This window comes from Streptomyces sp. NPDC051987 (assembly GCF_040680735.1).
Classification (GTDB): domain Bacteria; phylum Actinomycetota; class Actinomycetes; order Streptomycetales; family Streptomycetaceae; genus Streptomyces.
In genome coordinates, this window is the sequence record NZ_JBFAXI010000001.1 from 163,659 (window position 1) to 248,464 (window position 84,806).

Below are 84,806 nucleotides of genomic sequence, written 5' to 3' on the forward strand. Positions count from 1 at the left end.
GCACGTCGGCGGTGTCGGCACATCGGCCGCGACGGCGCGTGGCCTCATCGGCACGTCGGCGCATCGGCCGCATCGGCACGTCGGCGGTGTCGGCACGTCGGCGGTGTCGGCACATCGGCCGCGACGGCGCGTGGCCTCATCGGCACGTCGGCGCATCGGCCGCATCGGCACGTCGGCGGTGTCGGCACATCGGCGGTGTCGGCACATCGGCCGCGACGGCGCGTAGGCCTCAGCGGCGCGTCGGCCGCGTCGGCGCATCGGCCGCGACGGCGCGTCGGCGGCCGCGGAGCTCTGGCCGAGCGCTCGTCGGCCATCGGCCGGCCCCGCGCGCCGAGCGCGGCCAGGTCTGCCGGATCCGCTTCGCTCCGGACACTGGAGTCCGTACCAACCAGTCAGTAGCGTGCGGCCCATGACGACCGCCATCCTGGAGCCGCTCGCCGGCCGCCGCTGCCTGTTGCCTCTCGACGCCCTGCACGCGACCCACTTCTTCAGTCCCGAGCTGGCCGAGGAACTGGCCGCGCTCGGCGTCACCCACCCGCGGGCCGTCAACTTCGCGGTGCGGGCGGCCGCGTTGGGGCCGGTCGGGGCCGGAACCGTGGCGGCGACGTTCTACAACTACAAGTACGAGCTGGTGGCCCGGCACGTGCCGGCCGTCTGGGAGATCGCGTCCCCGAAGGACGTCCTCGCCGCACGCGCGCGTGCCGTCGACGCGTCGATGCGCAGGCTCCTCGGCACGGACGTGGTGGAGTCCGACGCGATGGCCGAGGCCGCGCGGCTCGCGCTGCGCGCCACCGAGGCCTGCGCGCGCCCCGGACGCCCGCTGTACGCCGCCCACGCGGACCTGCCCGTGCCTCAGGAGCCGCACCTCGCGTACTGGCACGCGAGCACGCTGCTGCGCGAGCACCGCGGCGACGGGCACCTCTCGGCGCTGCTGGCGGCCGGGCTGGACGGGCTGGAGGCGGTGGTGACGCACACCGCGACCGGCAAGGGCATGACCCCGAGGTGGGTGTTCGCCACGCGCGGCTGGAGCCAGAACGACTGGGACGCGGCGGTGGCCCGGCTGCGCGAGCGCGGCCTGCTCGACGCGGGAGGCGAGCTGACCGAGGCGGGGGCGGCCCTGCGCGCGGACATCGAGGCCGAGACGGACCGCCTGGACCGGGCACCCTATGAGCACCTGGGACCCGACGGCGTGACCCGCCTGACGGAGCTGGCCCGCACCTTCGCGAGGACCGCGGTGTCGGCCGGGGCGTTCCCCGCGGACCTCCGCGGCAAGGGGTGACATGACCGAGCGCGCCGCGGCGGCGGGACCGGCGGACCGCGGAGAGCCGGGACCGCAAGCCGACAGCGCGCTCGCCTCACATGGGGACCGGCGGATTTCTGAGGGCGGCGGAGCACGGCGGGCCGCGGAGCGCCAGGAACCGGGCAGCGCGGCAGGCCGTGGGCGGTGGCCGAGGGCGGGGATGGGTTCGGGGGCTGGGGCGGGTGTGCGAGAGGTGTTCGGGTGTGCGGGGGAATCGGGGAGAGTCCGTGTCGCGGAAGGGCGCCCTGAGGCCCGGTTGTCGGTGTCACCTGCCACAATTGCGGCGCAACCTCAGTGGAGAAGGCGGTACGGGACGTGACGACACCCGGGTCCCTGGTTCCAGGGTCCATCGAAGGCAGGATCGCCGAGGAGCTCGGCGTACGGGAGCGGCAGGTCAAGGCTGCCGTGGAGCTGCTCGACGGCGGTTCGACGGTGCCCTTCATCGCCCGCTACCGCAAGGAAGCGACCGAGATGCTCGACGACGCGCAGCTGCGCACGATCGAGGAGCGGCTGCGCTATCTGCGGGAGCTGGAGGAGCGGCGGTCGGCGATCCTGGAGTCGGTGCGGGAGCAGGGCAAGCTCACCCCCGAGCTGGAGGCGCAGATCCGTGGCGCCGAGACCAAGGCCCGGCTCGAGGACATCTACCTGCCGTACAAGCCGAAGCGGCGGACCAAGGCGCAGATCGCGCGCGAGGCCGGTCTCGAACCGCTGGCCGAGGGGCTGCTCGGCGACCCGGGAGTGGAACCGCTGGCGGCGGCCGCCGCCTTCGTCGACGCCGGCAAGGGCGTCGCCGACCCGCAGGCCGCTCTGGACGGCGCCCGCGCGATCCTCACCGAGCGGTTCTCGGAGGACGCCGACCTCATCGGCGAGCTGCGTGAGCGCATGTGGGTGCGCGGCCGGCTCGCCGCGAAGGTGAAGGACGGCAAGGAGGAGGCGGGCGCGAAGTTCGCCGACTACTTCGACTTCGCCGAGCCGTTCACCGACCTGCCCTCGCACCGCATCCTGGCGATGCTGCGCGGTGAGAAGGAGGAGGTCCTCGACCTCGTCCTGGAGCCGGAGGAGCCGACAGAGGGCCCGTCCTCCTTCGAGGGGATCATCGCCCACAGGTTCGGGATCGCCGACCGCGGCCGGCCGGCCGACAAGTGGCTGTCGGACACGGTCCGCTGGGCCTGGCGCACCCGCATCCTCGTCCACCTCGGCATCGACCTGCGGCTGCGGCTGCGTACGGCCGCCGAGGACGAGGCGGTCGACGTCTTCGCGGCGAACCTGCGCGACCTGCTGCTCGCCGCCCCGGCCGGGACCCGCGCGACGCTGGGTCTGGACCCTGGATTCCGGACCGGCGTGAAGGTCGCCGTCGTGGACGCCACCGGCAAGGTGGTCGCCACCGACGTCATCTACCCGCACGTCCCGGCCAACAAGTGGGACGAGGCGATCGCCAAGCTGGCCCGGCTCGCCAAGGAGCACGCGGTCGAGCTGGTCGCGATCGGCAATGGCACGGCGTCCCGCGAGACCGACAAGCTCGCCGGTGAGCTCATCACCAGGCACCCGGAGCTGAAGCTCACCAAGGTGATGGTGTCCGAGGCCGGCGCGTCCGTGTACTCGGCCTCCGCGTTCGCCTCCCAGGAGCTGCCCGACATGGACGTGTCGCTGCGCGGCGCCGTCTCCATCGCCCGTCGGCTCCAGGACCCCCTCGCGGAGCTGGTGAAGATCGACCCCAAGTCGATCGGCGTCGGCCAGTACCAGCACGACCTGTCCGAGGTGAAGCTGTCGCGCTCGCTGGACGCGGTGGTCGAGGACTGTGTGAACGGCGTGGGGGTGGACGTCAACACGGCGTCGGCCCCGCTCCTCGCCCGCGTCTCCGGCATCACCTCCGGGCTCGCCGAGAACATCGTCGCCCACCGCGACACCAACGGCCCGTTCACCTCCCGGAGCCAGCTGAAGAACGTGGCCCGGCTCGGCCCGAAGGCGTACGAGCAGTGCGCGGGCTTCCTGCGCATCCGCGGCGGTGACGACCCGCTGGACGCGTCGAGCGTCCACCCGGAGGCGTACCCCGTCGTACGGCGCATGGTGAAGACGTCGGGCCAGGAGGTGGCCGCGCTCATCGGCAACACGGCGGCGCTGCGCTCGCTGCGGCCGACGGACTTCGTGGACGAGACGTTCGGTCTGCCGACCGTCACGGACATCCTCAAGGAGCTGGAGAAGCCGGGTCGCGACCCGCGTCCCGCCTTCAAGACGGCCACGTTCAAGGAGGGCGTCGAGAAGATCTCCGACCTGTCCTCCGGGATGGTCCTGGAGGGGGTCGTGACGAACGTGGCGGCGTTCGGCGCGTTCGTCGACGTCGGTGTGCACCAGGACGGCCTGGTCCATGTCTCCGCGATGTCCAAGACGTTCGTCAAGGACCCGCGGGACGTGGTGAAGCCCGGTGACATCGTCAAGGTGAAGGTCCTCGACGTGGACATCCCGCGCAAGCGGATCTCGCTGACGCTGCGGCTGGACGACGAAGCGGCGCCGGCCTCCGGCGGTGAGCGCCGACAGCAGCAGCGGGGTGGCGGCGGGCGTCCGCCGCAGCAGCGACAGCAGCAGCGGCAGGGAGGCGGCGCCCGGCAGGCCTCGGCACCGGCTCCCGCGAACAGTGCGATGGCCGATGCGCTGCGCCGCGCCGGGCTGGTGGGCGGCAAGGACGGGAAGCGCTGAGGACGCCTGCTGGGGGTGGCGGGGTACTACCGGCCCATTGAGGCCGATCGCGCAGTCCCCCGCCCCCGGCAGGCACCTCTCGCCTTCCGGTGTGCCCACTGCACGGAATTCGCCGGCCGGAAATCCGCGTCGACGTCGCGACGGGGCAGCGGCCCCGGGGCGGCGACCTGACGGGTCATGTCTCCGTCGGGGGCCGGGGGGTGCCGTTCATGCGGGCGCGGTTTTCCGCGAGAACCTGCTGGACGTGGCGTTCGACCTCCGCGGGGTCGACGCCGAGGGCCCGGCCCATGTGGACGGACCACACCTCCGAGCGCACGTTGGTCTCGAAGTCCAGGTCGGCGCGGACGTTCTCGCGGGCGGCCTGGCGGTTCTGGCTCACCATCACGAAGGTGGACAGGAAGATCGCTTCCAGGCTGACGATCATGGTGAGCAGGCCGAAGGGGAACGGGTCCCAGATCGCTCCGTCGCCGAACACGCCCTCGTTGCAGACGATCCACACCGCGAACCACAGGGCGTGCAGATAGACGAAGGTCATGGTGCCCGCGAAGGCGGTGATCGCGTCCGCGATACGGTCCTGGGTGCCGCGCAGCTGGGCGAGGACGTCCTGTTCGTTCGCGATCCGAAGGACCGTCCGCTTCGGCGATGTGCTCATGACCACTCTCCTGGCAGGTGTCCAGCGACGGTCGCAGCGTACGGCGGAGGGTACGCGCCGCCTCTACAGGGGCGCCTCCGTCACCTTGCCCCCCGCCACCTCCAGGCGGCGGGTCACGCGGACCGCGTCCAGCAGGCGGCGGTCGTGGGTGACCAGGAGCAGGGTGCCCTCGTAGGAGTCGAGGGCCGACTCCAACTGCTCGATCGCCGGCAGGTCGAGGTGGTTCGTCGGCTCGTCGAGGACGAGGAGGTTGACGCCACGGCCCTGGAGCAGGGCCAGCGCGGCGCGGGTGCGCTCGCCCGGGGAGAGGGTGGCCGCCGAGCGGAGCACGTGGTCCTGTTTGAGGCCGAACTTGGCCAGGAGGGTGCGGACTTCGACCGGTTCGGTGTCCGGGACGGCCGCACAGAAGGCGTCCAGCAGGGATTCCGTGCCATGGAACAGCTTGCGGGCCTGGTCGACCTCGCCGGTCACGACGCCGGAGCCCACGGCGGCGTGACCCGAGTCCAGGGGCAGCCGGCCGAGCAGCGCGGCGAGCAGCGTGGACTTGCCGGAGCCGTTGGCGCCGGTCACCGCGACGCGGTCGGCCCAGTCGATCTGGAGGGAGACCGGGCCGAAGGCGAAGTCGCCGAGCCGCAGTTCCGCGTCCCGCAGGGTGGCGACGACGGCGCCGGAGCGCGGCGCGGCCGCGATCTCCATGCGCAGTTCCCACTCCTTGCGCGGCTCCTCCACGACCTCCAGGCGTTCGATCATGCGCTGGGTCTGGCGGGCCTTCGCGGCCTGCTTCTCGCTGGCCTCGCTGCGGAACTTGCGGCCGATCTTGTCGTTGTCGTTGGACGCCTTGCGGCGGGCGTTCTTGACGCCCTTGTCCATCCAGGAGCGCTGCATCTGGGCCCGGTCCTGGAGGGCGGCCTTCTTGTCGGCGTACTCCTCGTAGTCCTCGCGGGCGTGCCGGCGGGCCACGTCGCGTTCCTCCAGGTAGGCCTCGTAGCCGCCGCCGTAGAGGTTGATCCGGTGCTGGGCGAGGTCGAGTTCGAGGACCTTGGTGACCGTGCGGGTGAGGAACTCGCGGTCGTGGCTGACCACGACCGTGCCGGCGCGCAGGCCGGTGACGAAGCGTTCGAGGCGCTCCAGGCCGTCCAGGTCGAGGTCGTTGGTGGGCTCGTCGAGGAGGAAGACGTCGTAGCGCGAGAGCAGCAGCGAGGCGAGGCCGGCGCGGGCGGCCTGGCCGCCGGAGAGGGAGGTCATCGGCTGGTCGAGGTCGACGGCGAGGCCGAGGGAGTCGGAGACCTCCTCGGCCCGCTCCTCCAGATCGGCGCCACCGAGGTCGAGCCAGCGCTCCAGGGCGATGGCGTAGGCGTCGTCGGCGCCCGGTGCCCCGTCGACCAGGGCCTGGGTCGCCTCGTCCATCACGCGCTGCGCCTCGGCGACCCCGGTGCGCCGGGCGAGGAAGGCACGGACGGTCTCGCCGGGTCGCCGCTCGGGCTCCTGGGGCAGGTGGCCGACGGTCGCGGTCGGCGGGGAGAGCCGCAGTTCGCCCTGTTCGGGCGCGGTGAGCCCGGCGAGCAGCCGCAGCAGGGTGGACTTGCCCGCGCCGTTGGCACCGACCAGCCCGATCACGTCACCGGGCGCGACGACGAGGTCGAGCCCGGAGAAGAGCGAGCGGTCGCCGTGCCCGGCGGCGAGGTTCTTGGCGACGAGGGTGGCAGTCATCAGAACGCCGATCCTAGTGGCCCGACAGGCACCGTTCGCCCCGTCGCGACGCCCGGCACGCTCCCCCAGAGGGGGCACCCCCACTCGCCGCACCGGACGCCGCTCCTGGACGGGCAGACGTCGCCTGCCGGGGCACCGGGGTCCGCGGGACGGGGCGGTCAGCCTGCGGTGGCCTGCACCAGGACGCTGCCGGAGGTGCGGGCCACGACGAAGGACGCGCCCTCGGCCGGCCAGCCGTCCAGGGGGATGCGGTGGCGGCCGGGTTCCAGGACGCCGTCGAAGAGTTCCCGGGCACCGGGGGCGGGAGAGCCGGTCCAGGCGGTACGCCGTGAGCCGCACCCGGCAGGACGAGGTGACCTCGATGCAGGCGGTGCCGTCGGCGGCGACCAGGCGGGCCAGCCGGCGCTGTGGCAGCGGGCTGCGGTCGAGGGCGTGTTCGATCGGGGCGACGAGGAGCGGGACGATCGGGGCGAGCCGGTCGACGTGGGCCACCGGCACGCCCGCCCGCTCGACGGCCTGGCGTACGGCGGCCCGCTCGGCCGCGCCGACCGCGGGGCCGATGGCCACGGCGGCGTAGCCGCGGAGTTGCTCGGCGGGGACGCCCTCGGCGTCGCGGGTGATGTCGGCCCCGATGCCGACGGCGCGCAGGGCGGCGGCCAGCTCGGCGAGGAGGGCGACGCGGGCTCCGATCAGCAGCACCCGGCGGCCGGGCGGCGGACCGGAGCCTTCGAGGAGGGCGCCGAGGGCCTCGCGGTACTCCGCGCCGCTGAAGCGGAACGGGCCCATGCCGTGGTGGCCGTTGCGCTCCAGGTCGGCGTGTTCGCCGGTCTGCCAGGCGAAGTCCCGCCAGATGTAGTCGACGCCGTCATGCTCGATGACCGCGGTGACCGCGCCGCAGGCCAGGTCCTCGCACTCGGGGCAGCCGTAGATGACGTACCGGTCGTCGGGCAGCGGTGCCCCGGCCTCCAGCAGAAAGCCCTGGACCTGCGCGGTGAAGATCGCGGGCGGGACGTCGGAGGCGAGCGGGGAGACGGCGTCCAGGTCGGAGAGCTGGAACAGCAGCGGGTGACCGTCGACGACGAAGTCCACGAAGTCCCGGTGGAGCTGGTAGCCGCCGTCGGCGCGGACACCGCCGGCTCGCGTCGCCGGGGCCAGGCCGAAGGTCGCGTATGCGGCAGACATGCTGTGAGTGTCCCCAGAGCGGGCCGCTCTGAGCGCAGCATGACATATTCCGCTACCGTCACGGGGTGCCGTCTGAGCTGAGTGACGAAGTGATCGTGGTCGGCGGCGGGGTCGTCGGCCTGACCACCGCGGTGGTGCTGGCCGAGAGCGGGCGCCGGGTGCGGGTGTGGGCCCGGGAGACCGGCGGGCGTACGACCTCGGCGGTCGCCGGCGCGCTGTGGTGGCCCTACCGGATCGAGCCGGAGGACCTGGTCGGGGAGTGGGCGCTCGCCTCTCTTGTCGTGTACGCGGAGTTGGCGGCGCGGCCGGAGGAGACGGGCGTACGCATGGTCGAGGGCGTACACGGCGGACTGCGGCTGGACGAGCTGGGTGCGTGGGCGGCCGAGGTGCCGGGGCTGGCCGAGACCGGTGACGGTGTGTCGGCCCGGCTGCCGTTGATCGACATGCCGGTCCATCTGGCGTGGCTGCGGCGGCGGCTGGAGCGGGCGGGCGGGACGGTCGAGGAGCGGGCGGTGGGCGGACTGGACGAGGTGCCCGCCCCGGTCGTGGTCAACTGCACCGGGCTCGGCGCGCGTTCGCTGGTCCCGGACCCGGCCGTGCGGCCGGTGCGCGGGCAGCTGGTCGTGGTGGAGAACCCGGGGATCACCACCTGGTACACCTCGGTCGACGACGTGGAGGGGGGCGCCTCCGCCTACTTCTTCCCGCAGCCCGGCGGGTTGCTGCTGGGGGGCACGGCCGAGGAGGACGCCTGGTCGCTGGAGCCGGATCCCCAGGCCGCGGCCGGGATCGTGGCGCGCTGTGCGGCCGTCCGGCCGGAGATCGCCGGGGCGCGGGTGCTGGCGCACCGGGTGGGGCTGCGGCCGTACCGGACGGCGGTCCGGCTGGAGCACGAACTCCGGCCGGACGGGCGGACGCTGATCCACAACTACGGCCACGGCGGGGCCGGAGTGACGGTCGCCTGGGGATGTGCCCGGGAGGCGGCCGGGCTGGTGGACGCCGGCCCGGCCGCCTGAGCGGTCAGCTCGCGGGGACGCGCTGGACGGTGCGCGGGCCGCGGACGCCGTGCTTGGCCCCCGTCCCGGGGGCGGTCCACGGGGCCGAGGCCGCGCGGGTGAACGCGGCCGCACCGCCGACCAGCGGAACCCTGGCCGTCGTCCGGGACAGGTCCACGGTGAGCGTGGGGGTGGTGGAGGGCGGATCGATGAGGTCCTTGTCCGTGCCCGCGACGATCAGCGCCAAACGGTGGCCCTTGGGTACGACATGGTCGGTGGCCGCCAGGGTCAGCGTGATCGTGTAGGCCCTGCCGGGGGTGAGCGGGACGCCCTTGCCGGGGTCGGCGTAGGTGCCCAGGTCGGCCCAGCCGCGGCTGAAGACGGTGAAGTCGACGGCCTTGGTCTTCGCCGCGGTCTTCCGGAAGCAGGCGCTGTCGCCGGCCGTGCTCTCGCCCCAGCAGGTGCGGTCGGTGAGGGTGGTGATGCCCTCGGCGGCGTCGGCGTAGTCCCGCACGGTGTCGGGGCCGAGGTCGACCAGGACGGCGGTCAGGTGGGCCGTCGCGGTGGTCGGGGTGGCGGTGACGGTCACCTTCGACGAGCCGGACAGGCGCAGGTCCCGGGTGAGCGGCGCGGTGAGGAAGCCGGCCTTGTCCGGGGTGGGGGTGGCGAGCTGGGCGGCCCAGTCGGTCTCGCTCCGCTGCGGGTCGTCCGTGAAGGTCTCGGTGCCGGATCCCTTGCGCAGGCCGAGGGTGCCGACGCCGGGCCGGGTGCCGGTGGCGGGGCGCAGGGTGGTGCTCCGCGTGCCGCGCGGCGGCCAGACCGCGGAGGTCACCCACTGGTCGGGGTGGCGTTCGATGTCGGCCATCGGCTGACGGTCGATGCCGTTGTCGTAGCCGAGGAGTTCGTGGTCGAACCAGCGGTGCAGGGTGTCGACCCAGGCACCGCGCCGGTAGTCGAAGGGGTCGACGTGCCCGGTCTGGGAGAGCCAGATCTTGCGCCGGACGCCGTTCTTCGCCAGGGCGTCCCACCACTGGCCGAAGTGCTTGGTGCGGACGTTGAGGTCCTGCATGCCGTGCACGAGGAAGACGCTGGCCTTCACCTTGGCGGCGTCCTTGACGTAGTCGCGCTCGGTCCACAGGCCGGTCCAGTCGCCGGTGCGCGGGGCGCCGTCGACCAGCTTCTGCTGGACGGCACCGCACTTCGCGTGGGCCGCGTCGCTCTCCACCGCGTCGGCCAGCCAGTCCGGGCCCGAGTCGTAGAGCGGGGCGCCCTGGGCGAAGTAGTAGTCGTACCAGGAGGAGATGGCACTGATCGGGACGATCGTCCTCAGGCCCCGCACGCCGGTCGCGGCCACGCCGTTGGCGATGGTGCCGTCCCAGCTCTTGCCGATCATGCCGGTCCTGCCGTTGGTCCAGTCCGCCGTGACGGTGGTGGTGCCGGTGCGGCTGCGGTAGGCCTTGGCGCGGCCGTTCAGCCAGTCGACGACGGCCTTCGCGGACTGGATGTCGGAGCGGCCGCCGACGTCCACGCAGCCGTCGGACCGGTTGGTTCCGGCCAGGTCGACGCCGACGAAGGCGTAGCCGCGGGGCACGAAGTAGTTGTCGTAGAAGAGCGGCATCTGGACGACGTCGCCGTGCGCGTCGTACGTCTTCACCTGGCTCTCGTTGCCGCGTCCGCAGCAGGAGTAGTAGGGGCTGGCGTCCATGATGACCGGCACCTTGCGGCCCTGCGCGGCGGGTTCGGCGGGCCGGACGATGTCGGCGGCGACCCGGTCGGTCTTCCCGTCGCCGTCGGAGTCGAGGCCGGTGTCCACCCAGACGGCCTCGCGGATGGCTTTCGCGTACGAGTAGACGGGGCGACTCTCGCGGGGAGCACCGGCGGCCTGGGCCGCGCCCGGGGTGAGGAAGGCGGCGAGCAGGGCTGCGACGGCCGCCACGGCGAGCGGTCTCCAGATCGTGAAGCGCGTGCGTTTCGGCATGGGGCGGACGCTACCCAAGTCAACTCCCGTGCAGAAGGGGGCATCTGGGGGACCGTCAGGGAGGATTGCGGCCGAATGGCGATCGTGTGACAGCAGGTGCCGTGGACAGGCCAGGGGCCACAGGGACTGAATAGGCTCCGAACAGTTTCACGCTCCATCGACTTGGCGCCGCCCGCCGTGGTGCGGCGGGTGCGCCTCGGCCCCCTACCGACCTGGAGTTCTCGTGCACCGCAGAATCCTCGCGCCGGCCGCCCTCGCGGCGGCTTCCCTGCTGCTGGCGATCCCGGCATCGGCCGCGAGCTACAGCCCCGGCGCACCGGGCATCGGCGACCCCTACTACCCGTACTACGGCAACGGCGGCTACGACGTCTCCCACTACGACCTGCGCCTGCAGTACCAGCCCGCCACCGACGAACTGGCCGGTACGGCGACGATCCTGGCGCGCACCACGCAGGACCTGTCCAGCTTCGACCTGGACTTCCTGCTGGACGTGAGCGAGGTGCGGGTCAACGGGGTGAAGGCGGACTTCGCCACCTCCGGTCAGCACGAGCTGGTCGTCACCCCCAAGGCACCGCTGGCGAAGGGCACGCAGGTCACCGTCGTCGTCCGCTACAGCGGGGTGCCGTCGACGAAGAGCGCGTACGGCTTCACCACGTGGCACCGCACACCGGACGGGGCGGTCGCGGCGGACGAGCCCGAGTCGGCCTGGTGGTGGTACCCGAGCAACGACCACCCGCTGGACAAGGCGACCTACGACGTGTCGGTGGCCGTCCCCGACGGCACGCAGGTCATCTCCAACGGGCTGCTCCAGTCGACCAGTTCGAAGCTGGGCTGGACCCGCTACAACTGGCGGCAGAACAGGCCGCAGGCTACCTACCTGACCACGCTGGCGGTCGGGAGGTTCGACATCACGACGAGCACCTCCGAGGGCGGCGTTCCGGTCGTCAACGCCTACAGCCAGGACCTCGGCGACAACGACGGGGCGGCGCGGGCGAGCGTGGAGCGCACCGGGGAACTCGTCGACTGGCTCTCCGGCTACTTCGGGCCGTACCCCTTCAGTTCGGCCGGCGGGTACGTGCCGAACACCACCACCGGGTACGCGCTGGAGACGCAGACGCGCGTCTACTACAGCCCCAGGCAGTTCGCGAACGGCTCCAACACCTCCGTGGTCGTGCACGAACTGGCCCACCAGTGGTACGGCGACGACGTCTCCCTCAAGGGCTGGAAGGACATCTGGCTCAACGAGGGCTTCGCCCGGTACGCGCAGTGGCTGTGGTCCGAGCACGAGGGCGAGGGGACGACGCAGGAACTGGCCGACTACGTGTACGCGTCACATCCGACCGACGACGCCTTCTGGACGGTGAAGCCGGGGGATCCCGGGCCGGACGACCAGTTCGACATCGCCGTCTACGACCGGGGGGCGCTGGCGGTGCAGGCGCTGCGGAACGCGGTCGGGGACGACGCGTTCTTCGCGATTCTGAAGGGGTGGCCGAAGGAACACGCGTACGGGAACGCGTCCGTGGCCGACTTCGAGGCGTATGCGGAGAAGGTGTCGGGGAAGTCGCTGGGTGCGTTGTTCGACACGTGGCTGTTCGAGCCCACGAAGCCGGCTGTGCCTGCGGCGAAGGCCGTGGGGGCCGTTGCGCAGCCGAAGTCCTGGAAGCAGATCGAGGCCACGAACCACGTGCACTGAGCAGGTGCCGGGTGCGGTGAGTGGGGGGCTGCGGGTCCGTTGTCGCTGGTCGCGCAGTTCCTCCCCCCAGCCCCCGGCCGGGGGTACCCCCAGTGCCCCTTACGGGGCGCTATCCGGAGACGTCCTCCCCGTGGTCGTACACCGTCACCGAGATGCCGCGGGCCACCAGCCGCTCCCTGATCAGGGGCTCGACGCGGGACCATTTTCCGCCGGCCAGGCCGCAGCCTATGCGGGGCATGTGCACGGAGGCGCCGAGTTCGGTCGCCTCGTCGGCCAGCTTGGCCAGGGCCGTGGCGATCGCCTCGTAGCGGACCGGGACGCCCTTGCTGCCGGTTCTGGTGCCGCGCTGGCCGATCATGTTGGCCACCCAGAGGTAGCGCTCGACCCGGACCAGCTGGACCGCGCCCAGGGCGAAGTCGTTCTTCGCACGGTCGCGGTGCCAGGCGCGGTAGGCCTTCTCCGGCTCCGGCCAGCGGCGGGAAAGGGCCAGCACGAAGCCCTTGCCCCAGCCCCCGAGGTCGTTGCAGACATGGGCGATGACCTTGACGCCCTTGCCGGACGGTGTGGTGGCATCGCCCCGGATGTATGTGATCTCCCCCATGAGACCACCGTAGGCGATGCCACTGACAACGGCTCCGAGCTGCTACTTCCCGAGCTGCGACAGCTCCTCGTCGGCCGCCTGGGAGACCCGGCGCCGGACGCCGTGCCAGCCGGCCACCAGGAGTGCGGCGATCACCGGGACGAGCAGCAGGGTCTTGCGGCCTACGTCGGGGTCGTTGCCCATCATGCCGAGGCACACCAGCAGGAAGGCGATGGTGGCGATCTCGGTGACCGGGCTGAAGCGGAGGCGGAACGCGGGGCGCTCGACCAGCCCCGCCCTGGCGCGGCGGACGAAGACCAGGTGGCAGAGCATGATGATCACCCAGGTGCTGATGATGCCGAGGGAGGCCACGTTCAGCACGATCTCGAAGGCCTGGCTGGGCACCAGGTAGTTCAGGCCCACCCCGAGCACACAGACGGCGCAGGTCAGCAGGATGCCGCCGTAGGGGACCTGGCTGCGGTTCATGCGGGCGGTGAACTTCGGGGCCGAGCCCGCGACCGCCATGGAGCGCAGGATGCGGCCCGTGGAGTAGAGGCCGGAGTTGAGGGAGGACATCGCCGCGGTGAGGACCACCAGGTTCATCACGTCGCCGGCGCCGGAGAGGCCGATCTTGGAGAGCACGGTGACGAAGGGGCTCTCGTCGGCCGAGTACACCGAGCCGGGAAGCAGCAGGGCGAGCAGGACGACCGAGCCGACGTAGAAGAGGCCGACCCGCCACATGATCGAGTTCACCGCGCGCGGGACGACCTTCTCCGGTTCGGCGGTTTCGCCCGCCGCGACGCCGACCAGCTCCAGGGCCGCGTACGCGAAGATCACGCCCTGCATGACGAGGACGACCGGCATCAGGCCGTGCGGGAAGATCCCGCCGTGGTCGCCGATGACGCTCAGGCCCGGGGTCCGGCCGTCGACCTTGTGCCGGGTGGCGAGCAGGAAGATGCCGATCAGCATGAAACCGACGAGCGTGGCGACCTTGATGATCGCGAACCAGAACTCCATCTCGCCGAAGATCTTCACCGAGATGAGGTTCACCGCGAGGACCACGGCGAGGGCGATCAGCGCGAGCGTCCACTGCGGGATGCTCGTGAACATCGCCCAGTAGTGGGTGTAGAGAGCGATCGCGGTGATGTCGGCGATGCCGGTGGTCGACCAGTTGAGGAAGTACATCCAGCCGGCGACGTAGGCGCCCTTCTCGCCGAGGAACTCGCGCGCGTACGACACGAAGGAGCCGGAGGAGGGGCGGTAGAGGACCAGCTCGCCGAGGGCGCGGACCACGAAGAAGGCGAAGATCCCGCAGACCAGGTAGGCGAGGGCGAGGGCCGGGCCCGCGTTGTGCAGGCGCCCGCCGGCACCGAGGAAGAGGCCCGTGCCGATCGCGCCGCCGATGGCGATCATGTTGACGTGGCGGGCCTTGAGGTCCTTGCTGTAGCCGGCGTCGCCCGCGTCGGCGGGCGCCGGGGCCGCGTCGGTCCGGGTGGCGGCGGCTGGTGCCGTGTGCACGACGTCCTTGCTCACAGGTGGTTCCACTCTCTGGTGCGCCCGAGCGGATCGCGCTCGGGTGTCCGGACGGAGTCGGTCCGCGCGCTCGGTGGTGTGCACAGACCAAGGCGCCACCTTCCCCCGGGATCCAGGGCGCATGCGATGGCGCACGTCACAGAGCGGAACTTCTCACAAGGTGTCCGCGATGAGGTGATGATGAACATCGAGTGAACACCTCGCCCGGCTGCCCACGGTGTCGCAGCACCGGTGTGACAGCGATACTGCTGCGCATGACGACCGACACCGACGGCGGCTCCGGGGAGCCCGCGCTCACCATCGACGAGCTGGCCGCGCGGGCCGGCACCACGGTCCGCACGGTCCGCTTCTACGGCACCAAGGGGCTGCTTCCGCCGCCGGTGATCGGTCCGCGGCGGGTGGGTCACTACGGGCAGGAGCACCTGGCCCGGCTGGCGCTGATCGAGGAGTTGCAGCACCAGGGCATGACGCTGGCGGCGATCGAGCGCTATCTGCGGCGGCTGCCGCCCGGCCTGAGCCACCACGACCTGGCCGTCCACCGGGCCGTGGTGGCCTCCTGGTCCCCGGACACCGAGGAGACGGTGACCGCCGCGGAGCTGCGGCGACGGGCCGGACGGCCGCTGGACGAGGAGGACGTCGAGCGGCTCGTCGCCATGGATGTCGTACGGCCCGACGGTGACGGCTACCGCATCGACCCGGGGTTGTTCCGGCTCGCCGTGCAGCTCCTCGACGTGCCGCTGTCCGAGAAGGCGATCCTGGCCGCGCGCGCGGTGCTGACCGAGCACGCGCGGGCGGCCGCGCACGAGCTGTCCCTGTTGTTCCGGGCCGAGGTGGCGGAGCGGGCCGAGGCGGACGTGAGGTCCCTGTCCGCGCACATGCAGCCGCTGGTGGTGCAGGCGCTGCTGACCGCCTTCCAGCGGTCGCTCGGCGCGGAGGTGCACCGGTGGCAGGCGGGCTCCTGAGCCGCTCCGCGCACCCGGATCGGCGCCGGCTCAGCGGCCGTCGGTGAAGGTCTCCCCCTTCTCCGCCTTCTCGACCAGCAGCGCGGGCGGGGTGAACCGCTCGCCGTAGGTCTCGGCGAGTTCACGCGCGCGGGCCACGAAGCCGGGCAGACCACCCTCGTAGCCGTTGACGTACTGCAGGACGCCGCCGGTCCAGCCCGGGAAGCCGATGCCGAAGAGCGAGCCGATGTTGGCGTCGGCGACCGAGGTGAGGACGCCTTCCTCCAGGAGGCGGACGGTGTCCAGCGCCTCGGCGAAGAGCATGCGTTCCTGCATGTCCCGGAACGGGATCTGGTGGCCCGGCTGCGTGCTGTGCCTGCCCGGGGCGCTACCCCCGGAACCCCCGAAATGCTCGCGCAGGCCGGGCCAGAGGGCGGCGCGGCTGCCGTCCTCGGCGTAGTCGTAGAAGCCCGCTCCCCCGCTGCGGCCGGGGCGGCCGAACTCGTCGACCATGCGGTCGATGACCGCCTCGGCGGGGTGCGGGGTCCAGGTGCCGCCGGCCTCCTCGACGGCCAGCCGGGACTCGCGGCGGATCTTCTGCGGCAGGGTGAGGGTCAGCTCGTCCATGAGGGCGAGCACCTTGGCGGGGTAGCCGGCCTGGGCCGCCGCCTGCTCGACCGAGGCGGGCTCGATGCCCTCGCCGACCATGGCGACGCCCTCGTTGATGAAGTGGCCGATCACCCGGGAGGTGAAGAAGCCGCGCGAGTCGTTGACGACGATCGGCGTCTTGTTGATCTGCCGGACCAGGTCGAAGGCGCGGGCCAGGGCCTCGTCGCCGGTGCGCTCGCCCTTGATGATCTCGACGAGCGGCATCTTGTCGACGGGCGAGAAGAAGTGCAGGCCGATGAAGTCGCTCTGTCGCTCCACGCCCTCCGCGAGGGCGGTGATGGGGAGGGTGGAGGTGTTGGAGCAGAGCAGCGCGTCGGGGGCGACGACGGACTCGATCTCCTGGAACACCTTGTGCTTGAGGGCGGTGTCCTCGAAGACGGCCTCGATGACCGCGTCGCAGCCGGCCAGGTCCTGCGGGTCCGCGGTGGGCGTGATCCGGGCGAGCAGCGCGTCCGCCTTCTCCTGGCTGGTGCGGCCCTTGGCGACGGCCTTGGCGCAGAGCTTCTCGGAGTAGCCCTTGCCCTTGAGGGCGGCCTCGGCCGACACGTCCTTGAGGACGACGTCGATGCCCGCGCGGGCGCACGCGTAGGCGATGCCGGCGCCCATCATGCCCGCGCCGAGGACAGCGACCCGGGTGACTTTGCGGGGCTCGACGCCCCGCGGCCGGCTGGCGCCGGAGTTGACGGCCTGGAGGTCGAAGAAGAACGCCTGGATCATGTTCTTCGAGATCTGCCCGGCGGCCAGCTCCACGAAGTAGCGGGCCTCGATGACCTGGGCGGTCTCGAAGTCGACCTGGCTGCCCTCGACGGCGGCCGCGAGGATGCGGCGCGGCGCCGGGTAGGGGGCGTTGTTGGTCTGCTTGCGCAGGGTCGCCGGAAAGGCCGGCAGGTTGGCGGCGAACTTGGGGTCGGCGGGCGTGCCGCCCGGGATCCTGTAGCCGGGCCTGTCCCAGGGCTGCTGCGACTCGGGGTTCGCGTCGATGAAGGCGCGTGCCTTGGCGAGGAGTTCCTCGGGGGTGGCGGCGACCTCGTGGACGAGGCCGTTCTGCTGCGCGCGCGTGGCGTTGTACTGGGTGCCCTGGAGGAGGACCTTCAGCAGGGCGTCGGCGATGCCGAGGAGGCGGACCGTGCGGACGATCCCGCCGCCGCCCGGGAGCAGGCCGAGGGTGACCTCGGGGCAGCCGATCCTGGTGCCGGGGGTGTCGAGGGCGACGCGGTGGTGGCAGGCGAGGGCGAGTTCGAACCCGCCGCCGAGGGCGGCGCCGTTGATCGCGGCGACGACCGGCTTGCCGAGGGTCTCGATGCGGCGCAGGTTGCGCTTGATCGCGAGCCCGCCGTCGAAGAGGTCCTGGGCGGTCTCGGGGGTGACCCGGATGAGGTCGCGCAGGTCGCCGCCGGCGAAGAAGGTCTTCTTGGCGGAGGTGAGGACGATCCCCCGGACGGAGTCCTGCTCGGCCTCCAGGCGGTCGGTGACCGCGGCGAGGGACTCGGCGAAGGCCGCGTTCATGGTGTTGGCGGACTGGTTGGGGTCGTCCAGGACGAGCGTGACGACGCCGGTGTCGTCCTGTTCCCAGCGGATGGTGGTGCTCTCGGTCATGTGAGGGTCTCCGTGAAGTCTCTTGGTTCCGGTTCCGCCGGGGTGTCAGACGCGCTCGACGACGGTGGCGATGCCCATGCCGCCGCCCACGCACAGGGTGGCGAGGCCGTAGCGCTTGTCCTGGCGCTCCAGTTCGTCGACGAGCGAGCCGAGGATCATCGCGCCGGTGGCGCCGAGGGGGTGGCCGAGTGCGATGGCGCCGCCGTTGACGTTGACCTTGTCCAGGGACAGGCCCATGTCCTTCACGAAGCGCAGGACGACCGCCGCGAACGCCTCGTTGATCTCGACCAGGTCGATGTCGTCGATGGTCAGGCCGGCCTTGGCGAGGGCCTTGCGGGTGGCGGGGGCGGGGCCGGTGAGCATGATGGTCGGCTCGGAGCCGGAGACGGCGGCCGAGACGATCCGCGCGCGCGGGGTGAGGCCGTAGCGCTCGCCGATCTCCCTGGTGCCGATGGCGACCAGGGAGGCGCCGTCGACGATGCCGGAGGAGTTGCCCGCGTGGTGGACGTGGTCGATCTTCTCGACCCAGTGGTACTTCTGCAGGGCGACGGCGTCGAAGCCGCCGAGTTCGCCGATGTCGGCGAAGGAGGGCTTCAGCTTCGCGAGGGAGTCGGCCGTGGTGCCGGGCCGCAGGTGCTCGTCGTGGTCGAGGACGGTCAGGCCCGCGCGGTCCTTCACGGGGACCACGGAGCGGTCGAAGCGGCCCTCCTTCCAGGCGGTCGCCGCGCGCTCCTGGGAGAGCGCCGCGTACTCGTCGACGTCGCGCCGTGAGAAGCCCTCGATGGTGGCGATCAGGTCGGCGCCGATGCCCTGCGGCACGAAGTTGACGGCCAGGTTGGTCATCGGGTCGTTGAACCAGGCGCCGCCGTCGGAGGCCATCGGCACCCGGGACATCGACTCGACGCCACCGGCGAGGACCAGGTCCTCGAAGCCCGAACGGACCTTGGCGGCGGCCATGTTGACGGCCTCCAGGCCAGAGGCACAGAAGCGGTTCTCCTGCACGCCGGCCACCGTGTCCGGCAGTCCGGCGGCGATCGCGGCGATCCGCGCGATGTCGGAGCCCTGGTCGCCCACCGGGCCGACGACACCGAGCACGATGTCGTCGACGGCGGCCGGGTCGAGGTCCGGGAAGCGGTCACGGAGCTCGTGGATGAGTCCGACGACCAGGTCGATGGGCTTGGTGCCGTGCAGGGCGCCGTTCGCCTTGCCGCGGCCGCGCGGGGTGCGGATCGCGTCGTACACGTACGCTTCGGTGCTCACTGACAAGCCTTTCGAGGAGGGTTTTCCGGAAGGTTCGGGAGAGGGAGGGTCACAGCCGGCTCTTGACGGTCCCGATCAGGCGGGCCGGGTCCGGGCCGACGGGGGCGTCGTCCAGCATGGTCACGCCCGCCTGGATCCGCCGGGTCAGCTCGATCGTCTCGCGGGTTCGGCCGAGGGGCCTGTCGTACGCCTTGCCGTGCCGTCTCTCGACCACCTGCGGGCCAAAGGCGCCGAGACCGGTGATCGCGCGGCCTCCAGAGATCGCGTCCAGCCCTGCGGCCGTCCGGGCGATGAGGACGGGGGTTCGGTGGAGAGCTCCATCAGTCGCCGTCCTGTCCGTGGTCGTCGAGGAGTGCCGGTACGTCCCAGTCGCGGGCCACCGCACCGGTGTCGGCGCCGGGCCGGGCGGGAGGTGTGCGCACGCCCGTGGAGGTCGCGGAGAAGCGCGGGGCGGGTGCGGGCTGCGTGATGCCGCCGTGGTCGGTGAAGGTGCCGCGGGCGGCCAGATGAGGGTGGTGCGGGGCCTCCCGGAGGGTCAGGACGGGGGCCACACAGGCGTCGGAGTCCGCGAAGACGGCCGTCCACTCGTCCCGGGTACGGGCCTTGAAGCGGGCCGCGACGCGCTCGCGCAGCTCGCCCCAGCGGGTCCAGTCCTTGCGGGCGCCGGCCAGGTCGTCCAGACCGCCGAGCAGCCGCAGGAACTCGGCGTAGAACTGCGGCTCCAGGGCGCCGACGGCCATGTGGCCGCCGTCGGCGGTCTCGTAGGTGCCGTAGTACGGGCAGCCGCCGTCCAGCAGGTTGGCGCCGCGCCGGTCCTGCCAGCCGCCGGCGGCCAGCATGCCGTGGATCATCGCGGACAGGTGCGCCGTGCCGTCCACGATGGCGGCGTCCACGACCTGGCCGGTACCGACCGCGCGCGCGTGGTGCAGGGCGGCGAGGACGCCGACGACGAGGTAGAGCGCGCCGCCCGCGTAGTCGCCCAGCAGGTTGGCGGGGACGGCCGGGGGTTCGTCGGGGCGGCCGATCATGCCGAGGGTGCCGGTGAGGGCGATGTAGGCGATGTCGTGTCCCGCGCGGTGCGCGAGCGGGCCCTCCTGGCCCCAGCCGGTCATCCGGCCGTAGACCAGGCGGGGGTTGCGGGCCAGGCAGTCCTCGGGGCCGACGCCGAGCCGCTCGGCGACGCCGGGACGGTAGCCCTCGACCAGGACGTCGGCGCGGGCGGCCAGGTCGAGGACGCGGGCAGGGCCGTCCGGGGACTTCAGGTCGACCAGGACCGAGCGCTTGTTGCGGTTGGTGACGTCGTAGTCCGGGTCGATCGCGAGCCCCGGGCCGCCGGGCCGGTCGACGCGGACCACGTCGGCGCCCAGGTCGGCGAGGAGCATGGCGGCGAACGGGCCCGGTCCGATGCCGGCCAGCTCGACCACGCGCACGCCGGAGAGCGGGCCCTGGCCTGGCGTCCCTGCCGTGGTCATGCCGCCCCCAGTCATGTGACACAACTGATGTAACACCGACGATGGTAAGAACGCGTTCCACCGGGCACAAGAGTGGACGAGCAAGCGCTTAGTCAAGATACCCCGCGGGGGTGCGTCCGCACCCCTCACGCTAGCCTCAGCCACCGACAACGGCACGGGTTGTGCAACCGAGAGGTGTCATGAGCAGGCTAAAGACGACAGACCGTCCCTACGACGTCGTGCTCTTCGGAGCCACCGGCTTCGTCGGCGCGCTCACCGCCGAGTACCTCGCCGCCCACGCGCCGCAGGGCCTGCGCTGGGCCGTCGCGGCCCGCGACGAGCGCAGGCTGGAGGCGCTGCGCGAGCGGCTGCCGGACGGCGCCGGGGTCGGGGTGCTGCGCGCCGACGTGTCGGAGCCCGCCACCGTCCGCGCGCTCGCCGAGCAGGCCCGCGTGGTGGCCACGACGGTCGGTCCGTACGGCCGTCACGGCGAGCAGCTGGTCGCGGCCTGCGCGGACACCGGCGCCGACTACCTCGACCTGTGCGGCGAGCCGGAGTTCGTGGACCTGATGTATGTACGGCACGACGCACGCGCGCGGGAGACGGGCGCCCGCCTGGTGCACGCGTGCGGTTTCGACTCGGTCCCGCACGACCTGGGCGCGTACTTCACGGTCCGGCAGCTGCCGGAGGGCGTGCCGCTGACCGTGGACGGGTTCGTGAGCGTCGACGCGGCCTTCTCCGGCGGCACCTTCGCCTCCGCCCTGGACCAGTTCGCACGCCCACGGCAGATGGTCGCCGCCGCCCGCGACCGCGCCCGGCACGAGCCCCGGCTGGTGAGCCGCCGGACCAACGCGCCGACGGGTGTCCCGCGGTTCGCGCCCGAGGTCGGCGCCTGGGCGCTGCCGCTGCCCACCATCGACCCCCAGGTGGTGCGCCGGTCGGCCAGGGCCCTGGACCGCTACGGCCCGGACTTCCGGTACCGGCACTACGCGGCCGTCAGGCACCTGCCGGTGGCCCTCGGCGGCATGGCGGCCGTCGGCGCGGTCGCCGCGGCCGCCCAGGTGCCGCCCGCCCGCCGCTGGCTGTCGGACCGCCTCAAGCCCGGTCAGGGGCCCGACGCCCAGAAGCGGGCCCGCAGCTGGTTCAGGGTCCGGTTCGTCGGCGAGGGCGGCGGACGGCGGGTGTTCACGGAGGTCTCGGGCGGGGATCCCGGCTACGGCGAGACGGCGAAGATGTTCGCCGAGGCCGCCCTGTCCCTGGCCCACGACGACCTGCCGCCGACGGCCGGCCAGGTCACCACGGCTCAGGCGATGGGCGACGCGCTGACCGAGCGGCTGCGCGCGGCCGGGATCGGTTTCCGGGTGGCGGCCACCCGGTAGACCCGGAGGGACCCGACCGGGCCCGGCCGGGAAAGGCGGTCAGGACTGCCACCGCAGCACGGTGTAGAGCATCCCGACGACCCAGGCGAACCCCGCCACCGCGGAGAGGACCAGTGCCGCGTGCACGGCACGCTCGGCGGACCGGGCGGGGTGGGCCGGGGACTTGGGCGCGCGCTGTGTCGTCATGCGGGCCAGCCTGCCGCCCATCGGTCACAGCGGCATCCGTACACGTACTCAGAATCGCTACTCAGGCCTGGGCTTCACGCAGCGCGCTCCGGCACAGCGCGTCCGCCCGGCGGGTGGTCTCCGGCAGCCGGTGGGCCGGGGTGAGCGCGAGGGTGTGGGCACAGGCGTTGTCGAGGCTCACCCGATGGCCGACGGAGACGAAGACCGGCTTGACGGCGTCCCGGGTGCGCAGCGCGCGACCGACCTCCTCGGTACCGGCGAGGAGCGGCGCTTGGCTGCCGCGCGGGGTGTCCGGGGCGTCGTACGCGAAGGTGAACGGGTTCTTGGCGACGCCGATGGTGGGCAGGCCGGTGAGGACGCCCAGGTGGCTGGCGAGGCCGAAGCGGCGCGGGTGGGCGAGGCCGTAGCCGTCGCAGACGACCAGGCCCGGCGGGCAGGGCAGGGCGTCCAGGGCGGCGCGTACGGTCGGGATCTCGCGGAAGGCGAGCAGGCCGGGCACGTACGGGAAGGACACCCGGCCGACCGCGGTCGCCTCGGCGACGGTCTCCAGGGTCGCCGCGTCCAGGACGACGGCCGCGGCGGCGACCAGGTCGCGCTCGTCGTCGTAGGCCACGTCGACGCCGGTGACGAACCCGGTGCCGGGCGCCGGGCCCGGCTCGTCGAGGACCACCCGCCCCCGCAACTCGTCCTGCACGGCCAGGGCCTGTTCCTCGGTCGCGGGCCAGCCCGCGGGGGCACGCACGGTCGTCGTCATGGTGCAGACGAGGGTAGCGGCCCGGCACGCGCGCGTGCGGTGACGGGCGATTCCGGCCGAGTCACCGCACGCGCGCGTGGCGTCAGCTCTTCAGCTCTTCTTGCTGTCGAGGGCACGCTGCAACTCGGCCTTGTTCATGTGCGAACGGCCTTCGATGCCGCGCTGCTTGGCCTCGTTGTACAGCTGGTCCCGGGTCGGCCCCTGGGAGCCCTGCCGGTTGCCGGAGCGCTGGCCGCCGCGCTTGCCGGACGACATGTCCTGCGTGGAACTGCGGCTCGCCGTCTTCGACTCACCGGACCGGGCCCGTTCCTTGTTGACGGTCCGGGCGGCGATCTCCTCGGCGCGACTCTTGCTCTCGCCCCGGTCGAGCGCGCTCTCCTTGATGTGCTCGTACTGGCGTTCCCGTTTCGGGCTGGATCCGCGTGGCATGACCGCTCCTTTCTCGGGATGCGGGAACCGGGTACCCGCCGGTCAGCTCTCCAGACGTGCCGCCCGCCCCTGCTCACCGGCCGCCCAGCAGCTCAGATCCGGTGTGCAGGCCACGGTGTCGTACGAGCCGGTGTCGACGGTCCGCCAGGTGCGGCCGCCGTCGGTGGTCAGGTCGGTGCCGGTGGGACCGACGGCGAGGGCCGTGCCGCGGCTGTGCGGGAGCCAGGCCACGCCGGAGCGGTAGGCGAACGGCGGAGCGGCGGCGGACCGCCAGCTGCGGCCGCCGTCCGGGGTGACCGCGGCCGCTCGCGGCGAGGCCTGGTCGGCGCGGTAGTCACCGCCGACCGCGAGGCCGTGCGCGCGGTCCCGGAAGGCGAGGGCGAAGACGCCCTTGGCAGGATCGCCCGCCGGGATGGTGGTGTCGGCAGCGGTCCAGGTCAGGCCGCGGTCGGTGGAGTGCAGCACGCGCGCGTGCGCGCCACCGCCGGTGGCCAGCCAGGCGTCCTTCGGCCCGGAGGCGACCAGGCACTGGCCGCTCGCCGCGAAGCCCGCCTCACCGGCCAGGGCGGCGGGCATGCCGTCGCCGGGCAGCACGCGCCAGGAACGGCCGCCGTCGCTCGTCGACAGGATGCGGAACTTCCCGTCGACCGGGTCGCTGACGGCGAGGCCGTGGCGGCGGTCGAAGAAGGCCAGGCAGTCGTAGAAGGCGGCCGGGTCGGTGTTGCGGAAGGACTCCGTCCAGGTCCGGCCGCCGTCGTCGGTGCGGTAGACCCGGGACGCCTCGCCCTCGCCGATGGCCAGCACCACCGCGCGGCGCGCGTCGAACGCCTCGACGTCCCGGAACTGGAGGTCGCCCGCGCCGGGCGGGGAGACGTTGCGCCAGCTGGTCCCGCCGTCCGTGGTGCGCAGCACGGTGCCGTCGGTGCCGGCCAGCCAGGCGGTGTTCCGGTCGACGGCGGCCAGGCCTCGGAACCGCACGTCGGGGGTGCCGGTGTCCTTGACCGCCCAGTGCGGTGCCCGCGGCGCGGCCTGTGCGGAACCGGCGGTCAGCGCGGCCAGTGCCGCCGCGCTCGCCGCCGCCGCCGCGACCGTCCGGCCGGTGCGTCGGGCTCGTCCTGTGCGTCGCGTGCTCCCCATGCGCCTCATGGCGCGCGAAGCTAGCCGACCACCACCGCGCCGTCCAGAGGGCCCAGCGGTCGCGGCGGCCCGGTGCGACAGGTAAGCCGCGGGTGTGAATAGGCCCGGTGACAGAGGTCACTCGGCTCTCCTGTGCACGGATCGGCCGCTTCCGTCGTCTCTTCCAGTGCCAGGTCTCACACGCCCGGACATCCGTACCACCGTCACGAGGGAGCAAGGCGTTGTCCACCGTCATCGAGCAGCCCGTAGAGGCCCGCCTGGTCGCCGCGTCACCGCGTATGCCGAGCATTCCCGCCACCCTGCACTACGACCGCGAGGACCCCTTCGCGGTGCGCATGACGTTCCCGGCCCCGGCCACCCTGGAGGGGGTCGACGTCTGCTGGACGTTCTCCCGCGAGCTGCTGGCGGCCGGACTGCACGCGCCCGAGGGCAACGGGGACGTCCGGGTACGGCCGTACGGCTACGACCGGACCGTGCTGGAGTTCCGCGCCCCCGAGGGCACCGCCGTCGTGCACGTGCGCACGGGCGAGATACGGCGGTTCCTGGAGGCCACCGGCGACCTGGTCCCCGCCGGTCTCGAACACCTCCAGCTGGACCTGGACCACGACCTGGCCGAGCTGATGCGGGACGCCTGCTGACCCGGCGCCCCCGCCACCGGCAGGGCGCCGGAACCGCCCTCGCCATGGCCCGGCCGCCGGTGACCGGTCGCGGTGCTCAATCGCGTTGACACGCCCCGCGGCCCTTCCTAACGTTGACGACGGTTCTGTTGCCGTCGATCGGAGAAGGACGTTGCTCGTCTGAGGTCCTGAGACACCGCGTCACACCCGTGGGGTGTGTCTGTGGCGTTCGACCTCGGCGTGTGAGCCGTCCTCCCGGCGCAGGATCTCCTCCTGGCCCTCCCGGCTTCCGCCTCGCGGTGTCTCGACACGCGTTCGCCCCCCGACACCGCAAGCAACCGCGAGGCGCCCATGTCTGCTTCCGTCACCGTCACCTCCCTGTCGTACGCCTGGCCCGACGGCTCCCCCGTCTTCGACGGCCTGGACATCTCCTTCGGCCCCGGCCGCACCGGCCTGGTCGGCGTCAACGGATCAGGGAAGTCGACGCTCCTGAAGCTCGTCGCCGGGCAGCTCACGCCGGCCGACGGCACCGTGAAAGTGGCCGGCGAGGTCGGTCACCTCCCGCAGAACGTCACGCTCGACACCGCCCTGCGCGTCGACGAGGCGCTCGGCATCGCCGCACGGCGGGCCGCGCTGCACGCCATCGAGGCGGGCGACGCGTCCGAGCGGCACTTCGAGACGCTCGGCGACGACTGGGACGTCGAGGAGCGCGCCCTGGTCACCCTCGGCGAACTCGGGCTCGGCCACATCGGCCTGGACCGGACCGTCGGCGAGGTGTCCGGCGGCGAGTCGGTACTGCTGCGGCTGGCCGCGCTGCTCCTTCGGCGGCCGGACGTGCTGCTGCTCGACGAGCCCACCAACAATCTCGACCTGTACGCCCGCAGGCGGCTGTACGCGGCCGTGGCGTCCTGGCCGGGCGTGCTGGTCGTGGTCAGCCACGACCGCGAACTCCTCGACCTGGTCGACCAGATCGCCGACCTGCGTGCCGGGGAGGTCACCTGGTACGGCGGCAACTTCTCGGCGTACGAGGAGGCCCTCGCCGTCGAGCAGGAGGCGGCCGAGCGCATGGTGCGGGTCGCCGAGGCCGATGTCCGCAAGCAGCAACGCGAACTCTCCGACGCCCAGGTCAAACTGGCCCGCCGCAAGCGGTACGGGCAGAAGATGTTCGAGCAGAAGCGCGAGCCGAAGATCGTCATGGGGGCGCGCAGGCGCGCGGCACAGGAGTCCGCGGGCAAGCACCGCGTCATGCACCAGGAACGCCTCGCCGAGGCGAAGGAGCGGCTGGACGAGGCGGTGGAGGCAGTGCGGGACGACGACGAGATCCGCGTCGAACTGCCGTACACGGCCGTGCCACCGGGCCGCAACGTGCTGACGCTGGAGAAGCTCGAACTCGCGCACGGCTCGCGGGTCGAGGGGATCCTGGAGCTGCGCGGGCCCGAGCGGATCGCGCTCGTCGGGCGCAACGGCGCGGGCAAGACGACCCTGCTGCGGACGATCGCCGGGGAGCTGGCGCCGGTCGCGGGCGCGGCGCACGCGCACGTGCCGATGCGTTTCCTGCCCCAGCGGCTGGACGTCCTCGACGACGAGCTGACCGTCGCCGAGAACGTGGCCCGGTTCGCGCCGGACGCCGGCAACAACCGGATCCGGGCCCGGCTGGCCCGCTTCCTGTTCCGGGGCGCGCGGGCCGACCGGAAGGCGGGGACGCTCTCCGGCGGCGAGCGCTTCCGGGCGGCGCTGGCCGCGCTGCTGCTGGCCGAACCGGCGCCGCAGCTGCTGATGCTGGACGAGCCGACGAACAACCTCGACATGGCGAGCGTCCGGCAGCTCACCACGGCTCTGGAGTCGTACGCGGGCGCCCTGATCGTGGCCAGTCACGACCTGCCGTTCCTGGAGTCGATCGGGATCACCCGGTGGCTGCTGATGGCAGACGGGCAGCTGACCGGCACGACGCCTGAGGAGGTGGCCGGCCTCGGGGAGGGCACGGCCTGAGACCCGGGGGTTTTGTCGACACGGAACCGACCTGCATGATGGCGGTCCGGCGCCCCGACACGGGCGCCGGACCGAACCCCGACCTCGGAGACCTGTCGTGCCCAGCAAGAAGGCCCTCATCCGCCGCCCCAGCCCGCGCCTCGCCGAAGGCCTGGTGACGCACATCGAGCGGGAGAAGGTCGACGTCGAGCTCGCCCACGAGCAGTGGGAGGCGTACGCGCAGACGCTGCGCGCGCACGGCTGGGAGACCGTCGAGGTGGATCCGGTGGACGACTGCCCGGACTCGGTGTTCGTCGAGGACACGGTCGTCATGTACAAGAACGTGGCGCTGATCACCCGGCCCGGCGCCGAATCCCGGCGCGCGGAGACGGCCGGCGTGGAGGAGGCGGTGGCCCGCCTGGGCTGCTCGGTGAACTGGATCTGGGAGCCGGGCACCCTGGACGGCGGTGACGTCCTCAAGGTGGGCGACACCGTCTATGTCGGCCGCGGCGGGCGGACCAACGCGGCCGGCGTGCAGCAGCTGAGGGCCGCGTTCGAGCCGCTGGGCGCGCGCGTGGTCGCCGTGCCGGTGAGCAAGGTGCTGCACCTGAAGTCGGCGGTGACCGCGCTGCCCGACGGAACGGTCCTGGGGCACATCCCGAACGTGGACCGGCCGTCGCTGTTCCCGGGGTTCCTGGCGGTCCCCGAGGAGGCGGGCGCCCATGTGGTGCTGCTCGGCGGCGGCAAGCTGCTGATGTCGGCGAGCGCCCCGAAGACCGCGGAGCTGCTGGCCGACCTGGGGCACGAGGTGGTCACCGTGGACATCTCCGAGTTCGAGAAGCTCGAGGGATGTGTGACGTGCCTCTCGGTGCGGATGCGGGAGCTGTACGCCTGACGAGTGATCCATTTCGCCCCTTCAGCCCCGGGACCTGCGGGTCCCGGGGCCGTTCGGCATGTCCGAATCGCCTTGTGCACAGCACCTGATCAGCAATCTTTACAGCGCACTTAACCTACGGCTTCGTAACCTACGGATTCGTAGCCTACGATCTCGTAGGTTCCGGCACCGCTCGCCGGTCCTGCCTCGTTCATCCGCTCTTGTTCGGCGTCCCCCTGGAGTTCCCGTGACGATCACTTCTCCCCATCTCGGCAGCCCGTCCGTGTGGACCGACGCGCGGCTGCTGTACGCCCTGGAGGAAGTGGTCGAGAAGGAGCTGAACCGGCATCTGAAGGTCGCCAAGGACTGGATGCCGCACGAGTACGTGCCGTGGAGCGACGCCCGCAACTTCCCCGGCTTCTTCGAGGACGGCCAGGCCTGGGGCAAGGAGCAGTCCAAGGTCACCGAGATCGGCCGGACCGCGCTGGTGGTGAACCTGCTCACCGAGGACAACCTGCCCAGCTACCACCACGAGATCGCCTCGCTGTTCGGCCGGGACGGCGCCTGGGGCACCTGGGTGCACCGCTGGACCGCCGAGGAGGGCCGGCACGGCATCGTGATGCGCGACTACCTGCTCGCCTCGCGCGCGGTGGACCCGGACAAGCTGGAGCAGTTCCGGATGTCGCACATGAGCGAGGGCTTCGAGTCGGACAACCGTCACTCCATGCTGCACTCGATCGCCTACGTCGCCTTCCAGGAACTCGCGACCCGCATCTCGCACCGCAACACCGGCCACCAGTCCGGCGACCCGGTCTGCGACCGCATGCTGGCCCGCATCGCGACCGACGAGAACCTGCACATGGTCTTCTACCGCAACCTCCTGAAGTCGGCGTTCGAGCTGGCCCCCGACCTGACCATGCAGGCGGTGCGGGACGTCGTGGTCAACTTCCGCATGCCCGGCCACGGCATCCCCGGCTTCGAGCGCGCCGCCGCCCAGATGGCGATCGGCGAGGTCTACAACCTGCGCATCCACCACGACGACGTGCTGCAGCCGGTGCTGCGCCACCTGAAGGTCCTGGAGATCGACGGTCTGGGCCCGGAGGGCCTGCAGGCGCAGGACGAACTCGGCATGTTCATGGGCGGTCTGAACGCGGAGGCCTCGAAGTTCGACGAGAAGCTGGCCGCGCGCAAGGCCCGGATGGCGGCGCGCGCCGGCGCCTGACGCCGGGACGGGCGGACGCCCGGGAGGGCGGCGGGGGCGCTAGGCGGCCACCCGCCGCTTGTACTCCTCCGGGTAGCGCTCGGTGAACTTCACGGCCCCGACCAGCAGCGCGACGGGGACCACCCAGTTGAACCAGTCGCTGCCGGCCGGGATCCGGATGGCGAGCCAGGTGGACAGCGCCATCAGCGCGAAGGCCGTGCCCCAGGCCGTGGTCAGCACCGTGTTGACGTGCCGGAAGACGGGCGAGTCCCAGTACTCGCGCGGCACCGAGTGGCGGGCGTACTGCGCGGTGAAGGGGTCGGACAGCAGCGAGCCGAGCGCGACCACGGCCACCACCGCGTTGGAGATGACCTGCGCGTACGTCTCCAGCCAGATCAGCTCGTGTCGGTCCAGGGCGAGGGCGAGGACGCAGAGCACGGCGAAGAACACGATGGCGACCATGTCCAGGAGGAAGTACCGGCCCCTGAGCATGTCCCTGCCGGAGAGCACGACGGCGGAGACCAGCGCGGCCAGCGCCGCGTACTCCCAGGTACTGGGGCCGGCCACCACGCCGAAGACGATCCACGGGGCGAAGGAGAGGAACACGCTCCCGGCGCCGACGGGTCGCTCGGCCCTGGTCCGGGTGGCGGGCCGCTGGTCGGTGTGTCCCATGGGAGCTCCTCCCCTCGCCACGTCGCTCTCCTACCAGCGTGCCGCGCGAGCGGACCACCCGCATGCCTGCGGCCCGCCGCCGGGCGAGCCCGCCTCCCCTCCCGGCTCCCGATGCTGCCGCCGGCGTCCGGGGACCCCGCCGCCCGGACGTCCCCGGCGGGCCCGGGTTCAGCGGGACGCGCGGCGCAGTTCCAGGCGTTCCTTCTCGGAGAGGCCGCCCCAGACGCCGAAGCGTTCGTCGTTGTCCAGCGCGTACTCCAGGCAGGCCGACCGCATCTCGCACATGCCGCAGATGCGCTTGGCCTCGCGCACCGAACTGCCGGGCTCGGGGAAGAAGAAGTCCGCCCCGGTCTGCGCGCACAACGCCTGCGCCTGCCAGGCCGGTACGGGCGTGCGGGGCGGGGTGATGGTGTCGAAGTGCATGGCCAGGATCGTGCCGGGCGGCGAAAAACGTTCGATCAACGCCTGCTCAACGGGACTTCGACGGAGCACCGCAGCCTCGATCATGCGCTTGCGCACCACGCCCGCGCACGGCGGCGCGCGGAGCGGGTCCGGAACTCGGCGGAAGTGCCGGGTGACCCACGGTAACGGGGGCGGTGACGGGCGTGGGACGGCAGTAATTGTCAGTGGGCGGTGGAAGACTCGGCCCAGCAGAGAACAGGACCCTTCCGAGGAGGGCGATGATGCTCACCACCCGTTTCGTCGACGGCGCTCCCAACTGGATCGACCTCGGCACGCCCGAGATCGACGGCGCCGTCTCCTTCTACCACGGTCTGTTCGGCTGGCAGTTCCAGTCGGCGGGCCCCGAGGCCGGCGGTTACGGATTCTTCCAACTGGACGGCAGGATCGCCGCCGGCGGTATGCAGACCACCCCGGCACAGGGTCCGCCCTCCTGGACGGTGTACTTCCAGAGCGGGGACGCGCAGGCCACCGCGAAGGCGGCCGAGCAGGCGCACGGCAGCGTGCTCGCCCAGCCGATGGACGTGCTGGGCCAGGGCCACCTGGCGATCCTCGGCGACCAGGCGGGCGTGCCCTTCGGCATCTGGCAGCCGGCGCGCAGGAAGGGCGTCGACGTGGCGGGCGCTCCGGGTTCGCTGTGCTGGGTGGAGCTGTACACCCCGGACATCGCGGCCGCGGCCGCCTTCTACCACCGGGTGCTGGGGCTGGAGACCTCCGGCGTGCCCTTCCCCGGCGGCACCTACACCTGCGTCAACCCGGCGGGCGGCGACGAGGGGTCGATGTTCGGCGGCATGGTCCCGCTGGCCGAGGACCCGGCCGAGGCGCAGGCCGGCGCGTACTGGCTGCCGTACTTCGAGGTCGAGGACCCGGACGCGGTGGTCGAGAAGGCCCAGCAGACGGGGGGCAGGGTGCGAATGCCGGCGACCACGCTGGAGGGGGTGGGCCGGATGGCCAAGCTGGCCGACCCGTACGGCGCCCGGTTCGCGGTGATCAAGAGCGAACCGCAGCAGCCCTGAGGGCCGCCGCGCGGCGACCGCCGGGGCGGCTCAGGCGGTCGCGCGCCGTATCAGCGTCGTGGGCAGGACGACACCGGCCGGTGCGCCGCTCGCCGACCCCCCGCGGGTCAGCGTGGACAGCAGCAGCCGGGCCATCAGCCGGCCCATCTCCTCGATGTCCTGACGGACCGTCGTGAGCGCCGGCTCGCTCTGTCCGGCCACGGGCAGCACGTCGTCGAAGCCGATCACGGCCACGTCCTCGGGCACCCGGCGGCCGCGCTCGCCCAGGACGCGCAGGGCGCCGAGCGCGGTGAGGTCGTTGGCGGCGAACACGGCGTCCACGTCGGGGCAGCGGTCGAGGAGTTCGCCCATCGCGCGTTCGCCGCCGGCCGGGGTGAAGTCGCCGGCGGCCACAAGCCGCGGGTCGCCCTCCCCCATGACGTCCCGGTACCCCTGGAGCCGGTCGGCCGCCGACGTCTGGTCCAGCGGCCCGGTGATGTGCGCGATCCGGGTCCGGCCGAGGGCGACGAGATGGCGTACCGCCTCCTCGGCGCCGCCCCGGTTGTCGCAGTCGACGTACACGGCGCTGTTCGAGCCGCCGCTCCAGCCGGGCCGGCCGCCGAACACGGTGGGCACCCCGGCGCCCTCGATCAGACCGGGCAGCGGGTCGTCGAGGTGGAGCGAGAAGACCAGCGCGCCGTCGACATGACCTCCGGCGAGGTAGCGGGCCACCCGGGCATGGTCGTCCCGGCCCTCCGTGAGCAGCAGTACGAGCTGGTTGTCGTGGGCCGTCAACTCCTTGCTGATCCCCCGCAACTGGAGGGCGAAGAAAGGGTCCGCGAAGATCCGGGTCTCCGGTTCTGCGATGACGACGGCGACGGCGTCGTGCCGTTTGGTGACGAGGCTGCGGGCCGCCTGGTTGGGGACGTAGCCGAGTTCCTCGACCGCCCGCCGGACCCGCTGGACCAGGGGCTCGCGCACCCCGTCCCCGCCGTTGACGACCCGTGACACGGTGGCCCGGGAGACCCCGGCCCGCGCGGCCACGGCCTCCAGGGTGGGGCGCGACCCTGCGTCGGACACCTCGGCCCTCCTCCTCGGCGGCTGACGATCAGCATAGCCCCGGACACAGGACGCGGTGAGAGCGCTCTCCCGGCACGCCCCAACCCAAGTCCCGCCGTCAGGAGGGTTGTTCGGGGCGGGCCCGGCTCGGCTGGACGCGTCTGGGCTCGCCCGGCATCTTCGGGTACTCCGGCGGATAGGGCAGGTCGCCCAGTCCGTGCTCGTGTTCGTCGCGGCGGGCGAGTTCCAGCAGGGCGTCGAGCGAGTAGGCGTGGTCGTCCATGTCGGCGTGCACGTCGCCGGCCTCGGCGAACCGGACCGGCATGGTGACGAGGTCGAAGTCCTCCGGGCGGACGTGGTCGACCTCCTCCCAGCGCAGCGGCGCGGAGACGGGCGCGTGCGGGCGGGGCCGCAGGGAGTAGGCGGAGGCGATGGTGCGGTCGCGGGCGGTCTGGTTGTAGTCGACGAAGATGCGCTCGCCGCGTTCCTCCTTCCACCACTTGGTGGTGACCCGGTCCGGCATCCGGCGTTCCAGCTCGCGGCCCACGGCGATCGCCGCGCGCCGGACCTGGGTGAAGGTCCAGCGGGGTTCGATGGGCACGAAGACGTGCAGCCCGCGGCCGCCGGAGGTCTTGGGCCAGCCCCGCAGTCCGCCGAACTCGTCCAGGACCGCACGCAGTTCGTGGGCGGCGCGGACCGCGTCGGCGAAGTCGGTGCCGGGCTGCGGGTCGAGGTCCAGGCGCAGCTCGTCGGGGCGGTCGACGTCCCCCCGGCGCACCGGCCACGGGTGGAAGGTGAGCGTGCCGTACTGCGCGGCCCACACCACGGCGGCCTCCTCGGTGGGGCACATCTCGTCGGCGGTGCGCCCGCTGGGGAAGGTGATGTGGGCCGTGGGGATCCAGTCGGGCATGCCCTTGGGGGCGCGCTTCTGGTAGAACCACTCGCCCTCGATGCCGTCCGGGTAGCGCTGCAGGGTGGTGGGGCGGTCACGCAGGGCGCGCAGGACGCCGGGGGCGACCGCCGCGTAGTAGCGGGCGACGTCCAGCTTGGTGAGACCGCGCTCCGGGAAGAACACCTTGTCCGGGCTGGACAGCCGTACGGTCCGGCCGGCCACCTCCAGTTCCACCGCATCGCCCATGCGGCCACGGTAGGCGCGCCACCCCCACCGCGCATATCGGCTCGACGCGGTCCGCGGTCCGCGGTCCGCGGTCCGCGGTCCGTACCGGGAGGGTGCCGCGTGACGAGCGGGCGCCGGGAAGCGCTCGTAGAGTCATGGCATGGATCTGCCGGTGATGCCGCCCGTGAAGCCGATGCTCGCCAAGCCGGTGGCGAAGATCCCGCCGGACATGCAGTACGAGGCGAAGTGGGACGGCTTCCGCGCGATCGTCTTCCGGGACGGCGCCGAGGTGGAGCTGGGCAGCCGCACCGGGAAGCCGTTGACCAGGTACTTCCCCGAGCTGGTGACGGCCCTGAGGGAGCGGGTGCCCGAGCGGTGCGTGCTGGACGGGGAGATCGTGATCGCGCGGGAGGGCCGACTGGACTTCGACGCGCTGACCGAGCGGATCCACCCGGCGGACTCCCGGGTGCGCGCCCTGGCGGAGCGGGCCCCCGCCTCCTTCGTCGCCTTCGACCTGCTGGCGCTGGCCGACGAGTCGCTGCTCGACGTCCCGCTGAGCGACCGCCGCGCGCTGCTCACGAGGGCGCTGGACGGGGTCACCCCGCCCGTGCATCTGGCGCCGGCGACGACCGACGTCGAGGTGGCCCGGCGGTGGTTCGAGCAGTACGAGGGGGCCGGCCTGGACGGGGTCGTCGCCAAGCCGCTGACGCTGCGCTACCGGCAGGACGAGCGGGCCATGTTCAAGGTCAAGCACGAGCGGACCGCCGACGTCGTGGTGGCCGGGTACCGCCTGCACAAGAGCGGTCCGGTGGTGGGCTCGCTGCTGCTGGGCCTCTTCGACGACCGGGGCGCCCTCCAGCACGTGGGTGTGTCGGCCGCGTTCCCGATGAAGCGGCGGGCCGAGCTGATCGAGGAGCTGGAGCCGCTCCGCATGGCCGACGTCCTCGGCCATCCGTGGGCGGCCTGGGCCGAGGAGGCGGCGCACGAGACGGCCCGGCTGCCCGGCGCGCCGAGCCGCTGGTCGGGCAAGAAGGACCTGTCCTGGGTGCCGCTGCGGCCGGAGCGGGTGGCCGAGGTGGCGTACGACCACATGGAGAACGGCGCCCGCTTCCGGCACACGGCCCGCTTCCGCCGCTGGCGCCCGGACCGCGCACCGGAGAGCTGCACGTACGCCCAGCTGGAGGAGCCGGTGCGCTACGACCTCGACGAGATCCTGGGCTCCTGACCCGGCGGCACCGCCCCGTCACGCCCCCGGCTACGGCTTGAAGATGACCTTCACCGCGCCGTCCTGCTTGTGCTGGAACATGTCGTACGCGTGCGGGGCGTCGGACAGGGGCAGCCGGTGGGTGGCGAAGTCCTCGACGCCGAGGGTGTCCTCGTCCGTCAGGTACGGGATGATCTTGTCGGTCCAGCTGCGGACGTTGGCCTGGCCCATGCGCAGCTGGATCTGCTTGTCGAACAGGGTGAGCATCGGCATCGGGTCGGCCATGCCGCCGTACACACCGCTCAGGGAGATCGTGCCGCCCCGGCGGACCAGGTCGATCGCCGTGTGGAGGGCGGCGAGCCGGTCGACGGCGAAGCGTTCCGCGATCGGGCCGGCGATCTTGCGGGGCAGCATGCCGGTCGCGGCCTGCGCCATCTTTGCGGCGGCGCTCCCGTGCGCCTCGGTGCCGACGGCGTCGATCACGGCGTCCGGGCCGCGGCCGCCGGTCTCGTCCTGGATCGCGCGGACCAGGTCCTTCTCGTTGTCGAAGGCCCGCAGGTCGTACGTCTCGACGCCGCGGCGGGCGGCCCGCTCCAGCCGCTCGGTCACCAGGTCGATGCCGAACACCCGCTCGGCCCCGCGTGCCCTGGCGATCCGGCAGGCCATGTCGCCGATCGGCCCGAGGCCGAGGACGGCGAGGGTGCCGCCGGGCGGGACGGCGGCGTACTCGACGGCCTGCCAGGCGGTGGGGAGCACGTCGGAGAGGTAGACGAAGCGGTCGTCGGACGGCCCCTCGGGCACCTTGATGGGGCCGAACTGGGCCTGCGGGACGCGCAGGTACTCGGCCTGGGCGCCGGGGACCGCGCCGTAGAGCCGGGTGTAGCCGAACAGGGCCGCGCCCATGCCCTCGCCGGTGACCTGGGTGGTCTCGCACTGGGTCATCAGTCCCGTCGAGCACATGAAGCAGTGCCCGCAGGCGATCTGGAACGGCACCACCACCCGGTCGCCCGGCCTCAGGTTCGGCACCTCGGAACCGGTCTCCTCGACGATGCCCATGGGTTCGTGGCCGAGGATGTCACCCGGGGTCATGAACGGTGTGAGCACCTCGTAGAGGTGCAGGTCCGAGCCGCACAGGCCGGTCGAGGTGATGCGGATGACGGCATCCGTGGGCTGTTCGATGCGGGGGTCGGGCACGTCGTCCACCCGTACGTCCCGTCGGCCCTGCCAGGTGACTGCCTTCATGACTCGCGCTCCCTCTGTCGCGTGCGCACCGGTGCCGGCCACGCGTTCCGCATGGCGGCCCGAGCCGGGTACCCGAGCCCTCCGGCCCGAATCACCGACGCCGCACCGCAGGTGGGGGCATGTGGCCCTGTCCGACCGGTTCCGACCGGCCATGGTCACCGATGAAGGTCCAGGTGCGGAGGCGGTTGCGTCGGCCGCCGTCGGCGCGGGAACACACCGTGGCCGTCATGACGTCCGCAAGGCCGTGACTCGTGCCGGAGCGCCCGGCTACCGCGCGCGCGACCGCACGGCCGAGATCGCCTCCTCCACCTCCGTGATCGCCTGGCGGGCGACGACGGCGAAGCCGTCTGTGTTCTCCGGTTCGGTCCACCGCTCGTAAGCCATCTTCAGTGCCAGGATGCCCAGGTGCGCGCTCACCTCGGCCAGCAGGCCGGGGGCGCCGCGGCGCTCCATGGCCGCCGACAGCGCGGCGGTCAGGCTCATGCTCTTGAGGCCCTCGCGCTCTCGGAGGTCGGGGTGGGCGTCGATCACCGTCCGTCTGCGGGCCACTGCCGAGCGACGTTCGGATATGAAGACCTCTTGGCCCACTGCGTCAAGGGCGTACCCCATCGCCTGGAGCGGACCGGCCTGGGGCGGGGCTGCGGCGATCCCGGCCAGCAACGGCTCCAGCAGCGCGTCCTCGCCGAAGAGTACGTCGCGCTTGTCCTTGAAATGCCGGAAGAAACTGCTCTTGGCGAGACCGGCACGTTGCGCGATGTCCTGCACGGTCGTGTTCTCGTAGCCGCGCTCGGCGAAGAGTTCGAGCGCGGCGTCAGACAGCCGTTGCGACGCATTGGGTTCCCAGCGAGCCATGGCCCCATCCTATGGGACTTTGTCTCATCACGATGTACAGTGACGAGACAAAGTCCCATCAGTAGGAGTGGAGCTTCCCCATGAACCGAGCCGTGGTGCACCAGGCGTTCGGCGGGCCCGAGGTCCTTGAGCTGCGTGAGGCCCCCGAGCCGCACGCGAAGGCGGGCGAGGTCCGCGTGAAGGTGGCCGTGGTCGGTCTCAACCCGATGGACTGGATCCTCACCTCGATGCCCGAGATAGCCGAGCGGTTCGGCATCTTTCTGCCGGCCGGCTTCGCGACCGACTTCGCCGGCACCGTGGACGAGGTCGGCGAGGGCGTGACCGGCTTCGCCGTGGGCGACCGCGTCTACGGCGGGGCGCTGGGCCGGGCCGCCGCCGACCACGCGGTGGTCAACCTCGCGACGGACACGATCCTGCACACGCCCGAAGGGATCAGCGACGAGGTCGCCGCCACGCTGTCGGTGGCCGGCATGACAGCCTCGGCCGCCCTCGCGGCGATCGACGTGCAGGCCGGCGACACGGTGCTGATCGGGAACGCCTCCGGTGGCGTGGGCGTGCTGGCCGTCCAGCTCGCCAGGCTCGCCGGCGCCCGGGTGATCGGCACCGCTTCCAGGTCGACCTTCGACTTCATCGGGCGTCTCGGAGCAGAAGGCGTGGCCTACGGCGACGGCCTGGCCGACCGGGTGCGTGACATCGCTCCCGACGGGATCAGCGCAGCCACCGACCTGTTCGGCACCGAGACCGCCGAGGCCGCCCTGGCCCTCGGCGTACCCGCCGAGCGGATCTCCACCATCGCCGCGGGCCCCAACCCGCCCGGCGGCGTCAAAGCCACCGGCGGCTTCAATGGCACCCCCGAGGACCTGAAGCGGATCACCGACGGCATCGCCGCCGGTGACATCACCGTGCCCATCGCGGCCACCTTCCCCATCCGGCAGATCCAGGACGCCGTGCGGCAGCAGGCCGACCGTCACGTCCACGGGAAGATCATCGTCACCCTGTGAGCACGTGGCACGGGCCGCGCCTCCCGAAGAGCGGGAGGCACGGCCCTACCTGACCACCACCCTGCACGAAAACGACCTGCGCACCGCACCCGACGGCCGGCCACCGATCACCCGTGTCAAGAAGGCTGCGGGTCAAGACACCTGGGCGCGGGAGACGGCGGGCTCCGTGGGGTTGCGCAGGTCCTCCGCCGCGTCCGCGACCCGGCGGATCAGGTCGAAGAACCGGCTCTGCTCCTCGGGCGACAGCGGGGCGAGGAAGACCTGGTTCATCCTCGCGGTGCGGACGGCGAGCCTGCGGTGCGTGCGCAGGCCGTCGTCGGTGAGGCGAAGCAGGAACCGGCGCCCGTCCTGCGGGTCGCGCACCTTGTCGAGGAGCCCGCGCCGGCCCAGCCGGCTGATGACCTCGGCAATGGTCGAGCGGTCCAGGCCCACCCGCTCCCCCACGGTCCGCTGGTCCAGTCCCGGCTCGGCGACCAGCGCGTTCAGCACGGCGAACTGCGGCGAGGTGATCTCCTCCGAGACCATCGTGTTCCACAGCAGGTAGTGGGCCTGCTGCAGCCGCCGGGCCAGGTGCCCGGGGTGGGTGGTGAGGTCCACCGCGGCCATATACGCTCCCGTGATCCGAATTCGTTGGTGCACTGAACGATACTCCCGGCCGCCTGTCCTGTCTGTGCACCCGTCTGCCATCGGCCCAGGTCTTGACTGGTGCCGAGGCGAGTGGCAGCGTGGCAGGCATCTCACGAAATGCTCAGTGCCCTGACTATCTGGCTGAGATCCCCACGCCCCTGACGGGGCGCTCACGCTGAGGACTTCCTGTGCCACTCACCCAAGCCGACATCGACGCCGAGATCGCCGCCGAGCACGCCGCCTACGAGAAGCGGGTGGCCGAAGGGGCCCCCGTCGAACACCACCCCCGCCGGGACTACGCCCCCTACCGTTCCTCCGTCCTCCGGCACCCGAAACAACCCCTGGTCGCCATCGACACGACCAGGGACCCGGAGCTGGTGGAGCTGCACTCCCCCGCGTTCGGGGAGCGGGACATCACCGGGATAGACAATGACCTGACCCGGCAGCACAGCGGGGAGCCGATCGGTGAGCGGATCACCGTGTCCGGGCGGCTGCTGGACCGGACCGGCCGGCCGGTGCGGGGGCAGCTGATCGAGATCTGGCAGGCCAACTCGGCGGGCCGCTACGCGCACCAGCGCGAGCAGCACGACGCCCCGCTGGACCCGAACTTCACGGGGGTGGGCCGGACGATCACCGACGCCGACGGCGGCTACCACTTCACCACCATCCAGCCGGGCCCCTACCCCTGGCGCAACCACCTCAACGCGTGGCGTCCGGCGCACATCCACTTCTCGATGTTCGGTACGGCGTTCACGCAGCGGCTGGTGACACAGATGTACTTCCCGAGCGACCCGCTGTTCCCGTACGACCCGATCATCCAGTCGGTCACCGACGACGCGGCCCGGCAGCGTCTGGTCGCGACCTACGACCACGGCCTGTCCGTGCCGGAGTTCTCGATGGGCTACCGCTGGGACATCGTGCTGGACGGCCCCGCCGCCACCTGGATCGAAGAAGGACGCTGACCCGCCATGACGAAGACCGACACGGGCAGCCCGGAAAACGTGCTGCCCACCCCGTCGCACACGGTCGGCCCGTTCTACGGGTACGCGCTGCCGTTCCGCGGCGGCGAGGACATCGCGCCCCTCGGGCACCCGGACACGATCACGGTCCACGGCTACGTCCTCGACGGCGCGGGCGAACCGCTGCCCGACGCGCTCGTGGAGCTGTGGGGGGCCGACCCGGACGGGAACGTGTCCACGACCGACGGTTCGCTCCGGCGCGACCCGGCGACCGGCGACCACCTCGGCCGCAACGGCGTGGAGTTCACCGGCTGGGGCCGGATCCAGACGGACACGAACGGACACTGGTACGCGCGCACGCTGCGGCCCGGCGCCCGCGGCGGCAGCGCGCCCTACCTCAGCGTGTGCGTGTTCGCGCGCGGGCTGCTGGTGCACCTGTTCACCCGGATCTACCTGCCGGGCGACGACGCGGCGCTCGCCGCCGACCCGCTGCTCACCCGGGTGGGCGAGCGACGCGACACGCTGGTCGCCGCCGACGAGGGCCGCGGGACCTACCGTTTCGACATCCGCCTTCAGGGCGAGGGCGAGACGGTCTTCCTGGAGTTCCAGTGAGTTCAGTGGAGTACGGCGGCGGTGACGACGCCGGGCTGCTCGGCCCCGGCTGGTCCGGCTCCGCCGCCGCGGCCGCGACCGGCGACCGTGCCTGGCTGCGGGCGCTCCTCGACGCGGAGGCGGCCCTCACCCGCGCCCAGGCAACCCTCGGGCAGGCCCCGGCCGCGGCCGCGACGGCCGTGACCGAGGCGGCCGATCCCGGACGGTTCGACGCCGGCGCCCTCGCGGAGCGCGGGCGCGGCGGCGGCAACCCGGTCATCCCGCTGGTCGCGGACCTCACCAAGGCGGTCGGCCCGGAGCACGGGCCGTACGTGCACCGGGGCGCGACCAGCCAGGACATCATGGACACCGCGACGATGCTGGTCGCCGCCCGCACCCTGGACCTCATCCGCGCCGACCTCGGCCGCACCGCGCAGGCGCTGGCCCGGCTCGCCGCCGCGCACCGCGACACGCCGATGCCGGGCCGCACCCTCACCCAGCACGCCGTACCGACGACCTTCGGGCTGAAGGCGGCCGGCTGGCGCTCGCTGGTCCTCGACGCCCGAGACCGCGTGACACGGGTGAGGGAGTCGCTGCCCGCCCAACTCGGCGGCGCGGCGGGTACGCTGGCCGCCTTCGGGGCGTACGGCGCGGAACACGCCGAGCAGCTGCCGGCCGCGTACGCCCGTGAACTCGGCCTGACCGCACCGCTGTTGCCCTGGCACACCCTGCGGACACCGATCGCGGACCTGGCCGGGTGCCTCGCCTTCACGGCCGGGGCGCTGGGGAAGACGGCCGCGGACGTGCTGATCCTGTCCCGTACCGAGATCGGCGAGGTCGCGGAGGGCAGCGGGGGCGGGTCGTCGGCGATGCCGCACAAGGCCAATCCCGTGCGCGCGACGCTGGTCGCGGCGGCCGCCCGGCGCGCTCCGCAGCTCGCGGCCGTCCTGTACGGCTCGATGGCCGCGGCGGACGAGCGGCCGGCCGGTGCCTGGCACGCCGAGTGGGAGCCGCTGCGGGATCTGCTGCGGACCGTCGGCGGCGCGGCGCGGGACGCGGCGGAGCTGGCGGAGGGACTGCGGGTGCACCCGGAGGCGATGCGCCGCAACCTCGACCTCACCCACGGGCTGATCGTCTCGGAGCGGCTCTCGGCCGAACTGACCCCCGTACTGGGCCGGGCCCGCGCCAAGTCGCTGCTCACCGAACTGGCCGGCCGCACCCACACCGAGCACCGCACGCTGCGTGAACTGCTGGCCGAGGAACCCGACCTGACGGACGTCGACATCGACAGCCTGACCGATCCCGCCCGTTACACCGGTGCCGCCGGTGTGCTCACCGACCGTGCTCTGGAGCGACGTTGACCGAGAACCTCCTCAACCACCGCGTCGAGGGCGCCGATTCGGCTCCCCCGCTGCTCCTCGGGCCGTCGCTCGGCACCTCGTACGCCCTGTGGGACGCCGTGGCGCCCGAACTGTCCAGTGCGCACCGCGTCGTGCGCTGGGACCTGCCGGGACACGGCGGTTCGGCGCCCGGCCTGATCAAGGCGGGGGCGACCGTCGGTGACCTCGCCGGTCTGGTGCTCGCACTCGCCGACGCGCTCGGCATCCAGCGGTTCGCCTACGCGGGGGTGTCACTGGGCGGTGCCGTGGGACTGCACCTGGCCGTCCACCACCCGGACCGGCTGGAGAACCTGGCGGTGATCTGCTCCTCGGCCCACTTCGGCGGGTCCCGGCCGTGGGAGGAGCGCGCCGACCGCGTGCGCCGGGAGGGGGTGGAGTGGCTGGCCGAGAACGCCCCCGGCCGCTGGTTCACCCCCGGCTTCACCGTGCCGCGGCTGATCGAGGACCAGCGGTCGGCCGACCCGGAGGCGTACGCCGCCTGCTGCGACGCGCTGGCCGCCTTCGACCTGCGCGACCGGCTCGGCGAGATCGCCGTCCCGACCCTGCTGATCGCCGGCCGGCAGGACCAGGCGACCCCGCCGCCGCACCTGCGCGAACTCGCGGACGCGGTCGCCGCGTCCACCCTGGTCGAGCTGCCGGGCGCGGCGCATCTGGCGCCCGCGCAGTGCCCCGAGGCCGTCCTCACCGCGCTCCGCTCCCACCTCGACGGTGGCGCCGGGCGCGGGATGGCCGTACGCCGGGAGGTGCTCGGCGACGCGCACGTCGACCGGGCCCAGGCCCGGCAGACCCCGTTCACGGCTCGCTTCCAGGACTTCATCGCGCGCTACGCCTGGAGCGAGATCTGGACCGACCCCACCCTCTCCCGCCGCGAACGCAGCATGATCACCCTCACCGCGCTGGTCGCCCACGGCCACTACGACGAGCTGGCCATGCATGTGCGGGCGGCCCGGCGCAACGGGCTGACGCCGGAGGAGATCGGCGCGGTGCTGCTGCAGACGGCCGTCTACTGCGGCGTCCCGGCGGCGAACTCGGCGTTCGCGACGGCCCAGCGGGTGCTGGCGGAAGAGGAAGGGTGACCCTGCCGGGGAGGGGCACATGTGCGGGCACTGTGCCTACGGCGGGGGTAGGTCCACCATCCTGATCACGGGCGCCACCGCCGGGCTCGGCCGGTACGTCGCCTTCGCACCGGTCCGTGCGGGCCACCTCGTCCTCCGGGAGGTGCAGAAACGCCCCTCAGCGGTCACCGGCCGACTCCTCGCGCTGTGGCGCGCCCCGCAGGGGCGCCGGGAACCGCGCGGCCAGCTCCCACCCGCCCGCACCCCGCGGCGAACCGGTCAACGCAACCCCCGTCCCGTCTCCAGGACCTCCCTGGCCTGAGCGACCAACCCGTCGGCCCCACACGACCGGGCCAACGCCAGACCCCTGTTCAACTCGGCCACCGACCGCGCGGCGATCCCGTACTCCACCCGAGCCGCCGCATGCTCGTACTGGCAGGGCGACGCCTCCAGATACGCCACCGCCTGCGAGGCCAGCCGCACCTGTCGCTGCCCGGTCTCCAGCGCGGCAGCGCACCGCAGCGCCTCGCCGATCGCGGTGTCCGTGCCGAACCGCTCGGCCTGCCGCCGCGCGTCACTCGCCAGGCGCGCCGCCCGCACCGGGTCCTCGTTCGCGAGGGCGCGAGCGAGGTCGAGCGCCCAGGGCACCACCACGGGGTTGAAGTGGCCGCGCGCGGCGGCCGCCTTCTCCGCCGACTCCAGTTCGTTCACGGCCTCCTTCGTGCGGCCGACGGCGAGCAGCAGCCGGCCGCGCACCGACCGCGGGTCCGGCATGACGATGGTGGAGGGGTACGGCGGTGCGAAGCCGTACTGCTCGGCGGTCTCCCAGGCCTGCTGCACATGGCCGCGGGCGAGCAGCGTGTCGACGAGGTTGCAGGTGGCGGTCCAGTACAGGGGCAGCCGACGGCCGACCCGCTCGGCGATCCGCAGGGACTCCCGCAGCGAGGTCTCCGCGTCCCGCAGCCGGCCGCGCCTGCGGTGGCCCAGGCCGACGTAGGCGTGGGCGAGGGCGAGATGGCCGCCGCTCCAGCCGGCGGACTCGTAGGACCGCAGGGCCTCGTTGTACAGGCTCTCCGCGCGGTCGAGGCGGTCGGCGTAGACGTAGGAGCTGGCGAGCATCAACAGGAGTTCGATGCCCCACTCGGTGTCGGTCCAGCCGAGTCCGGGTGCGAGCCGGCCGTTGACGAGGGCGCGGTCGCACAGCTCGACCACCTCCTCGGCGCTGCCACCCTGGATGAGCAGGTCGAAGCCGCGCAGCATGAGCAGGGCGCGCTCGGAGTTGTCGCGCCCGGTGCAGGTGGCGGCGAGGGCGGCGAGCCGTTCGGAGCGGCGGGGGGAGACGGCCTCGCCGGCGATGCCCTCCCACATGAACTGGACCGCCTGGAGCCGGAGTCTCGCCGGTCCCTCCTCGTGCCGCGCGGCCTCCGCCTCGACCGTGCGGACCGCTTCCTCCAGCTGGTCGTTGTGGAGGAGGGCCTGGGAGAGCCGGAAGACGGCGTCGACGCGTTCGGGACCGGCGAGGCCGTCCATGGCCAGGGCGCTCCGCAGGTGGCCGATGGTGACGGCGGGCTTGGTCAGGAGGGTGGCGCAGCCCAGTTCGTAGAGCACGCGCGCGTGGACCTCGGGGAGGGGCGGTTCGAGCAGGGCGCGTTCGAGGCAGCGGCGGGCCGCGTCCGGGGCGCCGACGGCGAGGTGCTCCTTGGCCGCGTCCCGCAGCTGTTCGACGAGTTCCTCGTCGTCGTCCGGGTGCACCTTCAGCAGGTGGCGGGAGGCCTCGGCGATGCCACGGCCGTCATCGATGACGATCTGGGCGGCGATGCCGTGCATGGCGGTGCACATCGCGGGCGGGATGGAGTTGTAGACGGCGGTGGCGATCAGCGGGTGGACGAACTCCAGGTCGCCGACGTGGGTCCGGGAGCCGGCCGGGTCGGGCTCGGTCAGGATACGGGCGTTGCGCAGCAGCTCCGCGCAGCGTTCGGCGTCGTCCAGCGCCATGCTGGCGAGCTGGGCGACGAGGTCGACGCAGATGCCGGTGCCGAGGATGGCGGCGGCCCAGGCGAACCGGGTGGCGTCGACGCCGAGGCCTTCGAGCCGGGTGACGAGTCCGCCGCCCCTGGCCGACCGGTTGAGGGCGCGCAGTTCGCCGGCCCTGGCCTCGACGGGGTCGACCTCGCTGTCCTGGACCTTGGCGAGGAGTTCGACGGTCTCGTAGGGGTTGCCGCCGGTGACGGCCCAGACCTCGCGGCAGAACGGGGCGTCGGCGTGCTCGCCGAGGGTGGCGCGGGTCAGGCCCGCGGTGGCGTCCGGGGTGAGGGCGCTGATGGTGCGGACGGGGCGGCCGGCCGCGGCGGCCACGGCGTCGAGCAGGCGGGCGCTGTCACCGCTGACCTCGCCGGGGCGGCGGGCCACCAGGACCAGCACGGACAGGTCGTCGAGGCGTTCGACGAAGGCGGCGAGCCAGGCCAGGGTCTCCTGGTCGGCCCAGTGCGCGTCGTCGAGCAGCAGGACCAGCGGCCAGTCGCGTTTGGCGAGCCGGCGGACGGCGGCGACCAGGCCGTCGCAGACGCCCTGCGGGTCGGCCTGGCGGTCACCGGGGTCCGTTATCCCGAGGGCGGGGCCCGCGATGTCGTACCAGTCGCCCAGGTACTCCCGGGCCTCCTCGGGCAGCAGGGAGACCAGCGCGGGCTGGAGCAGCTGCCGTACCACGTGGAAGGGGACGCTGCGCAGGGTCTCGACGCCCCGCGCGGACCAGACGGTGCAGCCCCGGCGTTCGGCGATGCGGCGGGTCTCGGCCAGCAGCGCGGTCTTGCCGAGCCCGGCCTCGCCGCGCAGGACCAGCAGGTTCCCCGACGTGGAGCGGTCGGCGCACAGGACGTCGAGGGCCTCGGTGACGGCGGCCAGTTCCTCCTCGCGCTCCCAGAGAGGGGCCGTGGCGCCTTCCGGGGACTGCTCCTCCGTCATCCCGCTACCTCCCCAAGTCGCCCGAACGACGTACAGACCACGAGCGTAGCCGTCCTGTTGGCTGTCCGGAGGCGGGTCCGGGCAGCTGTTGCCGTGACGGGTGAGAGCGGGTGCGCCCGGGCGACGCGGAACGGCCCCGACCTGCCGATGTGCAGCTGACGGACCGTCAACGGGCAGGAACATGAGGCTGACTTTCGAAGATCGGGCAGTGGCCGAGCGGAACCGGCCCCTCCAGGCGCTGGCGGCGGGCTCGGCCGGCAATTTCATCGAGTGGTACGAGTTCGGTGTCTACGGCTACGTCGCGACGGTCGTCGCCGAGCGGTTCTTCACCCCGACGGGCGGCGGCGCGGCCGAGGGGCTGGTGCGCACCTACGCCTCGTTCGGGCTGGCGTTCTTCTTCCGGCCGCTGGGCGCGGCCCTGTTCGGCCGGCTGGCGGACCGGCTCGGCCGGCGGCCGGTGCTGGTCCTGGTGGTGACGCTGATGACCGGCGCGACGGCGCTGATCGGCGTGCTGCCCACGTACGCGCAGGCCGGTGCGCTCGCGCCGTGGCTGCTGACGTTGCTGAGGGCGGTTCAGGGGCTGTCGGCCGGCGGGGAGTTCGGCGGCGCGGTGGCGATGCTGACCGAGTGCGCGCCGCCGGGGCGGCGGGGGCTGTACGGGGCATGGCAGTCGTTCACGGTGGCGCTGGGACTGCTGGGCGGGGCGGGGGCGACGGTAGGGCTGTCCGAAATCCTGACGGCTGATCAGTTCGCTTCCTGGGGATGGCGGTTGCCGTTCCTGCTGGCGTTGCCGCTGGGTGCGCTGGCGCTGTGGCTGCGGATCGGTCTGGACGAGACGCCGGAGTTCCGGGAACCGGCCGCGGGCGACGGGCGCGCCGTGCGGGTGCCGCTCCCGGCGGTCGGGCTGGCCGCCGCCCGGGTGATGGGCTGGTCGGCGGCCGGGTACACCTTCCTGGTGGTGCTGCCGTCGTACCTCCAGACGGCGCTGCACACCGGTTTCCGCGAGGCGCTGCTGGCGACCGTGGTGGCGAATCTGGGGTTCGCGGCGGCGATCCTGCCGGCGGGGGCGCTCAGCGACCGGGTGGGGCGGCGGCCGGTGATGCTGGCGGGCGCCGGGCTGGTGGTGCTGCTGGCACTGCCGCTGCTCGGCCTCCTGCAGGACCCGGGGACCCCGGCCGCCCTGAAGGGTGCCGCCCTGTGCGGGGCGGGTGCCGTGGTGGGGCTGATGGCCGGCCCCGGGCCCGCGCTGCTGGCCGAGATGTTCCCGGCGCGGGCCCGCTGCACGGGCCTCGGACTCGCCTACGCCCTGTCCAATGCCGTGTTCTCGGGCTGTGCGGGCCTCATCATCACGGAGGCGGTGCGACGCACCGGGGACCTCGACGTGCCCGGTTACTACGCGGCGGCGACCTGCGCGGTCAGCGTGCTCGCGCTGCTCGGGCCGCAGCGGGTGAAGCCGGGTTGAGAGGCAGGTGGAGACAGTGCTGGTGATCGGCCAGATGTCCGGGACGTCGTACGACGCGGTGGACGCGGCCGCGGCCGAGCTGCGGCTGCTGGACGGCACGCTGCTGCTGAAGCCGCTGGGCATGGTGAGCACGCCGTACGACGCGGAGTTGCGGGAGGCGCTCGCCGGGGCGCTGCCGCCGGCCGCCGTGCCGCTGGCGCGGGTGTGTCTGCTGGACACCCGGATCGGGCAGGCGTTCGCGGCCGCCGCGGTCCGGGCGAACCGGGTACTGTGCGGGGGGCGAGCCGACCTGGTGGCCTCGCACGGGCAGACGGTCTACCACTGGGCGGACGGCGGCCGGGTGCACGGCACGCTCCAGCTCGGGCAGCCGGCCTGGATCGCGGAGGCGACGGGGCTGCCGGTGGTCGCCGACTTCCGGCCGCGCGACGTGGCCGCCGGGGGCCAGGGCGCTCCCCTGGTGAGCCTCGTCGACCTGCTGTGGCTGCGCGGGCGGCCGGGGACGCCGGTGGCGCTGAACCTGGGCGGGATCGCCAACCTCACCGCGCCCGACGGCACGGCCTTCGACACCGGGCCCGGGTGCGCGCTGCTGGACGCGGCGGTCCGGGAGTTCACCGGAGGGCGGCTGGCGTACGACGTGGACGGGGCACTGGCGGCACGCGGCCGTCCGCACGGGCCGCTGCTCGAAGAGCTGCTGGCGGAGCCGTACTACGCGCTGCCCGCGCCGAAGACGACCGGCAAGGAGCTGTTCCACGCCGGGTACTGGCGGCCGTCGGCGGGGCTGTCGGCGGAGGACGCGCTGGCGACGCTCACCCTGCTCACCGCCCGCACGGTGGCGGACGCGGTGCGGGGGTTGGCGGCGACGGAGGTGATCGCGTCGGGCGGCGGCACCCGCAACCCGGTGCTGATGCGGATGCTGGGCGAGCTGCTGCCCGGGATCCCGGTGCGCGTCTCCGACGAACTGGGCCTGCCCGCGGCGGCGAAGGAGGCGTACGCCTTCGCGGTCCTCGGCTTCCTCACCGCGCACGGCCTCGCGGGCACGGCCCCCAGCGCCACCGGCGCCCGCCACCCGAGCGTCCTCGGCTCCCTGACACCGGGCCGGAACGGCCTGCGCCTCCCGGCCCCGGCAGCGGGGCCGCCGGTGCGGCTGCGGATCGAGTGAACGGATCGGACCGGATCGGACCGGACCGGACCGGACCGGACCGGACCGGACCGGCGGATCGTCCGGAGCCCACTCACAAGGGCATAGATCGCATCATCAGAACATCGCTGGATCCTCTCATCCGACTTTCACCGATGCCTCATACGGTGGGGGCATGACGCAGGTGACTCCTCCCGGGTGGTATCCCGATCCCGGGCAGACAAGTGACGGTCCGGCCACCGAACGCTGGTGGGACGGCAAGGCCTGGACGGAGCAGACCCGGCCCGCCGGCGCGGCCGCGGACTGGGGTCCCCCGCCGCAGCCGCCGGCCGACGGGGCCCAGCAGCCCTTCCCGGCCGGGGAAGGCACCCCGGTCCCGCCGGCTTACCCCGCCTACCCGGCCTACGCCGCTTACCCGGCCGACCCGGCCCACCCCGCGTACCCGGGTCATCCCGGCTACCCGGCGCCGCCGGCCCCCGCCCGTCGCGGGCTGCGCACCGGCATCGCCGTCGGGGTGGCCGTGGCGGTGCTCGCCGCCATCGGGGTGGGCGTATGGGCGCTGACCGGCGACGGCGGCGACAACGGCGGCCGGCAGGCCTCGCAGCAGGGCACGGGCGGCCAGGGCGGGTTCGGCCAGGGCGGTCCCGAAGGGCAGAGCGGCGGCCAGGGCTTCCCGTTCGGCGGGTCGGGCGGCGGCTCGGGCTCCGGCGGCACCGGCGGGGGCGGCTCGCCGTCCCCGGACGAGTCCGAGGCGCCGAAGATCAAGGGCGGCGGCACGGTGCCGGACTCGACCGACGCCATCAGCATCCCCGTGCCGGACGGCTGGACCGGGCAGGCGATCGACTACGGCGCCCAGGTGACCTCCGACGACTCCTACAAGTGCCCCGGCGACTCGTCCCAGACCTGCACGGCCGGCGGTGCCTACTCACGGCCCGCCGTGCTGCTGGGCACCCAGGGGGACACCGCCGAGCAGGTCGCCAAGGCGGACATCTCGGCCAACGCGCAAGAGTCGTACGGCAAGGGCTACGGCTCGATCACCTCCCACCAGGTGCTGGCCTCCAAGGCGGTCACCGTGGCCGGGCAGCAGGGGTACATGGTGCGCTGGAAGGCGATCACCAGCAAGGGCGCCGACGGCTACGTCGAGTCGCTGGCCTTCCCGTCGCCCGCGAACGCCCGGCAGATCGTCGTGGTCCGGTTCGGCGTCGACGTCGGCCAGAAGGAGTCGGTCATCGACACGATCACCAGCGGCATCAAGGTGTCCTCGGGCAGCGGCGCCGGGCAGAACACCTGACCGGCCGCGGACAGTGATCGGCCGGGTGGGGTGCCCCTCCGCTCAAAGGGGCGCCCCACCCGGCCGGGGGGTGCGCGCCGCCCCCGTCCCCACGGTGCGGCGCGACCAGGTCACCGTCCAGTCATCCCGTGGACGGCGGCCCGGGTCTCAGGTCAGTCCGAGTGCGGGCAGCGCGACGGCCTCCACGAAGCGGACGAGGTAGTCGGCGTCGGCGTAGTCGCCGGTGAGCACGGGACGTACCCGCAGCACGCCGAACATCATGGCGGGCACGTAGTCCAGCGCGGGATGCCCCTCGGGCACCTCGCCGCGCACGACAGCGCGGTGCAGGATCTCCTGGAGCGCGGCGATCTCGGGTTCGACGAGAGCCTCGCGGAGCGCCTGCGCCAGTTCCGCGTCCGAGTGCACCGCGTGGCCGAGCGCCGAGAGCAGCTTGGTGTCCTTGCGGGACCAGTCGCCCGCGACCCGCGCCACCTCCCGCAGGTCCTCGGCGAGTGAGCCGGTGTCGACACCGGCGAAGCGCACCTCGCGGTTGGCGCGCAGCGCGGCCGCGACGAACTGCGGTTTCGTCTTCCACTGGCGGTAGAGGGTGGACTTGCTGCAGCGGGTGCTGGCGGCGATCCCCTCCATGGAGACGGAGTCGTAGCCGCACTCGCGGATCTGTTCGAGCACGGCGTCGAAGAACTCCCGCTCACGCTCCGGCGTGATCTTGGAGCGGCGCGAGGCTGCGACCGTCTCCGGTCCGTCCGCGGCCTGCGACGTCATGTGCTCTTCTCCTCACTCGCGCATCACGTGCGGATCACTTCCGCCTCGCCCGCCGTTCGGCCGACGCGGAAACCTACAACCAGTGTGGCCTACGTCTATCGATACGCCACTGTACCGGTACTCGACCGTATCGGTACAGTGGCGTATCGGTACGCTTCCGTATCGAAGAGTCCGGGCCACCGTCCGGCACTCGCACAGCACCACCGTCAGTGAGGGGGCCTGGGATGAGATCCCAGTCCGAGCCTGCCGCGGCGGAGCCGGGCGCGATAGCCCGGCCACCGCTCGTCCGTGAGCTCCTGCTCGTCGCAGGGCTCTTCCTCGTCTACAAGTTCGGGCGCCAGCTGGCCACCGGCCATACCGCCGAGGCCTCGCACAACGCCCATCGGATCTGGGACCTGGAACGGACGCTGCACCTGCCCTCGGAGGTCGACGTGCAGTCCGCACTGCTGCACGGCGACACCCTCGTCCACCTGGCCAACACCTACTACGCCACGGTTCATTTCCCGGCCACGCTGGCCTTCCTGGTCTGGCTCTACCTGAAGCGCCCCGCGCACTACGTCTGGGCCCGCCGGGTCCTCGCCCTGGTGACCGCGGCCGCCCTGGTGCTGCCCTTCACCTTCCCGCTGGCGCCGCCCCGGATGCTGGCCGCGAGCGGCCTGGTCGACACCGCCCGCATCTACGGACCCTCGGTCTACGGCCCGCCGAACAGCGACCACCTCTCCAACCAGTTCGCGGCGATGCCCTCGCTGCACTTCGGCTGGGCCCTGATGGTGGCGATCGGCCTGATCGTCGCCACCCGCTCCCGCCTGCGCTGGCTGTGGCTGCTGCACCCCGCGATCACCCTGCTGGTGATCGTCGGCACCGCGAACCACTACTGGCTGGACGCGGTCGTCGCCACCGCGATGCTCGGCGCCGCCCTCGCCCTCATCCACCCGCCTCACCGCACGACCACCACGGCCGGACGCGGCACCCGGCATCTCGTCGCCGAGGAGCCCGCGTTGGCGGGGGCGGGCCGATGAGCACCGCTGCCGTCGTCGCCGTCGCGCTGTCGCTGGTCTCCGCCGTGGCCTACGCGGCCGCCGCCGTCGCCCAGGAACGACTCGCGGCCAGGACCTCCGCCACCGGTCTGCTGCGGCTGCTCGGCAGCGGCGCCTGGTGGGCGGCGGTGGGCCTGAACGCCGGCGCCGCCCTGCTGCACGTCGTCGCCCTCAAGTACGGTCCGCTGACCCTCGTCCAGCCCCTGGGCGCACTCACTCTGGTCGCGGCCGTGCCGATGGGCGCGCGGGCGGCCGGCCGCCGGGTCACCGCGACGGAGTGGCGGGGCACCGGCCTCACCCTGCTCGGCCTGGGCGCCCTCCTCGTCACGGCCTCGGGTCCGGCGCCCCACCAGGTACTGAGCCTCACCGAGGCGCTCGCCGTCGCCGGTACGACGGCCGCCCTCATCGGCGTCCTCTCCCGCCCCGGCACCCGGCCGGGCCTGCGCCACGCCACCGCGTCCGGCTTCGCCTCGGGCGTGGCGTCGGCCCTCACCCAGACGGTGACGGTGGCGGCCACCGACCGCTCGGGCCCGGTCCTGAGCGCCGAGGTGATCGTGGTGGCCCTGCTGGTGGCCGCGTTCGCGGTCGGCGGCCTGCTGCTCTCCCAGACCGCCTACCGCGGTGGCCTGGGCGCCCCCCTGGCGATGGTCACCCTCGCCAACCCGCTCGCGGCCGCGGTCATCGGCCTGACCCTGCTCGGCCAGGGCCTCCAGGACGGCGCCTGGGGCATCCTGCTCGCCCTGACCGGCGCGGGCCTCGCCTCCTGGGGTGTGGTCCTGCTGACCCGCGTGACACCACCGGCACCGGTCACCGAACCGGACGACGAACACCCGGTCGCAGCACTCCTGGCGCTTGACCCCACCCTGCTCCCCCACCAGCCGACGGAACGGAAGAAACTGACGGCTCTCTGAGCGCCCCGAAGGGGCGCGGGGAACTGCGCGACCAGCCGCGAACCACCCGCAGCCGCCCGGCAGCAGTCCCCCACGCCCCTTGCGCGCAGTCTCACACCGTGATGATCGCCGGGTCGCTCACCCCGGGCTTCCCGTTCTCCACATGCCCGGCGAACCGCCGCACGAAGCTCGCGTCCGCCTCCGACGTGACCGTCAGGTCGTACCACCGCTCGCTGTGGTTGAGGTGCACGATGTGCGTCACGACGGCCCCGGCACGCACCGTGAACGTGCGCCCCCGCCCGCCGTACCCGTCGGCCACCGCAAGCTTCACCGTACCGCTGCCCCTGTTGGTGAAGGTCAGCTCGATGTCGTCGCCGTGCGGCCGGGCGGTGACCTCGGGACCCGCCACCTTGCCGGGCCCCTGGAAGGTGCGCAGGAAGCCGTTCGGGCCGTGCACGGTCAGGTCGTACGCCCCGCCCGAGTACACCGTGTTCCAGGTGTCGGCGACGGACTTGCCGGCCTCGGTCGTGTAGCTCCACGGCCCGTCGCCGCGGCTGTTGGAGGTGACCAGGAAGGCGGCACCGGCCTGCGCGCCCGACGCGAACGTGAGCGTGAACTTGCCTGCCGCCGCGTCCAGCGAACCGTCCACCGACGGGGCGTACTTGAGCGGCCGGGTGGGCCGCGAGCCGCGCTCCTGCTTCGGCAGCGCCGGGTGCGCGGGCGGGGTGGGCACATAGTCCGGGTGGCGGTTGCCGTCCGGCGGCCGGTAGCCGTCCGTGGACGGCAGCGCGACCGGCTTGGTGTCCTTGCGGGAGAAGTCGAAGGCCGAGGTCAGGTCGCCGCTGACGGTGCGCCGCCAGGGCGAGATGTTGGGCTCGTGGACGCCGAAGCGGGCCTCCATGAACCGGATGATCGAGGTGTGGTCGAGCGTCTCGGAGCAGACGTAGCCGCCCTTGCTCCACGGGGAGACGACGAGCATCGGGACGCGCTGGCCGAGGCCGTAGGCGCCGGCGGGGTGCGCGGCGTTGCCGGCGAAGAGGTCCAGGCTCGGGTCGACCGTGGACTTGCCCTGCGCGGCGGAGGACGGCGGGAACGGCGGGATCAGGTGGTCGAAGAAGCCGTCGTTCTCGTCGTAGGTGATGAACAGGGCCGTCTTCGCCCACACCTTCGGGTCGGCGGTGAGCGCGTCGAGGACCTGGGAGACGTACCAGGCGCCGTAGTTGGCGGGCCAGTTGGGGTGCTCGGTGAAGGCCTCGGGAGCGACCACCCAGGAGATCTGCGGCAGCTCGCCGGCCTTGACGTCGGCCTTCAGCCGGTCGAAGAAGCCCTCGCCCTTGGTCGCGTCGGTGCCGGTGCGGGCCTTGTCGTACAGCGGGTCGCCGGGCTGGGCGTTCTGGTACTGCTTGAAGTACAGCAGCGAGTTGTCGCCGTAGTTGCCGCGGTAGGCGTCCTGGATCCAGCCCCAGCCGCCGGCCGCGTCCAGGCCGTCGCCGACGTCCTGGTAGATCTTCCAGGAGACGCCGGCCTTCTCCAGGCGCTCCGGGTACGTCGTCCAGCTGTAGCCGGCCTCGTCGTTGCCGAGGACCGGGCCGCCACCCTGGCCGTCGTTGCCCGTGTACCCCGTCCACATGTAGTAGCGGTTCGGGTCGGTGGAGCCCATGAACGAGCAGTGGTAGGCGTCGCAGATGGTGAAGGCGTCGGCGAGGGCGTAGTGGAACGGGATGTCGTCCCGGTTCAGGAACGCCATGGTCGTGGCGCCCTTGGCCGGCACCCACTTGTCGTACTTGCCGCCGCCGACCGCGGTGTGCGTGTCGTTCCAGCCGTGCGGGAGGTCCTGGAGGAAGGCGAGGCCAAGGTCGTCGGCGTCCGGGTGGAAGGGCAGGATGTCCTTCGTGCCGTCCGACTGCTTCCACACGGACTTGTTGTTCTGGGTGACCGACCGCGGGTCGCCGAAGCCGCGGACGCCGCTGAGGGTGCCGAAGTAGTGGTCGAACGAACGGTTCTCCTGCATCAGGACGACGATGTGCTCGACGTCCTGGATCGACCCGGTGCGGTGGTTCGCGGGCAGCGCGGCGGCGCGCTGGATGCTGCTGGACAGCGCGGTGAACGCCGTGGTGGCGCCCGCGAGTTGGAGGAATCGGCGCCGGTTGACTTCGGGCATGGGTGAGCGACCTCTCATCCTGACGCACGGGTGGGCCGGAACAGGGCGGATTGTGCGCGGGTGCGAGTGTTCCAAGGGCATCGAACGTCAGGGAAGGGTCAGGTGGCGCGGATGTGAAAGTCGGCGGTACGCGAGGTGGGTAATCGGTGAGCGGGAGGAGCCGGCCGCGGCGGGGGCGGTGACCGCGGCCGGCCCGGTGCCTCAGCTGATGAAGGAACCCGCGGCGCAGGCGCTCGCCGTCACCCACTGGTGGGACAGGATGTTGTCGTTCATGTTGTTGCCGTCGGTGAAGTGGTCGCGGGTGAGGTCGTCCACGTAGAGCTCGCCCGGCTTCAGGCAGCCGTAGCCGCCCGAGTAGTTGGCGTAGTAGTAGAACGCGACGACGTCCTTGCCGCCGACATAGCCGCTGTTCATCACGGAGGAGGCGACGTTGCCGACGCCCTGGAACCCGCCGGAGTTGTCGGCCCAGTTGGCGTCGTTGCCCGCGGAGACGCCCAGCAGGCCGCCCGCGCAGTCCCAGTCGCGCCAGGCCCGCACGTTGCCGTCGCGGCCGGGCCAGGCCGCGTTGCAGCCGGCGGAGGCGTGCGCGTTCGCCGGCACGGCGAAGCCGACGGCCGCGAGCGCCAGGGTGGTGAGGGCGAGGGTCGTTTTGCGCATGATGAGTCCCGTTCTGCCTCGTCGGAGGCGGTCGGTGTGGGAGGGGGGCCGCGGCGGTCGCCGCGGGGTTCATGGGGTGGCGGCAGGTGTCAGGTGCGAGCGGGCACGATCCGCTCGGCACGCTCCAGCGCCTTGAGGCGCACCTGCCGGTAGGCGTCCAGCCGGGCGCCGTACTCGCCGTCCAGCTGGGCCAGGTAGTGGGCCTCGCGGTCCTGGCCCACGGACCTGAGGGAGACCTCGCGGGCGCAGGTGGCGTCGGCGACCGCGATCCGGACCTCGGCGGCGAAGTCCCTGGCCTCCTCGGCCCGGGTCCGGAGCGCGGGGTGCTCCCGGGTGGCCTGCCGGGCCGCGTCCGGGTCGTGGTAGGGGTGGCCGGCCCGCCGCATGCAGGCGGACCAGGCGTGCACGGCGGCGGTGAAGCGCGGGTCGTGCAGAAGCTTGCCGACGTAGAGCGGGCGCAGGTTGCTCGCGGTGGTGTCGAGCCGGAACCAGGTCGCCGGGTCGCCGTACAGCCGCCGCTCCGCCTCGCCGTCGCAGCCGCCGGTCTGCTTGCTGACCCGGCCCCCGCCCGGGATGTCGGTGCGCAGCAGTTCGGCCTGCCGGCCGCCGTCGAGGGCGGTGTCGTACGCGGCCCGCCGGGCGGCGGTGAGGCCCTTGCGGTAGGCGCTGTTGGGGTTGTGCAGCCGGGCGCGGTCCTCCTTCGCGGTGATCCGGCTGCCGTATCCGTGGGCGCGGGCCCAGCGCACGTCGTCCTGGACGTAGCCGAGCGGCCTGCTCTCGGTCAGGCTCAGCGGGGGGTCCGTCCAGTAGCGGAACCCGTGGCGGGCCATGCACCGGGCGACCAGGCGCTGTTCGGCGTCGGAGACCCGCAGGTCCTCCGCGTAGGTGAGGTCGCGGACCCGGTGCGCGGCGGCGGGGGACGGGCCGCCGCCGGACCCCCGGGCGCAGCCGGTGAGGGTGAGCGCGGCCACGGCTGCGACGGCGCTCAGCTGTGCGGCCCTTCGGCGGACGGCGGTGCGCTTCATCGGAACGGCTCCCTGTGCGTAGCGCGAACGGCGGTGTGCTTACGGGCCGTTGACGCTCTCGGCGGCCCGTTCGTATGACCTGCCGTCGCGGTGGATCGCGAGCGTTGGCGGCTCCGGTGACGGATCGGGGCGCGCGGTCATACGAGAGCCGGCCGGCATCCGTCTCCCGCACAGGGGCCGCTGTGGCCAACCGCAGAATCCGGCCAACTGCGGCAGAGGGGAGAGCGGTTCCCACGGCGCCGGCGGACCGGGTGCCGTTCGGCCCACCGGGCGCCGTGGCGGCTCGGTCCGGCCGAACGGGCGGACGGGATCCGGACACGACGGCCCGGCCGTCGGCCTGCCCTGACGGTGGCCGCCGATATCGTTGTCGGCATTCGCGGGGCGGCGATCGGGGACCGATGTTCGAAGTGCGTCTGCTCGGCCCGGTGGAGGTCTGGGAAGGGGGCAGGCGGGCTCCCCTCGGCGGCTCCCGGCCGCTGGCCGTCCTCGCGGCCCTCGTCGTCCACCTGGGCGAGGTCATCTCCACCGAGCGGCTGGTGGACTTCGTGTGGGACGAGGAGGCGCCGGCCACCGCGGGCGCCCTGGTCGCCACCCATGTCTCCGCCGTACGCCGGGCCCTGGCCCGGGTCGGCATCGCCGAGGTGATCCGCACCCGGCCGCCGGGCTACGTCGCCGAGCTGGCCCCGGACCGGGTCGACGCCCGCCGCTTCGAGGACCTCCTCACGACCAGTCGGTCCCTGGGGCGCACGGAGGAGGCCGCCGAGGCGCTCGCCGAGGCGCTGGGGCTGTGGCGGGGCCGGGAGGCGCTGGAGGGGCTCGGCCAGTCGTTCGCCCGGATCGAGGCGGCCCGGCTCGCGGAGCTGCGGCTGGTCGCCCAGGAGGAGTCCTTCGGGCTGGCGCTGGAGCTGGACCGGGCGGACGGCACCATCGCGCCGCTGCTGGCCCACGTGGCCGCGCATCCGCTGCGGGAGCGGCCGCGCGGCCAGCTGATGACCGCCCTGTTCCGCACCGGCCGGGTCTCCGACGCACTGCGTGTCTACCAGGAGGGCCGCGCGGCGCTCCGCGACGAGCTGGGCATCGACCCGGGACCGGAGCTGCGGGCGGTGCACCAGGCGGTCCTCACCCACGACACCGGCGTGCTGGGGAGCGGGCGGGCCGCCCGGCCGGTGCCCGCGCCCCGAAACGGGCGCCCCCGTCCCGCGCCCTCCCATCTCCCGCCCGACATCGCCGACTTCGTGGGCCGGGCGGACCAGGTCAGGTGGGCGACCGAGCTGTTGCGGGGCGTCGGCGACCCCGGCCGGACCGCGCCGCCCATCGGGGTGATCTCCGGACGCTCCGGCATCGGCAAGACGGCCCTCGCCGTGCACGTCGGCCACCGCACCGCCGACCTCTTCCCGGACGGCCGGCTCTTCGTGGACCTGCGGGCCTCCGACGCCACCCCGCTGGACCCCGCGGACGCGCTGGCCCGGCTGCTGCGGGCGATGGGGGTCGACCCGGACACGCTGCCCTCCGGCGTGGCCGAGCTGACCGGCCTGTACCGCACGCACATCGGGCCCCGGCGGGCCCTGATCGTCCTGGACAACGCGGCCGGTGAGGCGCACCTGCGGCCCCTGCTCCCGCCGGGTCCCGGCTCCGCGGTGCTGATCACCAGCCGCCGCAGGCTGGTGGCACTGGAGGGCGCCGCCCATCTGGACCTCGCCGTGCCGGACGAGGCGGAGGCCCTCGACCTGCTGCGCCGGGTGGCCGGCGCGGGGCGGACCGGGGCCGAGCCGGAGCGGGCCGCCGAGATCGTCGCCCTGTGCGGGCGGCTGCCGCTCGCGGTGCGCATCGCCGGTGCTCGGCTCGCCGCCCGCCCGCACTGGGCGCCGGGCCGGCTCGCCGGACGGCTGCGCGACGAGCGCCGCCGGCTCAACGAACTCAGCGCCGGAGACCTGGAACTGCGGGCCAGCCTGGAGCTCGGCTACGCCGACCTGAACCCGCAGGAACGCCGGGCCCTGCGCCGCCTCGCCCTGCTGGAACTGCCCGACTTCGCGGCCTGGATCGCCGCTCCCCTGCTGGCCATAGGGACGGAGGAGGCCGAGGAGGCCGTCGAGCGGCTGGTGGACTGCCACTTCATCGACGTGATCGGCGTGGACGGCACCGGCCTGCCGCGGTACCGCATCCACGACCTCGCCCGCGAACACGCCCGCGAGCGCTGTCTCGTCGAGGAGAGCGCCGAGGACCGCGCCGCCGCGGTGCTGCGGCTGGCCGCGAGTTGGCTGGACCTGGCCCGCAAGGCCGCCGCCCGGGGCCCCGGCGGCGCGGCCCGCCACTTTCCCGAACCGGCCGCCGTCCGCCCGCTCGACCCGGAGACCGAGGCGGCGCTCCTCGCCCGGCCCGCGGCCTGGTTCGCGGCCGAGCAGGCCGGGCTGCTGGCCGCCGTGACGCACTGCGCCGACCACGGCATGGCGCGCACCGCCCGCGATCTCGCCGGGGCGCTGATAGCGAGTTCGGCCGCGCTGTACAACCAGTTCGACGCCTGGTCCCGGGCGCACACGGCGGCCATGGCGGCGGTGCGGCGCGGCGGGGACGTGGAGGGCGAGGCCTGGCTGCTCGCCGGGCTGGGCCAGCTCCGCTACGAGCAGGACCGGTTCGAGGACTCGTACGGGTACTTCGCGGACGCGCTGCGGCTGTTCGGGGAGCGGGTGCCGGACGGTGCGGCCGTGGCTCTGGCCGGGATGGGCACCGCCCGTCGTGAACAGGCCCGTTACTCTGAGGCGTTGGAGCTGCTGGAGGCCGCCCTGGAGCGGTTCGGCGACGAGGGTGACGTCCATGCCCGGGCGGGCGTCCGGTACGGCATCGGCTATGTGCACCGTGAGCAGGGCCGTGTCCCGCTCGCCCGGGAGGCGCTGGCCGGGGCCCTCGCGCTCTACCGCACCGCCGCCGACCTGCACGGCGAAGGGCTCACGTTGCGCTCGCTCGCCCTCTGCGACCGGGCCGAGGGACGGTACCAGGACGCCGAACGGCGGCTCCTCGACGCGCTGGAGGTCTTCACCGGCCTGCACGACACCTTCGGCGTGATGTACACGGAACAGGCGCTGGCCAAGGTGGAGTTGCGCACCGGCCGGACGACGCGGGCCGGGGCGCGGCTGGCGCGCTGCCTGGTGGTGGCCCGGGAGCGGCAGGACCGCTTCGGGGAGGCGCTGGTGCTGCGCACGCTCGGGGAGCTGCGGCTGGCGACGGGGGACACCGCCGGGGCCCGGGAGCCGCTGGAACTGGCGGCCGCTCTCTGGACGGAGCTGGAACTCCCGTTGTGGCGGGCCCGCACGGTGTGGGACCTGGCCGCGGTGTGGTCGGCGGCCGGCGAGGGGGAGCGGGCACGAGCGGCGCGGGCGGAGGCGCTGGAAATCTTCCGGTCGGTGGGCGCGCGGGAGGCGTGGGAGCACGCGACCGACGAGCGGCCGTAACCGCAGGCCGAGCCACGCGGGCGGCGGGATGCCGTGGCCGTGTCCCGGCCTCGCGGGCGGCTCGGGACGGATCGCCGCTGCAGAAGGCCTGGTGACGCGCTTGCAGGGAAGCTGCAGAGCATGTGCAGGGGACCCGGGCACGCTGTTCTGCGTGACGGACATCATCACGCTCTCCGACTCCCGGGTCGCCGCGATCGCCGAGCAGGAGTGCGGTGAACCGCTGGTCGACCTGCGGGACGCACCCGGCCTGCGGATCGACCACCGCCAGGCCGACGCCGACGGCAGCTACGCTCACCTGCGCCTCGGGGCGCTGCGCCGGCTGCTTGAGGCGCAGGCGCTGCTGCCGGACGGGATCCGGTTCCTGGTGGTCGAGGGGTACCGGCCGCCCGCCCTGCAGCGCCGGTACTTCGCGCAGTACGCGGCGACCCTGCGCACGGCTCACCCCGACGCCGGTCCGGACCGGATCCGCGAGCTGGCCAGCGCGTACATCTCGCCGCCGGAGGTGGCCCCGCACGTGAGCGGCGGGGCGGTGGACCTGACCTTGTGCACCGCCGACGGCACCGAACTGCCGCTGGGCACGGAGGTCAACGCCACCCCGGAGGAGAGCGCGGGCGCCTGCCGTACCGGGGCACCGGACATCGGTGCCGAGTCGCGCGCCCACCGGGCGCTGATGAGCCGGGCGCTGACCACGGCCGGCTTCGTCAACTACCCCACCGAATGGTGGCACTGGTCCTACGGCGACCGGTACTGGGCCCTGCTGACCGGTGCGCCGGCGGCCCGCTACGGCCCCGCCGGCGCACCGGCCCGGCGCCGGTGACCGGCGGACCGGACCCTTCTCACCAGCGAACACGACCGAACGACGGGGGACGACCATGGAAAGCCACGGCAGCGCGTGTCCGCAGGACCCGCGCGGCGATGCGGACGCCGCTTCCGCGTCCATGAGCCCGGGGGACTTCGACGCCTCCTTCACCGCCCACATGCCCAGACTGCGCCGACGGCTGCTGGCCCTGACCGGCAACCCGCACGACGCCGACGACCTCCTCCAGGAGACCTACCTGCGGCTGTCCCGGCGGGCGCGGGACCGGAACCTGACGCCCCAGCAGCATCCGTACGCCTACACCTGCACGGTCGCGATGAACCTGCTGCGCGACTCCTGGCTGCACCCCTCCCGCCGGGAGCGCACCACCGACCGGCTGCCCGAGGCCGGCTGGGACGGCGGGCTCGGCACGTACGAGGCGTCGGCCACCGCCCTCGCGCTGCTCAGTGTGCTCTCGCCGAAGGAGGCGGCCGCGGTGATCCTCGTCGACCTGGAGGGGTTCACGCACGACACGGCCGGGGAACGGCTCGGCGCCCATCGCGGCACCGTCCAGCGCAACCGGATGCGGGCGCTGGCCAAGATGCGCGCGGCGCTGGCCGGCTGATCTCCGGGTGCCGCGTCCCCACGGGGGTGGGACGCGGCGCCCGGTCGGACACGTCCGACCCCCGCACCCGGCTCCACGTCGACGAAGGATGTGCACGTTGAACCTCACCACGTCAGCCAGGACCCTCGCGGCGGTCGCGGCCCTCGCGATGGCCCCGCTGCTCCCCGTCACCGCGCACGCCGCGGCCCAGGACACCACCTGCGGTGTGCTGGCCTCCGGCGCCTCGGCCACCGCGCAGGCCGCCGTCCAGGCGGCCTGCTCCCAGATCGGCGTCTGGTACAGCTGGGGCGGCGGCCACGGCGCCACGCCCGGGGCCACGTACGGCTACTACGACGGCTCCGACCCGGACAGCCTGCACGACAACGAGCGCATGGGTTTCGACTGTTCGGGCCTGATGCGGTACGCGTACTACCGGGCGACCGGCAGCGACCTGCTGAGCGGCACGGCCGACGACCAGTTCCACAGCCCGCAGGCCTCGGCCCGGTTCTCGGCGGCCCAGGGCACCGCCCCGCTGGTCCCCGGCGACCTGATGTTCTGGGGCAGCGGGTACGTCCACCACGTCGCCATGTACCTGGGCGCGGGGCAGATGGTCGAGGCGTACGAGTCGGGCACCCACATCCGGGTCACCCCGGTCCGCACGGGCGGCGACTACGCGGGCGCGATCCGCGTCAACCCGTCGGGCACGCCGGTGCCGCCGCCGGCCGACGGCGGTTCGACGTTCCAGACCTGGGGCACGGGCGTGCACACGCACTCCACGCCGAGCGTGCACGCCTCGGTCGTCGACACCTTCGCCGGCCCGACCCAGGTCTCCGTCCAGTGCCAGGAGCACGCGGAGGAGGTGAACGCGGAGGGCTACACCAACGACATCTGGGCCAAGCTGGCCGACGGCTCCTGGATGACCAACATCTACATCAAGGGCCCGGCCGAGCTGCCCGGCATCCCGGACTGCGGCGGTGACGACCCGACGCCGCCGAGCGGGGGCAGCACGGCGTTCCAGACCTGGGGCACGGGCGTGCGCACGCACACCGAGCCGAACGTGAACGCCGGTGTCGTGGACTACTTCGCCCAGCCGACGACGGTCAACGTGGTCTGCCAGACGCACGCCCAGCGGGTCACCGCCGAAGGGTACGTCAACGACGCCTGGTCCAAGCTGACCAACGGCGCGTGGCTGACCAACATCTACATCAAGGGCCCGGACTGGCTGCCGGGCGTGGCCACATGCTGACCGCCCCGGGTGCCCGGCCCCGTCCCCGGGGCCGGGCACCCGCACCGTCGCGGTCGGTTCACACCTCGGCGGGGAAGCGCTCCCAGACGCGGTGCTCGCCCAGCAGGGCGACGACCTGCTGCAGCGTCGCCGTGCCGCTGTCCCCGACCACCACACCGGCCGCGTCGGCGGGCACACCGGCCGCTTCCAGGGCGGCCTCGGCACCCTTCCAGCCGCCGATCGCCTTGCCGTGCCGGAAGGTCTCGTTCAGCAGCAGCGCCACCCGCGGGTCATGGGTGGGCCCCTGTCCGTTCGCCGTACCGGCCTTGGCGTCCCGGGCGCCGTACGCGTCGGTGCCGAGCCCCGGTGCGCCGGCGATCAGGAGGGCGTCGAACTCCACGGACCGGGCGGTGGCGTAGGTGCGCTGGACCGGCACCGCGCCGTCACCGTTCCCGCCGCCGTGGTCGCCGGTGCCGTTGAGCAGGCCGCCGGCCGGGGCGACGACCAGGGGCACCATGCCCGCCTGGACCACGGCCTCGCGCACGGCGTGCACGCCGTCGAGGTCGCCGTCCGGGCCGGCGACGATGCCGATGACCCGCCCGTCGGTGGGCCAGGTCCGCCCGACCTGGGACAGGGCGGGGCTGGGCTCGACGTCGGCGAGCGGCACGGTCGGCTGCGGCGCGGGCAGCCCGAGGCCGGCCGCGACCTGGGCGCACAGCTCCGGGTCGATGTTGGCGAGCACCTGCAGTCCGCGTTCCTTGACGGCCTGTTCGTAGCACTTGCCGAGTTCGAAGGTGTAGGCGCCGATGATGTGCTCGCGCTCCACCGGGCTCATGCTGAGCCAGAACCGGCGCGGCTGGCTGAAGTGGTCGGCGAACGTCTCCGGCGGCTGCCGGGTCTTGTGGGACTCCGGTACCGGGACGGGCGTCTCGACGTACGCGCCGAGGTCCGCGCCCGGTGCGAACGGGCAGCCGCCGTCGAGGGAGTTGGGCCGGTAGGGGGCGACGCCCCGGTGGACCGCCGTCTGGTGCATGCCGTCGCGCAGCATGTCGTTGACGGGGGCGTGCGTCCGGTTGATCGGCAGCTGGGCGAAGTTGGGGCCGCCGAGTCGGGTGATCTGGGTGTCGAGGTAGGAGAAGAGGCGGCCGGCGAGCAGCGGGTCGTCGGTGACGTCGATGCCGGGGACGAGGTGGCCGACGTGGAAGGCGACCTGCTCGGTCTCGGCGAAGTAGTTGGACGGGTTGCGGTCGAGGGTGAGCAGTCCGATCGGCTGGACCGGGGCGAGTTCCTCGGGGACGAGGTTGGTCGGGTCCAGCAGGTCGATGCCCTCGAAGGTCTGGTCCGGGGTGTCGGGGAAGGTCTGGATGCCGAACTCCCACTGCGGGAAGGCGCCGGCCTCGATCGCGTCGGCCAGGTCCCGGCGGTGGAAGTCGGGGTCGACGCCGCCTGCGATCTGCGCCTCCTCCCACACCAGCGAGTGCACGCCGAGCTTCGGCTTCCAGTGGAACTTCACCAGCGTGGTCGTGCCGTCGGCGGCGACCAGGCGGAAGGTGTGGACGCCGAAGCCCTCCATGGTGCGGTACGACCGCGGGATGCCCCGGTCGGACATGTTCCACAGGGTGTGGTGGGTGGCCTCGGTGTGCAGGGTGACGAAGTCCCAGAAGGTGTCGTGGGCGCTCTGCGCCTGCGGGATCTCCCGGTCCGGGTGGGGTTTGCCGGCGTGGATGACGTCCGGGAACTTGATCCCGTCCTGGATGAAGAAGACCGGCATGTTGTTGCCGACCAGGTCGAAGACGCCCTCGCTGGTGTAGAACTTGGTCGCGAAGCCGCGGGTGTCGCGGACGGTGTCGGAGGAGCCCCTGGACCCGAGCACGGTGGAGAACCGCACGAAGACCGGGGTCTCGACCTCGGCGGCGAGGAACGCGGCCTTGGTGACCGTGGCCGCGGTGCCGTAGCTGCGGAAGACACCGTGCGCGCCGGCGCCGCGGGCGTGCACCACGCGCTCCGGGATCCGTTCGTGGTCGAAGTGCATGACCTTCTCGCGCAGGTGGTGGTCCTGCAGCAGGACGGGACCGCGCGGCCCCGCCTTGAGCGAGTGGTCGGTGTCGTGGCGGCGGTTGCCCTGGGCGTCGGTCAGGTAGGGCTCCGCCTGTGCCATCCGGGCCTGGTCGGCGCCGGTCGGCTGTCCGGTCGGCGAGTAGGTGTCCGGGCCGCTCTGGTCCGGCTTCGGGGGCAGCGGGTCACGCGGCTCGGTCGGTTCCGCGACCGCGGGCGATTCGGGGCCCGGCTTGCCCGGAATGCCGTCGGCGGGTCCCGGGCGGTCGCCCCGGACGGTGTCGGCGACCTTGTCTGCCGCTCGCTTGAGGGGATTGGTCTCGCCCATCGGTACCATTCCTTCGCGTCTGGCAGGCCGCCGTGCGTGGCGGCCCGCTGTTTCTCCGAGCGCGGACAACCCCCCTGAACCGGCTACGCCCGCGTACCCGGACGGCCCGGGTCCAGGCACGGATTCGCGGTCGGATCACGTCGTCCCGACGGCGGCGGGGGGCTCAGCGCCGTACCACGCGCACCTCGCGCACCGACGGGTCGGAGGCGTCCGGGATGAGCACGCCGTGGTCGGCGCCGCTGCGCAGGTAGTCGAGGATCTCCTCGGTGATCACCTCGCCGGGGGCGATCACGGGCACGCCCGGCGGGTAGGGGCTGATCATCTCCGCGGCGATCCGGCCCACCGCCCGCTCCGCGGGCACGTGCTCGGCCTCGGCGAAGAAGGCCTCCCGCGGCAGCATGGCCTGCTCCAGCTCCAGCGCGGCCGGCTCGGGCACCTCCACCCACTCCTGGTGTTGGACGGAGCCGGCGTGCTCGACCAGGGCGTGCAGGGCGTCGAGGAGGGTCTTCTCCGTCTCGTCGTCGTCGGCGTAGGTGAGGGAGGCGCTGAACCGGCAGGTGTCCGAGCCGCCGACGTCCACGTGCCGGTGGGTCCGCAGCCATTCGGCCGCCTGCATGCCGCTGATGCCGAGTTCGCGGACGTCGATCACGATCTTCAGCGGGTCGAAGGAGCCGGCCAGTCCCTCCTGCACGATCTCCTGGCCCATCGGCCGCAGGCCCGGGAGTTCTCCGGCCCGGGTGCGGATCCGTTCGGCGCGGTGCAGCGCGTCGTCCAGCAGGTCGTGGCCGCGCTCGACCATCTGGCGGCGCCAGCCGTCGAGGGTGGCGTACACGAGGGACGAGGCGCTGGTGGTGCCGAGCAGGTCCTCGCGCTGCTTGAGCACCTCGGGCGAGACCCGGTCGAACTGGAGGTGGAAGACCGAACTCTGCTCGATGGCGCCGCCGGTCTTGTGGACGCTGGTGACCACGAGGTCCGCGTCGGCGTCCATGCCCCACGGCGGCAGCCCGGGGTGGAAGGGGAACACCGCGCCCCACGCCTCGTCGACGATGAGGGGTACGTCGGCGTCGTGGCAGGCTTGGGCCACGGCACGGATGTCGGCGCAGCTGCCCCAGTCCGTGGGGGTGATCAGCAGCATGCCCTTGGCGTCCGGGTGCTCGCGCAGCCGGGCGCGTACGTCGTCCGCCTCCGGCGGATGGGCCAGGTGCCGCTCGCCGTCGAACCTGGGGTGGACCCAGACGGGTTCGACCCCGCTGACGATGAGGGCGGCGACCACCGACTTGTGCGCGTTGCGGGAGACCAGCAGCTTCTCGCCGGGGCCGGCCACGGCCAGCATGGCGGTCTTGACCGACAGGGAGCTGCCGCAGGTGGAGAAGAACGCCCGTTCGGCGCCGACGGCGTCCGCCATCAGCTCCTGGGCCTGGCTGAGCACCCCTTGGGACTGGCGGCGGTCGTCGAGGCCGTTGAGGGTCAGCACGTCGGAGCGGAACACGTCGAGACCGACGACCTCCGCGACCCGGGGGTCGGCACCGCGGCCCTGTTTGTGGCCGGGCGGACCGTAGGCGATGTCGCCACGGCGCCGGAACTCCTGCAGCGCCTCCAGTACGGGTGCCCGTGAGTGGTCCATCGTTCCTCCCAGGTGGGTGCCTCGCCCGGCGGTCCGCGCCCCGCCGGGTACACCGACCGTGTGCACCGGGTGCCGAGGTCGAAACACCCGGCTGGAGGATCAGTCACCTTGTTGACTACGGGCAGCCGCTCGCTGCTGGAGTCTGCGCAGGACCAGGTCGCCCCACTGGAGGTTCTCGCGCTCGAAGGACATCCCGCGCAGCAGGGTGAGGTACGGGCCGACGCGCTCGGCCTCGGCGAAGTACGCCTCCTCCGAGCGGCCGGCGAGCAACCGCTGCCGGATCCGCTCGTAGCGGGCCAGCTTGGCGGTGGCCCACTCCATGCGCTCGGCGACGGCGGCGCGCACCGCGTCGAGGTCGCCGGCGTCCGCGCACTGCACCTTGACCAGCAGCTCGTCCCGGACCACGGAGGGGCGGGCCGGGGGTTGGGCCGTATAGGCGCGTACGGCGGCACGGCCGGCCGGGGTGAGGGAGAACAGCCGTTTGGTGGGACGGCGCTCCTGCTCGACGACGCGGGCGGTGACCAGCCCCTCGGCCTGCATGCGCTCCAGTTCGCGGTAGAGCTGCTGCGGCGTCGCCGTCCAGAAGTTGGCGACCGTCGCGTCGAACCCCTTGGCGAGGTCGTACCCGGAGGCCTCGCCCGCCAGCAGGGCGGCCATCACCGCGTTCCGTAGAGCCATGGGTTCACGCTAGCATCCGCCTAGTCAACTTTTTGAATAGGTAGGTGGTTCCCCATGCAGGCCGTGCACCCTTTCCGTGAGGCCGTCGAGAACGGCGACATGGACGCCGTGGCCGCGCTGCTCGCCGACGACGTCGTCTTCACCAGCCCGGTCGCCTTCAAGCCGTATCCCGGCAAGGCGATCACGGCCGCGATCCTGCGCGCGGTGTCGCAGGTGTTCGAGGACTTCGCCTACGTACGGGAGATCGCGAACCCGGACGGCCGCGACCACGCCTTCGTGTTCACGGCGACGGTCGCCGGGAAGGAACTCCAGGGCTGCGACTTCCTGCACTTCGACGAGGACGGCAGGATCGACGAGTTCACGGTGATGGTCCGCCCGCTGTCGGCCGCGCAGGCGCTGTCGGAGGCCATGGGCGCCCGCTTCGAGCAGATCGCCCAGGAGGCCGCCGCCGCGCGGTGACCGCCGGGGTGCCGCGGCAGCGGCTTCCGCGCCGCCCCGTCATCCCTTGCCCCCGTCATCCCTTGCCCCCGCTGAAGTTGCGCCACTGGGGCCCGATCCGCCGCCATTCCGCGTCCCATTCGTCGAGGCGGCGGTGCATCAGCCGACGGCGGACCAGCCAGCCGCCGCCCCACACCGCGGTCGCGACGAGCGGGCTCACGAGGACGGCGGTCGCCAGGGACTCGCAGGCGGCCTCGGCCCGGCTCGGGGGCGCCGCGACGGGCCGTTCGGCAGCATTCACCCAGACCTGCACCCTGCTGCCCGCCCTCGCCGTGGGCAGGGCCTTGGCCAGGCCGGTACGGGTGGCGCCGGCCGCGTCCGTCCAGCGCACCGTGACCCACGACTTGCCCACGTCGTAGCCGGTGAGGACGGGCGAGCCGGCCGCCGCGTTCTCGGTCAGCCGGGCCGACACCGGGTGGACGGCGGCGCGCCGCTCGGCGAAGTCGCGGTGCACGGCCGCGCCGGCCGCCGCGCCGGCGAGCAGCCCGCCGAGGAGGGCCACGGTCCAGACGGCGAGCACGATCCAGGCCTCCACGACGTCGCTGGGGCGGCGCAGCGGATTGCGCCGCCAGCGCCAGAACGGTCTGCCGGTCACGGGTGCGCGACGCATCCTGGTCATGGTCCGGCGCCTCCTTCCGGGATCCGGGACGTCCGGCCGCGGGCAAGCGGCCTCAGGCCGGCGGGACGTGCTCCGGGTCGGGAAGATCGGGATCGAGGTCGGGGCGGCGGGGCGGACCGGCGAGGGCGCAGTCCACGGCGACCACGCCGTCCACGCCCCGCACCCACCCGGCGGCCACCGGGATCAGCGCGGTGTCCGAGACCCGGCCGGTGAGCGTGACGACACCGTCGCGGACCCGCACCCGCACCGGTCCGGCGGGGCCGGGGAAGAGGTGCGGCACGATGTCGCGCCGGATCTCCTCGGCGATGTCCTCGTCGTCCCGCAGGAACACCTTCAGCAGGTCGGCACGGCTGACGACGCCCCGCAGCAGGCCCTCCGCGTCGATCACCGGCAGGCGTTTCACCCCGTGCCGGGCCATCGTGCGCGCCGCCTCGGGCAACGTGGCCTCGGGGTGGACGGTGACGGCCGGTACGGTCATCAGCTCGCCGGCGGTCATCGCCGTCGCCTTGGCGCGGTCGGCCCCGGGCGGACCGCCGAGGGCGTCACCGCGGGCCTGCTCCTTGCGCAGCAGGTCGGCCTCCGAGACGACGCCGACGACCCGGCCGTCGTCGTCGAGGACGGGTGCCGCGCTCACCTGCCACCGCTGCATGGCCTTCACGATGTCCTTGAAGGGCGCGCCGTGGCGCAGGGCGAGGACGGTGTGGGTCATGACGTCGTTCACGATGTGCGGGGTGCCGGTCATGGCGACCTCCAGGGTTCGGCTGCCGTGGGCCGACACCCTCAGAGTCGGTCATCCGAGCCCCGAGGGCATGGGCCGAACGGTCCCGTTCTCCCGGTCCTGTCCGCCCCACGCCGGGCCGGGCGGCGGGCGCGCGTCGGGCAGCGCCGGTAGCTTTGACGCTACGGCTCCCCCACCGGCACCCGCCACACCAGCGTCGTGCCACCGCCCTCCGCGGCCGCCGGGCAGTCCCACTCCAGCCGGCCGCCGAGTTCCTCGGCCCGCTCGGCCATGTTCCGCAGCCCGCTGCGACGGCCCTCGGGCGCGATGCCCACCCCGTTGTCCCGGACCGTGACGACCAGCTCCCGGCCGTCGGTGGCCAGCACCACCTCCGCGCGGTCGGCGCGCGCGTGCCGGGCGACGTTCGTCAGGGCCTCCGAGAGCACGGCGACCGCGTGATCGGCGATCTCCTTGGGCACGTCGGTGTCGATCAGCCCCTCCATCCGCACACTCGGCGCGAAGCCGAGCGCCCCGGCCGCCTCGCCCGCCACCCGCACCGCGCGCGCCCGCAACCCCGTGCCGGCCCCGCCCTCACGCGCCCGCAGTCCGAAGATGGTCGACCTGATGATCTTGATGGTCTCGTCGAGGTCGTCCACCGCCCGCAGCACCCGCTCGGACGCCTCGGCATGCTCGATGAAACGCCCCGCGCTCTGCAGGGTCATGCCCGTCGCGAACAGCCGCTGGATCGCCAGGTCGTGCAGGTCCCGGGCGATCCGGTCGCGGTCCTTGAGCACCGCGATCTCCTCGGCGTCCCGCCGCCGCTGCGCCAGCTCCATCGCGAGCGCCGCCTGCGCCGCGAACACCGCGAGCGGCTCGGTCTCCTTCGCGGTGAACAGCGGACCGCCGGCCTCCCGGGCCAGCAGCACCACGCCCCGCACCCCCGCCTCACCCGTGCCGATGGGGATCGCCACCGCCGGCCCGAGTCCGCTGAAACGCGGCGGCTCGGGCGAGACCCGCTCGTCGTGCACGACGTCCGCGGTGGTCACCGCCGCGCCCTTGGAGAAGGCCAGGCCCATCAACGTCCGGTCCAGCGGCAGCACCAGCCCCCGGTGAGCGTCCGCGTCCGTGCCCACCGCGATCTCCACCGCCAGCGACTCGGAGTCCTCCACCGGGGTCGCGACAGCCGCCAGCGCCGACCCGGTGATCTCCCGGGCGTGCTCGGCGATCAGCCCGAGGGCCTCACCGCTCGCGCTGCCGGACATCAGGCTGTTGGTGATCTCCGCGCTCGCCCGCAGCCAGCGCTCGCGCAGCCGTGACTCCTCGTACATGCGGGCGTTGTCGATCGCCACACCGGCCGCGACGGCCAGCGTGGACGTCACCGACACGTCCTCCTCGTCGAACTGCGCCCCGCCCCGCTTCTCGGTCAGGTAGAGGTTGCCGAACACCTGGTCACGCACCCGGATCGGCACCCCGAGGAAGGTGTTCATCGGCGGATGGTTCGGCGGGAACCCGTACGACGCCGGGTGCTCCGACAGCTTGACCAGGCGCAGCGGTTCGGGGTGGCGGATCAGCTCACCGAGGATCCCGTGCCCCTCCGGGAAGGGACCGATCCGGGCGATCTGCTCCTCGCTGACGCCCACCGTGTGGAAGGCCGACAGCCGCCTGCCGTCGGGCCCGATCACCCCGAGGGCCGCGTACTCGGCGTCCACGAGCACCGCCGCCGCCTCCACGATGCTGTGCAGAGCCTGCTCCAGGTCCAGCTCCCGGCCGACCGAGAGCACCGCCTCCAGCAGGCTGTGCACCCGGTCCCGAGTGCCACGCGCCGCGTCCAGCCGGGCCTGCAACTCCTCCAGCAGCTCGTCCAGCCTGAGGTGGGGCAACCGCACCCGGGCCGCCTCGTGGCTCTCCACCGCACTCCTCCCGACCCCGTCGACGTGTAAACCGGCAGGTCCGGTCAGAGCCCACGGTAGTGGGAGCCGGCCGCTTCGGGCACCCCGATCGGGCAAGTCACCGCCGCTCCGGCGGGAGGGCCGGGCGGGCCGCGGACCCGGTCCGGCACGAACCGTCCGGCACCGGTGCGCCGGCCGCCGGCGCGCGGCCGTCAGGAGACGGGGTCCAGGCCGTACCGGCTGCGGCCGCCGACCAGTTCGCGTCCGGTGACCAGCTCGGGCTCGATGCGGACGAAGACCTCCCGCGGGGACGGCGCCCACGACCTGGGGCCGTCGCGGAGCAGCCTCGCGTGTTCGCCGGGGTCGTCGACCACGCTCGCGCGGCCGGTCACCACGACGCTCCAGCCGGCGTGCGCGACGGCGTCCACCTCGTCGGCCTCGAAGGCGACCACGGCACCGTCGATGGCCCGGACCAGCTCCGAGGCCTCGGACGTGCGCAGGACCACCGCTCCCCCGGGCCCGAGCCCGAAGTTGACCGGCAGCACGGCCGGCAGGGCCCCGCGGGTGTGGACGATACGCCCGACCGGCACCCCGGAGAGCAGCCTCAGGCACTCGCGCCGGTCTAGTTCACGGAATCCGTCGTTGGCATACATCGGCCGTCTCGTCTCTCACACCGTTCTGTGGTCGGTGGCCTTCGGGGGGTGGGCGACGGCCCGTCCGGGCCGTACCGGGGCGACGGCCGCCGGTGCCGGTGGCCGGGGCGAGGACCGCCATGTCGTCACCCACCCTCCTCGGCCGCCGCGGCGCCGGAGCCTGGTCGCGGATCCAGCTTGACCGGGCCCGCTCGGGTGCGCTTGGGCCGTCCGGCCCCATCCGGACCGCCGGACGGGCCCCCGGCTCCCCGGAACTCGCCAGAACTCACCGGGGCGGACGCCGGGCCCCTGCCCGGCCGCACGACACACACCGCCCCTCGGCCATCCGCCAACCGGCGCGGGATCTGGCCGTTCGCCGGGCAGTTGGCGGCACATTGGTGCGTGCCCAGGTGCGTGGTCACCCGTCGGCCAGTACGGTGGCGTCCTGGTGTTCGACCTTGGACAGGGGACGGCCCCGTGGGCCAGTCAGCGGGCGGGTGGAGGCGGCATGGCCGGCAAGAAGGCGGCGGAGCTGCCGCGCAAGGCGTACGAGGCGGAGCTGCTGCGGCTGCAGACCGAGCTGGTGAAACTGCAGGAGTGGGTCCGGGCCACGGGGGCGCGCCTGGTCGTGATCTTCGAGGGGCGGGACGCGGCCGGCAAGGGCGGCACGATCAAGCGGGTGACCGAGCACCTCAATCCGCGCATCGCGCGGATCGCGGCGCTGCCGAAGCCCACCGAGCGCGAGCGCACCCAGTGGTACTTCCAGCGGTACGCGGAGCATCTGCCGGCGGCCGGGGAGCTCGTGCTGTTCGACCGGTCGTGGTACAACCGGGCCGGCGTCGAGCACGTGATGGGCTTCTGCACGAAGGAGGAGTACCAGCTCTTCCTCCGGCACTGCCCGATCTTCGAGCGGATGCTGGTGGAGTCCGGGATCCTGCTGCGCAAGTACTGGTTCTCGGTGAGCGACACCGAGCAGCAGGACCGGTTCCGCAAGCGCCTCGACGACCCGCTGCGGCGCTGGAAGCTCTCCCCGATGGACCTGGAGTCGATCACCCACTGGGAGGCCTATTCCCGGGCCAAGGACGAGATGCTGGTGCACACCGACATCACCGAGGCGCCCTGGTACATCGTGGAGAGCGACGACAAGCGCCGGGCCCGGCTGAACATGATGGCCCACCTGCTGTCGACCGTGCCGTACCACGACGTGCCGCCGCCGGTGCTGGAGCTCCCGAAGCGGCCGCCGTCGACCGGCTACGAGCGCCCGCCGCGGGACCTGCAGACCTACGTCCCGGACCACGCGTCGAGCCTCTGAACAGCCGGTCACCGCGACGGCGGCCGTCGGCACGCCGGGGGGCGCGGTGGCGGTGACCCGGCGGCTGCCATGATGATCTCCGGGATCACCTGGCGAGAGGCGGCGCATGACACACGGCGGAGGCGGTCGTCCGGGGTGGCACCGGCTCGTGCCCGGACTCGTCTCGCTGCTCGGCTACCGGCGCGCCTGGCTGAGGGGCGACCTGATGGCCGGGGTGACGGTCGCCGCGTACCTGGTGCCGCAGGTGATGGCGTACGCCGGGGTGGCCGGGCTGCCTCCGGTTACCGGCCTGTGGGCGATCCTGCCCGCCCTGGCGCTGTACACGGTGTTCGGCTCCTCGCGGCTGCTCTCGGTCGGCCCGGAGTCCACGACGGCCCTGATGACGGCCACCGTCGTCGCACCGCTCGCGGCGGGCGCCCCCGGCCGCTACGCCGTGCTGGCGGCCACCCTCGCCGCCGCGGTCGGCCTGCTCTGCCTGATCGCACGGGCGGTCCGGCTGGGCTTTCTGGCGGACCTGCTCTCCCGCCCGGTCCTGACCGGCTATCTGGCCGGGGTCGCCGCGATCATGGTGGTGGACCAGCTGCCCAAACTCACCGGCGTCCCGGTGACGGGTACCGAGTTCTTCCCCCAGCTCTGGTCGTTCTTCACGCACGCGGGCGAGGCGCAGCCGGCGACCGTGGTCTTCTCGGCGGTGACGCTGTTCTTCCTGCTCGTCGTCGCGCGGCGCGTGCGGGCGCTGCCCGGCCCGCTGCTGGCCGTGGTCCTGGGCACGGCGGCCGTGGTGGCGTTCGACCTCGACGGCCGGTACGGCCTCAGGGTCATCGGCACCGTACCGGCGGGGGTGCCCGGCCTCGCCCTGCCGGACCCGGCCGAGCTGCCCCGGCTGGTGCTGCCCGCGCTCGGCGTCCTGCTGGTGGCGTACACGGACTTCATCCTCACCGCCCGCGCCTTCGCCGGCCGAGGCCCCGACGACGGCCCTGGGCTCGACGCCGACCAGGAGTTCCTGGCCCTCGGCGCGGCCAACCTCGGGGCGAGCGTGGTGCACGGCTTCCCGGTGAGCAGCAGCGCAAGCCGTACCGCCCTGGCCACCTCGGCGGGGGCCCGCAGCCAGGGGTACTCCCTGGTCGCCGGCGCCCTGGTCCTCGCGGTCCTGCTCTTCCTCAGTCCCCTGCTCACCCGGACGCCGGCCGCGGTGCTGGGCGCCCTGGTCGTGTACGCGGCCACCCGCATGACCGACCTCGCCGGCTTCCGCCGCCTGGCCGCCTTCCGCCGCCGCGAGCTGTTCCTCGCGCTCGGCTGCCTGGCCGGGGTCCTCGCCCTGGACATCCTGTACGGCGTGCTGGTAGCCGTCGGCCTGTCGGTGGCCGAACTGCTGACCCGGGTGGCCCGCCCGCACGACGCGGTCGAGGGCCTGGTTCCCGGCCTGGCCGGCATGCACGACATCGACGACTACCCCACCGCCCGGACCGTCCCGGGGCTCCTGGTCTACCGCTACGACTCCCCCCTGTTCTTCGCCAACGCGGAGAACTTCCACCGCCGGGCGCTGGCCGCCGCCGACGAACAGAGCGAGCCGGTCCGCTGGTTCGTGCTCAACATGGAGGCCAACGTGGAGGTCGACATCACCGCGCTCGACGCGGTCGACGCCCTCCGCCGTGAACTGACGGCGCGGGACGTCGTGTTCGCCCTGGCCCGCGTGAAGAAGGACCTTTTGGACAGCCTGGAGGCGTACGGCCTCGCGGACGCGGTCGGCCACGACCGCATCTTCCCGACCCTGCCGACGGCGGTGACGGCCTACCGGGAGTGGCTGGCGGCACAGCCGGAACAGTAGGCCGAGGGGAGCGGTGTCAGCTCCTGCCCGTGAGGCTCCGGCCGCCGAGGGCGGCGGTGCGCCTGTACTGGGCGAGGGGGGAGTTCCGGCGGGTCTGGCAGTCGGCGAGGCTGGTGGCGCAGCCGCCGCTGTTGAGCTGTGCGCCGCCGGCCTGCATGAAGTGCCACTTGATGTCCGAAGGAGGAAGGAGGAAGGGGGAAACGGGGACCCGCCCGGCCTCGGGGCGGGGCGGGAGGCGGCCGGTCAGTGGCCGCCCCGGCGGGCGTGGGCCGCCGCGAGGAGGAGGTAGCTGCTGGCGGTCCAGGTGTAGGCGCGGTCACGCAGGCCGGTGCCGGTGACGGCGTCGAAGTTCTCGGCGAAACCATGGGTCTCGCACAGGGCCCGGAAGCGGGTGCTGATGTCGTCGGCGAGCCGGTGGTGGCCGGCGCGGCGCAGGCCGTCCTCGACGAGCACCGTGGCGGGGGCCCAGATCGGCCCGCGCCAGTAGCCGTCGGCGAGGTAGTGCGGGGAGGTGGGCAGTTCGGTCGCCAGGCCGTGCGGTGTCAGATGGGCCTTGATGCGGTCGGCCAGCGCGCTGCTGATCGCGTCGGGCAGGTGCTCGCCCAGCACCACGGGCATCAGGTCGAGGAGGCCGGCGCTGCTCCAGGTGTTCCCGCTGGCGACTCCCCGGGCGACGAACCGCTCGCCGGTCCAGAGCCGGCCGAGCAGTGCGGTCCGGGTCTCCTCGGCCGTGGCCGTCCAGCGGTGCGCCGCCTGCTGTCGGCCCAGTTCCCCGGCCAGCGCGGCGAGTTCGCGCAGCTGGAGCACGAGGAAGGCGGCCAGGTCGGCGGTGACGACCGCGCGCTCGGGGTCGAAGGTGGTGGCGTTGTCCCAGCCGCTGTCGTTGCCGTGCTGGTAGTGGGGCAGTTCGGCGCCGGGGGCCCGTCGCGCGGTGAGCCAGAAGGTGGTCCAGCGCTCCAACCGATCGTAGACATGGGCTAGTCGGTCGTGATCGAGAGGGGCGGGCAGGAGGCGGCGGAGGTGGCCGAGGGCCCAGCCGTGGATGGGCGGCTTCACGAAGTTGTACAGGACCTCGGAGTGGGTGACCGAGTCGGGCAGCGCGCCGCCGGCGTCCTGGTGGTCGAAGGGCAGCAGGAACTGGTCCAGGGCGAGTCCGGGACGACCGGGTGCCAGGGCCAGGGCGTTGAAGCAGTGGTCCCAGCTCCAGACCTTGTCCATCCAGTGCTTGGACATCAGCACGGCGGGCCGGGTGACCAGGCCCGCCGGTCGTACGGTCGCCGACCAGACGACGTAGGCGGCGAGTTCGGCGGCCGGTGTGGCGGGCGAACGCCAGGGGGCGACCGCGTCGGCGAAGTCCGCGAACGCGCGCCGCGCGGCCTCCACGACGTCGTCGAAGGTCCCCGAGGACACGTACGGCGGGCGCGCGGTGTCGAGTTCGTCGACCGCGATCTCCCAGGCCCCGGCCGCGTCCGCGGTCACGGTGAGACCGCGGACGGCGCTGCCCAGGGCCTGCGCCCCGGTGACGTCGGTGAGGGTGCCGGACAGCACGGTGACGCGGTAGCGGCGCCCGGTCTCGTACGACGTGAACACGTGCCCGGCCGCCGCCGGGTCGTGGAAGAAGTAGGTTCCGCTGAACGGGGTCAGCGTCCGCGCGGCGGCGAGGACGCCGAGGTCCAGGCCGCGGCCGCGCAGCCGGACGGTGTCCGGCGACTCGTAGGCGAGGTCGACGCGTCCGCCCTCGCCGGTCCAGCTCAGCCGGCCCGGAGTCGCCTCGACCCGGGTCCCGGCGCGGGCGCCCGTCGTCGGGTGCAGGGGGACCAGACGCAGGACGCCGTGCATGCCGTTCTGATGCGACACGAGGTGGAGGTCCTCGGCATGGGTCTGCTCCGCCACCACGGGCGAGATGTCGAACCAGGATCCGTAGGTGCTGAACGGGATGTCGTGGACGGAGAAGGCCGGGCCGGTCGGGGCGGCGGTCATGGTGGCGTGACTCGTTTCTGGAGACAGGGGCAGCGACGGACCGGCGGGCTCAGTCCTTGACGGCACCGGCGGTCACCCCGGCGGCGACGTACCGCTGGGCGAGGACGAGGATCACCGCGGCCGGCAGGGAGGCCACGACGGCGGTGGCCATGATGGCGTTCCACTGCTGGTTGTTGTTGCCGATGTAGTGGTAGATGCCGAGGGTGATCGGCTCGTGGGCGCCGCCGTTGACCAGGGTGCTGGCGAAGACGAAGTCGGACCAGGACCACAGGAAGGCGAACAGGGACACCGTGACGACGGCGTTGCGGCTCATCGGCAGCACCACGGACCAGAAGGTGCGCAGCGCTTGCGCTCCGTCCACCTGCGCGGCCTGCAGGAGTTCACCGGGGATGCCGGACATGAAGGCCGTGCAGATCAGCACCGCGAACGGCACCGCCAGGGTGGAGTCGGCGACGATCAGGCCGGGGACGGACTGGAGCAGGCCGAGCTGGAGGTAGACGGCGTAGAAGCCCATCGCCATGATGATGCCGGGGATCATCTGGGCGGCCAGCAGGGCGAAGCTCAGGATGCCGCCGCCGCGCGGACGCAGCTTGGCCAGCGCGTAGCCGGCGGGGGCCGAGAGGGCGACGGTCAGGGCGACGGTGCCCAGGCCGATGACGAAACTGGTGCCCAGGTAGGGCAGTTGCTCGTCGAGGACGGTGCGGTAGCCGGCCAGGGTGCCGTGCAGCGGCAGCAGGTCGGGCGGGCTCTTGCGCATGTCCTGGTCGCGGGTGAGGGAGACGTTGACCATCCAGTAGACCGGGAACAGCATGATCGCGGTCAGCAGCACGCCGACGGCCGTCTTCCAGCACGCCCTCACGGCAGGACCGTTCCTGACAGGACCTTTCACGGCAGGACCTTTCACGGCAGGACATTTCATGACAGGGCCTTTCATGACAGGGCCTGCTTCCTCTGCACCCGGACGTAGAGCAGGCCGAAGACCAGGGCGGCGACCACGAGCAGGTTGCCGACGGCCGCTCCCGGGCCGAAGGCCGGCAGCAGGTTGCCGAAGCCGAGCTGGTAGGACCAGGTGGCGAAGGTGGTGGAGGAGTCGGCCGGACCGCCCTTCGTCATGATCCAGATGATGTCGAAGACCTTGAGCGTGTAGACCAGCCCGAGCAGCAGGGTGATCGCGGACACCGGGCGCAGCAGCGGGAAGGTGATGCTCCAGAACCGGCGCCAGGCCCCCGCCCCGTCCAGCGCGGCGGCCTCGTACAGGCCGGCCGGGATGGACTGCAGGCCGCTGTGGAGCACGACCAGGTTGAACGGGACGCCGATCCAGATGTTCGCGATGATCACCGAGGCCAGCGACCAGGACGGTGAGGTCAGCCAGTTCACCGGCGCGATGCCGACGGCGTGCAGGGCCGCGTTGACGACACCCGACTCGCTGTTGAGCAGCCACGACCAGGTGGAGGCGGACACGATCAGCGGCAGCAGCCACGGTACGAGGAACAGGGCGCGCAGGGTCGTCGACATCCGGAAGTTCTGGTGGAAGAAGACCGCGAGGGCGAGCCCGATGGCGTACTGGAAGACCAGGCACACGGCGGTGAAGACGGCGGTGTGCAGCAGGGCCGGGGCGAAGGTCGGGTCGTCGAGGACGGTGCGGTAGTTCGCCAGGCCCGTGAACGGCGCGTCGCCCTGGACGAACGAGCGGACGGTGTAGTCGCGCAGGCTCAGGTCGAGGTTGCGGTAGAGCGGATAGGCGTAGAAGAGGGCGAGATAGACGGTCACCGGGGCGAGGAACCCCCAGGCGGCCCACTGGGCGGAGGTGGGCCGGCGGGGTTTCCGGCTGCGGGCGGGGGGTGGGGCGGTGGCGGCCGCCTCACCCCGGACGGGCACGGACCGTTGGTCCGGCGGACGGGTCGTCTGCTTCATGGCGCTCACGTCACTTGGCCGCGGCCTGGGCGGAACTGAGCGCGTCCTTGGGCGACTTGGAGCCGCTCAGGGCGGCCTGGACGGCCTTCCACATCTGCTCGGAGATCTTCGGGTACGTGGTGCCGAGGTCGTCACTGGTGCGGCCCTTGGCCGCCTTGACCGCCTCGACCCACGGCTTGAGACGGGGGTTCGCGGCGACCTGCTGGGCCTGGACCGCGCCGGTCGGCGCCACGTAGGACAGGGTGGTGTCGGTGGTGTAGAGGTTGGCGGTGCTGGTCAGGCAGGTGGCCAGCTTCTGCGCGGTGGCGTAGCGGGCGGTGTCCTTCTGGACCGGGATGGTCACGAACTCGCCGCCGGTCGGGGCCGCTGCGTTGCCTCCGTGCACACCGGGTATGGGCAGTACGCCGTAGTCGAAGCCGGCCTTCTCGGCGCCTGCGAGCTGCCAGGTGCCGTTCTCGCTGAACGCGTAGTCGCCGCTCGCGAACTCCTGCCAGCTGGTCGTCTGGGTGTTGTTGAGAACCGAGTTGGGGGCGTACCCGTTCTTCAGCCAGTCCTTCCACAGCGAGAGCGCCGACACGGCCTGGGCGGAGTCGAGTTCGGTCAGCCTGGCGCCGGCCCCCCAGAACCAGGGCAGGAACTGGAAGCTGCCCTCCTCGGTGCCGATCGCCGAGAACGTGATGCCCTTGTGGCCGGCCTTCTCGACCTTGGCCAGCGCCGCCGTGAGGGAGTTCCAGTCCTTGACCGAGGTGATGTCCACGCCGGCCTTCTTCAGCACGTCCTTGTTGTAGTAGAGGGCGAGGGTGTTGGCGCCGATCGGGGTGCCGTAGGTCTTGCCGCCCGACTGGCCGGCCGCGAGCAGGTTGGGGTCGACCGTCGAGGTGTCCAGCCTGTTGTCGTCGGTCGTGGTGAGCACGCCCGCCTCGGCCAGCGTCGACACCACCGGGTTGTCGACGATGAGGACGTCCGGTGAGTTGCCCTGCTGCGCGGCGAGGAGCGTCTTGTTGCCCAGGTCGCCGGTGTCGAAGCCGGTGCGCTTGACCTTGACGCCGGCCTTGGTGCCGCACTGGTCGAGCAGCTTCACCCAGGCGGAGCTCCGGTCGAACTGCGGGTAGGGGTCCCAGATGGTGTACGTGCCGTTGCCGGCGCCCTTGGCGCCGGTGCCGCCGGAGCCGGAGGAGCAGGCGGTGGCCGTGGCGGTGACGGCCAGTGCGGTGAGGGCGGCGGCGGTCAGACGGCGGTGCCTTGCGGAACTGTTCATGGCGGGAGTTCCTCTGTTCTGGGCATGCGGGTGCCGAGGCACGGGGTGGTGGGAGGTGAGAGGGCACGCCGAACAGCGCCGTCGGGCGATCGGCGGTGGGGCAGGCGTCCGGGGTCGTCCCGGAGCGGCGGTCAGGAGGCCGTGACGGGGCCGGTGCTGGCCCGCAGGGAGATCGGCGGTGCGAGGAGGTGGTGCCGGGGCGGTGCCTCGGGGTGGTCGAGCCGCTCCACCAGCAGGTCGACGGCGCGCCGGCCCATCTCCTCCGCCGGTACGTCGGCCGCGGTGAGCTGCGGGGTCACGGTCTCGGCCCAGCGGGCGGCGACGATCCCGGTGACGGAGAAGTCGCGCGGTACGTGGCGGCCCGCCTGGGCGAGCCCTCGGTAGAGACCGCCCAGCGCGGCCTCGTTCAGCGTGACCAGTCCGGTGGTGGCCGGCTCGTCACGCAAAATCTCCTCCAGGCAGGCCTCGCCGGATGCCGCGTCGTCCCCGCAGCTGTACGTCCGCACGGTCAGCCCGCGCTCGGCCGCGGCCTTGGTGAAGCCGTCCAGGCCGCGGTGTGCGGACTCGTACCCGGCCCGCAGCAGTTGTCCGGGCCGGTTGACGAAGGCGATCCGGCGATGACCGAGATCCGCCAGGTGGTGGACGCACGCCGCGGCCAGCGCGGTGTGGTCGAGCCCCACCCACCAGCCGCCTTCCGGGTGGGCGGTACGGCCGATGGCCACGGCGGGGAAGCCGAGTTCGGCCAGGTGGTCGACCCGGTCGTCCACCAGCCTGATCTCCATCAGGATGGCGCCGTCGACCCGCCGCTCCCCCAGCAGCCGCTGGAACGAGCGGTCGCTGTCCACACCGCTCGGGGAGAGCAGCACGTCGTAGTCGTGGGCCGCGGCGGCCTCCACCACACTGCCGATGAAATCCAGCTGCATTCCGGTGTAGTGGTTGCCGGCCGGCGGGAAGACCAGGCCGATCGTGTTGGTCCGGCCGTTGGCGAGGGCGCGGGCACTGGCGTTCGGGCGGTAGCCCAGCTCGTCGATGACCTGCTGGATCTTGCGCCGGGTGTCGTCCGAGACCGGGCGCTTGCCGCTCAGCGCGTACGACACGGTGCTCCGCGAGACACCGGCCCGGCGGGCGATCTCACCGATGTTCACGGATGGCTCCTTGTCCGAAGGTCGAACCGGTTCGAGTCCTTGAGAGGAGAGTACTCATCGGGTCATGCGGGGCGGGGTGTCAGGCGATACGGGTCCGATCCGTCGAACCGGTTCGCGTGAAGTGACGGTAGAAACAGACACACCGAGTGTCAACACCTCCGGCGAGGCGTGTCCGATCGGCGGAAGGTCCGCTTTCCCTCCGGTCGGAGGGATTGATGGCCGGGACTCCCGGTGCTAGCTTCCCCGAACCGGTTCGATGAACCGACCTCGCAAAGGACCAGAGAACGACTCCGCACCTTCCCTGAGCCCCAGGCCCCCTACACCCCTCTCACCGGACGCACTACTCTGCTGCCGCGCAGATCATCGAACCGGTTCGACGCAGGACAGGTCGGACGCAGAACAGGTTGGACACAGAACCGGTCGGACGCGGGACGACACGCTGTTCGCCGAAGCACCAGGATTGAGGACGCAATCCATGTCATCCACGGACAGATCCGCCGGGCGCAGGGCACCGGCCGCCATGGCACTGGCACTCGGGGCGGGACTGCTCGCCGCGCCGGCCGTCCCCGCCCAGGCCGCACAGACGCCCCAGCCCGCCGCCCACTACACCTTCGACCAGGACGACCTCGCCTCCGGGAGGATCACCGACAGCTCCGGCAACGGCCTGACGGCGACCCTGGTCAATCCCTCCACCGCCGGGTCGGTCGCGGGCACGGACGGCGGCAGGGCGCTGTCGCTGCCCGGCGGCGCGCCCGCCTCCGACGGCGCGTACGTCCGCCTCCCCCGCGAAGTCCTGGACGGCGCGACCGACTTGACGGTCTCGGCCCGGGTGAGGTGGGGCGACGACGACGCGGCCTGGCAGCGGATCTTCGATCTGGGCACCGACACCGGCCGGTACCTGTTCACGACGCCGTCCGACGGCGGAGCACTGCGCACCGCCGTGACCACCGGCGGCGCGGGCGCGGAGGCGCAGGTCTCCGGCTACGCGCCACTGCCCGTCGACGGCTGGCGGACGGTGACGGTCACCCTCGACACCGCGGCCCACCGGGTCACCGCCTACCTCGACGGCGTGGCGGTCTCGTCCGCCGCGACCACCGTCAAGGCCGGTGACCTGCTGAACGGTTCGGCCACCGCGGCCGGTTACCTGGGCAGATCCTTCTACCCGGACCCGCTGCTCAAGGGCGCGCTCGACGACTTCGCGGTCTGGCACTCGGCGCTCACCGCCGAGCAGGTGGCCGACCTGGTCACCACCCCGCCGACCCTCGACCGACTCTCGCGGACGTCGTTCGACGTCCGTACGACGACCGGGACCGCCCCGGCCCTGCCCGCCTCGGTGCGCGCCGCCTTCTCCGACGGCTACGACCGCGACACGCCGATCACCTGGGACGCCGTACCGCCCGAGAAGTACGCCGGGACGGGCACCTTCGCGGTGGCCGGAACCGCGGCCGGGCAGGCCGTACGGGCGACCGTCACCGTGGTCCGCGAGGGAGCGCTCACCGTCGACCTCGCCTCGGACACCGGTGCCTTCCACGGCGGCGCGTCCGGGACGCTCTACGGCGTGTACGGACCGGGCGTCCCGAGCGGCAACCTCATCGAGGGCATGGGCCTGCGCACGGTCTCCACCAAGGCCCAGGACGGCCCGCAGCACCCCGGCGCCGACGCGCTGGAGGTGGTCAGGCCGCTGGCCGACGCCACCGACGGCGATGTGTACATCTACATGACGGACATCCACCGCGGCTTCCCGTACGAGTGGCCGGGCGACACCCCGCAGGAGAGGCTCAGGCGCTACGAGGAGAAGATCACCCAGCAGGTCGACCAGGTTCTGCGGTTGCCGAGGCAGTACCGGGACAACATCGTCTTCGTGCCGTTCAACGAGCCCGAGGGCAACATGTTCGGCACCGGCGAGTGGAGCTACGACAAGGTCAGCTGGCTCTCCGACCCCAGCGACTACTTCGCCGCCTGGGACGAGGTCTACCGGCTCATCAAGGGCAGGATGCCCGACGCCCGCATCGCGGGTCCCAACACCAGCGTCCTGTACGACCAGGTCAAGGGCTTCCTCACGCACACCCTGGCGGCCGGCACCCTCCCCGACGTCATCACCTGGCACGAGCTGAGCCACCCGGAGGCGGTGCGCCGGAGCGTCGCCACATACCGGTCCTGGGAGCAGGAGCTGTTCCGGGGCACCGACCGGGAGGGCACGCGGCTGCCCGTCAACATCAACGAGTACGCCTTCAACTACCACACCTCGGTGCCCGGCCAGATGATCCAGTGGGTGTCCGCGATCGAGGAGTCCAAGGTGGACGCCGACATCGCGTACTGGAACATCGACGGCAACCTCTCCGACTCCGCGGTGCAGTCCAACCGGGGCAACGGCCAGTGGTGGCTGCTGCACGCGTACGCCTCGATGAGCGGGCACACGGTGGCGGTGGCCCCGCCGTTCCCCGGCCAGAACTACAGCATGCAGGGCGTGGCCACGCTGGACGAGAAGAAGAAGCAGTCCCGGCTGATCTTCGGCGGGTCCGCCGGCGAGGGCCACATCACCTTCACGGGCGTCCCCCGGAAGGTCTTCGGGGACCGCGTGCACGCCTGGGTGCGCGAGATCGACTGGAGCGGCCAGGTCGGCGACAACTCCGGCCCGAAGCTGCTGACGGAGACGAACCTGGAGGTCGGTGCCGACGGCGAGGTCGCCGTCGACTTCGGCGACGGCACACTGCCGCGGCTGAAGGAGTCGTCGGCGTACGAGATCGTGCTCAGCCCGGCGGGCGAGGCGAAGGGCACCCGGTCCGCGCCGGTGCGCTGGCAGGGTTCGTACGAGGCGGAGGACGCCGCCCACACCGGGTCCGGCTACACCAAAAACGGCCCCGAGGGCTCGACGAGCGACGTGTCGAAGTTCTACACCTCCGGCGGTTACGACGTCGGCGGCCTGCGCACCGGCTCGGACGTCACGCTCGACTTCGCCGTGGACGTGCCCGAGGACGGCACCTACGACCTCAGCGTCTTCGCCAACTCCCTCAACACCTTCGACAAGGTGCGGGAACAGGGCCCCACCAACGTGTTCCTCCGGGTGGACGGCCAGGCGGCCGGCGAGCAGGAGCTGTACCTGCCGCTCGGCTACAAGTGGGTGGTCTGGGACCACACCGACACCGAGGTGCACCTCACCAAGGGCAGGCACACCCTGACGCTCGCCGCGAGGAGCCTCGACGGCGAGCGTGCCACCAAGGGCGACGCCATCGTCGACCGGCTCACGCTGTCCCTGCCGGCCGCGTCGGCGGCCACCGAGGTCCACGAGGGCGAGCTGGCCTGGACGAGCGGCGGGGCCACCCCCGTCTATGACCTGCCCCAGCACACCCCGGCCCCCGCCACCGGGTCCGGAGCGGTCCGGGTCGGGAAGGACCAGACGGCCACGTTCTGGGTCTACTCCCCCGCCGACCGCGAGGCCACCCTCGACGTCGGCACCCTCGGTGCCGCGGACGCCCGGCTGTCCGTGAACGGGCACGACGTCCTGCACGTGACCGGGTCCAGGCACAAGGTGGCCGTCTCCCTCTCGGGCGGCGTCAACAAGGTGACGGTGACCGGTGGTTCCGGCACCACGCTGGTCGACCGGCTCACGGTCACGCCCACCGACGGCACGCTCAGGACGCGTACGTACGAGGCGCGGGACGCCGCGCTCGCCGGCACGGCCACGCTGACCCCGCTGCCGCTGGCGACGGACGGCACGGCGATCACCGGCGTCGGCGGCGACCCGGGCAACGGGAACACGGCGACGTTCTCGGTGACCGCGGACAGGACCGGCCTGTACGCGCTGCGCATCCGCTACTCCAACCCGGAGCAGTCGCAGGCCACGCACTACAACCCGGACCCGCTGGCCCGGCACGCGGACATCAGCGTCGACGGCGGCGAGCCGCTGCGGGTCGGCTTCCCGAACAGCTTCCACGAGGACAACTTCTGGGAGCTGACCGTCCCGGTGCGGCTGCGCAAGGGACAGAACACCGTCACCTTCCGGTCCGAGGAGCTGCCGAACTTCGACGGCACGACCTACGCCTCGGACACCTTCCCGGGAGTGCTTCTCCGCTCCCGCTACGCACCGCTGATCGACCGGATCGTCGTCGCGCCGTACGCGCGAGCAGTGCGATGAGGTGATGCCCGCCGGGGACGCGATCCGCCGGGGCCTTTCGCCCCGCTCCATCGAGCAGGACCGGCCCCGGCGGCCGTTCACCGTGTCACAGGGTCACGGCAGGGGCGGGTAGGCGTTCTGCATGAGCTGCTGGAACTGGGCGGAGAACCAGTGTCCGGCCAGTGGTGCGTTCGGCAGGGCGCCGGTGGGGTTGTTGCCGTTGCGTGCGTTGCCGCCGTAGGTGGGGTCGCACATGCGGTCGAAGCCCTTGCCCTCGTCGTTGGGGACGGCGGTGCTGGAGCCGTCGGACTCGCCCGGCGGCTTGACCCAGACGTAGGCGTCGATGCCGGCGGCCGGGGCCGCGGTGGGCCGCTCACCGAGACCGGCACCGCTCTGGTTGCACCAGTTGCCGACGTGGACGCGCCGGTCGACGCGGCCGCCGTTGACGTAGTCGTCGACGGACGTGAGCGGCCCGGGGCCGGTGGGCCGTGCGGTGCCGCCCCAGCCGTTGCGGGAGGTGTCGATGAGCATGCCCAGGCCCGAGTTGAAACCGGCGGCGACCAGTTTGTCCCGCAGCCCCAGGGCGAAGGACTGCTCGTCCGCGTACTGGTTCCAGTCGACCCACTTCGCCTGGCGCACGGTCTGGCCGTTCACCGTGTCGGTGAGCTTGAAGTTCGGCTCCTTGACGGGGCCGTAGTTGGCGGTGTTGACGATGAAGCCGGTCACGTCGTTCACGCTGGCGCCGTCGGT

69 protein-coding genes and 2 pseudogenes are annotated in these 84,806 nt (G+C 72.8%); 31 read left to right on the plus strand and 40 right to left on the minus strand.

The genetic code is table 11. The features are described from left to right. The 3 genes from AB0M11_RS00720 to AB0M11_RS00730 all read left to right on the plus strand — a co-directional run. The coding region (locus tag AB0M11_RS00720) for a hypothetical protein (protein WP_365699821.1) at positions 1 to 226 on the plus strand (226 nt) is incomplete at its 5' end. Between the two features lie 183 nt (positions 227 to 409). Next, complete coding sequence (locus tag AB0M11_RS00725; RefSeq protein ID WP_365699823.1) at positions 410 to 1,279, plus strand: hypothetical protein; 870 nt, start codon at positions 410 to 412, stop codon at positions 1,277 to 1,279. A gap of 336 nt (positions 1,280 to 1,615) precedes the next feature. After that, complete coding sequence (locus tag AB0M11_RS00730; RefSeq protein WP_365699825.1) at positions 1,616 to 3,994, plus strand: Tex family protein; 2,379 nt, start codon at positions 1,616 to 1,618, stop codon at positions 3,992 to 3,994. 175 nt (positions 3,995 to 4,169) lie between these two features. Here AB0M11_RS00730 and AB0M11_RS00735 read toward each other — a convergent pair whose 3' ends face one another. From AB0M11_RS00735 to AB0M11_RS00745, 3 genes and pseudogenes are all read right to left on the minus strand, one after another. Then, positions 4,170 to 4,646 (minus strand): DUF1003 domain-containing protein, encoded by a 477-nt coding sequence (locus AB0M11_RS00735; RefSeq protein ID WP_365699827.1) that lies wholly within the window; start codon positions 4,644 to 4,646, stop codon positions 4,170 to 4,172. A gap of 63 nt (positions 4,647 to 4,709) precedes the next feature. Next, positions 4,710 to 6,356, minus strand: a complete 1,647-nt coding sequence (locus AB0M11_RS00740) for an ABC-F family ATP-binding cassette domain-containing protein (protein WP_365699829.1) — start codon at positions 6,354 to 6,356, stop codon at positions 4,710 to 4,712. A gap of 158 nt (positions 6,357 to 6,514) precedes the next feature. Next, positions 6,515 to 7,538: pseudogene (locus tag AB0M11_RS00745) on the minus strand (oxidoreductase). Between the two features lie 65 nt (positions 7,539 to 7,603). Here AB0M11_RS00745 and AB0M11_RS00750 point away from each other — a divergent pair. Beyond that, positions 7,604 to 8,551, plus strand: coding sequence for an FAD-dependent oxidoreductase (locus tag AB0M11_RS00750; RefSeq protein ID WP_365699831.1), 948 nt, complete (start codon positions 7,604 to 7,606; stop codon positions 8,549 to 8,551). Between the two features lie 4 nt (positions 8,552 to 8,555). On the opposite strand, the gene AB0M11_RS00755 is transcribed toward AB0M11_RS00750, so the two are convergent. Further along, the gene (locus AB0M11_RS00755; RefSeq protein ID WP_365699833.1) at positions 8,556 to 10,508 is read right to left on the minus strand and encodes a Xaa-Pro dipeptidyl-peptidase; all 1,953 of its coding nucleotides are present in this window, start codon (positions 10,506 to 10,508) and stop codon (positions 8,556 to 8,558) included. A gap of 223 nt (positions 10,509 to 10,731) precedes the next feature. On the opposite strand from AB0M11_RS00755, the gene AB0M11_RS00760 reads away from it, so the two are divergent. Beyond that, a complete protein-coding gene (locus tag AB0M11_RS00760; protein WP_365699835.1) occupies positions 10,732 to 12,201 on the plus strand; it encodes a M1 family metallopeptidase in 1,470 nt (489 codons plus the stop codon). Between the two features lie 109 nt (positions 12,202 to 12,310). Here AB0M11_RS00760 and AB0M11_RS00765 read toward each other — a convergent pair whose 3' ends face one another. Continuing rightward, positions 12,311 to 12,802 carry a macro domain-containing protein gene (locus AB0M11_RS00765; protein ID WP_365699837.1) on the minus strand — a complete coding sequence of 164 codons (492 nt, stop codon included), beginning with the start codon at positions 12,800 to 12,802 and terminating at the stop codon, positions 12,311 to 12,313. 42 nt (positions 12,803 to 12,844) lie between these two features. Beyond that, the gene (locus tag AB0M11_RS00770) at positions 12,845 to 14,314 is read right to left on the minus strand and encodes an amino acid permease (protein ID WP_365699839.1); all 1,470 of its coding nucleotides are present in this window, start codon (positions 14,312 to 14,314) and stop codon (positions 12,845 to 12,847) included. Positions 14,315 to 14,568: 254 nt separating this feature from the next. On the opposite strand from AB0M11_RS00770, the gene AB0M11_RS00775 reads away from it, so the two are divergent. After that, positions 14,569 to 15,276 (plus strand): MerR family transcriptional regulator, encoded by a 708-nt coding sequence (locus AB0M11_RS00775; RefSeq protein ID WP_365699841.1) that lies wholly within the window; start codon positions 14,569 to 14,571, stop codon positions 15,274 to 15,276. A gap of 30 nt (positions 15,277 to 15,306) precedes the next feature. Here the strand turns inward: AB0M11_RS00775 and AB0M11_RS00780 are convergent, their stop codons facing one another. The 4 genes and pseudogenes from AB0M11_RS00780 to AB0M11_RS00795 all read right to left on the minus strand — a co-directional run bounded on the left by AB0M11_RS00780 (position 15,307) and on the right by AB0M11_RS00795 (position 20,252). Continuing rightward, positions 15,307 to 17,520, minus strand: a complete 2,214-nt coding sequence (locus tag AB0M11_RS00780) for a 3-hydroxyacyl-CoA dehydrogenase NAD-binding domain-containing protein (protein ID WP_365699843.1) — start codon at positions 17,518 to 17,520, stop codon at positions 15,307 to 15,309. 45 nt (positions 17,521 to 17,565) lie between these two features. After that, positions 17,566 to 18,780 (minus strand): acetyl-CoA C-acetyltransferase, encoded by a 1,215-nt coding sequence (locus AB0M11_RS00785; RefSeq protein WP_365699845.1) that lies wholly within the window; start codon positions 18,778 to 18,780, stop codon positions 17,566 to 17,568. Between the two features lie 133 nt (positions 18,781 to 18,913). Continuing rightward, positions 18,914 to 19,087, minus strand: a pseudogene (locus AB0M11_RS00790) (LLM class flavin-dependent oxidoreductase); the annotation flags it as partial. A gap of 13 nt (positions 19,088 to 19,100) precedes the next feature. Continuing rightward, positions 19,101 to 20,252 (minus strand): CaiB/BaiF CoA-transferase family protein, encoded by a 1,152-nt coding sequence (locus tag AB0M11_RS00795; RefSeq protein ID WP_365699849.1) that lies wholly within the window; start codon positions 20,250 to 20,252, stop codon positions 19,101 to 19,103. A gap of 179 nt (positions 20,253 to 20,431) precedes the next feature. Here AB0M11_RS00795 and AB0M11_RS00800 point away from each other — a divergent pair, with 179 nt between their 5' ends. Beyond that, a complete protein-coding gene (locus AB0M11_RS00800) occupies positions 20,432 to 21,610 on the plus strand; it encodes a saccharopine dehydrogenase NADP-binding domain-containing protein (protein WP_365699851.1) in 1,179 nt (392 codons plus the stop codon). 39 nt (positions 21,611 to 21,649) lie between these two features. Here AB0M11_RS00800 and AB0M11_RS00805 read toward each other — a convergent pair whose 3' ends face one another. From AB0M11_RS00805 to AB0M11_RS00820, 4 genes are all read right to left on the minus strand, one after another. Further along, a complete protein-coding gene (locus AB0M11_RS00805; protein WP_365699972.1) occupies positions 21,650 to 21,796 on the minus strand; it encodes a hypothetical protein in 147 nt (48 codons plus the stop codon). 61 nt (positions 21,797 to 21,857) lie between these two features. After that, positions 21,858 to 22,550, minus strand: coding sequence for an endonuclease V (locus tag AB0M11_RS00810; protein ID WP_365699853.1), 693 nt, complete (start codon positions 22,548 to 22,550; stop codon positions 21,858 to 21,860). 90 nt (positions 22,551 to 22,640) lie between these two features. Next, positions 22,641 to 22,979: a plasmid stabilization protein gene (locus AB0M11_RS00815; protein ID WP_365699855.1), complete on the minus strand. Its 339-nt coding sequence runs from the start codon at positions 22,977 to 22,979 to the stop codon at positions 22,641 to 22,643. Positions 22,980 to 23,021: 42 nt separating this feature from the next. Beyond that, on the minus strand, positions 23,022 to 24,116 hold the full coding sequence (locus AB0M11_RS00820; RefSeq protein ID WP_365699857.1) for an oxidoreductase: 1,095 nt from the start codon (positions 24,114 to 24,116) through the stop codon (positions 23,022 to 23,024). A gap of 221 nt (positions 24,117 to 24,337) precedes the next feature. Here AB0M11_RS00820 and AB0M11_RS00825 point away from each other — a divergent pair, with 221 nt between their 5' ends. From AB0M11_RS00825 to AB0M11_RS00840, 4 genes are all read left to right on the plus strand, one after another. Then, the gene (locus AB0M11_RS00825; RefSeq protein WP_365699859.1) at positions 24,338 to 24,754 is read left to right on the plus strand and encodes an SsgA family sporulation/cell division regulator; all 417 of its coding nucleotides are present in this window, start codon (positions 24,338 to 24,340) and stop codon (positions 24,752 to 24,754) included. A 330-nt stretch (positions 24,755 to 25,084) separates the two neighbouring features. Continuing rightward, the gene (locus AB0M11_RS00830) at positions 25,085 to 26,722 is read left to right on the plus strand and encodes an ABC-F family ATP-binding cassette domain-containing protein (RefSeq protein ID WP_365699861.1); all 1,638 of its coding nucleotides are present in this window, start codon (positions 25,085 to 25,087) and stop codon (positions 26,720 to 26,722) included. Between the two features lie 97 nt (positions 26,723 to 26,819). After that, the gene (gene ddaH, locus AB0M11_RS00835; protein ID WP_365699863.1) at positions 26,820 to 27,596 is read left to right on the plus strand and encodes a dimethylargininase; all 777 of its coding nucleotides are present in this window, start codon (positions 26,820 to 26,822) and stop codon (positions 27,594 to 27,596) included. Positions 27,597 to 27,822: 226 nt separating this feature from the next. Beyond that, positions 27,823 to 28,797, plus strand: a complete 975-nt coding sequence (locus AB0M11_RS00840) for an acyl-ACP desaturase (protein WP_365699865.1) — start codon at positions 27,823 to 27,825, stop codon at positions 28,795 to 28,797. Positions 28,798 to 28,836: 39 nt separating this feature from the next. On the opposite strand, the gene AB0M11_RS00845 is transcribed toward AB0M11_RS00840, so the two are convergent. Together AB0M11_RS00845 and AB0M11_RS00850 are read right to left on the minus strand one after the other, a co-directional pair. Then, the gene (locus tag AB0M11_RS00845) at positions 28,837 to 29,448 is read right to left on the minus strand and encodes a hypothetical protein (protein ID WP_365699867.1); all 612 of its coding nucleotides are present in this window, start codon (positions 29,446 to 29,448) and stop codon (positions 28,837 to 28,839) included. Between the two features lie 168 nt (positions 29,449 to 29,616). Next, positions 29,617 to 29,871, minus strand: a complete 255-nt coding sequence (locus tag AB0M11_RS00850; protein WP_174856072.1) for a WhiB family transcriptional regulator — start codon at positions 29,869 to 29,871, stop codon at positions 29,617 to 29,619. A 260-nt stretch (positions 29,872 to 30,131) separates the two neighbouring features. On the opposite strand from AB0M11_RS00850, the gene AB0M11_RS00855 reads away from it, so the two are divergent. Beyond that, positions 30,132 to 30,923, plus strand: a complete 792-nt coding sequence (locus AB0M11_RS00855; RefSeq protein WP_365699960.1) for a VOC family protein — start codon at positions 30,132 to 30,134, stop codon at positions 30,921 to 30,923. A 30-nt stretch (positions 30,924 to 30,953) separates the two neighbouring features. Here the strand turns inward: AB0M11_RS00855 and AB0M11_RS00860 are convergent, their stop codons facing one another. Beyond that, positions 30,954 to 31,982 carry a LacI family DNA-binding transcriptional regulator gene (locus AB0M11_RS00860; protein ID WP_365699870.1) on the minus strand — a complete coding sequence of 343 codons (1,029 nt, stop codon included), beginning with the start codon at positions 31,980 to 31,982 and terminating at the stop codon, positions 30,954 to 30,956. A gap of 97 nt (positions 31,983 to 32,079) precedes the next feature. Beyond that, on the minus strand, positions 32,080 to 33,099 hold the full coding sequence (gene ligD, locus AB0M11_RS00865) for a non-homologous end-joining DNA ligase (protein ID WP_365699872.1): 1,020 nt from the start codon (positions 33,097 to 33,099) through the stop codon (positions 32,080 to 32,082). 139 nt (positions 33,100 to 33,238) lie between these two features. Between ligD and AB0M11_RS00870 the strand changes: the two genes are divergently transcribed. Beyond that, positions 33,239 to 34,303 carry an ATP-dependent DNA ligase gene (locus tag AB0M11_RS00870; protein WP_365699874.1) on the plus strand — a complete coding sequence of 355 codons (1,065 nt, stop codon included), beginning with the start codon at positions 33,239 to 33,241 and terminating at the stop codon, positions 34,301 to 34,303. Between the two features lie 30 nt (positions 34,304 to 34,333). On the opposite strand, the gene AB0M11_RS00875 is transcribed toward AB0M11_RS00870, so the two are convergent. Together AB0M11_RS00875 and AB0M11_RS00880 are read right to left on the minus strand one after the other, a co-directional pair. Then, positions 34,334 to 35,524, minus strand: coding sequence for a zinc-dependent alcohol dehydrogenase (locus tag AB0M11_RS00875; protein WP_365699876.1), 1,191 nt, complete (start codon positions 35,522 to 35,524; stop codon positions 34,334 to 34,336). 267 nt (positions 35,525 to 35,791) lie between these two features. Next, positions 35,792 to 36,376 carry a helix-turn-helix domain-containing protein gene (locus AB0M11_RS00880; RefSeq protein WP_365699878.1) on the minus strand — a complete coding sequence of 195 codons (585 nt, stop codon included), beginning with the start codon at positions 36,374 to 36,376 and terminating at the stop codon, positions 35,792 to 35,794. An 80-nt stretch (positions 36,377 to 36,456) separates the two neighbouring features. Here AB0M11_RS00880 and AB0M11_RS00885 point away from each other — a divergent pair, with 80 nt between their 5' ends. Further along, positions 36,457 to 37,377: an NADP-dependent oxidoreductase gene (locus AB0M11_RS00885; protein ID WP_365699880.1), complete on the plus strand. Its 921-nt coding sequence runs from the start codon at positions 36,457 to 36,459 to the stop codon at positions 37,375 to 37,377. Between the two features lie 132 nt (positions 37,378 to 37,509). Here the strand turns inward: AB0M11_RS00885 and AB0M11_RS00890 are convergent, their stop codons facing one another. Beyond that, positions 37,510 to 37,983: a MarR family transcriptional regulator gene (locus AB0M11_RS00890; RefSeq protein ID WP_365699882.1), complete on the minus strand. Its 474-nt coding sequence runs from the start codon at positions 37,981 to 37,983 to the stop codon at positions 37,510 to 37,512. 209 nt (positions 37,984 to 38,192) lie between these two features. Here AB0M11_RS00890 and pcaH point away from each other — a divergent pair, with 209 nt between their 5' ends. From pcaH to pcaD, 4 genes are read left to right on the plus strand one after another with little or no spacing between them, the layout of a single operon-like run. Beyond that, positions 38,193 to 38,966, plus strand: coding sequence for a protocatechuate 3,4-dioxygenase subunit beta (gene pcaH / locus AB0M11_RS00895; RefSeq protein ID WP_365699884.1), 774 nt, complete (start codon positions 38,193 to 38,195; stop codon positions 38,964 to 38,966). A gap of 6 nt (positions 38,967 to 38,972) precedes the next feature. Then, positions 38,973 to 39,575: a protocatechuate 3,4-dioxygenase subunit alpha gene (gene pcaG, locus AB0M11_RS00900; RefSeq protein WP_365699886.1), complete on the plus strand. Its 603-nt coding sequence runs from the start codon at positions 38,973 to 38,975 to the stop codon at positions 39,573 to 39,575. Beyond that, a complete protein-coding gene (pcaB, locus tag AB0M11_RS00905; protein WP_365699888.1) occupies positions 39,572 to 40,915 on the plus strand; it encodes a 3-carboxy-cis,cis-muconate cycloisomerase in 1,344 nt (447 codons plus the stop codon). The genes pcaG and pcaB overlap by 4 nt, the downstream gene beginning before the upstream one ends. Next, entirely contained in the window at positions 40,912 to 42,030 is a 1,119-nt protein-coding gene (gene pcaD, locus AB0M11_RS00910) for a 3-oxoadipate enol-lactonase (protein WP_365699890.1), read from the plus strand. The genes pcaB and pcaD overlap by 4 nt, the downstream gene beginning before the upstream one ends. Positions 42,031 to 42,288: 258 nt before the next feature. On the opposite strand, the gene AB0M11_RS00915 is transcribed toward pcaD, so the two are convergent. Continuing rightward, complete coding sequence (locus AB0M11_RS00915; RefSeq protein ID WP_365699892.1) at positions 42,289 to 44,970, minus strand: AAA family ATPase; 2,682 nt, start codon at positions 44,968 to 44,970, stop codon at positions 42,289 to 42,291. Between the two features lie 181 nt (positions 44,971 to 45,151). Here AB0M11_RS00915 and AB0M11_RS00920 point away from each other — a divergent pair, with 181 nt between their 5' ends. The 3 genes from AB0M11_RS00920 (at position 45,152) to AB0M11_RS00930 (ending at position 48,861) form a co-directional block, all read left to right on the plus strand. Beyond that, on the plus strand, positions 45,152 to 46,432 hold the full coding sequence (locus AB0M11_RS00920; protein ID WP_365699894.1) for an MFS transporter: 1,281 nt from the start codon (positions 45,152 to 45,154) through the stop codon (positions 46,430 to 46,432). 16 nt (positions 46,433 to 46,448) lie between these two features. Continuing rightward, on the plus strand, positions 46,449 to 47,591 hold the full coding sequence (locus AB0M11_RS00925; protein ID WP_365699962.1) for an anhydro-N-acetylmuramic acid kinase: 1,143 nt from the start codon (positions 46,449 to 46,451) through the stop codon (positions 47,589 to 47,591). A gap of 154 nt (positions 47,592 to 47,745) precedes the next feature. Continuing rightward, a complete protein-coding gene (locus tag AB0M11_RS00930) occupies positions 47,746 to 48,861 on the plus strand; it encodes a DUF2510 domain-containing protein (RefSeq protein ID WP_365699896.1) in 1,116 nt (371 codons plus the stop codon). Between the two features lie 147 nt (positions 48,862 to 49,008). On the opposite strand, the gene AB0M11_RS00935 is transcribed toward AB0M11_RS00930, so the two are convergent. Next, on the minus strand, positions 49,009 to 49,623 hold the full coding sequence (locus tag AB0M11_RS00935) for a TetR/AcrR family transcriptional regulator (protein ID WP_365699898.1): 615 nt from the start codon (positions 49,621 to 49,623) through the stop codon (positions 49,009 to 49,011). A 224-nt stretch (positions 49,624 to 49,847) separates the two neighbouring features. On the opposite strand from AB0M11_RS00935, the gene AB0M11_RS00940 reads away from it, so the two are divergent. Next, the gene (locus AB0M11_RS00940) at positions 49,848 to 50,642 is read left to right on the plus strand and encodes a phosphatase PAP2 family protein (protein ID WP_365699900.1); all 795 of its coding nucleotides are present in this window, start codon (positions 49,848 to 49,850) and stop codon (positions 50,640 to 50,642) included. Next, positions 50,639 to 51,571: a hypothetical protein gene (locus AB0M11_RS00945; protein ID WP_365699902.1), complete on the plus strand. Its 933-nt coding sequence runs from the start codon at positions 50,639 to 50,641 to the stop codon at positions 51,569 to 51,571. The genes AB0M11_RS00940 and AB0M11_RS00945 overlap by 4 nt, the downstream gene beginning before the upstream one ends. Before the next feature lie 91 nt (positions 51,572 to 51,662). Here AB0M11_RS00945 and AB0M11_RS00950 read toward each other — a convergent pair whose 3' ends face one another. The 3 genes from AB0M11_RS00950 to AB0M11_RS00960 all read right to left on the minus strand — a co-directional run bounded on the left by AB0M11_RS00950 (position 51,663) and on the right by AB0M11_RS00960 (position 55,393). Continuing rightward, on the minus strand, positions 51,663 to 53,711 hold the full coding sequence (locus tag AB0M11_RS00950; RefSeq protein WP_365699904.1) for a phosphocholine-specific phospholipase C: 2,049 nt from the start codon (positions 53,709 to 53,711) through the stop codon (positions 51,663 to 51,665). Positions 53,712 to 53,912: 201 nt separating this feature from the next. Next, on the minus strand, positions 53,913 to 54,368 hold the full coding sequence (locus AB0M11_RS00955; protein WP_365699906.1) for a hypothetical protein: 456 nt from the start codon (positions 54,366 to 54,368) through the stop codon (positions 53,913 to 53,915). Positions 54,369 to 54,457: 89 nt separating this feature from the next. Beyond that, the gene (locus AB0M11_RS00960) at positions 54,458 to 55,393 is read right to left on the minus strand and encodes a hypothetical protein (protein ID WP_365699908.1); all 936 of its coding nucleotides are present in this window, start codon (positions 55,391 to 55,393) and stop codon (positions 54,458 to 54,460) included. 398 nt (positions 55,394 to 55,791) lie between these two features. On the opposite strand from AB0M11_RS00960, the gene AB0M11_RS00965 reads away from it, so the two are divergent. From AB0M11_RS00965 to AB0M11_RS00980, 4 genes are all read left to right on the plus strand, one after another. Next, on the plus strand, positions 55,792 to 58,839 hold the full coding sequence (locus AB0M11_RS00965; protein WP_365699910.1) for a BTAD domain-containing putative transcriptional regulator: 3,048 nt from the start codon (positions 55,792 to 55,794) through the stop codon (positions 58,837 to 58,839). Between the two features lie 151 nt (positions 58,840 to 58,990). Next, positions 58,991 to 59,656: a M15 family metallopeptidase gene (locus AB0M11_RS00970; RefSeq protein ID WP_365699912.1), complete on the plus strand. Its 666-nt coding sequence runs from the start codon at positions 58,991 to 58,993 to the stop codon at positions 59,654 to 59,656. Between the two features lie 121 nt (positions 59,657 to 59,777). Further along, positions 59,778 to 60,260: an RNA polymerase sigma factor gene (locus AB0M11_RS00975; protein ID WP_365699964.1), complete on the plus strand. Its 483-nt coding sequence runs from the start codon at positions 59,778 to 59,780 to the stop codon at positions 60,258 to 60,260. 148 nt (positions 60,261 to 60,408) lie between these two features. After that, entirely contained in the window at positions 60,409 to 61,485 is a 1,077-nt protein-coding gene (locus tag AB0M11_RS00980; protein WP_365699966.1) for an NlpC/P60 family protein, read from the plus strand. Positions 61,486 to 61,543: 58 nt separating this feature from the next. On the opposite strand, the gene AB0M11_RS00985 is transcribed toward AB0M11_RS00980, so the two are convergent. From AB0M11_RS00985 to AB0M11_RS00995, 3 genes are all read right to left on the minus strand, one after another. After that, positions 61,544 to 63,847: a catalase gene (locus AB0M11_RS00985; RefSeq protein ID WP_365699914.1), complete on the minus strand. Its 2,304-nt coding sequence runs from the start codon at positions 63,845 to 63,847 to the stop codon at positions 61,544 to 61,546. A 163-nt stretch (positions 63,848 to 64,010) separates the two neighbouring features. Then, a complete protein-coding gene (locus AB0M11_RS00990) occupies positions 64,011 to 65,471 on the minus strand; it encodes an ornithine decarboxylase (protein ID WP_365699916.1) in 1,461 nt (486 codons plus the stop codon). 99 nt (positions 65,472 to 65,570) lie between these two features. Beyond that, positions 65,571 to 66,149, minus strand: a complete 579-nt coding sequence (locus AB0M11_RS00995) for a PadR family transcriptional regulator (protein WP_365699918.1) — start codon at positions 66,147 to 66,149, stop codon at positions 65,571 to 65,573. Between the two features lie 63 nt (positions 66,150 to 66,212). Here AB0M11_RS00995 and AB0M11_RS01000 point away from each other — a divergent pair, with 63 nt between their 5' ends. Beyond that, on the plus strand, positions 66,213 to 66,608 hold the full coding sequence (locus tag AB0M11_RS01000) for a nuclear transport factor 2 family protein (protein WP_365699968.1): 396 nt from the start codon (positions 66,213 to 66,215) through the stop codon (positions 66,606 to 66,608). Positions 66,609 to 66,663: 55 nt separating this feature from the next. Here the strand turns inward: AB0M11_RS01000 and AB0M11_RS01005 are convergent, their stop codons facing one another. The 4 genes from AB0M11_RS01005 to AB0M11_RS01020 all read right to left on the minus strand — a co-directional run bounded on the left by AB0M11_RS01005 (position 66,664) and on the right by AB0M11_RS01020 (position 70,526). Further along, the gene (locus tag AB0M11_RS01005) at positions 66,664 to 67,266 is read right to left on the minus strand and encodes a hypothetical protein (RefSeq protein ID WP_365699920.1); all 603 of its coding nucleotides are present in this window, start codon (positions 67,264 to 67,266) and stop codon (positions 66,664 to 66,666) included. A gap of 52 nt (positions 67,267 to 67,318) precedes the next feature. Next, positions 67,319 to 68,008, minus strand: coding sequence for a CBS domain-containing protein (locus AB0M11_RS01010; protein WP_365699922.1), 690 nt, complete (start codon positions 68,006 to 68,008; stop codon positions 67,319 to 67,321). 158 nt (positions 68,009 to 68,166) lie between these two features. Then, positions 68,167 to 69,894, minus strand: coding sequence for a GAF domain-containing sensor histidine kinase (locus tag AB0M11_RS01015; protein ID WP_365699924.1), 1,728 nt, complete (start codon positions 69,892 to 69,894; stop codon positions 68,167 to 68,169). A gap of 191 nt (positions 69,895 to 70,085) precedes the next feature. Next, positions 70,086 to 70,526 carry a pyridoxamine 5'-phosphate oxidase family protein gene (locus AB0M11_RS01020; RefSeq protein WP_365699926.1) on the minus strand — a complete coding sequence of 147 codons (441 nt, stop codon included), beginning with the start codon at positions 70,524 to 70,526 and terminating at the stop codon, positions 70,086 to 70,088. Positions 70,527 to 71,013: 487 nt separating this feature from the next. Here AB0M11_RS01020 and ppk2 point away from each other — a divergent pair, with 487 nt between their 5' ends. Continuing rightward, positions 71,014 to 71,817 carry a polyphosphate kinase 2 gene (gene ppk2 / locus AB0M11_RS01025; RefSeq protein WP_365699928.1) on the plus strand — a complete coding sequence of 268 codons (804 nt, stop codon included), beginning with the start codon at positions 71,014 to 71,016 and terminating at the stop codon, positions 71,815 to 71,817. Positions 71,818 to 71,923: 106 nt separating this feature from the next. Beyond that, positions 71,924 to 73,645 (plus strand): sulfate permease, encoded by a 1,722-nt coding sequence (sulP, locus tag AB0M11_RS01030; RefSeq protein WP_365699930.1) that lies wholly within the window; start codon positions 71,924 to 71,926, stop codon positions 73,643 to 73,645. Positions 73,646 to 73,661: 16 nt separating this feature from the next. Here the strand turns inward: sulP and AB0M11_RS01035 are convergent, their stop codons facing one another. From AB0M11_RS01035 to AB0M11_RS01060, 6 genes are all read right to left on the minus strand, one after another. After that, entirely contained in the window at positions 73,662 to 73,802 is a 141-nt protein-coding gene (locus AB0M11_RS01035; protein ID WP_365699932.1) for a hypothetical protein, read from the minus strand. An 86-nt stretch (positions 73,803 to 73,888) separates the two neighbouring features. Beyond that, positions 73,889 to 75,625 carry a trehalase family glycosidase gene (locus AB0M11_RS01040; protein ID WP_365699934.1) on the minus strand — a complete coding sequence of 579 codons (1,737 nt, stop codon included), beginning with the start codon at positions 75,623 to 75,625 and terminating at the stop codon, positions 73,889 to 73,891. Between the two features lie 49 nt (positions 75,626 to 75,674). Further along, on the minus strand, positions 75,675 to 76,436 hold the full coding sequence (locus AB0M11_RS01045) for a carbohydrate ABC transporter permease (RefSeq protein WP_365699970.1): 762 nt from the start codon (positions 76,434 to 76,436) through the stop codon (positions 75,675 to 75,677). 119 nt (positions 76,437 to 76,555) lie between these two features. Then, positions 76,556 to 77,539 (minus strand): sugar ABC transporter permease, encoded by a 984-nt coding sequence (locus tag AB0M11_RS01050; RefSeq protein ID WP_365699936.1) that lies wholly within the window; start codon positions 77,537 to 77,539, stop codon positions 76,556 to 76,558. Between the two features lie 10 nt (positions 77,540 to 77,549). Next, positions 77,550 to 78,797 (minus strand): sugar ABC transporter substrate-binding protein, encoded by a 1,248-nt coding sequence (locus tag AB0M11_RS01055; protein WP_365699938.1) that lies wholly within the window; start codon positions 78,795 to 78,797, stop codon positions 77,550 to 77,552. A gap of 131 nt (positions 78,798 to 78,928) precedes the next feature. Further along, positions 78,929 to 79,942 (minus strand): LacI family DNA-binding transcriptional regulator, encoded by a 1,014-nt coding sequence (locus AB0M11_RS01060; RefSeq protein ID WP_365699940.1) that lies wholly within the window; start codon positions 79,940 to 79,942, stop codon positions 78,929 to 78,931. 475 nt (positions 79,943 to 80,417) lie between these two features. Here AB0M11_RS01060 and AB0M11_RS01065 point away from each other — a divergent pair, with 475 nt between their 5' ends. Further along, on the plus strand, positions 80,418 to 84,077 hold the full coding sequence (locus AB0M11_RS01065) for a LamG-like jellyroll fold domain-containing protein (RefSeq protein WP_365699942.1): 3,660 nt from the start codon (positions 80,418 to 80,420) through the stop codon (positions 84,075 to 84,077). A gap of 93 nt (positions 84,078 to 84,170) precedes the next feature. Here AB0M11_RS01065 and AB0M11_RS01070 read toward each other — a convergent pair. Beyond that, positions 84,171 to 84,806: glycoside hydrolase family 6 protein (locus AB0M11_RS01070; protein ID WP_365699944.1), on the minus strand; the 636-nt coding region annotated here is incomplete at its 5' end.

Excerpts from the sequence above, each read along its gene's own strand:
- AB0M11_RS00775 (WP_365699841.1), top strand. The coding sequence starts at position 14,569 with ATGACGACCGACACCGACGGCGGCTCCGGGGAGCCCGCGCTCACCATC.
- pcaG (WP_365699886.1), top strand. The coding sequence starts at position 38,973 with ATGACGAAGACCGACACGGGCAGCCCGGAAAACGTGCTGCCCACCCCG.
- ppk2 (WP_365699928.1), top strand. The coding sequence starts at position 71,014 with ATGGCCGGCAAGAAGGCGGCGGAGCTGCCGCGCAAGGCGTACGAGGCG.
- AB0M11_RS00810 (WP_365699853.1), bottom strand. The coding sequence starts at position 22,550 with ATGACGACGACCGTGCGTGCCCCCGCGGGCTGGCCCGCGACCGAGGAA.
- AB0M11_RS00890 (WP_365699882.1), bottom strand. The coding sequence starts at position 37,983 with ATGGCCGCGGTGGACCTCACCACCCACCCCGGGCACCTGGCCCGGCGG.
- AB0M11_RS00850 (WP_174856072.1), bottom strand. The coding sequence starts at position 29,871 with ATGCACTTCGACACCATCACCCCGCCCCGCACGCCCGTACCGGCCTGG.
- AB0M11_RS00945 (WP_365699902.1), top strand. The coding sequence starts at position 50,639 with ATGAGCACCGCTGCCGTCGTCGCCGTCGCGCTGTCGCTGGTCTCCGCC.
- AB0M11_RS00995 (WP_365699918.1), bottom strand. The coding sequence starts at position 66,149 with ATGGCTCTACGGAACGCGGTGATGGCCGCCCTGCTGGCGGGCGAGGCC.
- AB0M11_RS01050 (WP_365699936.1), bottom strand. The coding sequence starts at position 77,539 with ATGAAGCAGACGACCCGTCCGCCGGACCAACGGTCCGTGCCCGTCCGG.
- AB0M11_RS01045 (WP_365699970.1), bottom strand. The coding sequence starts at position 76,436 with ATGCTGTTCCCGGTCTACTGGATGGTCAACGTCTCCCTCACCCGCGAC.
- AB0M11_RS01010 (WP_365699922.1), bottom strand. The coding sequence starts at position 68,008 with ATGACCGGCACCCCGCACATCGTGAACGACGTCATGACCCACACCGTC.
- AB0M11_RS00975 (WP_365699964.1), top strand. The coding sequence starts at position 59,778 with ATGAGCCCGGGGGACTTCGACGCCTCCTTCACCGCCCACATGCCCAGA.
- AB0M11_RS01035 (WP_365699932.1), bottom strand. The coding sequence starts at position 73,802 with ATGCAGGCCGGCGGCGCACAGCTCAACAGCGGCGGCTGCGCCACCAGC.
- AB0M11_RS00830 (WP_365699861.1), top strand. The coding sequence starts at position 25,085 with ATGTCTGCTTCCGTCACCGTCACCTCCCTGTCGTACGCCTGGCCCGAC.
- AB0M11_RS00985 (WP_365699914.1), bottom strand. The coding sequence starts at position 63,847 with ATGGGCGAGACCAATCCCCTCAAGCGAGCGGCAGACAAGGTCGCCGAC.
- AB0M11_RS00795 (WP_365699849.1), bottom strand. The coding sequence starts at position 20,252 with ATGACCACGGCAGGGACGCCAGGCCAGGGCCCGCTCTCCGGCGTGCGC.
- AB0M11_RS00855 (WP_365699960.1), top strand. The coding sequence starts at position 30,132 with ATGCTCACCACCCGTTTCGTCGACGGCGCTCCCAACTGGATCGACCTC.
- AB0M11_RS01020 (WP_365699926.1), bottom strand. The coding sequence starts at position 70,526 with ATGTATGCCAACGACGGATTCCGTGAACTAGACCGGCGCGAGTGCCTG.
- AB0M11_RS00915 (WP_365699892.1), bottom strand. The coding sequence starts at position 44,970 with ATGACGGAGGAGCAGTCCCCGGAAGGCGCCACGGCCCCTCTCTGGGAG.
- AB0M11_RS00930 (WP_365699896.1), top strand. The coding sequence starts at position 47,746 with ATGACGCAGGTGACTCCTCCCGGGTGGTATCCCGATCCCGGGCAGACA.
- sulP (WP_365699930.1), top strand. The coding sequence starts at position 71,924 with ATGACACACGGCGGAGGCGGTCGTCCGGGGTGGCACCGGCTCGTGCCC.
- AB0M11_RS00725 (WP_365699823.1), top strand. The coding sequence starts at position 410 with ATGACGACCGCCATCCTGGAGCCGCTCGCCGGCCGCCGCTGCCTGTTG.
- AB0M11_RS00940 (WP_365699900.1), top strand. The coding sequence starts at position 49,848 with ATGAGATCCCAGTCCGAGCCTGCCGCGGCGGAGCCGGGCGCGATAGCC.
- AB0M11_RS00950 (WP_365699904.1), bottom strand. The coding sequence starts at position 53,711 with ATGCCCGAAGTCAACCGGCGCCGATTCCTCCAACTCGCGGGCGCCACC.
- AB0M11_RS00955 (WP_365699906.1), bottom strand. The coding sequence starts at position 54,368 with ATGCGCAAAACGACCCTCGCCCTCACCACCCTGGCGCTCGCGGCCGTC.
- AB0M11_RS01005 (WP_365699920.1), bottom strand. The coding sequence starts at position 67,266 with ATGACCAGGATGCGTCGCGCACCCGTGACCGGCAGACCGTTCTGGCGC.
- AB0M11_RS00935 (WP_365699898.1), bottom strand. The coding sequence starts at position 49,623 with ATGACGTCGCAGGCCGCGGACGGACCGGAGACGGTCGCAGCCTCGCGC.
- AB0M11_RS00880 (WP_365699878.1), bottom strand. The coding sequence starts at position 36,376 with ATGGCTCGCTGGGAACCCAATGCGTCGCAACGGCTGTCTGACGCCGCG.
- AB0M11_RS00875 (WP_365699876.1), bottom strand. The coding sequence starts at position 35,524 with ATGAAGGCAGTCACCTGGCAGGGCCGACGGGACGTACGGGTGGACGAC.
- AB0M11_RS01065 (WP_365699942.1), top strand. The coding sequence starts at position 80,418 with ATGTCATCCACGGACAGATCCGCCGGGCGCAGGGCACCGGCCGCCATG.
- AB0M11_RS00765 (WP_365699837.1), bottom strand. The coding sequence starts at position 12,802 with ATGGGGGAGATCACATACATCCGGGGCGATGCCACCACACCGTCCGGC.
- AB0M11_RS00965 (WP_365699910.1), top strand. The coding sequence starts at position 55,792 with ATGTTCGAAGTGCGTCTGCTCGGCCCGGTGGAGGTCTGGGAAGGGGGC.
- AB0M11_RS00800 (WP_365699851.1), top strand. The coding sequence starts at position 20,432 with ATGAGCAGGCTAAAGACGACAGACCGTCCCTACGACGTCGTGCTCTTC.
- AB0M11_RS00885 (WP_365699880.1), top strand. The coding sequence starts at position 36,457 with ATGAACCGAGCCGTGGTGCACCAGGCGTTCGGCGGGCCCGAGGTCCTT.
- AB0M11_RS01040 (WP_365699934.1), bottom strand. The coding sequence starts at position 75,625 with ATGACCGCCGCCCCGACCGGCCCGGCCTTCTCCGTCCACGACATCCCG.
- AB0M11_RS00740 (WP_365699829.1), bottom strand. The coding sequence starts at position 6,356 with ATGACTGCCACCCTCGTCGCCAAGAACCTCGCCGCCGGGCACGGCGAC.
- AB0M11_RS00980 (WP_365699966.1), top strand. The coding sequence starts at position 60,409 with ATGGCCCCGCTGCTCCCCGTCACCGCGCACGCCGCGGCCCAGGACACC.
- AB0M11_RS01055 (WP_365699938.1), bottom strand. The coding sequence starts at position 78,797 with ATGAACAGTTCCGCAAGGCACCGCCGTCTGACCGCCGCCGCCCTCACC.
- AB0M11_RS00805 (WP_365699972.1), bottom strand. The coding sequence starts at position 21,796 with ATGACGACACAGCGCGCGCCCAAGTCCCCGGCCCACCCCGCCCGGTCC.
- ligD (WP_365699872.1), bottom strand. The coding sequence starts at position 33,099 with ATGGGCGATGCGGTGGAACTGGAGGTGGCCGGCCGGACCGTACGGCTG.
- AB0M11_RS00820 (WP_365699857.1), bottom strand. The coding sequence starts at position 24,116 with ATGGGGAGCACGCGACGCACAGGACGAGCCCGACGCACCGGCCGGACG.
- AB0M11_RS00755 (WP_365699833.1), bottom strand. The coding sequence starts at position 10,508 with ATGCCGAAACGCACGCGCTTCACGATCTGGAGACCGCTCGCCGTGGCG.
- AB0M11_RS00990 (WP_365699916.1), bottom strand. The coding sequence starts at position 65,471 with ATGGACCACTCACGGGCACCCGTACTGGAGGCGCTGCAGGAGTTCCGG.
- AB0M11_RS00780 (WP_365699843.1), bottom strand. The coding sequence starts at position 17,520 with ATGACCGAGAGCACCACCATCCGCTGGGAACAGGACGACACCGGCGTC.
- AB0M11_RS00920 (WP_365699894.1), top strand. The coding sequence starts at position 45,152 with ATGAGGCTGACTTTCGAAGATCGGGCAGTGGCCGAGCGGAACCGGCCC.
- AB0M11_RS00845 (WP_365699867.1), bottom strand. The coding sequence starts at position 29,448 with ATGGGACACACCGACCAGCGGCCCGCCACCCGGACCAGGGCCGAGCGA.
- AB0M11_RS00815 (WP_365699855.1), bottom strand. The coding sequence starts at position 22,979 with ATGCCACGCGGATCCAGCCCGAAACGGGAACGCCAGTACGAGCACATC.
- AB0M11_RS00960 (WP_365699908.1), bottom strand. The coding sequence starts at position 55,393 with ATGAAGCGCACCGCCGTCCGCCGAAGGGCCGCACAGCTGAGCGCCGTC.
- AB0M11_RS00870 (WP_365699874.1), top strand. The coding sequence starts at position 33,239 with ATGGATCTGCCGGTGATGCCGCCCGTGAAGCCGATGCTCGCCAAGCCG.
- AB0M11_RS00735 (WP_365699827.1), bottom strand. The coding sequence starts at position 4,646 with ATGAGCACATCGCCGAAGCGGACGGTCCTTCGGATCGCGAACGAACAG.